Origin of the sequence: Allomuricauda sp. CP2A (assembly GCF_001683915.1) — a bacterium.
In the GTDB taxonomy this organism is placed as follows: Bacteria; Bacteroidota; Bacteroidia; order Flavobacteriales; family Flavobacteriaceae; genus Flagellimonas.
In genome coordinates, this window is record NZ_LXTT01000117.1 from 1 (window position 1) to 85,363 (window position 85,363).

Genomic DNA, 85,363 nt, shown 5'->3' on the forward strand with positions numbered 1-85,363 from the left:
ATTTGATATATAGCTTATGAAGCTCATAACCCGAAGGTCACTGGTTCGAGTCCAGTCCCCGCTACTAAGTCAGAAGCCGTTCAATTGAACGGTTTTTTTGTTTCTACTAAAAGCTATTGAAAAATGGCCCCTCTACGTTCCCATATCCCTAAACATAGAAAAACCTGTATTTTTAAGGGGTTAGGTGGTATTTTGACAATATTCTAAGCGACCCTTTTAGCCAATCATCAGTTTTTCAACCTTACCCGGGCAAAAACTGGTAGATGGTCTGAAGGATATCTCAGGTCTTTGGAGTCGCTCAAAATAGCACTTTTAAGCACCTCAATAGTATTAGGGGAAACAAAAATATAGTCGATTCTTCGTTCCACGGGTTTGGTGAAATCAAAGCCATTGAAAGTTCCATTGGGCCCAAAAGCATCTTTCCCTGCCGCTATGTGGGCATCTTCCATTTCCCCTAAAATCACCTGAACGCCCGGGCTATCACTTTCCAGATTAAAGTCGCCCATTAAGATTACAGCTAATCCATCTGGATTCAGCTCCTTAATTTTTTCGAGAATCAATTTGGAACTTTCTTCCCTAGCCTTCACCCCAACATGGTCAAAATGGGTGTTGAAAACCATGAATTTGTTCCCATCTTCCTTATTTTCAAAAAGCCCGTAGGTGCAGATTCGTGGTAAAGCGGCATCCCATCCTTTGGATGGAACCTCTGGCGTTTGCGACAACCAAAAGGTAGATTGTTCCAATACCTTCAGCTTTTTCGTATTGTAGAAAATAGCTGTAAACTCGCCTTGATCATCTCCATGGTCCCGTCCCACACCAAAATAGGTGTAATCTTGCAGGCCATCATCAATAGCCTTTAATTGGTGGGCAAGCCCCTCTTGGGTTCCAAAAATATCGGGGGCGTAAAAATTTAGTTGTGCAATGAGAAAATCCTTGCGGTTATCCCAATGATTTGGTTTATCGTTAGGATTGTCATACCGAATATTATAGGAAATAACATCTACGTTTTGACCATTAGCATTCAATAGGATGCCCAAAACAAATAGGATCAGTATGCTTTTTTTCATTGAATGAATATTTTCTTCGTTTTTTGTTTTTCTTTTGAGAATCTTTTAAACCCCTTGCAGGACACTATCAATAAACCGCAAGCTATCCATTTTTTGGTGTTTTTAGGTTACAATATCTTTATATTTTCATATTGGTTGCGGTCCATAAAAAACCCTCAATCTGAATCAAGATCGCCCAGATTTCCCAAATAAATTGTATTTTTCACACCGTAAAATACCTAGACGCCCTTAGGTGTTTTATTCCAGAGCAACGATAGAAAGGGCCAAAGCCATAAGAATGAATAATTCTAACAAACAATGCATGCACGTTTCTCTGCTACTTTTTTTACATCATTAACTTTTTTTACAATCATTTTAGTAGTCGGATGTAGTTCCGAAAAAACCGAAAATCCACATACCACTTGGACACATTATGGCGGTTCCCCCGACCAGTCCCGATACTTTGAAGCTTCCGAGATCACCAAAGAAAATGTTGATGAAATGGAAGTTGCATGGGTCTACCCCACGGGGGATGAATTCAATTTCTTTAGTCCCATCATTGTGGATTCCACCATGTACGTCCTTGGAAAAAGCAATTCCCTTATTGCCCTAAATGCAAGGACAGGTGAAGAAATATGGATCCATGCCAATCTAAAGGGAATAACCCGAAGAGGTATCAATTACTGGGAAAGTCAGGATAAAAAGGACAAAAGATTACTGTTTACCTTGAACAATTCCCTACAGGCCATTGATGCCACTACGGGAAAATCGATCACGGATTTTGGGGATGGTGGTTATGTTGATCTTCGGAAAGATTTGGGCAGGGACCCATCGACCATTGTACGAATTCAAGCAATGATGCCCGGGGTCCTATATAACGATCTTCTCATTTTAGGTTCCTCAACCGGTGAAACCTATTTTTCCCCGCCCGGGCATATAAGGGCCTATAATGTGGTGACCGGGGAATTGGAATGGACTTTTCATACCATTCCCCATCCTGGAGAATATGGTTATGACACCTGGCCCAAAGAAGCCTATAAATATGTTGGGGGTACCAATGCTTGGAGTGAAATATCGGTTGATGAAGAACGTGGCATCGCCTTTGTACCTCTTGGATCACCAACTTACGACTATTATGGTGCAGACCGGTTGGGGAGCAATCTCTTTGCCAACTCATTGGTTGCCTTGGATGCCCGTACCGGTGAACGTCTTTGGCATTTTCAAACCATTCACCACGACCTTTGGGATTACGATCTTGCCAGTGCTCCGCAATTGCTTACGGTGAAACGTGGCGGCAAATCCATAGATGCGGTTGCCGTTGCCACCAAACAGGGTTTTGTTTTTGTTTTTGACCGTGTAACCGGCGAACCCATATTCCCCATTGAGGAAAAACCCTTTCCCCCGAGCAATATGCCCGGTGAAAAAGCTTGGCCAACACAACCCATACCTTCGCTTCCAAGTTTTACCAGACATGAAGTGAACCTTGATAATCTAAATCCCTATTTTCCGGATAGTATCAAGCAAGCATGGCATAAACGATTGGATTCTTCCAAATCCCAGCTATATCTTCCTCCATCCGACAAATATGAAACAGTTGTGATGCCGGGAGCTTTGGGCGGGGTTAATTTTGGAAACACGGCCGGTGATCCATTCGATGGGATCATGTACATCATGACCCAAGAATATGCTTCAACCTATCGATTGAACAAGGTTGAGCCTCCCAAGGAGGACCTTTCCCAAAATGATGTGGAAAGGGTACAGAACCTATATAGTTCTTCATGTATTGCCTGCCATGGACAAAACATGGAGGGTGGTGCAGGTCCCTCACTCTTGAACATTGGGCACCATATGAGGTACGATGACTTTAAGGAAATTGTGACAAACGGTCGTGGCCAAATGCCAGGACTGGTCCATGTGGATGAAGAATCCCTTAAGGCCTTGTTCAAATTTTTGGGTGGAAATCCTGTTAGCAATCCTTTTAGAAGAGGAAATACTGAAGAGAGCATTCCGGAAGGGCCTGTTGTGGCCTCAGGAGGTGTTGAGATGAGACCAGATGCCCAAAGAGGTGCTCCCATGAAGGATTATCCGGAAGGCGCAGACCGTCCTGATGCACAATACACTACGGAATATGGACTGGATTGGCCTGCCCTTATTGACCCGCCTTGGTCATCCGTTGTAGCCTATGATCTTAACGAGGGTACCATTAAGTGGAAAAAACCTGTGGGAATCGATTCCCTTTATGCCAAAGGCGACCCCAGCAAAGGTGCTCCAGAGGGAGTCCGACGGAAAGGTTTGGTGGTTACTTCCACAGGATTGGTCTTTGCAACCGCAAAGGGTGCAAAATTGTACGCTTTTGACCAAGACACTGGAGAAACCTTATGGGAAACCACTATGAGCCACGAAACAAACGCCCAACCTAGTATGTACACCCTAAATGGCAAACAATACTTGGTTGTGAACGCCAATTCCAATTTTTTTCGAGGTACGTATGACCAGTCCAAGAAACCTGGCGCATTACCAAGAGGGTATGTGGTATATGCATTACCTGAAAAATAAATCAGGATCCAACAAATACAACTATCATTCAACACTAATATAATCGAATTACAAACCAAAACATTCAGTATCATGAGAGCACTTATTGCCATCATTTTAATACTAGTAACAGGCGGTCTTTCGGCGCAGTCGATACAGGACCGTGTTATCCACAACGACCCATCAACCTATAGGAATTTAACCGATGTACATGCTGGTGCGGGCAGTATGGGATTCACCCAACTCATTGGCCGGAACGATCTATCCACCAATTTCCTTTATCTGCACACAGGCACCATTGCCGGCAAATCTGGGATTGGCCATCATTTTCATCACAGCATAGAGGAAATGTATGTTCTTCTTTCGGGAGAGGCTGAGTTTACCATCAACGGTAGAACCTCAAAAATTAAAGCACCGGCCCTTGTTCCTTGTAAAATGGGTGATTCACATGCTATTTACAATACAACGGACCAACCTGTACAATGGCTCAATTTTGCGGTCAGCACTGTTAAGGCTCGTGGTGATGCTTTTGATTTGGGCGATGACAGAGTGGGTGCAACCCTTGACCCTATTCCTGCTTTTGTTTCCGGGAAATTGGATAAGGAATTGCTTAAACCCGAAAGAACACCCTATGTAGGAAAAGGGGTGTCGTACCGACGCGTATTGGGGCCCGAAGTTTTCTCAACGGATTGGAGCTACGTAGACCATTTGACCATTCCTTCTGGAACCAAGACCGATCCTTACCAACTTGAAGGCATGGAAGCCGTTTATTACGTCATCAACGGGTCGGGTACGGTAACAGCCGATGGCAAATCCGGTACATTTGGCAAGGACGATGCATTTTATGGAAGGATTGGAGAAAACATCACGCTGGAAAATACAGGCAATGAAACCGTGGAATTGCTGATCATTGGAATCTCAGCATCAAAGAAATGGGACATTAAAAAGCCATTAAAAGAGCCAAAGGCCATGGTCTTGGAAATGGATTTTGTGGTTGAAAAGAAAAATGCCCAAGCCTTTGAGGAAATGTACTATTCCATTTATGTACCCGCTATGATCGTTCAGGACGGGTATTTAAGTTCGAAACTAATGCGTTTGTACTCGCCAGATCAAGCCAAGGAAATTGAAGCGGAACCCACCACGTACAATTATCAGATCCTCATCTCTTTTGAAACTGAGGAAAAACGACGGAAATGGGTGGCGAGCGACCAGCATCAGATTGCATGGCCTGCCGCAACATCCCTGGCCAAAGAATTCAAATGGCGTGGCTATCATGTCATGGGTGATGATGACCAATAAGCCCGATTAAAAGTCAAGGTATAGGATATGCCCCAAGCTGAGGGCAGCTTACAAGTATTGCAAAAAGCCTTCCATATTGGTGCGTATCCTATATACTTTATTATCATGGCTCACCCTGTAGAGCGTCTTCATATCCTCTCCGCCAAAGCAAAGACTTACCAGAAAACCGGGCAAGTTGATTATTCCCACGTAATTTCCTTTAGAATTAAATATCTGAACACCCTAATAGATAGCCATATAAATATTGGCTGGAATTAAGCATTTTGTTGCATCTCTGGAGGTCTAAAAAGCACCAAAAGTTTGAATTTGTCAGGTTGAGCCTTCGTCTATGCTCAGGATAAACTAAAGTCGAAACCCATTGATTATTAGTATTCTTTAGGTTCTCGACTGCGCCTGTCTGCCGACAAAGGCAGGCTCGAACTGACAGATAACGCGCTTTTTGGACACCCTCATTTTTTCAGTAAAGAGCAAAAAAACACGCTAGGAAAGGAAGCAATTGGGCAAACGAATTTCAGATTCCCCTTTTAGGGTATTGATGTGGATTTTACCTGAAATCTGCCTCCTTTTTCGTCTAAGCATTAGTTTATTACCCAATAGTTATACTATATTATCCACAAAATTGTACGAATGGAAAAATGTTAGTACTTTTTTACAAAGAAACTGCAAATATCCTCCGAAAAATGAAAATTCTCCCTTTTAAAATTCCCAAACCTGAGCAAGAGGCTTTGGTCTACCAAGAAGATTCTGGCATTATTTTCTACGACAAACTGCATCAACATGAAGAAATTCAGATAAGCTACATTGTTTCTGGCGAGGGATCTATTGTGGTTGGTGACACCATTAGCGATTTTAAAGCCAACGATATCCTTGTTATTGGTGAAAACGTTCCCCACGTTTTTAGGAGTGATTCAAAAGCATCCTCCAAATCGATTATGTACACCTTGTTCTTTACAAAGGAGTCATTTGGAAAAGAATTTTTTACGCTTTCCGATATGACAAGACTTCAAAACTTTTTTGAGGAATCTGGGTATGGCATGAAAATCCTATCTGAGAGTGAACGGCTTGGTTTACTTTTTGACAACTTAAAAAACCAAAGTCGAATCCAGCGTATCGCCACACTATTGAATATACTGGATATTATGATTTCTTCCGACAAGCAGCCTTTATCCACATTTGTCTATCGCAAAAAATACACGGAAGATGAAGGCAATCGTATGAACAACGTCATAGATTATGCCTTGAGCAATTTTCACGAACCCTTCTCTTTGGAAATGGTAGCGGAAAAGGCGAGTATGAGCAAAAATGCATTTTGTCGCTACTTTAAAAAGAGGACCAACAAGACCTTTTTCCAATTCTTGATAGAAATTAGAATTGAACATGCATGCAGACTGCTTTTTAAGGACAACGATCTTCCCATTTCGGAAGTCTCTGAACAATGTGGTTTTTTGAACATTGCCAATTTTAATCGAAAATTCAAGGAACTTAAGGGCGTAACCCCGACCCAGTACCGAAAATTCACCATAGAAAAGTGGCGGGACAGATACTCCATATCTGCCTAGGAATTTCATGGATTTTCTGTCTTCCAATAAATCAGAGGGAGATAAAACCGAATGTAAACATTAGCCACCATTTCATTGTTTTGGTGGATCGTAGAACTTCCATTTGGCCTTATAGTTTTTGCTGATTTTCTGATCGGTCATAATGGCCTTGATCATCTCAACAGGCATGGCATTCATGGTAATGATCCTGTCATGGAATTCCTTGTCGGTCATTTTTCCACTTTCAACAAGCTCTTTATGCAAAGCATAAAACTGACGGCCTCCTGTTAAGTACGCCAACTGGTACAACGGTGGATAGTTGCCCACAAAAGAGCGTCTTACCTCTCCCTCTGCATTGGCACGTTCATGTCCGACACGATCTACCAAAAAGTCGATACATTCCTGAGGTGTCCATTTTCCCAAATGATAATTCAGTGAGAAAATAATACGTGCACAACGGTGCATGTGCCAGAAAAGCATTCCTATGCGGTCTTCCGGACCTTGTGGAAAGCCTTTGTCCCACAAGAGAAGCTCCCAATACAATGCCCATCCTTCTGTCCAAAATGGCGTCTTGAAATTGCGATAGGTACGGTAACGACTGTTCATGAATCCTTGGAGGTTATGTCCTGCAATCAATTCGTGGTGTACGGTTGCCATTGAAAAATGGGGGTTGTTTCCCCGCATGCTCATCATTCGTTGCTCATAGGTCATGGCATCGGTGGGGTATGAAATGGTGATGGAGGTGCCACCGGTAAAAAATGGATTTACCAACTGGCGCTCAGGTGACATCATTTGCATACCCCAAACTTCTTCAGCCAAGGGGGGAACCGTAATTAAATCGTTCTTTTTTAGGAAATCGACTGCTTCATTGTACAAACGAAGAATCATCTCGGGTTGTTTACCAGGTTCCACGTAGGCATTCTTCACCTTTTCCTGGGCAGCTTTCCAATCATCGCCAAATCCCATTTCCCGTGATGCCTTAAGCAGTTCGGCATCGCACCATGCAAATTCTTCATTGGCCAATTCTATCAGTTCTTCGGGAGTATAATCTATCATTTCATACTCAAGCTGTTTCATCAGCTCTTCCCTACCCACTGGGTTGCCAACAATTCCACTTTCATCAACAGGTTTCCCCTTGTCAATCTTGTTTTTGAACACTTCGGCATACGCATCAAAACTGGTGCCCATGGATTCATATACCGTAGGCATCCACCATGTGAAAAGCGGATCGTAACCATTGTAAAATGAGTACACATTTTCAGCGGAACTTTTCAAATCCTCAATAACACGTAAAGCTTCTTCAACCTCATCCTTGCCCAGGGAAGTCACTCCTTCAAGTTGACCTTTCAAAGTCTCCATCTGTGCCACAACATCATTCCATTCTTTGGCCATTTTAGTGGCATCGGGCTGGTGTCCCCTTCTTCTGGCCTTTAAGTAGGAATAAATTTTATCGGAAAACGGAAACCATTTTTTAATTTTTTGATACACCGCTTCCTGTTCTTCGGCCTCGGCGTTTTCCATTTCCAGGTCTCTTTTGAACAAAACATAATCGGCCTTACATTCTTGGGACAGTGCATTAAAATCCAGTTCTTGCAATTTTGCCAAATAGTCGTTTCTCAATTTGGTCATTCTTTCCCGACGCTCTGGGGAGCCTCCCGGATCAAACGTTCTTCCCCAGCGTCCACTTGCTCCGGGCGCATAAAAACGAACCAATGCACTCTGGTCTGCACTGTACTTGGTCATTAAATCTGGCATTTCCTCACAAGGCACAAACAAGGCAACTTCTTGGGACTGTGCGTTCAAGGACATTGAAATCGAACCCATCAATAGCATAGCAGAGGCAATCCCCAACATTTTATTATTTCTCATTCCGATAGTTAGTTTGGTTTAAAAAATATGCAATTCCACAATAAAACAACCCTTACAATGCCATTGTATGAGTCATTTTAGGCATCGCTAAAACTTCTGTACTCTTAAATCACTTTAAAGGTATTGTAGATTTCCCCTAATACATAATAACATATTAACTGTAATTGATATTATGTTGTCTAATGTGGGATTACGGGGCATACCTTTGATATTGAGCTGGTTAGCCGAGGAAAAGTCCTAAGGCATCAAAATAATGCCGGGACAATTTCTGCAAATCCTTCAGAATTTTTTAATTGGAATACCATCTTACTGTCCCAACTCCCTAACCTCAAAAACCGTTAATTCTTGATGTTCAAAACCGGCCCTGACTTCAATGGGATTACAACAGACTTCGCAATCTTCCACATAGGTTTGGTCAGAAACGGAGCTATCCAAAAGAAAGGATATTTCTTCCCAACAATAAGGACATTGAAAGAAATGCTCGTACATAGTTAAATCCCTTAAAAATCCACATTGAGGAGCTGCCCACTGATCTGCAACATTTGCAATTCGGCGAGTTTGGCATTGTACTTGGCCTGGCTTTTGGCCAGTTCAGCATTCAACAGGTTCAATTGTGCCTGCCTGAACTCAATGGAGGTTACTTGCCCCAATTGGTACCGTTCATCGGTTCGGTTAAAGTTGTTTTGGTTGGTCTGCAGGTTTTTTTCCTGCACTTCCAATACGTAAAGGGCATTGGTGTAGCTGTCCCAAGCATTACGAATGTCCCGTTCCACCTCCAATTCTATCTGTTTTTTGAACAGTTCTTGGTTCTCATAGGTGATTTTGGCATTTTTCGCGCCCGTAATCGCCCTTCCGCCATCAAAGAGGTTCCAGCTTAGATTAATGGCTCCCGAGACCCCTGTGGATGTATTTTGAAGGGAAAATGCAAGCGGACTGTTGTTGGTGGACTCATTCCAACCATAGGTCCCGGTAAGTCCGATGGTAGGCAAGAAATTGCTTCTGGCCACTTTCATGTTGTAATTGCTGATGTTGATGTCTTTTTCAACGATTTGCAGCCGAACATTATTTATTTTGGCTTCGTTGTGCATATTTTCCATCTCTAACCCTGGCACAAAGTTAACTGTGGTATCTATTTCAAATTGGGTGGAAAGTTCCCGGTTCAGGATAAGATTCAAATCTCGCATGGTATTGCGCAATTGCTGTCTGGAGTTCAATAGATTGATACTGTCCGTATTGATGTCCACCTCAGCGTTCAACACATCCAAACCTGTATTTTGTCCATATTCAAATTGATAGCGTGCCCTTGTGAGCCTATCTTTTGAAATTTCAAGGGCTTCCTCCAAATTAGCGGTGTTCTCGGTCAATCGGGCCACTTCATAATAGACGGAGAAAAGCTGTAAAATGGTCGTCTCAATGGTCTGTTTTACTTCCAATTCCGACTGCTGGGAACGCTCCTTGAAGCTTTGATAGTTGTAATAGCGTCCTAAACCATCAAACAAGGTGTAATTAAGATTGAGGGAAGCATTGTACCTTCGGGTTTCAGCTCCATCCGCGGTACGCGTCTCACCATTTGCCAACACTCCCTCGGTGTTCTGGCGGTCAATGGTACCCGTTCCATTTGCCGTAAGGGTGGGCAAATAACCAGAATTGAGAATACTGGCATTGTTTTCATCAATTCTTTTGGTGTTTCGGGCCACTTGAATGCCCAAATTGTTTTCCAGCACCAAATCTATGGCCTCTTCCTTGGAAAGGGTCTCTTCCTGGGCTTGTGCTGCATGACCAAAAAACAATAAAAAAAGGGGTAGCGTATAAAAAATACTTTTCATTATGTTGTCTCTTCTAAAACTTTTGAAGTCTCTTCTTCCGATTCTTCATGGTTTAAATGCCCATTTAGGCTGCTTCCTTTTTCCTCAAGCATCTGCTGTTCTTCATGTTGTTCCCTAATGGCGCGTTCCACTTCTTCATGGGATACTTTTTCCCCGGTCCACAACGTTTTGGCCCATACTTTTACATTGTTGCCAAAAGAAAGGAAGAGTGGCAGCATTAAAAGGGTAAGCACTGTGGCAAATCCAATTCCATAAGCAATGGAAATGGCCATGGGCTTTAAAAATTGTGCTTGTCTACTTTTTTCCAATAAGAGCGGTGCCAAACCTGCAATGGTTGTGATCGAGGTTAAAAATATAGCCCTAAAACGGGATTTTCCAGCTTCGTAGAGTGCCTCATCAAACTTTAACCCATTGCGTAAGTTGATATTGAATTTTCCTATCAAGACGAGACCGTCATTCACCATAATTCCAATTAGGGCAATGATGCCCAACATGGAAAGAATGTTGATGGGGAATCCATGGAACCAGTGGCCCCAAGCGACTGCCGTTAAACTGAATGGCACCAAAAGCAGTAGCAATAATGGCTGGCTAAAGCTTCTGAAGGTGAATGCAATGGTGATGAAAATGAGAAATAAAACGGTCAATCCCACAAACCTCAATGAGTTTATAAATTTGTTCGCTTCTCTATTCTGACCTTCATAGGAAGGGGTTATGGTGGGGTATTTTGATAAAATACCGGGCATTACCTCACTACGAATCCAGCCCATGGCATCTGTTCCGCTGGTGGTTTCGGGATCCGTTAAATCGGCTGAGACCTGAATCTCACGCTGTCCATCCAAATGGTTTATGGCCACATCGCCCCTTTCAATGGAATAGGATGCAATTTCCTTTAACGGGATACGCTCTCCGGTGGGGGTCAAAATTCGCATTTCATCCAAATCTGTAATGGATGACCGATTTTCACGATCATACCGCACCCACACCCTGATCTCATCCTGCCCACGTTGAAAGCGTTGTGCCTGGGCTCCAAAGAAACCTGCACGGACCTGGTTCATCACGGAACGGAGGTCCAAGCCCAGCAAATAGGCATTTTCTTTTAATTGTAACCGTATTTCCTTGATTCCGGCCGGGTCATTGTCCGTAACGTCCTTTAAATTACCATTGTTGAGCATGGCTGTTTTCAATTCTTCCTTGGCCGCTTTTAGTTCGGTAATATTATTTCCCAGCAGCGAAACCGATACGGGAGATCCACCAAAATTTCCTCCTGAACCATAGATTAAGCTTTCCACACCTATTACGGGGCCAACCAATTCCCTGAGCCGGGTGGTCACCATGTCTGCCCTAATTTCATCTGGGCGTTCCTCACCGGGCAACAAATTGATTTCCAAGGTGGCTGCCGATGAACCGGGGCCCACATTTTTGATCATATTTTCGAAAAGATCCTTATCCGTTTCTCGCAAATACTTATCGGTAAGTTCTTGGTTAACAATATGGGCCTTCTCCTGAATCAAACTGATTATGGAATCGGTAACTTTTTCATTGGTGCCATTGGGCATACGCAGTTCGATGGAAATCTGATCACTGGCAATCCTTGGGAAGAACGATGTTCTGATGACGCCCCCACCAATGGATCCCAAGGTCAACACCAGTGCCATAAAGAATATGGCAAACGTTAAAAACTTGTAATCCAAAGCAAATTTAAGAGTAGGGCTGTACCATTTATCCCGCATCCATGCCATGAATTTATCCCCCATCCTATTGATCACCCGTAATTTTGCAAAAACCTTGGCTATTCCGGTCTTGGGCCCTTCTTTCTGTGGATGAAGTGCCTTGGAATGTGCCAAGTGTGCTGGAAGAATGATCAAGGCCTCTATCAGGGAAACTACCAAGGTCAAAATCACAATTACGGAAACCTCTCCAAAAAACTCGCCTATACGTCCATCCAAAAACAGGATAACCGAAAAAGCCAATACAGTGGTTATGATCGCTGAAATAATTGGGGGAATCACCTCCATGGTACCATCTATGGCCGCACGTACCGGGGTTTTTCCTTTTTCATAATGCTGATAGATATTTTCGGCTATCACGATACCATCATCCACCAAAATACCAATAACGATGATCATCCCGAAAAGGGACAAAACATTTATGGTAACGTTGAACAGTGGTGCAAAAACAAACATTCCCAAAAAAGCAATGGGCAGACCAAAGGCCACCCAAAAGGCCAAACGTGTGTTTAAAAAGAGGGAGAGGAAAATGAGCACCAAAATCATTCCCACAATGGCATTTTCTGTAAGCAATTGTGTACGTTGGGTCAATATTTTGGAGCGATCATCAATGATTTCCAATTGAACATTGGCGTTTTTCTCGTTGAAATCCTTCATGTATTCCTTGATTTTCTCGGCCGAACCGATCAAATCTTCGGTATTGGTACTGGTAACGGTGATATTTACCGCGAGATTTTCATTAAAATAGGATGCATTTGGGGTTTCAGAGAAACGATCACGGATTGTTGCCACATCCTTTAACCGAACGGTACGGCCCGAAGCATCAGCGCGCACCACAATATTGGAAAGTTCATCTCCATAATAGGAGCGGTTCTTTGCCCTGATCAGGTACTCTTCCGTAACGGTTTTAATATTACCCCCGGTCACCAAAATATTGGCATTGGCCACCGCTTGGGCCACTTCAGTAAATGATAGATTGTAGGCCAACAGACTGTTCTCGTCCACAGCGATCTCAATTTCCTCATCAGGATAGCCTGAGGGTTGAATTTGGGAGATTCCATCAATGGCCCTAAGGTCATTCTCAATTTGACGCCCAATTTGTTTTAAGGTGGCCAACGGAACGCCTTTGCCATTTATCGCAAAACTAATGGTGGGCCGTACCGGTTCTTGCTTGGAAACGATCAAGGGTTCCATTCCCGTAGGGAAAGTTGGGACCCTATCCACGGCATTTTTGACCTCCAACAGCATAAAATCAATATTCCTTCCCTTTTCAATCTCAACATTGATGGATCCACTGTTTTCCCTTGATGTGGACGTAACCCGCTCCACGCCTTGCAATCCCTTTAGGTTGTCCTCAATCTTTAAGGTGATCCCTTCCTCTATTTCTTGTGGTGATGCGCCAGGGTAAGTAATGTTGATCATGATGTTCCTTGACTCCGATAGTGGAAAAAAGGAGGATTTTAAGGTCAGTGCACCAACTACACCAAAAACCAAAAATGCCACAACGATGACATTAACGGCTACATGGTATTTTATAAAATAAGAGATTACATTTCTCACAATTGCGCACTTTTGGGTTCCTTCTCTTCAAACACCTTTACCAACATCCCGGCATAGGCGCCAGATATTGGTTTAGCCACAATAACTACACCATTGGGCACATTCTTGAGCACTACTTTTTTGTCGGTAAAGTAAACTGGATTTACATCGATCAGGTCCAAAATGGAATCCCTAACCACAAAAATCTGGTTGTTCTCCAACAATAGGGAGCGGTTTATCTCAATGGCATCGGTTTCTTCCTTCGCTTCAAGATTGGCCTCAAGGTATTGGCCTTCCTTAAGATTATCGCCACTCACCTCAATAAAAACGGTTATGGTCTGTGAGTTTTGATCAACCCGGCCATTCACACGGATTACTTCACCTGTATAGGTTTGGGTCTTGTCCAAATTGAAAAGCTCCACCTTTCTTCCAACCCTTAAAAAGTCGCCATAGGTTTTTCCTACGGAAACTTCAAGCTCATATACCCCGGTATTGATAAATTCCCCCAATTTTTGGCCCGAACGGATCAATGTGCCCTCGGTGACCAACGCTTCGGTCAATACACCATGGAATGGTGCCGTTATGGTATATTTGGACAAACGCTGTTCCATATTCTTTACGCTGTAGTAATTGGTTATAATGCCTCTACCCGTAATGAAAAACTTTTCCTTTTCGGTGGACATTTCGGGAAGTTCGGGTGTGGTCTTGGTCAGGTCAAAACTGTTTAAATACTCCTGCCATTTGGGATATATCTCTGGATAGTCCAACCGAAGGTCGGGCATAATGGAGGTAAGCAGATTGTATAGGTTACTTTTGGCCGATTGTACACTGGCATAGTACTCATTGGCATCTATGCGAATCAAAGTTTGTCCTGCACTGTATTCTTGTCCCGTTCTGAACAATTTGCTGCCCTGCCTAAAAACGCCTTGTACCTCTGAATAGAGTTCAACCCTTTTCTTGGCCCTTAGATTACCATTGGCGGGAACCATAATGGGAACCGTAGCATTTTGTACCGTATCCACAAAAACGGTCTTGACCACTTTTTGTGATTCTGGCCTTCCAGTATCCTTGCTATTGGCAATAAGCCCTGCAAAATACAAGGATCCAAATATGATTATGCCGCCCACAACGGCAGAGATGATCAGCTTGCGCATGCGTAAGTTTTGAATTAGTCGCTACAAAACTATTCCCTAGACCGTTCTTGAAGGGTTAAATATTTCATAATTGTTACTGAAAAAAAAGGGGATACACACCTGTATCCCCAAACCAAACAAACTAAAGTATTAACTAACTACTCATTTTCGTTTTCATCTTCAAATTTAGTATCCGCCATGCGGGTACGTTCAAAGTGAATTTCATTGAATCGTGGTTCAAGGGATTTGTCATCTGAATCGAACACCAAAAACTGATTGGCATCCATTGCTTTTAACCCTGTGTATGAATTGAACCTATTGTTCTGAAGTTGGAGAATCTGTAAGCTTGCCAATTGACCAAATTCCGCTGGAATATCTCCTCCCAGTTGGTTATTGGCCAATACCAATTCCTTGAGTTTGCCCAAATTCCCTATTTCTTGTGGGATGGTGCCTTCCAAACTATTTTCAAAGAGTCCCAAAGTCTCCAATTTTGTAAGATTGCCTATGGCACTTGGGATAACGCCCTTTAGATTATTACTGGATAGGTTGAGTTCCCTCAAATTCTTGAGCTCTCCCAGAGATTCTGGTATGGGGCCGCTCAAAAAATTATTGAACAGGGAAAGAATCTCCAAATCTCCAAGTTGCCCAATCCCTTCGGGAATAGCACCTTTAATTCGGTTCATCTCCAATCGAAGCTCCTTTAAATTTTTAAGCTCTACAATATCTTTAGGCAGTACGCCAGTGATACTGTTGAATGCCAAGTTTAATTGGGTCAGGTGTTTTAATTTTCCGATGCTTTCCGGAAGCACACCTTCTAAATTGTTCATGAACAATCTAAGGCCCACCACATGTCCATCTTTAACCTCTACGCCTTTCCAGGTGTTAACTGGTGCTTCCAAATCCCAGGTAGTGTTCCATTTGCTCCCATTGGTACTGTTGTACAAATCAATAAGAGCATTCTTTTCCTTTTGGGAAACTTCCGCATTGGCAGAGACTTGACTTAGGGGGGACATCAAGAATATGAAAAAAATGGCCAATCGAATCATTGATTACTTATTTATAGCAAAGAATTTACCTACAAAGTACGAAGAATACGTAAAAACTTACAAATATAATCGGCAAAAGGGTGGTAAAATGTTGTGAACGAGAGTAAAAGTGTGGTCTGAGCGTTCTATTTGGTGTTAATCCAGCAGCTCCAACTCATGGGACAATTGCTCCCAGTCTTCCATGAGGGACTCCAAGTTCTTCTTTTTCCTTTGATAATCGTCAAAAAAGTTGGGTTTGGCGATGGTTTTGTCATAATCCATCAAAAGGCCATGGTCTATTTCACCGATCTCCTTTTCCAGTTGCGAAATCTTCTTTTCAACCCCACTGAGCCTATTTTTCAATGATTTTTGCTTTTTCTGGGTGTGATAATCGCTCTCTTTTTCTTCAACTTGATTTTTTTCCTCAACCTTTTTCTCCCCTTTTTCAATTTTTCTGAAATCTTCTGCCTTGCGCTGCTCCAGATAAAAATCGATATCACCCAAATACTCCTTGATGCTACCATTTTTGAACTCATACACCCTATCGGTGAGGCCTTGTAGGAAATCCCGATCGTGGGAGACCAAGATCAGGGTGCCCTCAAAATTTTGAAGTGCCTGTTTCAGCACATTCTTGGATTTGATGTCCAAATGGTTGGTAGGCTCATCCATGATCAACACATTGAAGGGCTGCAACAACATTTTGGCCAGCGCCAAACGGTTCCGTTCCCCTCCGGATAAGACCTTAACATATTTTTCCACCTCATCGCCACGGAACAGGAAAGAGCCCAGAATATCCCTCACCTTGCTTCGGTTTTTTTCATTGGCAGCATCGGTCATGGTATCCAAAATGGTTTTCTTACCATCCAGATATTCGGCTTGGTTTTGTGCAAAATAGCCCACTTGCACATTATGTCCCATTTTCACATCGCCTGTATGGTCCAGTTCCCCCACAATAATCTTGGCCAAAGTGGTCTTTCCTTGTCCATTTTGACCCACAAAAGCGGTCTTGCTGCCTCGTTCTATGAGCAAATCAATATCCTGAAGCACTTCGTTCTTCCCATAGCTTTTGGAAAGATTTTCCAGCTCTACCACCACTTTTCCGGGGTTTATTGAGATTGGAAACCGAACATTCATCACACTGTTGTCCTCCTCATCCACCTCAATACGTTCCATTTTGTCCAACTTTTTGATGAGCGATTGCGCCATGCTCGCCTTGCTGGACTTGGCCCGGAACTTTTCTATCAATTTCTCGGTCTGTTGGATCTGTTTTTCTTGGTTTTTCTGGGCACTGAGCTGTTGTTCCTTGATTTCTTTTCGCAATTCCAAAAACTTGGAATACGGTTTTGGGTAATCATAGATTCGGCCCAAAGAAATCTCAATGGTACGGTTGGTGACGTTGTCCAGGAACATTTTATCGTGGGAAACGATCACCACCGCCCCTGGATAGCCGTTTAGAAACTGTTCCAGCCAGATGATGGATTCTATATCCAAGTGGTTGGTAGGCTCATCCAGCAGCAGTACATCGTTGTTTTGAAGCAAGAGTTTGGCCAATTCAATCCGCATACGCCATCCCCCGGAAAAGGTATCTGTCAACTTGTTGAAATCTTCCCGTTTAAAACCCAATCCCAACAAGACTTTTTCGGTGTCTCCCTGATAGTTGTAGCCGCCCAAAATCTCATAATGGTGCGTTACATCGTTCAGGTCCACCATGAGTTGGTGGTAGGAATCGCTTTCATAATCGGTGCGCTCCGCCAAAGCTGTATTGATTTCTTCCAACTTCGCTTCCAAGGCCTGAATTTCGGAAAACGCTTGGTAGGATTCCTCCAAAACGGTTCTGCCCTGCTCAAAATCGATGTCCTGCTTTAAAAATCCGATCTTTACATCTTTCTCGGTGGCGATGACACCTTCATCCGGGGCCATTTCCTTGGCCAATAATTTGAGAAGGGTGGATTTTCCGGCACCGTTTTTTCCAATTAGCCCAACACGGTCGCCTCCGTTCAAACGAAACGCGATTTCCTCAAAAAGATATTCGCCCCCAAAGGCTACCGAAAGATTATGAATATTTAGCATTTTATGTGACCTGAATTACAAAGCAAAAGCCGGTGAATCCGTATTTTTGCATCAAAATCGCTGCAAATGTTAAAAAAAGGAACCAAACTGTACAGTATTTTAACAGGAAGTTGTCCCAAATGCCATGAGGAGAGTATGTATGAAAACACTAATCCTTACGCACTTTCCAAACTATTTAAAATGCACGAACGCTGTTCGCACTGCGGCACCAAGTACAAGATTGAGCCGTCATTTTTCTACGGTTCCATGTATGTAAGTTATGGGGTTGGGATTGCTTTTGCAGTGGCCGCTTTTGTAATCACTTTTTTGTTCTTGGGAACTTCATTGACAACGACTTTTATCGCCATTGTGGGCACTTTGGTTGTTTTTATGCCCATTATCATCCGATTGTCGCGAAATATTTGGATCAATTTCTTCATCAAATATGACCCTTCTGCGGCAAAGAGCAAAGCTGTTTTGGAACATGAAATGAAATGATTCTTTTTCTATCAAAAACTTAACTCCCAACATCTGACCACCGCAGGCAGGGGTACTTTTCCTTCGGAAAAACTCGGTTCTCGATACTTTTCCTTCGGAAAAACTCGAACTGACGATTAGGTCAGGGATTGTAGTGTTTTTTTGTGAATCTTTGGATATTGATTTCGGGGTCTAGTGCATCTTGGCGTTCAATATAATGGAACAGCTGCTGGGAAGCATAAGGGGCTATGAGCACGCCCCGTGATCCAAACCCGTTCAGCACATAGAGGTTTTTGTGTTCTGGATGTTGGCCTACCAATGGTCTACGGTCAACAACCGTAGGGCGGATACCGGCTACATGCTCGACCACCTGAAAATCACATTTCAAAAATGTTCTCAATTTGTCCAAAAGTTCCATTTTGGATTCCTCAGTGGGTTCATTGGTCTTGTCCTTCCATTTGTAGGTGGCGCCAATTCTATACAAATCATTACCCAACGGAATAGTGAACACGGAAGATTTTATCACATTTTCTTCCTTATAATCCGGTGCCTTTATGGTCAAAAGCTCTCCCTTGGTCCCATTTAGGGGGAGGTAGTTGAAAAATGGGTTGTTTTTAAGACCATAGCCACATGAAAATACAATTTGCTTGGCCTGCATGGATTTGTATGAAATATGTCCGCCTTGCTGCTCAAAACAAGAAAAATCGAAGGATTCTTGTTCCAAAAGCCCCTTCCTTTGCAAATAATCCCTGTAGGATTCAACCAGCTTTGCAGTGTCTATCCTACCCGTATATTTTACCTCTCCAAATCCGAAGGGAGCATCAATATTGGAATTGTTATTGGGAATAAGGTTTGTGGACAAAAAATGATCAAGGCCGGGCTTGTCCGAAGCTTCAAACCATGCGTTTTGCTCTTCAATGGAAGCAAACCTTCGAAGTATTGGAACCTTATAATCCAAGGTCTTCCCCAGTTTTTGCTCTAAATGGGCGTAGAAGGGTTGTGCCAGTTCCATTTGTTCCCTGGCCTTCCATGCCATGGTAAACCGTTTTAAAATGACAGGGTTATAGAGTCCCCCGGCCACTTGGGAGGCGTGTTGGGAATCGTCAGAAACCACCTTGAAGGATTTGCCTTCTTTTTCCAACACCTCGCAGAAAGAGATTCCTGCCAAACCGAGACCTACTACAATGTAATCCACCATAGGGCAAAATTAGCCATCTCCATTGGTATTTTACCGGACCTACCCCTTTTTTCTTAAAACAAAAAAACGCCGCACTTTTGTGCGGCGTTGTATGAATTGAATTGGAAAATAATTTGCTGTGGGTATCCCGATATTCATCGGGATTAATTCAGCTTTTGGTTTTATATGACCCCAAGGTCTTTAAAACCAAGCTTCATTAATACGCCCACATATCTTGCTCCCTGTCCCTTATTTGCTCTTTGATTCTTTGCGCTTCCAAGAGCTGGAACAATGAGTTGTCAAAAATGTAATCGTCTATTTCACGGTCTTCGTGAACATTTTCCTCTTTATAGATAACCCCATTGAAGCGACGTGCGTTCAACAGCATATCAAAGGAAATTGGTCTTGCTGAATTGCGTTGGTTGTATACCTTGGCATCGTGCAAAATCTTTCTTGCAGCGGGATACCATACCCAGAACAATTCCACTTTGTTCTGTCCTGGATCAACGGACTCATCATCGATGAAGTTAACGTCAGGTGCAACGGGGGCAATTCCCAACAAACGATACTTAAGCTCTCCTTGGCGCTTATCGAAATACCAGATTCCTTTAATCCGGTACTCTTCAATATCTGCGGCGGTAAGATCTCTTTTGTTAATGAACTCTGGAGAAATTTGCTCGCCCGCATTGTATTGCTCATACCCTAAATCTGTGGTATCTATTTTGCTCAAGGTTGCTGAAAGATCTTCCAACTTCCGCTTTTCGGTAAAGTAGGAGTCGGTATAGACCTCGGTCAATTTCCCATTTCTGATGTTTTTCATCAAGACATGGTAAAGCGACCTTCTGTCCTTTCCAATACCAATGGTATCGGTTGGGTAGTATAGTGGAAAGTTTACTCTCTCGTCAAGATCGATGATTTCCCATACGGTCTTGGACCAAAGGATATCCCTGTCATCCACATAACCGTACTCTAGAGGCTCATCGGCATCTTGCTCTATTTGAGCTTGGGTCTTTTTACCTATCTCTTCCGGCAACTTGGCATTCAAAATGTTTGCCTGTCCCATCATTGATACGGGCAATACACCCAACAATCCGATTACTAATGCATTTTTCCAATTCATGATCACTTATATACTTTTTTAGTTTGTAATCTCAACCACAACAGGAGATACCTTTTTCAATTTGTAGGTCTTGTTGTTGGTGATGTACGCTTGGATATCAAAAATCTGAACAGCATCACCCCTACCTGCCCTTCTCAAGGCTGATTTGGCTCTGTCGTCCAATTTGTTACCGTTGACCACTACTGTAGGTTGACCTGGCACTTTAAACTTGAACTGGCCTACGGCGAGGTTCAAATCAAAGTCAAAGTCTTCCAACATGGCCCCAATGGTAGAAATCTCAAGGTTTCTTCTTGGCATTTGAATGCTACCAGACTCACCACGCACAGTACCGGCTGGTCTTGGAATATCCTTGATACGGAACTCAGATTTGGTGGAGATACCTTTACCATCAGGCAATGTACCTGAAGCAGTAATGGTTACACTTCTACCAGTACCTGGGTTCATAATGTAATTGCTTCCACTTCTTCTGCTCAAACCTGGAGCAGATGCAGTAACTTTATTGTCTGGAATTCCAGGAATGGAAATGGTCATTGGGTTGGCCACACCACGGTACACCACATTCATTTTATCGGCAGAGATAACCGCTGCATTGGGCATGGAGATTGTTGCAAAAGTGTTGTTCACTTCAACAGGTACTTCAACACCGTCCTGCATATAGGTCATGGTTCCTTTAATGGTGTGGTCACCTGGAGTACCGGCACTGATCAACATTTTGATCCCACCAGCTTCCAATTCGTAGTCCTTACCTTCGGTCAATGGTCTTCCGTCCAAAGTCAATTCCGCTTTTACAGGCGTGGAAGTTCTGTCAGTTTTGCTAACAATAATTCTTCCATCGTATTTTTCACCTGCGTAGTAAGCAGATTTTGGAGCGTCCAATGCACTGGCAAAGTTGGTCAAGGACACAGCCTCGGTCAATTCACCTTCCAAAAGAGTTTTCAAAATCTCTTGTTCCGTGGTTTTGATATCGGCCTGCAACTGGGTCATTTTGGTCAAAGAGGCCACCAATGGGAACCCTTCGTAATGGTAGTTGATCCAATCTTGGCGTGTACCGTCTCTTTTTTCAACCTTACCATCTTCGTCTCCTGTTGCAAAACGAGTTCTAACAGCAGATTTCAATGATTCAAATTCACCTTCTGGCAAAGCGTTGATCACACCTTCACGGTAGGTATTGATCTGATCCATGAACTTTTTTCCTTCTGGGCCCAAATTGTCGCCTTGAAAGAATTTTTGGTCCAAATAATCAGACTTGTCCATAACCACATAGTCTTTGGGATCTTCCAAATCTGCGGTCATTTCTTTTTTCAATCCTTCCAAATAGCTATAGTAACTATCTGAAAGTTGTTTGATCTCTTGAGCATCTTTGTAAAGTTCGCCGTACTCCTCTTCGTTTTCAGAAGCTTTGGTTTCCAAGCTTGCAAAAAAACTGGAGTTGTTTTCGTCCATGTTACTGTTGGAAGTTTCCAGCTTTTCGTTCATAAGTCCGAAAGCGGCAAGTACTTCCTTGCTCATATTAAGGGCCAACATCGCGATGAAGATCAAGTACATAAGGTTGATCATCTTCTGACGTGGCGTTTGTTTTCCTGATGCCATGTTTATCTAATTAGAATTATAAATTAATTTGATTTGGGTTTGGTTTATCAACTAAATACCCTAATTAGTTTCTTCCGCCCATGGCTGTAAGCATACCACCATATACTCCGTTCAATGAAGATAGGTTGGTTGCCAAAGATTCCATTTGATCTTTCAAAGCACCTGCATTTTGTACCACTTCCTCGTTGATGGAAGCTTGACGGCTAGCGCTTTCCAATTGAACTTTGTACAAGCTGTTCAAAGATTCCATTTGAGCAGCGGCATGCGACAACTCCTCAGAGTATTTCTTGGTGTGCTGGATCGCATCTGTGGTAGGGGCAATATTTTTAGCGGCACCTTCAAAACTCTTGATACTCTCACCCAAGCTTGAGAAAAGCTCAGAATCAATATTGGCTTCTTTTAAAAGGTCATCCAATTTTCTGGAAAGGATTCCTTCAGCTTCTTTGGCGTCTTTAGCATCTTGCTTTCTTTTGGAATCTGCTTCACCACCGGCCAATTCTGGGTATACCAAAGACCAATCGAATTCGTCGTCTACTGGTTCAAATGCGCTGATCGCAAAAATCAATGCTTCAGTAATAAGTCCAACCGCAAGAAGTAGTCCACCTGTAAGTGGTCCGAACTCCCAGTGAAGGATCTTGAACAATGCACCAATAATTACTACCGATGCTCCAAGCCCGTAGGCCATGTTAAACAGCTTTTTTGTTGATTTTGACTGTGCCATAATTCTAGTTTTAATTAAGTTATATAAATAAGTATTTGGTTACTGGTTTATTTATATAATGTTCTCTATTTGTTATTTTATAATCCGCTTCTTGCTCCATTGGTGGAGTCTTCCTCTCCCATATAGTCCTGTACCGTTCTGAACCCGATATAGCTTCTTGCAGAATCTTGGTATTCATAATCACGGGTACTCACCTGAAGGAAGTACGCAACATCTTTCCAAGAACCGCCTCGGATCACCTTACGCTTATTGTCTTGGGAACCAATGTTGGGGTTCATTGTGGACAAATATTGGTAGGCACCTTGATCAAAGCTTGAATTGGTCCATTCCGATACGTTACCGGCCATGTTGTACAAGTTGTAATCGTTTGGCTCAAAGGATTTTGCCTCCACAGTGTACAAAGCGGCATCTGCGGCGTAATCCCCACGTTGCGGCTTAAAGTTGGCCATAAAGCAACCGGTATCACTGATCACATACGGACCACCCCAAGGATACGACCCTCCTTCAATACCACCTCTGGCGGCATATTCCCATTCAGCTTCGGTAGGCAATCTAAATTGGTTCACGAATTGCTTTCCCCTGCTTTTTTGGTCGTCGTTCTTAAACTTGGTCCTCCAATTGCAAAATGCCTTGGCCTGCATCCAGTTCACCCCAACAACAGGGTAATCGCTGTATGCATCATGCCAAAAATAATCATTGTGCATGGGTTCGTTATAGGAATATTCAAAATCCCTGATCCACACGGTGGTATCTGGATAAATCTCCAATTCCTCTTGTTTGATAAAGTCTTTTCTGCTTCCGGTTCTGGCGCGTGCGGCAGCCTCAATGTCCATCCAGTTGTATTTGTATTTTAACTGGGTTACATCTATGGACCTCAACCCATTATAGCTTTCCTCTTCAGGAAGGTAAATGGAGTCCATGACCTCGGCATAGTACTCATCTGGGTACTCAGATGTGTCCCATACCAAATCCACATCCTTGTTCAATGCCCTGCCTTCATATCCGGTCTCTCCAAGTCCGGAATAATTGTCGAGCATGTACTTGTCATAAGCTGAAAGTTCGGTAGTGTCAGTATCCTTAAAAGCATACTCACCAATACCTTCATCTTCGGGGCTTATGCCCAATTCGTCGGCCAAAATGGCCAATTTGGTTCTGACAATGGAATCTTTTACCCACTCTACAAACTGACGGTACTCACTATTTGTAATCTCCGTGTCATCCATATAAAAAGAACGTACGGTAACCGTTCTTGTAGGTGCGTTCAAAACTTTAGCTTGGTCCTCTTCGGCTTTTCCCATTACGAAGGCGCCACGAGGAATAAGTTCCATTCCATACGGTTTCTCTGGATGCCATTTTTTTCCAGGGGCCCCAACTAGCTCACCTTTTGACCTTGATTTTGACCCACAACTGGTAAGCAAAAAAACAAGTGCTATAGATGAAAAGAATAGCTTTCTCATACTTTAGGTTAAATTATTCGATTCAAGATTATAAACTGCTCTACACAAATTCATTACTCTCAAAACTACTTTTTGAATGAATTATTGTGTAAAATCAATTAATGCCAAAAATTAATTTGTTTAGTTAAAGCCCTTTCTGTAGGCCTTGAACCACCTTTCTGGAATGTTTTGGTTGCAAGCATCCAAATAGTCCCCTTCGGTGCAAGGTAATAACGCAACCGAATTTGTTTTAGTATGTTCAGGTAAAATAGATGGGACCTCTACCCACCACCGTTCGGTAACATGGCTTTTGTAAAAGACCAGTTCCTCCGTATCGGTAGGTACAGTAAATTTGGTGAAGTCTTCACTCTTTGAAGTTGGGGTTTCCTTGACCCTAAAGCTCAACCCCTCAATAAAGTACCAAATGATCTGTGCAATCATTTGAAAGGCCTGATGGGAGTTCTCCCCTTCGTAGATGCCGAACAACGATACGCGGTCACTGATACCAGCGTACCTGGCTATGGTGCAGATTTCCCTTCCGGTAAACCCATTGGGTGAAAAGTTTTTGGACAATCCCATTTCGCAGGCGCGTATGGCACGAAGGTCCAAGCTAACAATATCACTGCTTCGCAACACCGGTTCGGTCAATTCCAAGTTAGCCGCTATCTCTCCCAATCGGTAGGCATCAAAGAAAAGACGCTCCATAAGATCAACCTCTTCTTGGGCGTTAAAATAGCTTTGGTATCCTATGTTGGAAAAGTTGAAAAGATTATTCGGTTTGTCCGTTATGATCCGGCTCATATAAGAATGGGAGGAAATCAACTCATCATCCTCCCCAAAGTCAAACCGACTGTCAATGGAAACCAAATTGACCATTTCCTTAATCTTATCAAAAGCGCGATAGGTGGGAAAAGTAATGTCCTGGGTGCATCCTATTACAATGGGAATGATGTTTTCTTCCAGAAGTCCTGCCACAATCTCCTTCACCACAAAGTAGGTGTCTTCCACCGTGTCGCCTTCTTCCACATCGCCAATATCGATGATGGTGGAGTTCCAATTGCCCATCATTAGGCGATACAATTGGATTCGGATTTCATCCACATCCAATAGCTCGGTCTTCTTCTCAAATGCATTTCTGGATTCCAACACCCCGAAAATGGCAACATCGGCGTGGGCAAAGACGGGAAGCCCATCCTTTTCTGTATGTACAAAGATATTTTTGCCCAATGATTGTTGCGGCAATAATTCTGAAAATGCCAGCACTTTGTCCGTAACAGGAACCAAAAAATCGAATGCCATATTATTTTTTAGCTTTTGACTTGGCTTTTTTCTTAGGGGCTTTCTTTTCCAAAAGGGCCTTGGCCTCTTCCAAAGAAACTTTGGCAGCATCCACGTCTTTGGACAATTCCACCTTGATCCTACCTTTTATTATGTTGTGCCTTCCCCATCTGGCCTTTTCTATACGGATTTTTTCCTCGGGCCACTCCTGCACCACCTTTTCGGCTTCTTTTTTCTTCTTGTCCTCAATGAGTTCCTCAATATCGGATTGGGAAAGGTTATCAAAATCGTATTTCTTGTTCACATTGATGAACATCCCATCCCATTTGATGAATGGGCCAAACCGACCTTTGCCCTTGGTCACTTCCTTGCCTTCGTAACTGGCAATGGGTGCATCCGCTTTTTCCTTTTCCTTGATCAATTCAATGGCTCGATCTAAATCTACGTCAAAAGCACTTTCTCCTTGACCCAAGGAAATGAATTTTTTTCCGAAACGCACATAAGGTCCATAACGCCCCACATTGGCCTCAACCTCTTCTCCTTTATACTCACCCAATTTTCTGGGCAGTTGAAAAAGCTCCATGGCCTCTTCAAAAGTAATGGTGTTGATGGATTGATCGGGCAATAGACTTGCAAACAATGGTTTTTCTTCTTCATCCACGGTTCCAATTTGGACCATGGGACCAAATCGGCCCAATCTCGCTGCCACCTGCCGTCCCGTTTTAGGGTCGGTGCCCAAAACACGTTCCCCACTGGCACGCTCCGCATTCTCCTCAACTTCAATGACATTGGGGTGGAACTCCTTATAGAATGACTTCATCATGTGCTGCCAATCTTCATCCCCAGCAGCAATCTCATCAAAGTCTTCTTCTACTTGTGCTGTGAAATTATAATCGAGGATTTTGGTGAAATTACTCACCAAAAAATCGTTCACGATCATTCCAATATCGGTTGGGACCAATTTCCCTTTGTCCGACCCCACCATTTCGGATAATTTTTTCTCCGTAAGTTTTCCTTCCTCCAAAACCAATTGAAGATAGTTGCGCTCCGTACCTTCCACAGTACCTTTTTCCACATACCCCCGGTTTTGGATGGTAGAAATGGTTGGCGCATAGGTTGATGGTCGCCCAATGCCCAATTCTTCCAATTTCTTTACCAAAGACGCTTCCGTATATCGATACGGTGGCCTTGTGAAGCGTTCGGTGGCGGAAATGAAGACATTTTGTAATGCTTCACCCACCTGCATGGCCGGAAGCATTCCTTCCTGTTCCTCGGCACTGTCCTCTTCGTCGGTGCCTTCCAAATACACTTTGAGGAAACCATCAAACTTCACCACTTCTCCGTTGGCCGTGAATTCTTCTTGATGCGAATTGGCCTTGATCTTTACATTGGTACGCTCCAATTGGGCATCGCTCATTTGCGAAGCAAGGGTACGTTTCCAGATCAGTTCATAAAGCTTGGATTGGTCCCGCTCCAAAGAGGGGGACTGTAATTTCATATCTGTGGGGCGAATGGCCTCGTGGGCCTCTTGTGCTCCTTTGCTCTTCCCGGTATAGTTTCTGGTTTTACTGTACGACTCCCCATAATTTTGAACAATGGCATCCTTGGCCGCGCCCAAAGCTTCATTGGAGAGGTTGACGCTATCGGTTCGCATATAGGTGATCAGACCTGCTTCATACAAGCGTTGGGCCACCTGCATGGTTCGGCTGACCGAAAAATACAATTTACGGGACGCCTCTTGTTGCAAGGTGGATGTGGTGAACGGTGGTGCCGGCGATTTCTTTGCCGGTTTTTTATCCAAATCGGCCACAGAAAAATCGGCACCCCTATTTTGTTTCAAGAAAGCTTCTGCGGCTTCCTTGGTAGGAAAGGTCTTGTTCAGTCGCGCAGAAAAGACATTGCCATCCTCTGTTTTGAATTCGGCCTTTATTCGGAACGAAGCTTCGGGAGTGAAGGCATCAATCTCACGTTCGCGCTCCACGATCAACCGTACTGCCACGGACTGCACCCGACCTGCGGAAAGACCCGGCTTTATCTTTTTCCAGAGTACAGGGGAAAGTTCATACCCCACCAACCGGTCCAATACCCTTCGGGCCTGTTGGGCATTCACCAAGTTATAATTGATCTCCCTTGGATTTTCTATGGCTTTTTGAATGGCGGATTTGGTGATGGAGTTAAAAACAATGCGCCTTACTTTGCTTTTGTCCAATTTCAGCTCCTCGGCCAAGTGCCACGATATGGCCTCCCCCTCCCGGTCCTCATCACTGGCCAACCAAATGATGTCAGCCTTTTGGGCAAGGTCTTTGAGCTTTTTTACCAAGGCTTTCTTCTCCTTGTCTACCGTATATTTTGGCTTAAAATCGTTTTCTACATCAACGCCAAGTTCTTTGGAAGGAAGGTCTACGATATGTCCAAAACTAGATTCAACTTGGTACTCTTTTCCGAGAAAACGTTCGATGGTCTTTGCCTTTGCGGGGGACTCAACAATAACTAAATTCTTTGGCATGCACTGGGTTTTGTGTCAACAAAAGTATACCAAAAATTCGATTTTGGATTTTTTGTGACATCCTTATCAAAAAAATATCCCGCAAAAAACGGGATATTTCAAATTGATATTGTGTTTTTTAGTCGAGCCCAATCTGACTGATGAGCTTAATATCGTTGTCCAAATACTCATATTGATAGAGCACTCCATCCCCTACCATTATTAAATGGTTTTCCAAGGGAATGACATCAAACGTAACAATATTTTCAAAATGATTTAACTCAATCAAATCATTGACGTCGGTTTTGTCATAGACTTTGAGACCGGAATCCCCATCACAAACAAAAAGCTTTTCATCCCTGATGCCCAACCCGTAGGGACCATCCAAGGGGTACTGGACCGCCAATTCAGGATTTTGAATATCGGAAATGTCCACAATGAACAATCCACTCTCCGTGGCACCACACCAATTTCCACCCCTCAAAGTAACATAGGCATAATCCCCATCCACTACAACAGGGTCACAGGCGGTACCGTGTTGAAATTCTGAGATAAAGGATGGCACTGCTGGATCGGTGATATCATAAATGTACATGCCCCGCATACTTCCCAAGAAAAGATAAGTACCGTTATAAAAAATGGTCTCAATGTCAAACCCCGCATACACATCATCCAAATTCTGTGGGTTCTCCAAATCGGAAATGTTGAATACATTAATATTATGGCTGTCCACGGCGTAGAGGTAATCCTCCACAATTTTAAAACGCGCCAAGGAACCACCCTGTCCAGTGCCACTTCCTGCATCATTGGCAAGGGCAAAGTCTTCCATAAATACGCCCCCAGTATTTCTTTCATCAACTTCAGAAATCAGTCTTCTTTCAGTGGTGGTCTCCCAACCTATGATCATCTCTGAATCATAGTCAATGTCATCACTTTCCACCAAATCCGCTTCAAACGGAAAGAAAATAGTGCTGTAGAGTACGTCTTCCAAACGGTTCACCACTTCAATGTCATTGATATTGGAAATATCCAGTACCACCAAATCCATCAAACTGTCCGCATACAGATAATCCTCCTTCACAGAAATATCCACGTTCCCGGGGATGGTGATAAAGGCAATCTTTACAGGTTGTTGCGGATTGCTGTTATCGATCACATGAATTCCTTGATACTTATCGTTGATGAAAATATAATCTTTATAGGTATATACCTTTCCAGATTCATGAATCGGTTGCGGAGCAATAATAGCAACACTGGTGGCAAATTCGGCCTTACTGATCACAAGCGGGCGTGCCACGACATAATCGGCATATTCGCCATTGGTATCATCTTGATCACAGGAAATAAAAAATAATGTGGTAAACGCTAGCAGGACGGCTATTTTCGTTTTCATGTGCACTTGTTTTTCTGATTGAAACTCTGGACATTAGATAAAATCACAGCAAAAAAGTTGCGTTGTTTTTTGTCTAAATTTTAACTGCCAAATTGTCACTAAAATGATATAAGCACTATCTTTGCAGCCCATTGCACGAATATGATAAAGGACGAAAGCGTAGAAAAGATAATAGACGAAAGCCAGCAAGGAAGCACCTTGGCCTTGGAGAAAAATGAGAGAAACAGCCGTAAACTCTATATCGAGAGTTATGGGTGCCAGATGAATTTTTCCGATAGCGAGATAGTTGCCTCCATTTTGGCCAAGGAGGGATTCAATACCACCCAAATTTTGGATGAAGCCGATTTGGTCCTGGTGAACACCTGTTCCATCCGCGAAAAGGCAGAGCAGACCGTTCGCAAGCGTTTGGAAAAATTCAATGCCGTTAAAAAGACCAATCCCGGAATGAAGGTGGGTGTACTCGGCTGTATGGCGGAACGATTGAAGAGCAAATTCCTCGAAGAGGAAAAGATTGTGGACATGGTCGTAGGCCCCGATGCCTACAAAGACCTGCCCAACCTTATCCAAGAAATTGATGAAGGTCGCAATGCCGTTAACGTTATCCTTTCCAAGGATGAAACCTATGGTGACGTGGCTCCTGTGCGGTTAAATTCCAACGGAGTCTCCGCCTTTGTTTCCATTACCCGCGGTTGCGATAATATGTGCACCTTCTGTGTGGTTCCCTTTACTCGCGGAAGAGAGCGCAGTCGTGACCCACAATCCATTTTGGAGGAGGTGAACGATCTTTGGGAAAGAGGTTTCAAGGAAATTACCTTATTGGGGCAGAATGTGGACAGCTACCTCTGGTATGGCGGCGGATTAAAAAAGGATTTTGATAAAGCTTCCGATATGCAGAAGGCCACTTCCGTAAACTTTGCCAAACTTTTGGAACTGGTCGCCGAGGAACAACCCAAAATGCGCATCCGTTTTTCCACCTCCAATCCGCAGGACATGACCTTGGATGTCATTGAGGCCATGGCCAAACATGAAAACATCTGCAAATACATCCATTTGCCCGTGCAAAGTGGAAGCAATCGCATTTTAAAGGCCATGAACCGCCTGCATACCCGTGAGGAATATTTTGAGTTGATCGACAACATCCGAAAAATTATTCCCGATTGTGCCATCAGTCAAGATATGATTGCTGGCTTTCCTACGGAGACCGAAGAGGACCATCAGGACACCTTAAGTTTGATGGAATACGTGAAATATGATTTTGGTTTTATGTTCGCCTATTCGGAACGACCCGGAACCCTCGCAGAGCGAAAAATGGAAGATGACATTCCTGATGAGACCAAGAAAAGACGTTTGCAGGAAATCATTGAAATACAACAAAAGCACAGTCATTATCGCACCCAACAACATCTGGGCAAAACCGAAGAGGTCCTTATCGAAGGGACTTCCAAAAAATCCGATGCCCATTGGATGGGACGCAATTCCCAAAACACGGTGGTGGTCTTTCCAAAGGAACACTACAAAGTGGGCGATTTTGTCAACGTAAAGATCAATGAATGCACCTCAGCGACCCTTATTGGAGAAGCAGTAGGGTATTCAGAAAACAATTAATAACCCTTTGTCATTCCGCATGGATGCTTCGACTACGCTCAGCACCCGTGCGGAATCCAAAAATAAAATAAGATTCCTGCTGAAGTTTATGCTAAGCTAGACGAAGTACAGGAATGACAACAAATGGAAAATATACAATCCATTAAACAACGGTTTGAGCTCATCGGAAACGATGTAAAGCTCAATCGCGCCATAGAAAAAGCCATGCAAGTGGCACCAACGGACATTTCGGTGTTGGTGACCGGGGAGAGTGGGGTCGGTAAGGAAGCCATTCCAAAGATCATCCATTCCCTTTCGCACCGCAAACACGCCAAATATATTGCCGTAAACTGTGGTGCCATTCCTGAGGGAACCATAGACAGTGAGCTGTTTGGACACGAAAAAGGAGCCTTTACCGGAGCCACCCAAACCCGCAGCGGGTATTTTGAGGTAGCCGATGGGGGCACCATTTTTTTGGATGAAGTGGGGGAGCTTCCCTTGACCACCCAAGTGCGACTGCTCAGGGTTTTGGAGAACGGGGAATTCCTTAAAGTGGGGTCTTCCCAAGTCCAGAAAACTGATGTTCGGATTGTGGCCGCTACCAACATCAACATGTTCGAGGCTATTAAAAAGGAAAAATTCAGGGAGGATCTGTACTACCGATTGAGCACCGTGGAAATTCATATTCCACCGCTCCGCGAACGGCAGGACGACATTCATTTGTTGTTCCGAAAGTTTGCTTCGGATTTTGGACAGAAATATAAAATGCCGACCATCCGGCTGGAAGACGATGCCGTTGGATTGCTGATAAAATATCGTTGGCCCGGAAACATCAGACAGCTACGGAATATTGCCGAACAAATTTCAGTGCTCGAGGAAAACAGAATCATTTCCGCTACCACCTTGAACAGTTATCTGCCCAATGCCAATACCTCCAATCTACCTGCGGTGGTGGGCCAGGCCAAAAAGGAAGGCGATTTTAGCAACGAAAGGGAAATATTGTACAAGGTGCTTTTTGATATGAAGAGCGACCTCAACGATTTGAAAAAACTCACCCTGGAACTGTTGAAGCACGATAATTCTGAAAAGGTGCAGGAAGAAAATGAAACTTTGATCCGAAAAATTTACGGAAACAAAGAAGAGGACGTGGAAGCTGAAGAAAGCAGCATGGCCGAAGTCCTCCATTTGCCAGAACCTGTGGTGGAAAAGCCAGTTAGCGTACCGCAGCCCCAAGAAGACCGCTATCATTTTGCGGAGGAAATTGAAGAGGAAGAAACCCTATCTTTACAGGAAAAGGAAATAGAACTGATCAAAAAATCGCTGGAACGCAACCGTGGAAAACGAAAAGCTGCAGCAGCTGAATTGGGCATTTCGGAACGGACTTTGTATCGAAAAATTAAACAATACGATTTGTAAATTGCCCATTGTAATGCGCGAAATGAAAATGAAGAAAAAAATTGGTTTTAAGATTGGCCTTCTTACTTTGGTCTTGAGTCTATATAGTTGTGGTGCCTATAACTTTTCTGGTGCCGATATTGGAACGGCTACGACCTTTCAGGTGAATTTCTTCCAGAATTATGCCGATCAGACCCCAAGGTCGGTCATTGTTCCTGGTTTGGACCGTGATTTTACGTTGGCCCTGCAGGATATGATCAACAATCTCACCAGTCTCTCCCTCACGGGAAGCAATGGGGATTTGTTGTACGAAGGGGAAATTGTGGAATACAAGGTGGTGCCCATGACCGCAACTGCCGATCAACGAACAGCACAAAACCGGCTCACCATGAGTGTGAACGTGCGGTTTTTTAACAATACCAAGGAAGATGCGGATTTTGAACGTCGTTTTTCCTTTTTTTACGATTTTGATGCAGCAGCTTCCTTAACATCGGTTCAGGCAGCGGCCCACGAAGAAATCTTTGAACGGCTCACCCAGGATATTTTTAATGCCTCCTTGGGAAATTGGTAACAACTATGAACGTATCGGATTTTATACAGATTCTTCAAAACTCAAATACCATCCTGTCCCCAAAACAGACACGGGAACTGGAGGATATCATTGAAGAGTATCCCTATTTTCAGGCTGCCAGGGCTTTGCATTTGAAGGGGCTAAAAAATCTTGATAGCTACAAATACAACAACGCCTTAAAAGTTGCTGCGGCCCATACTGCGGATAGGGACGTACTTTTCGATTACATCACATCGCAGGAATTTGTCCAAAACAACATTGCCGACACCATTGCTGGGCGACGGTCAAAGCTTGAGGATCAAAATGCCATTTCCGAAGAAATTGAGCCCAGTGAAAATGTTAATGCCATGTTGGTTGAGGCCGAAGAGGTGGCACTCCCCCAAAACATCCAGGATGCAGAGCAGATATTGAACCCGGCACTGTTCAAATCCAAAACTCCTGAAAAAGTTGAAGAGGAAGAGGAGAAAAAAGAGGAACCCTCTAAGGTCCAAAAAGAGACCACACCCGAAACCGACCTACAACTGGGCAAACCCATTCCCTTTACCAAAAAGGAAAAACATTCCTTTACCGAATGGTTGCAATTGACCTCCAAAACTGTGGAGCAGGAGGAACCCGAGGAGGATGTGATGGAAGAATTGGAAAAGAAGAAAAAATTTGAACTTTTGGATAAGTTCATCGAGAACAACCCCAAGATCGTCCCCGTCGAAAAGTCAACTCCAAAAGTGAACATTAAGGATTCAAACAAGTTCGATAATAACGAACTGATGACCGAGACACTTGCCAAGGTGTATCTCGAACAAAAAAAGTACAAAAAAGCCATTCAGGCCTTCAAAATATTGAGTTTGAAATATCCAGAAAAAAGTGGTTTCTTTGCAGATCAAATTCGGGCGGTGAAGAAGCTGCAGAAAGAAAAAGAATAAGATAAAAAAATGAGCACGTTTACAATTTTTTTGATATTGATCATTATCGTGTGCCTTTTGTTGGTATTGGTCATTATGGTCCAAAACCCTAAAGGAGGTGGGTTGTCCTCATCTTTTGGAGGTGGTGGAAACCAAGTTGTGGGAGGTGTAAAAAAGACTGGGGATTTTTTGGATAAAAGTACCTGGACCCTTGCCACATTATTAATTGTATTGATTCTTTTGTCCAATGTTTCCCTAAAGGGAAGCTACAGTCAGGCAGATTCAAAATTGTTGCAGGGCGATGATACGGAGGCCACTGTTCCAGAAACAGTCCCCGAGGAAGTTCCTGAGCAACTTCCGCCAACTGACAGTGCCGATCCAACGGACACCATCAATTAATAGTGACAAAGCATACAAAAATGCCAGCTTGAATGACAAGCTGGCATTTTTGTTTTCCATAATGTCAGTTTTTGGGCATTGGCACAATTTCTGCCCCCATCTTTCGAGAATTTTTAAACCAAATACATAAAAATTATAAATATGGCTAAAGTTAATATCAAACCATTGGCAGACAGGGTTCTTATTGAGCCACTACAGGCCGAGACCAAAACTGCCTCCGGTATCATCATCCCGGACAACGCAAAGGAAAAACCTCAAAAAGGCAACGTAGTAGCCGTTGGACCCGGAACCAAAGATGAAAAAGTGACCCTTAAGGTTGGTGATACCGTACTATATGGAAAATATGCCGGTACCGAACTCAAATTGGACGGTATTGACTATTTGATGATGCGCGAGAGCGATATTTTGGCAATAGTATAATCAACATGTCATTCCCGCATAAGCGGGAATCCATCAAGAAACTGAAAAGTATAACCAAAAAGATTCCTGCCTCCGCAGGAATGACAAAACAAAAAATCTAAAATGGCAAAAGATATTAAGTTTGACATAGATGCACGTGACGGCCTTAAAAAAGGTGTGGACAAATTGGCCGAAGCCGTTAAGGTAACCTTGGGACCCAAGGGTAGAAACGTGATCATCAGTAAATCATTTGGTGCGCCACAAGTAACCAAGGATGGTGTTTCCGTTGCAAAAGAAATTGAATTGGAAGATCCCCTTGAAGATATGGGGGCACAAATGGTGAAGGAAGTTGCTTCCAGAACCAATGACCAAGCCGGTGACGGTACCACTACCGCAACCGTATTGGCCCAGGCCATTGTTAAAGAAGGGCTTAAAAACGTTGCTGCCGGAGCAAATCCCATGGATTTAAAAAGAGGTATTGATAAAGCCGTAGAAGCTATCGTTGCCGATTTGGAAAAACAAACCAAAAAAGTGGGCAACGATTCTGACAAAATCAAACAAGTTGCCTCGATCTCCTCAAACAATGACGAGACCATTGGTGACCTTATCGCAAAAGCATTTGGTAAAGTTGGCAAAGAGGGTGTCATCACCGTTGAGGAGGCCAAAGGAACCGATACCTACGTTGATGTTGTTGAAGGAATGCAGTTTGACAGAGGATACCTTTCTCCTTACTTCGTAACCGATACAGACAAAATGGTTGCCGATTTGGAGAATCCTTACATTCTTCTTTTCGATAAGAAAATCTCCAACCTTCAGGAAATCCTTCCTATCCTGGAACCTGTTGCGCAATCTGGTAGGCCCCTTTTGATCATCGCCGAAGATGTTGAGGGTCAAGCCTTGGCCACTTTGGTCGTGAACAAATTGAGAGGTGGCCTTAAAATTGCCGCCGTTAAAGCCCCTGGATTTGGTGACAGAAGAAAAGCCATGTTGGAAGATATCGCTATCCTAACCGGTGGTACTGTAATTTCCGAAGAAAGAGGATTCTCTTTGGAAAATGCTTCTTTGGATATGTTGGGAACGGCTGAAACCGTGACCATCGACAAAGACAATACCACTATTGTGAACGGAGCTGGTAAACCTTCTGACATTAAAGCAAGGGTAAACCAAATCAAATCACAGATTGAGACAACAACTTCTGATTACGACAAGGAAAAATTGCAGGAACGCTTGGCCAAATTGGCCGGTGGGGTAGCCGTTTTGTATGTAGGTGCCGCTTCTGAAGTTGAAATGAAAGAGAAAAAAGACCGTGTTGACGATGCCTTGCACGCTACACGTGCCGCTGTTGAAGAAGGTATTGTTGCTGGTGGAGGCGTTGCCTTTGTTCGTGCCAAGAAAGTCCTTGAAAAATTAGCGACCGACTCATTGGATGAAACTACCGGTGTACAGATTGTGGCCAAAGCCATTGAAGCTCCATTGCGAACCATTGTTGAAAACGCAGGTGGTGAAGGTTCCGTGGTGATTGCCAAGGTACTTGAAGGCAAAAAGGATTTCGGTTATGATGCCAAATCAGACAAATATGTTGATATGCTTCAGGCAGGTATCATCGATCCTAAAAAAGTAACCCGAATTGCTTTGGAAAATGCAGCTTCGGTAGCAGGTATGATCTTGACTACGGAATGTGCTTTGACAGACATCAAGGAAGATGCTCCGGCCGGACCTCCAATGGGTGGCGGTGGAATGCCAGGCATGATGTAATAGCATCCCATTCGGATTAAAAATAGGAACGCCCCGATCTTCATCGGGGCGTTTTCTTTTCTATTTTGTTATAGGGCTCAATAGAGTCCAGAAACCAAGTTACTTCTTCTTACCAGTAGCTTGGGTAGTCTTCTTTGCATTTGGCTTAACTGCCTTTGCAGGAGATGACTTTCCAGTTGACTTCGCTTGTTTCATGAGTCAAATAAATTTAAAACTGGAGTAAATGTATTTCAGTTTTGAATCCGAAAATTTTATTTGGCTAAATATTAACTAAAACTGTCAGCCCGTTTTTTCAAACAAAAACGAAAAAAATCTTTGCTGGAATTGCCCATAAATTTGTTATCGGTATACTTCAAACCGTTCTTGGTCTAAAACATTGGCCATTCGCTCTATTTTGCATTACTTTCTAAAAACTAAATCATTTAAGATGAAACATCTCCGCCCCATCATTCTTTTGGTCCTTTTCGGATTGGTTACCGCATTTTCAGTTCTAAAAAATCGCTCCGATTCCAAAGAACCCTCGGTAGCGGTCATGGCCTATTACGTTCCAGAGAAGGAGTACCATCCCGAAGAACTTCCGTTGCATCAATTGACCCACATTATTTTCTCCTTTACCCATGTGATCGATGGTAAAATGCAATTCAGGAATGAGGAAGATGGAAAAAAGCTTGAACAATTGGTGGAGCAGCGTAAAAATCATCCCAATCTTAAGGTAATGATCGCCTGCGGCGGATGGGGTGCCGATGGTTTTTCGGATATGTCGCAGACCGCTGAAAACCGGAAAAAATTTGTGGAAAGTGTGGTGGAGTTCAATCAAAAGTATCAATTGGATGGGTTGGACATTGATTGGGAGTACCCTGCTATTCCCGCTGCAGGAACCGGGGCAAGACCCGAAGACAAACAAAACTTCACTCTTTTGATGAAGGAATTACGGGAAGCTTTGAATACCCTGGACAGGGAACAGACCCTGACCTTTGCCTCAGCAGGCTGGAAACCCTACTATGACAATATTGAACTGGAAAAGGTGATGGGTTATGCAGACTACATGAACATTATGACGTATGATCAGGTGGGATCTAATTCACCCTATACCGGCCACCATACCCCTTTGGGGTATATCAAAGAAAGGGACCTCGAGGGAACACCTGCTGCCGAATTCATTACCAATTGGAAAAAAGAACAAGGTGATGACAGGGATTATGGTCCCAGATCAGCGGAAAAAATTGTGGAATACTGTCTTGAACAAGGTGTAAAACCAGAACAGCTAGTCATTGGTTCCGCATTTTACGGAAGAGCTTGGAAAGGCGTTCCCCCCAAGAACAATGGCCTTTACCAATCCAACTCAGGCCCATATATTGGGTGGGCTGCCTACTACAATATCCGAAGTGAATTTGAAAAGGACCCGAATTTTAAACGCTATTGGGATTCTGTGGCCAAAGCACCTTATCTATACAATGCCAAGGACAGTATTTTTATCAGTTATGATGATACGGTTTCTGTACGGATGAAAACCGAATATGCCCTAAAAAAGAAGTTGGGCGGCATCATGTTTTGGCAATTGGGCAATGACACCAAGGAAAAAAATAGTCTTTTAAAGGCTATGTTCAATGCAGCTAGCCAAAACTAATACAGGATCTACCAAGAATGGACAATGCTTCCGCAGGTCAACATTCCTTCGCCGTAATAGGGATTCCTGATTTCTTTTTCTGAACTCAGCCAATTGGCTCCATTATCATTATTGGCCATGGGGCAATGCTGCACATAAATTTCCCCGTCCAGTTCCTTCATTTGGTTTCCAATTTTTATCATACTTTCAGATAAGACCATGAAATGGTTGCGCTGTGCCGCTATGGAATTCTCTTTGGCTATACCGGAAAGGGATTCTGCAATTTTTTCAACTTGAATTTTTCCGGTTTCATTCATTTCCATCTTCTTAAAATTTTCTACTTTCTGTTGAGCTTCATCAGCCCATTTTTGAGCTTGTTCCATATTGGAATCAACCAGGGCATCCTTAAGTTTTAGATAAGAATCCAACACTGTTTGAAAACCATTTTGGGTCTGTTTGGAAAAATTCGCGCCCATTTGCATTCCCCCGTGGCCCTCATGACCCGTCATGGTTGCTCCACCACTCTTGTTCATCATGGATTTTTTCCCCTGCAACTGGGCAGCGGCATCCACAGTAAAAGTTCCTTTGGCCACAATTTCTTCACCGATTTCAAGACCAGAGACCACAGCATAACTTCCGTTGCTCAAATTTCCCAATTGCACTTCCCGCATCTCAAAAACGGGCTCACCAAGATTTGGTTGCACGTAAACTACAGACCGCTCACCCGTCCATAGTACGGCACTTTCTGGGAGGGTGATGGCTCTTTCTGTACTTGATTCGATCATTTTTATCTCACCGGTCACAAACATTCCCGGTTTTAAGAGTCCCTTTTGGTTGTCCAATTCCGCACGAACCTCCAACGTCCTGCTGGAATTGTTGAGCAAAGGATCCACAAAGGAAATCTTGGCCTGAAAGGTTTCATTGGGATATGCCTTGGTGGTCACCTCAAGGGTTTGTCCTTTTTTGAACAATGCCAATTGGTTTTCATACGCATCAAAAATCGCCCAAACCGAATTCAAATTGGCCACTTTCACCAAAGGTGAACCTGTTTTAATGTAATCACCTTCCTCCACCATAATCCCGGAAACTACACCACTCACATTGGAATACACTGGGAAATTCTCCCGGACCTGTCCAGAACTTTCGATTTCGTCTATTTGGGTGTCAGACAATTTCCAAAGCTTCAATTTGTTCCGAACGGCTTTGTACAATTGGGGCTGTGATTCCTTTAAATTGACAGCGGTCAATAACTCTTGTTGGGCGGAAACCAATTCTGGGGAATAAATAGTGGCCAATTGTTGTCCCTTTTTCACCTCTTCCCCTTCATAATTAATATTCAACCGTTCAATCCTTCCATTAAAATAAGCGGATTGAACAGCATCAGACTCCTGATTGATAGCCACTTTTCCCGAAAGTTTCACATGACCTCCACCGGCAATTCCTTCCCCTATGGTTATGGTTTCCACACCGGCCAAAGCCATGGCGTTCTCCGTCATTTTTATTTGATTGGCCATCAGTCCCTCTCCGCTACTTTCTGCTGGAATCAAATCCATCCCACAAATGGGGCACGATCCTGGCTCTGGTTGCATAATTTGTGGGTGCATGGAACAGGTCCACATTTCGCCCGAAGCAATTTCCGTGCTATGGTCATGCTCCGCTCCGTTTGTGGCATTGGCACCATTTCCAAATATGAGGTATCCGGCCAATAATCCCACCACAACAGCAATTCCAATGTATATGATGTTTTCCTTTTTCATGTGTTTATTTTTTTCTTTTTACAACTTTTCTCATCGTTGGTGACGAGGTAAACCAAAGCAAAAATCCGCTCAACACGGTAATCAATCCCAAAAGGGAAAATGCCCGAAGCAAAGTGGTATTAAAATCATCACGACTTTCATAGTCCATCGTGTGGGTCATCCAAAGAAAATCGAACCATCTCCAATTCCGATGTCGCACCGTTTGAAATGAACCATCGGCCACCGAAACGTAGGCCTTAATATTTTCTGGTGAATCATACGTAATCACATAAGCGGGCAATTTCTTTTCCCTATACTCGTGATGTTTATCGGTCTCATTGATGACCTCAACCCCTTTAACTTTTAATTCTGGTGACATTTGGCGCGCCGCAACTGCCAAGGCTTCTTGTTCCGAAACACCTTCCTTTATGTTTCCGTTTTTAGCATCTACCAAATATTCGTTATTGATCCAGTAATACGGTTTGCCTGCTATTTCCTTAAGGCTCAACGAACTTATTTTAGATGGAATATTGATTTGTGAAAGCCCAATGAGTCCATCAAATGCAACGGGTTCATAATCCATGTTCCTAAAATGGTCCCCATGGATTTCGTCAATATCGGTCCAGCTGAAGTAGAGTCCACTGGCTGTCCACATAATGAATTGAAGGCCCAAAAATATTCCCAAATACCTATGGGCTTTTCTAATCTTAACCGCTGTTGTTCGTTTTACCATTTCGTTCTTAGTCGATTGATTTAGTTCGTAATCGTAATGCATTGGCTATAACCGACACCGAGCTAAAGCTCATGGCCAGGGCCGCGATCATGGGCGAAAGCAAAATCCCAAAGAAGGGATAGAGCACCCCTGCTGCCACCGGCACACCAATGGTGTTGTATATCAATGCAAAAAATAGGTTTTGTTTTATGTTTTTCATCACGGCCTCACTAAGGTTCCGTGCTTTTACAATACTGTGCAGGTCACCTTTCACTAAAGTGATCATGGCACTTTCAATGGCCACATCGGTGCCCGTACCCATGGCAATACCCAAATCGCTTTTGGCCAATGCAGGGGCATCGTTGATACCATCACCCGCCATGGCGACCACTTTGCCGTTGTTTTGAAGTTGTTCCACTTCCTTCATTTTATCCTCGGGCAAGGTCTCGGCTTTAAAATCATCCAAATGTAACTCACTGGCCACTGCTTTTGCGGTGGTGGCATTGTCGCCTGTAAGCATGATCACCTTTATTCCCTTATCTTGAATAGCCTTGATAGCCTTGGCACTTGTTTCCTTGATTTTATCTCCAATGGCCACAAAACCGTGACATTTACCATCAATGGCCAAATAGGAAACCGTTTTACCTTTCTCTTGTGCTTTTTTGACCTTTTCCATTATATCATCAGAAATGTCAACATTGGCTTTTTCCATCAATTTGATGTTCCCCAACTGAATCTCCAAATCCTTGATCTTGCCTTCAACACCCATACCCGTCACGGCATTGAAATATTTTGTCTTTAGAATTTTGATTTCCTTTTCTTTACCATAATTCACCGTCGCTTGTGCCAAAGGGTGTTCGCTATTGGCATTTACCGACACCAGATATTGCAGCAATTCTTCTTCTGAATAATCATCCGAAAACACTACCAATTGATCAAAAGTAGGCTTGCCCTCGGTGATGGTACCCGTTTTATCAATGATCAGGGTGTCCACATCGGCCATTTTCTCCAAAGCTTCGGCATTTTTGATCAACACTCCATTTTGAGCGCCTTTTCCTACCCCTACCATTACGGACATGGGTGTGGCGAGACCGAGTGCACACGGACAAGCAATAATCAATACGGCAATGGCATTGATCAAAGCGTAAACATAGGTTGGCTGGGGACCCCATATCGCCCAAACTGCGAATGTCAAAATAGAAATGATGACAACTGCTGGCACAAAATAAGCGGATACTTTATCAGCCAAATTTTGAATGGGTGCACGGCTTCGGCTGGCTTCGTTCACCATCTTGATGATTTGTGAAAGCAGGGTGTCGCTGCCCACTTTTTCAGCTTTCATCAAAAAGGTTTGGTTACCGTTGATGGTACCACTGCTTACTTTGTCATCCACTGTTTTTTCAACGGGAATGGGTTCACCCGTGATCATGGATTCATCCACCGAAGTTTCTCCCTCCGTAATGATGCCATCCACAGGAATTTTTTCGCCAGGTTTCACACGGAGAATATCATCCTTTTCTATATCATCAATGCTTACCTCAACTTCTTCCCCATCCACAACTTTGATCGCTTTGTTGGGCGCCAATTTTAATAATTCCTTTACGGCATTATTGGTTTTGCTGTGCGCCCTAGCCTCTAACAATTGACCCAAAAGCACCAAGGTGAGGATTACGGTTGCTGCCTCAAAATATACGTGAACCGCACCTGTTTCCCCCTTGAACTGGTCAGGGAAAAATCCTGGGAACAACAATGCGAGCACACTAAATATAAAAGCCACGCCCGCACCGATACCAATCAAGGTAAACATGTTCAGGTTCCACGTTTTAATGCTTCGATAAGCCCTTTCAAAAAACATCCAAGTAGCGTAAAAAACCACAGGAAGCGATAGGGCAAACTGTACCCAATTCCAATGGCTTGGCACCATTAGTTTGTACAATGGGTTCTCGGGTATCATCTCACTCATGGCTATCAAAAAAATGGGCAGCGTAAAAGCTACTGCTATCCAAAATTTCTTGAGCAGTTTTTTATAGGTTTTTTCCTCTGCGCTGGCTTCGGGCTCCTTGGGCACCAACTCCATTCCACATTTTGGGCAGGAACCTGGGCCATCTTCCACCACTTCGGGATGCATGGGACAGGTCCATTGCTGTTTGGAACTGGACGAAGTGTTTTGTTCCTCCACCAAATCCATCCCACAAACAGGACAATCGCCAGGTTCATCATAGGTTTTGTCTCCCTCGCATTGCATGGGGCAATAAAAAGTGCCATTTCCATTGGAAACCGATTTTTTCTCTTTTTTCTTTGGTTTATGATGGTGGCCTTCGGCATGAATACTGTAACCGCCCCCATCTTTTTCCAAAGCTTCCTCGAACTTTTTAATTGGAATGTGCTCCTCCATCTCAATCACGGCCTCGGCTTTTTCCAGATTTACCTCAACCCCGGTAACCCCATCCACTTTGGAAAGGGTTCCTTCTACATGATTTCTACAGCCATTACAGCTCATTCCGTGTATGTGATAGGTATGTTTCATCTTGTTTGTTTTTTTTATTCAAAACTAGCTGAACACCAGCTGGAAGCTTTTCACAATTCTGGGTATCTTTTATACAATTTGATCTAAAGGCCTCCGATTCCAATCTTGCACTTTTCGGTATTCACTCATGGACATTCCTGTTATCGATTTAAACTGTTTGGCCAAATGGCTACTGCTCTTATAGTTCAAATCATAAGCTATTTCAGAAAATGTCTTGTTATCCATCTGGATTTCTTCCTTTACCCGCTCAATTTTCAAGAGGATAAAATATTTTTCAATGGTCAGCCCCTCCTTGGCACTGAACATTTTACTGAGCACCGAATAATCCTTGTTCATTTTTTCTGACAGGTATTCCGAGAGATTTTGATGCATATCGTCTTTCAAAGCATTGATCAGGTGTTTTTTAATGTCAGCTATATAACTTTCATTCACACCCTCGATCAATTCAAAACCATTTTTGACCAAAATCTCTCGAATACGCTCCAATTGGTTTTGGGCTCCATCAGAAAATTGGACTTCTCCCAAATCCATATGTACCACCTCGATGCCCGCATTCTGAAACTCTTGTCTCAGAACGCCTTTGCATCTATCGCAAACCATATTTTTTACTTTAATCCGCATCGCTGGTACAATTCAAACTTTAATTAATTGTGGGTATGTCCGTCCGCCATGTGCTCCTCGTTCAATACATAGGTCATCCCGCAAACTGGGCATTTCCCCTCTTCATCGCTTCCACTGCCTTCACAATGCATTGGACAAACATATGTGGAGGTATATTCCTTACCTTCCATTTTTGCGGTTTCCATGCCTTCCATGTCATGCCCTTCATGATCCATCTTTTCCATGTCATGGCCTTCATGTTCCATGGTTGCTTCCGTAGAAGTTTCTTTTGCTTCCTCCGTTTTTCCCTTGCACGATACCGTAAGTACCAATACTGAAGCGAATGCGATTCCGATAATAGTTCTAATGTTTGTTCTCATTTTTGACATTTTAAATTTACTTGTTAATTAAATAATTGATGATGGCAGATTGTAGATAATACAACTGCACCGATTGTATTTGATTGGTCTGAAATTTTAATTGTAACTCTTGAATGTCCAACACATCGTTAAAATCGATGGTGCCCGTTTCGTAATTCTTGATCAGTATTTCTTCGGCATCCTTGGCCTGTTTTAGGTTTTTTGCTTGGGTTTGATGCGTAATGCGTGCCTGGTTCCGTTGCGAAATGGCATTGGCATAGGCATTTTCCAGCACGTTCAGCCGCTCCTCTTTTTGCAGTTCAATCTCTTTTTGACGAAGCTCGTTCTGTTTGGTGGTCGATTTAAACTTATTGTTGAAAATGGGAACCGAAAAAGTGACCATCGGCATTACAATATCCTTTCCGTTATCGCTAAAAACCATATTATCCCGTTCCGAAACAGGGATATAATCCAACCCTACCCCAAAACTTGGAGCATTCTCCTTTTGGTTGAGCAGTTCCGATTGGGTTACCGATTCATACAATTGATCATATTTGAGCAACTCTGGATTTAGGGTTAAATCTTCTTTGTTGAAAATGGGGTCGTCCTCAGGAATATCCATTACATTCACCACCTCAACTGCAATATTTTCATCTCGATTGAGGAGGTTATTGAAAACGGCCTGCTCTGCTAGGTACGATTGCTCCAACACTTCTTTTTGTTGCTGCAGTTCATTTTGACGAATTTGAAGTTTTAAAACATCAACCGCGGAGGCATTTCCCACCTCAACAGAGGTTAAGGCCAAGGTCTCGTAGGTTTTAAGCAGTTCTATATTTTCCTGCAACACTTTTTGCTTCGCCTGAATTCCATAGAGCACATAATAGGATTGTGCCACGGACAAGGCCAATTTTCGTTTGGCGATCACAATTTCTACATACTCGGTCTCCGCCATGGAACTTGCATAGTTTTCCCGTGCGGTGATCGTCCCAAACCAAGGCAACATTTGCGATACCGAAAATCTAGCACGCTGTGCTCCTGTTCTGGTCTCTGGTTCGCTCACAAAATATCCTGCTGCTATGGTGGTATTGGGCAAAGTGTTCATTTCGACCACCTTTTCCTTTGCGATGTTATAGCGGAGTTCCAACGCTTGGATCATGGGACTGTTCAACTCAGCTTCTTGCAAATAGCTTTCCAAGGACTGGGCGTTAACCCCAAAAGCCGTTAAAGCAAATAGTATGTATATGAATCTCTTTTTCATCGGTTTTGCATTTTAAGTTGCAGCTCACTTTTCCAACTGTATAGCACGGGCACCACAAACAAGGTGATCAATGCGATCAGCATACCTCCAAAACTTGGAATAGCCATCGGAATCATGATGTCACTTCCTCTACCCGTACTGGTAAGCACGGGCAGAAGTGCCAAAATGGTGGTCGCTGTGGTCATTAAACATGGTCTGATTCGTTTTTCGCCTGCTTCCAATACCGAAGCACGGATGTTTTTCAAGTTGTCCGGTTTGTTCTTATCAAAAGTTTGGGTAAGGTAGGTGGCCATCACTACCCCGTCATCCGTGGCAATTCCGAACAAGGCAATAAAACCTACCCAAACGGCCACACTCAGGTTAATGGTGTGCATTTGGAAAAGGTCTCTTAGGTTTTCACCCATAAAACTGAAATTCAAGAACCAATCCTGACCGTAGAACCAAATCATTAAAAAGCCACCTGCAAAAGCTACCGCAATTCCAGAAAATACCATCAAGGATGTGGCCACCGACCTAAACTGAAAGTAAAGAATCAAAAAGATGATCAATAGGGCCAAGGGAACCACCACGGACAAGGTTTTTTCGGCACGTAACTGGTTCTCATACGTCCCGGTAAATTTATAGCTGATGCCTTTTGGCACCACCAATTCGCCACTTTCTATTTTTTCTTCAATCTTGGCTTGTGCATTTTCCACCACATTGACCTCTGCATAGCCATCTTGCTTATCAAATAGCACATATCCCACCAAAAAGGTATCCTCGCTTTTAATGGCCTGTGGTCCTTGTTCATAACGGATGCTTACCAATTCGCTCAATGGAACAGGACTTCCTTTTTGCACGGGAACATAAATATTTTCCAAATCGGTTGGGTTTTCCCGAAGTTCCCTTGGGTAGCGCACCCGAACACCGTAACGCTCCCTTCCTTCCACGGTTTGGGTCAATGTCATACCGCCAATGGCAACCTCAAGAATTTGCTGCACATCTTCAATCACAAGTCCATAGCGCACCAATTTTTCACGGTCAATATCAATGAGAAGATAGGGTTTCCCAACAATTCGGTCTGCAAAAACAGCTTCATCTTTAACCCCTGCAGCTTCTTTTAAAATAGGTTCGAGTTGAAGGCCAAAGTCCTCAATTTCTTTTAAATCCTGGCCTTTCACTTTAATTCCCATCGGAGCTCGCATTCCTGTTTGAAGCATCACCAGACGCGTTTCAATGGGTTGCAGTTTTGGTGCGGAAGTGACACCTGGCAATTTGGTCACCTTTACAATTTCATTCCAAATATCATCCGGGTTTTTAATCTCGGGACGCCAGTTACGGAAGTATTCACCATCAGTATTAGGAATTAAAAGACTACGATCTATTCGCAATGGTTCGCTCACGTGGTCTTCAGCATAATTCTGCTCGTTACTCACTTCCAAATTTGGATTGGCCAATACTTTTCCGTTGCTCAGCTCAAAATATCCATCGGGATTGATTTTGAATCGTTGTGGACTTCCAGCATCATTTTTCTGGTACTCTGACCGATACTGAATAATGTTCTCGTACATGGAAAGTGGTGCGGGGTCCAATGCCGATTCCGTCCGCCCTGCTTTCCCCACTACAGTTTGAATTTCAGGGATGGTGGCCACGGCCATATCCAATTGCTGCAACACCCTTTTGTTTTCCTCCACGCCGGCATGTGGCAAGGAAGTGGGCATCAACAAGAAAGAACCTTCATTTAAGGAAGGCATGAACTCTTGGCCTGTATTCCGCATGATCATGAATCCAAATACCACAATCACCGTCGGAATGGACAAGAACAACAATTTGTTTTCCAAGGCCCATGTCAAAATGCGGCTGTAATTTTTTCTGAAGAGATAAAAGCCCCCTAACAATACGCCACAAATCAGTGCAACAAAAATCAAGTTGATGAAAATACTACGGTCAAAGCCCAAGGGTCTCCAATAGGTGGCCAACAAGAATGCAATGGTAGTAATGCAAATGCCCACATTGAGCATTCCTGCTTGTTTTTCATCAATAATCTGCTTCAATTTGAGGACTCCTGAAACGCCAAAGGCCAGCAATGCCAAGCCCAACCAATATCCAAAACCGATAGCAACCATTCCCAAGGCAATCAAAATCCCGTTCCAGATATATTTGAATAGGTGATTTGGGCTTTTCTTTCTAAAAATGATGGCCGCAAAAGGCGGAATCAAAAAGAGCGCTACAATGATGGAAGCCGTTAACGCCATGGTCTTGGTAAAAGCCAACGGACGAAACAATTTTCCTTCGGCACCCACCATGGTAAAAACAGGGATAAAACTGATGATGGTCGTTAAAATGGCCGTTAAGATCGCCCCTGAAACTTCAGCGGTGGCATTGTAGACCACTTCATCAATAGGGAGGTTTCCTTCATTCTCATCCCTATGCCTAATAATGTTTTCGGATAAAATTACCCCAACATCCACCATGGTTCCAATAGCAATGGCAATACCCGAAAGGGCCACAATATTGGCATCAACTCCAAAGAGTTTCATGGAAATGAACACCATGAGCACTGCAATGGGCAACAGGCCAGAAATCAAAATAGAGGCCCTGAGATTGAACACCATGACCACGATCACCAAAATGGTGATAAGAATTTCAAGGGTCAAGGCTTCATTTAGGGTTCCCAGGGTTTCTTGGATGAGTTCTGTTCTATCATAAAAAGGAACAATGGTAAGTTGCGAAGTGGTTCCATCTTTCAATTCTTTGGATGGAAGCCCTGCACTCAATTCTTTTATTTTTTCCTTTACGTTATTGATGACCTCCAGTGGGTTGGCTCCATATCGGGCCACAACCACACCGCCCACCACTTCTGCGCCTTCCTTGTCCAAAATCCCTCTTCGAACAGCAGGCCCCAAGGAAACATTGGCTACATCCTTAATTCGAATAGCCGTATAATCCGTTGAAGTGACCACGGCGTTTTTGATGTCGTCCAAAGATTTGATGTATCCCAACCCACGCACCAAATATTCCGCTTTATTGATCTCCAAGGTCTGTGCCCCAATATCCCGATTGCTCTGCTTTACGGCCATCACAATTTGGTCAAGGCCAATGTTGTACTGCTTCAACAATTCTGGGTCTACATCCACTTGGTATTCCTGAACAAATCCACCGATGGAAGCCACTTCAGACACACCCGATGCGGAAGACAGGGCATATTTTACATAGTAATCCTGTACGCTTCGCAGTTCTTGCAGATCCCATCCTCCCGTTACATTACCATCTTTATCACGGCCCTCCAAAGTGTACCAAAAAATTTGTCCCAAAGCGGTGGCATCGGGTCCCAAGGCCGGGTTTACCCCTTCTGGCAGTAAATTATTGGGCAAGGAATTGAGTTTTTCCAGAATTCGACTGCGGCTCCAATAGAACTCTACTTCTTCCTCAAAAATGATATAGATACTCGAAAACCCGAACATCGAAGAACTTCGGATGGTCTTCACCCCTGGAATACCCAATAAAGAAGTCGTTAACGGATAGGTAATCTGATCCTCAATATCTTGTGGAGAGCGTCCTGGCCATTTGGTGAACACAATTTGTTGGTTTTCACCAATATCTGGGATGGCATCCACAGCAACGGGGTTACTTGGCAAAAATCCCGTATTCCAATTGAAAGGTGTATGTACCGTTCCCCAACCAATAATAAGCAGGAGCAGCAAAATGGCCACTAATTTGTTGTCTATGAGAAATTTGATGCTTTTGTTCAGCATAAGGGTTTGATTTAAACATTAGATCGACACAAAACATGCATAAATGCACACGCCCAATCGCGTGGATCGGGTTAATTCAATCTATGTTAAATCAAATACGGAAAGTCTGATCAAGAATCTGCACATCCCGTATCAATGGAGGCGGGTTGTACTCACTGAAGGGAGTAGATTCTTCCGAATCAATTTCGAAAAGTTGAAAATAGGTATGGACAAAGCTTACCAAGAAGACTTGCTGGTCCAAACTAAAGTTTTCAAAGGACATTTTTAGGTCGTCTTGACCTTGAACGGTGAACGATTCATCATCACAGCACGATTTTTCCATCTTCATGTCCATGCCGCAATCATCGGCGTGCGCAAAGAAAGAAATATCCATCACCCGACCCATACAAATATGCTTGTCCACTGTCCAGGAAACCGTGGAAGCCAACAGCAAAAATGCCATTACCGAGGATACTATTTGATGAAAAATCTGCTTCATTCGACTACAAAACTACAAAATATATCAATTTATTGCTTTGTTTAACAGAAGATTAAAAACAACCGGACCGTAAGTTACACTTTCTTTGTCGTACAAATTCACTATTCAATACATTTGCAAAAAAATTACCCCATGTTGAAATCATTGGAACCCAAGGTGCTTGAAATTGTGCAAGAAAAAACCAAATCCGTGGACACCCGCTTGGGTGAAATCTGCGAACTTTTGCGCAATAATGTCGATTATTACGATTGGGTCGGGTTTTACTTTAAAAATGGGGACAAACAGGAGTTAAAGTTGGGACCCTACGCCGGAGCCCCCACCGACCACACCATTATCCCCTTTGGGAAAGGCATTTGCGGACAAGTGGCCGTGAGCAACCAAAACTTTGTGGTGCCCGATGTAGCTGCGCAGGACAACTATATTGCCTGTAGCATTACGGTGAAGGCCGAAATTGTGGTTCCCTTGTTCGTGAATGGTGAAAATGTGGGTCAAATCGACATCGATTCCAACACCCCGGACCCCTTTACGGAAGAGGACGAACGCTTTTTGGAATTCATCAACCAAAAGGTGGCCGAAATTCTGTAAAACTATTTCCATTTTGTTGATAACCCGTTCTGCTTTTTAGGTACAAATCGAGTACTTTTGTGTGCTTAAGAAATTGATTTTTAAGACACCAATGAAGACTGCCAAAAAAGCCTCTGCTGCATTAATTTCCGTATTTCATAAAGACGGATTGGAACCTATTGTAAAAAAACTGGATGAACTCGGTGTAACCCTTTATTCTACTGGGGGAACCGAAAAGTTTATCCGTGACCTGGGCATCGATGTGGTGCCTGTTGAGGATGTTACCAGTTACCCTTCCATTTTGGGAGGCCGCGTTAAAACCCTGCACCCAAAAGTGTTTGGCGGCATTTTGAACCGTCAGGACAATGATAGCGATGTGGCCCAAATGGAGGAATTTGAGATTCCGCAGTTGGATATTGTCATTGTGGACCTTTACCCTTTTGAAAAAACGGTGGCCAGTGGGGCATCGGAACAAGATATTATAGAAAAAATTGATATTGGAGGCATCTCTCTCATCAGGGCCGCTGCCAAAAATTTCAAGGATGTGCTTTGTGTTTCATCCATGGAAGATTATGAAGATTTCCTGAACGTAATTTCCGAAGGAAATGGCATTACAACCTTGGAAGACCGCAAGCGATTTGCCACCAAAGCGTTCAATGTTTCATCCCATTACGATACGGCTATTTTTAACTACTTCAACAAGGAAAAAGAAGAAACCGTATTGAAAATCAGCGAGACCAAAGGTCAAGTATTGCGCTACGGAGAAAACCCCCATCAAAAAGGGTATTTCTTTGGCGACTTTGAGGCCATGTTCACTAAATTGCACGGCAAGGAACTGTCCTACAACAACCTTTTGGATGTGGATGCTGCCGTAAACTTAATGGGCGAATTTAAAAACGATGACCCGACTTTCGCCATTTTAAAACACAACAATGCTTGTGGGTTGGCCACTCGCAGCACCATCAGTCAAGCCTATGTGGATGCCTTGGCGGGCGACCCGGTCTCGGCCTTTGGGGGAATCTTGATTTCAAATGTTGAAATTGACAAGCCTACCGCAGAGGAAATCCATAAATTGTTCTGTGAAGTGGTCATTGCGCCAAGTTATGCGGATGATGCTTTGGAAATTTTGAAAGGCAAGAAGAATCGAATCATTCTTGTCCAAAATGAAACAGCATTGCCAGACACTTTGGTACGGACTTGTTTGAACGGTGTTTTGGTTCAGGATAAAGATTCCAAGACCGATACGAAAGAAGACCTCAACCCTGTTACAGATAAAAAACCAACTCCAGAAGAAATTGAGGACTTGATTTTTGCCTCCAAATTGTGCAAGCACACCAAAAGCAACACCATAGTTTTGGCCAAGAACAAACAATTGTGCGCCAGTGGAACAGGTCAGACCTCACGTGTGGATGCCTTGAACCAAGCCATACACAAAGCGCAGTCTTTTAATTTTGATTTGGAGGGGGCTGTAATGGCGAGCGATGCGTTCTTCCCTTTCCCCGATTGTGTGGAGATTGCAGATAAGGCAGGCATTAAAAGTGTAATCCAACCCGGAGGGTCCATAAAAGATCAATTGAGCATTGATTATTGCAACGAAAATGGATTGGCCATGGTGATGACAGGCACACGGCATTTTAAACATTAATTTTAGTACATTAGCCGATAATTTTTACCGTTAATCCGAAAATAAACGCTTTTTATGGGATTTTTCGATTTCATGACCGAGGAAATTGCCATTGACCTCGGCACCGCAAATACCCTGATCATCCATCTGGACAAAGTGGTGGTTGACAGTCCTTCCATTGTAGCGAGGGATCGCGTATCAGGGAAAATAATCGCGGTGGGACGCGAAGCCAATATGATGCAGGGGAAAACCCATGAAAACATCAAGACCATAAGACCGTTAAAGGATGGGGTAATCGCCGACTTTGATGCTTCGGAAAAGATGATCAATATGTTCATCAAAAATATTCCGGCACTGAAGAAAAAATGGTTTCCGCCGGCTTTGCGGATGGTCATCTGTATCCCCTCAGGAATTACGGAAGTGGAAATGCGTGCGGTACGTGAGTCCGCGGAACGCGTGAACGGTAAAGAAGTCTATCTGATCCACGAGCCCATGGCCGCTGCCATTGGTATCGGTTTGGATATTATGCAGCCCAAAGGGAATATGATCGTGGATATTGGTGGAGGAACTACCGAGATTGCGGTAATTGCATTGGGCGGTATTGTTTGTGACAAATCAGTGAAAATTGCGGGTGACGTGTTCACCAACGATATTATTTATTATATGCGCACCCAACACAACCTCTATGTGGGGGAGAGCACTGCCGAGGCCATAAAAATTGAGATTGGATCCGCTACCGAGGATTTAAAATCCCCGCCAGATGACAAATCCATCCAAGGTCGGGATCTTTTGACCGGAAAACCCAAACAGGTTCAGGTTTCTTATCGAGAAATTGCCAAAGCTTTGGACAAAAGTATTTTGCGGGTCGAGGATGCTGTTATGGAAACCTTGTCCCAAACCCCTCCAGAATTGGCTGCTGATATTTACAACACCGGAATTTATTTGGCCGGAGGTGGTTCCATGTTGAGAGGGTTGGACAGAAGGTTGTCGCAAAAGACCGATCTACCGGTCTATATTGCAGAAGATCCTCTAAGGGCCGTGGTACGGGGAACAGGGATTGCGCTTAAAAATTTGGAACGCTACAAGAGCATCTTGATCAAGTAGATTGAAACTTCGTTGTTTCTTACGGCTTGATGCGTTCAAACTTTCTTAACGATACGATTGCATGCAACGGATCATCAACTTTATCCTACGTAATAGAAATGCCTTCCTCTACAGCTTTCTTGCGCTTATTTCGTTGGTGATCACCGTCCAATCACATTCCTACCATCAGTCCAAATTCTTTAATTCTTCCAAGTGGTTAACAGGCAATGTCTATGGCACGGCTTCGGATATATCCTCTTATTTTAACCTCAGGGAAGAAAACAATAGATTGGTCAATGAAAATGAGCGTCTCCACAGAATGCTTTTCAATGCCGAAAATTCCGTGATTGAACCTTTGGATTCAACCCTTTTGGATTACGGAGTCTTGAGTGCACATCTCATTAAGAACAGTTTTACTTCGCCCCGTAATTATGTCACCATAGACAAAGGAAAAAAACAGGGCGTGAAACAGGATATGGGCGTGATCACCACAAAAGGTATTTTGGGGATCGTTGAGAATGTTTCCAACAATTTTGCCACGGTACAGAGTGTACTCAACACAAAATCAAACATTAATGCCAAAATCAAACATACCAATTACTTTGGGTCGCTTGTCTGGGATGCCAAAGATTACACAGTGGTGCAATTGGTGGACATTCCAAGATTGGTGCCCTTGGTGGTCGGGGATACCATTGTAACTGGGGGAATGTCAAGTATTTTTCCAGAGAATGTTCCCATTGGGATCATAAAAAAATATGACCTCAATGCATCCAAAAGTTTTTACAATATTGATGTTGAACTGTTCAACGACATGGTCAACATAAAGAACGTTTACCTTATAGAGAACAAAAATCGGGAAGAAATAAAAGCTTTGGAATCAACCACCGCAAATGAATAACACTGTATTCCTAAATACCATTCGGTTCGTTCTACTGGTCCTTACCCAGGTGTTGATCTTTAACAATCTTCACTTTATGGGGTACATAAACCCAATGGTCTATGTGATATTCTTTTACTGGTACCCCATAAAAAGCAACAGGGCCTTGTTCATGGTCACTTCCTTTTTGTTGGGGTTCATCATTGATGTTTTTTCAGACACTCTGGCGCTCCACGCCATGGCGTCTTTGACTATTGCCTATGCAAGACCGGTTATCATGCGGTTTTGTTTTGGCGTAAATTACGAGTTTCAAAATTTCAGTTTTAAGAACACTACAAAGGTGCAACGTATCACCTTTTTGGCCTTGCTCATTTTTATACATCAAATTGTATACTTTTCCTTGGAAATTTTAAGTATTTCCCACTTCCTTTTAATTTTGAAAAAGGTTTTTACCACAGGTATTGTAACTTTGATACTTTGTACACTCTTTAGTTCACTTTTTAGCCCGCAAAGCGAATAAAACAGGTATTGCTTCGTTGAAGTACTGTAGGGCTTTGGGTTTATAAATAGGTCTTAAATGAAAAAGCTGCTGTTATCGTCCATAATTGTTATCATAGGATTTACCTTTATCGGTAGACTTTCCTATCTGCAGTTATTTCGCTTTTCTCCCGACCAAATTTTGGACGACCCGGCCATCAAAAAAATATATGATTACCCAGAACGTGGCTATATCTATGACAGAAACGGAGAACTTATGGTGGGGAATCAGCCTGCCTATGATGTCATGGTCATTCCCCGAGAGGTAAAACCCTTGGACACCTTGGAGTTTTGTGGCCTTTTGGGAATTGACAAAAACACTTTTATCGCCAAAATGGAAAAAGCTAGGGTGTATTCTCCCAGGCTTCCATCCGTTTTGGTCCCCCAACTCTCCAAAGAGGATTATGCCACACTTCAGGAAAAAATGCGGCATTACGTTGGTTTTTATATCCAGAAAAGGTCTTTACGCTATTACACCACCAACAGTGCAGCCAATGTGCTGGGCTACATTAGTGAGGTAAATGAATGGGATTTACAGAACAATCCCTATTATGTGGCAGGAGAACTAAAAGGGAGAACCGGCATTGAAAAACAGTATGAAGAGGTGCTGAGGGGGCGAAAAGGGGTGAAACATATCCAAAAAGATCGTTTTAATCGCGATATAGGCCCTTACAAGGATGGCAAGTTGGATACGTTGCCAGAGCAGGGCACGGAAATACACATTACTTTGGATAAAAAACTCCAAGAGTATGGCGAAAAATTGATGCATGGAAAAAGAGGCGGCATTGTGGCCATTGAACCCAAGTCCGGTGAAATCCTGGCCATGATCTCCGGCCCTACTTACGACCCATCACTCTTGGTGGGTAGGGAGCGTTCCAAAAATTACAGTAAACTCCATTACGACACCATTTCCAAGCCCACATGGGACCGTTCCATCCTGGCAGAACCCTCCCCCGGATCACCTTTTAAGACCTTGAATGCCTTGGCTGCCCTTCAGGAAGGAGTGGTTGACCCCAGTACCAAATTCCGGTGTTACCATGGTTTTTATGTTGGAAACACCTTAAGAGGATGCCATTGCGGCGGCGGTGTCCGTGATATGAATTCCGGTATTTACCAATCGTGCAATGCCTATTTTGCCGGAGTGTTTAGAAGACTTTTTGATAAATATTCCACTACGGATGAAGCCATGGACGTTTGGGAAAGGCACATGGAAAGTTTTGGGCTGGGCAATTATTTGGGCACGGACCTTCCAACGGGAAGACCTGGAAGAATTCCAGATAAAACTTTTTACGATAAATGGTACGGCGATGGAAGATGGGCCGCATCAACCATCATATCCAATTCCATTGGCCAAGGAGAAATTGCCGCTACCCCGTTACAATTGGCCAATATGACAGCTGCCATAGCCAATCGGGGATATTTTTACACCCCACATGTCATAAAAAGTATGGGGGGCTCAGGATCTATCGACCCTGCTTATACCGAACCCCACTATACCACCATTGATCGAAAGCATTTTGAACCTGTGATCAAAGGAATGGCCAATGTGTACAAATATGGAACGGCCAGATGGGTTCAGATTCCAGATATTGAAATAGCGGGCAAGACCGGTACAGTGGAAAATTTCGTGAGGGTCAATGGGGAACGAATGCAACTTACGGACCATTCCGTCTTTGTGGCCTTTGCCCCGGTTGAGAACCCTCAAATTGCCGTGGCCGTCTATATTGAAAACGGATATTTTGGATCTCGATATGCCGGACACATAGCTTCCCTTCTGATTGAAAAGTACATAAAGGGAGAAGTTACAAGAAAAGATTTGGAGAAACGCATGTTGGAGAAAACATTGGAACATGAGTATGCCAAGCCCTATAGCGGTGAACCTTTCAAGATAAATGAGTATGTCTGGTAGAGGGCTTTTTGGAAGGATAGATTGGATCACTATTTTTCTCTATGCCCTTTTGGTCTTCATTGGATGGATCAATATCTATTCCACTTCATTGGTTGACCCAAGCCTTTCCATTTTTGATTTTTCAACACTTTACGGAAAACAGCTCTTTTTTATTGGGCTGGCCGCTTTGGGCATAATTTTGGTCCTTTTTGTGGAGTCCAATTTCTTTGAACGCTTTGCCTCCATCTTTTACATCATTTCCATTCTTTTGTTGTTGGGCCTCTTTGTATTTGGAAAAACCATTGCAGGGGCCACCTCTTGGTATAACCTGGGGTTTTTCAACCTTCAGCCCTCCGAGCTTGCCAAGGTGGCAACGGCACTTGCCCTGGCCAAGTTTTTAAGTGATATACAAACCGATATTCGAACAGGAAGACACCAAATATATGCGCTCATCATTGTCCTTCTTCCAGCATTGCTTATCCTGCCCCAACCCGATCCTGGTAGCGCCTTGATTTATTTTTCCTTCTTTTTTGTGTTGTTCCGGGAAGGTTTTCCTTTGTATTATTTGGGAATATTGGTTTTTATGGTCATTCTTTTTGCCACCACTTTAATGTTCGGTACCGTTTGGGTTGCCATAGGCTTGATTATATTGACCGTATTGATCTACACCTTTAAAAAAGCATCCGTTAAGATTCCTGTGCTTCCCGTAACAGGCGTTATTGTGCTTTCCATTTTGTTCTCATTATCCGTGGATTTTGTTTATGAAAACGTGTTTGAGCAACGCCACCGCGATAGAATTGCACTTTGGTTGAGCTTGGAAAAGGATGAAGATAAGCTGGAAGAAATCAGAAAGACCATCGGGTACAACACCTATCAATCTGAAAAAGCCATTGAATCCGGTGGATTCTTTGGAAAGGGCTTTTTGGAGGGCACACGCACCAAAGGTGACTTTGTTCCAGAGCAGCATACCGATTATATTTTTAGCTCCGTGGGTGAGGAATGGGGGTTTTTGGGCACTGTAACCGTAATCCTGCTGTTTTCCGTTTTCTTTTTACGATTGATCCATATTGCGGAACGGCAAAAAAGTGATTTTAGCCGAATGTACGGCTATGGGGTCATTTCCATTTTGGTGTTCCACTATTTCATCAATATAGGGATGGTGATTGGTCTTTTGCCCACCATTGGGGTGCCCCTGCCCTTTTTCAGTTATGGGGGGTCCGGACTTATCTTTTTTACCATGTTGCTCTTTATCTTCCTAAAATTGGACTCCAACCGATTAAAGGACGGGATTTAAAACTTCCACCCGGAAGCATTCACTTTGCTTTCAATTTCTTCTTGCCATGCAATGCTCTGTTTTTCAAAAAAATTGATGCCGGTTTGTTTCTCAATGGTATCAATCGGCACTAAAAAGTGATGTAACGGCTGCTGACTTTCTTCACCGGGTATCAAAAAAGCGAGTGCCGCTTCAGAATCTTTTCTAAAAACAATCTTGTAAAAAGTTCGGGGCACATCTACATCCTCATCCCCTATTTCTTCCAAACCATCCTCTAGAATTCCGCCTGTGACCACCACCAAATCACCATAGGTTTTACACCAATGGCGCACTTGCTGTTCCAAACGGTTCCACACCCCTGCATTAAAGTCCCTGTCCTGTGGACTAATGTTACTCGTATAAAACGTCTCGTTATAGGCATATTCCGAAAAGCGGCGATCTCCTGCGGGGCATAAGTGGCCTCGGTCATAGCCAGAGCCTCTGTAATTTCGCCAATCGGCTGATTTGGTCTTCACTTTTGGATCTTCAATAAAATAAGGCCGCTTTCTATCTTCATAGGTAAGATGGCTTTTTTTGAGCTCATACAGCACCCACTCTGCCTGCTCATACGGTTCATTATAGGAAAGCATATAATGTTGGTGCCGTACAATATCACCCGTTGTTGAACTGGGCAAAAAGGCATCAGAAATGACTTCATCACTTGACTTTTCTGTATTGGAATAGGTCGCTGGGGTATAAAAATTCTCAAACAGCCAAAATCCTATCACACAAGCCAAAAAAAGTAGTGTATAAATGGTTCTATTTTTCATTTCCCTTAAAAAGTTCTGTCAACAAAGGGTAAAGTTCATCAAAATATACCTTTCCAAAAAACGCGATCATTACCAGGATATGATTATATTGGAAGTGTACCAACCAAAACAATTCAATTTTCATGGTAAAGAAAGCCATCTACGTTACGCTTCTTTTTGTCGCACTTATCAATAACAAAATTCAAGCACAGAGTTATGCTCCCACCAAAGAAAATTTGGAAAACCGGGAATGGTTCCAAGATGCAAAATTTGGTATGTTCATCCACTGGGGTGTTTACTCCGTTTTGGGGGTGCACGAATGGGTCATGGAAACGCAATCCATTGACAAAAAGACCTATGAAAAGGTGGCTCCCTTTTTCAATCCTACCGAGTTTGATGCCGAGGCGTGGGTGCTTTTGGCCAAATCCTCGGGGATGAAATACATCACCATTACATCCAAACACCACGACGGATTTGCCATGTTCGACAGTAAGTTGACCGATTGGGACATCATGGACCGAACCGTATACCAAAAAGACATCTTGAAACAACTGGCCGAGGCCTGCAGAAAGCACGGATTAAAGCTTTTTTTCTATTATTCCCAATTGGATTGGAACCATCCCGATTATTATCCCCGAGGTGAAACGGGAAATAAAACAGGTAGACCAGATGAGGGAAATTGGGAAAATTACCTCGATTTTATGAATGGACAGCTTACGGAGTTGTTGACCAATTACGGCGATGTGGCCGGAATCTGGTTTGATGGTTGGTGGGACAAAAAGAAAGCGGATTGGCAACTGAGAAAAACCTACGAGCTTATTCATGAGCTGCAACCACAGACACTTATTGGCAGCAACCACCACCAAGCTCCCATGGAAGGTGAGGATTTCCAAATGTTTGAAAAGGACCTACCCGGTGAAAACAAAGGCGGTTTCAGTGCAGATGCCAAAGTGGGTCAGTTACCGTTGGAGACAGCTGAGACCATGGCGCATCGCTGGGGATTCTCATTGCAGGACAAGGAATATAAGTCCTCAAAAGAACTCATACACTACTTGGTAAAAGCGGCGGGGTATAACAGCAATTTTCTGTTGAATGTGGGGCCCATGCCCAATGGAAAAATTCAACCAGAGTTTGTGGACACCTTGAAAGTCATTGGGGAATGGACATCAAAAAATGGGGAAACCATTTATGGTACCCGAGGGGGGCCTGTTCCTCCACAGTCGTGGGGTGTTACCACCCAAAAAGGGGATACAGTCTTTGCGCATATCCTCAATTGGCAGTCCAATTCTTTTTTATTGCCGAAAATTTCAAAAAAAATAGAAGGCCTGGTGGATTTTAAGACCAAAAAACCTTTGGTTTATGAGACAACTTCTTATGGCACCTTAGTTCAACTTCCTGATGATTGGAATGGTGAAGTGGATTACATTATGGAAATAAGGGTGAAATAAAAACTTCACCCTAGAAGATATCAATATGCCACAAAAAGAGGCTGTTTAAAAAGCTCGTTACCTGTCAGGTTAAGCCCTTCGACTTCGCTCAGGATGAACTAAAGTCGAAACCCATTGATTACCAACATGCTTTAGGTTCTCGACTGCGCTCGAACTGACAAATTCAAACTTTTGTTGCTTTTTAGACAGCCTCTCTTATATGAATGATTCTATTTTTTAGTCTTTATTGGCACTGGCCAATTTTTGTTCGCCGCCTTTAATGTTGTTCAACTGCAAATCTTTGAGCACATTCACGGCCTCTTCCACATAGATGTCCTTGGCCAAATCTTTGTGCCATCTGTCCCTTTTCTCGCGAAGAACGGAATCTTGGGTGAACAACTCTGTTTCATAACGAAGTGATCCAAAGGTCAACTTGGAATCATAATCCCGTAGACTCTTGAATTTTTCGGACCGCTTTTTAGCTTCACTTTCCTTCGTTACAAATGTGTCGTAGTTTAGTGAAACAACGGTCTCATCTTGCTGTTCTTTGATCCATTGGGCGTTTTCCTCAATCAATTTGATCTGCGGATTGTTTGCCATACGTTTTTTACTATTGGCCACAGTGGTTTCAAAATCGATGTAACCATCCCAAACTTTATAATCTGCAGGTGTGATCTTGTCCCAACCCAGTGGATTTTCTTGATCACGCTCACCCAAATCGATATAACTGTATCTGTCTGGAACAACGATGTCACTTTTTACACCTTCCAATTGGGTAGACCCGCCATTGATCCTATAGAACTTCTGGGTGGTCAATTTAATGGCTCCCAGATCGCCATGCTCATTGCTCCGGACAATGTTGTCCAGTGGAATTACATTCTGAACGGTTCCTTTACCAAAAGTTTGTTTGCTACCAATGACAACGGCTCGCTTATAATCCTGCATGGCCGCTGCCAAAATTTCAGAAGCGGATGCTGAAAGTTCATTTACCATAATGACCAAGGGGCCATCCCATTGAATGCGTTCGTCCTTGTCTTCATGGACTTCTTTTCGTTCTCCAGAAGAGCGAACCTGTACTATGGGCCCATCCTTGATGAAGAGCCCGGCCATTTCCACAACGGTTTTCAATGAACCGCCGCCATTATCCCTAAGGTCAAGGATAATGCCTTCCACACCATCTTCTTTTAGGCGTTCCACCTCTTTGGCCACATCGGTGGCTGCATTTCGTTCTGTATAATCTTCAAAATCCACATAGAATTTGGGAAGATTGATGATCCCATATTCGTGGTCATCACTTTTAATGGTTGCGGATTTTGCGTAGGATTCTTCCAACTCAACCACATCGCGGGTAATGGAAACCTTTTCAATGGTGCCATCAACTTTTCTAACGGTGAGATCTACAACAGTACCTTTGGGCCCTTTGATGAGCTTAATGGCATCATCAAGGCGCATTCCTACAATATCAATGGGTTCCTCTCCTTCTTGTCCTACTTTTAAAATTTCGTCGCCCACTTCCAAGCTTTGGTCTCTCCAAACGGGTCCACCGGAAATAATTTCCACGATTTTGGCACCTTCGGGTCTTTTTTGCAAGCGGGCACCGATGCCTTCAAACTTACCGGACATGCCAATATCAAATCGTTCTTTTTCCTCTGGTGCGAAATAAAAGGTGTGGGGGTCAAATTCATCCACAATGGTGTTGATGTACTGCACAAACCAATCCTTGCGCTCCAAATCGTCAATAAAGTCGAAATATTCGTCCAAGTTTTCCTTGACATTCTCGCGGGATTCTTCCTCGGTCAATGTTTTATCCACATCATTGGGTATTGCATCAAACAAATAAGTCTGTCCTTCACCAGCATCCTCTTTTATCATTGGTTCAGTTGCATCGGAAATCTTGTTTTCCACTTTGTTCCCAAAGATTGCCAGGGCATTGTACTTCAATTGTTTTCTCCAACGCTCCTTAAGTTGTTTCCTGTTTGCGGCAAATTCTTGCTCGCTATAATCAATGTCTATGGTTTCATCCAATGTATAGTCAAAAGGTTCGGAAAGCACTTCTTTGTAAATTTCCTTGGCCTCGTTCATACGCAACATTAAACGTTGGTACACAATATTGAAAAATGTGATTTCGGTATTCTTGATCTCATCATCGATCATGAACCGATACTTTTCAAATTCCCGAACATCGCTTTCCAGAAAATAGCGTTTGGTAGGATCTAGAATGTCGATAAAATCATCAAAAACACTGGAACTAAAAGTATCATCCAAAGCTTTTGGCTCATAATGTCCCCGTTCCAGGACATACGTAATCAGGTCCAGCAACAGTTTATCCTTGTCGTCATTATCAAAAGACTTGTTTGTGAAACTGCAGGAGGCTACTGCAACAAGAATTACCAGAAGTGCCAAAATAAAATTCTTCTTCATAAATCTATTTTTTTCGGAGTGATGGAATCTGATTTTTTCATCAAGTTTTCATCCCCTTATCCGTCATTTCTATTCGTATGAATTCCCTAAGATACTGAAAAAACCATGCCAGTTCGGGCATTGTCATTTAATTTTTTGTTAAACAGTCAGGACTCCATATCCTTATGAAAAACGTATTTTTATGCCATTAATTATCCAAAATGAAAAAACCACTCATTCTGGTCACCAATGATGATGGAATTACAGCCCCAGGGCTGCGGGCATTGATACGCACCATGAAACAATTGGGCGAGGTGGTGGTTGTGGCCCCGGACAGTCCCCAATCCGGTATGGGACACGCCATAACTGTAGACAGCACCCTGTTTTCCAAAAAGGTGGTGGTGGACCATAAAGAGGGCGCCCCTAGCGAGTATAGTTGTAGCGGAACCCCCGCAGATTGCGTAAAATTGGCGCTTCGGGTACTGTTGGACCGTACTCCGGATATTTGTGTGAGCGGTATCAACCACGGCTCCAATTCGTCCATAAATGTAATTTATTCGGGCACCATGAGTGCTGCCATTGAGGCAGGTATTGAGGGAATCCCCGCCATTGGGTTTTCATTGTGCGATTATTCTTGGAATGCCAATTTTGAACCTTCCCTGGAAGCCATCAAAAAAATAGTCGCTGAAGCCTTGGCCAACGGAATTCCCAAGGGAACCGTGCTCAATGTGAACATTCCCAAAACCGAAGGTGCCCCACCAAAAGGCATAAAGGTCTGTAGACAGGCGAGGGGCAATTGGAAAGAGAAATTTGATGAACGGACCAGCCCCTCGGGCAAGGATTATTACTGGCTGACCGGTGAATTTGAACTGCTGGACAAGGGAGAGGATACCGATGAATGGGCTCTGGCACAAGGCTATATATCGGTGGTACCCACTCAATTTGACCTTACGGCACATCACGCCATCCCACAAATAAACAACTGGAACTTAAATGAACACTAAAAAAGAAATTTTAATCGGTTTTGCCGTAGGAATCATTGCCAATGTCTTTGGAACGCTAATCTATATTTTGTTGTTTTCCGATTTAAGTATCGTGGAAACCTTCAATGCCGCTATGGGTCAGGGACATATGGGCAGCTTATTGGCATTGGGGGCCATATTGAATTTGGTGGCCTTTTTTGGGTTTCTTCGGATTAAAAGGGACCATAGAGCCAGAGGAGTCATGATTGCCACTTTGGTCACCGCATTGGTTATTTTGTTTTATAAAGTGTTTGCTTAAATAAGTACTAGCCCAAACTCAAAATGCAAGTGCAAAAAAGCATTCCAAATGAAACTTGACATTGAGTTTGAACTTGAAACTTGAACTTGAACTTTCTACATGAAGTACTACATCATCGCTGGCGAAGCTTCAGGGGACCTGCACGGTTCCAACCTCATCAAGGGTCTTAAAAAAGAGGACCCCTCTGCTGAAATACGGTGTTGGGGCGGCGACCTGATGCAACAAGCAGGCGGGCAGTTGGCCAAGCATTACAAGGATATGGCCTTTATGGGATTTTTGGAAGTGGTCATGAACATTCCAACCATCTTCAAGAACATTGCTTTTTGCAAGGAGGATATTAAAAAGTTCAATCCCGATGTGGTCATTTTCATTGATTTTTCTGGTTTCAATCTTCGGATTGCCAAATGGGCCAAGAAAAATGGATTCAAGACCAACTATTACATTTCTCCCCAAATTTGGGCATCAAGGGAAGGCCGAATCAAAAAAATAAAGCGGGATATTGATGCCATGTACGTCATCCTCCCCTTTGAAAAAGAATTTTACGAAAAAAAGCATGGCTACCCGGTTCAATTTGTGGGACACCCGCTTATCGATGCCATTGAAAATACCCCAATTGTTGATGAGGCCACTTTTAGAAAGGAAAATGGTTTGGATGCCGAAAAACCCATCATTGCATTGCTTCCCGGAAGTCGAAGGCAAGAGGTCCAAAAAATGTTGGATGTAATGCTCTCCATCAAAGGGGATTTTCCGGACTATCAATTTGTCATCGCGGGAGCACCCAGTCTCCCCGATGAATTCTATTCACCTTTTTTAAAAGGTAACAAAGTGGGTTACATTTCCAACAAAACCTACTCGCTTTTGAAGCACTCACATGCGGCATTGGTGACCAGCGGAACGGCCACTTTGGAGACAGCCCTTTTTGAAATCCCTCAAGTAGTATGCTATAAAGGCAATTGGATTTCCTACCAAATCGCCAAGCGAATCATTACCCTTGATTTTATTTCCCTCGTAAATCTTATTATGGAAAAAGAAGTTATCAAGGAGCTGATTCAGAATGAATTAACATCAAAAAATCTTAAGAAAGAGCTTTCTAAAATTGTTGCTGGCAAGGAGCGCGAACGCATTTTGGAAGACTACAAAATCCTAAAAGAAAAATTGGGTGGAAAGGGCGCCAGTCAATTGGCGGCCCAATTTATCGTTGAAAATGCTTAGATTTAGCGTCCAAGAAAGTAATACTATTTCTTGGATGTTACGTAAAACCATTTTCTTACTACTTTTTCTTGCCGTGGTTGCCTGCGGTCCGGGCAAGAGAAAACGAACCTACAGCAAGACCCGAACCGTTACGGTAGAGGGGTCAACCGAAGACACATCCCCCCGAAAATCCAGAAAAGAAGAAAAGCTGAACGCCAAGGCCGAAGCCATTATTTCCACCGCTATGGGCTTTTCTGGGACACGTTACAAATACGGGGGCACCACCAAAAAAGGTATGGATTGTTCTGGATTGGTCTATGTTTCCCTACGGGAAAACGACATTCTTTTCCCCAGGGTTTCCTATCAGATGGCCCAAGAAGGCCAACGAATCCAGGTGGATGAAGTACAAAAAGGAGACCTTCTTTATTTTAAGACCAGTAAGCGCGGAAAGCGCGTCAACCATGTTGGGCTGGTCGTGGAAGTGGAAGGGGACGACATTAAATTTATACATGCCACAACCTCCAGGGGCGTTTTGGTATCCTCGTTACGGGAAGGATATTGGAACTATGCCTTTGTGAAGGCCATGCGTATCCTTTAGTGCGTTTATTCAACTTTGTGTCCATCAAGCTCTGCTTGTGCTTGATCGTGGGCATTGTTCTGGGTTTTTATTTTGGGGTCGCTCCGCTTTTCCCGTTGCTGGCGATGCTCCTGTTTTTCCCAATTTTGTTTTGGCTGCACAAATGGCAGTCCCGAGAAGGTTTTCCCTATTTTGAAATCACAACTGCCTTGATCACCATTTCGTTGGGAATGTATGTTGTTGCCATGGCAATGGCCACAAACTTGGAAAATCATTATTCACAACATGATTTTGAGAAAGAAAGGGTATGGCACCTAAAGGTGCGGGAGGTTTTAAAGCCGAATCCTTTTTCGCAACGCTATGTTACGAAAGTGCTCTCTTGGGATGAGGAAAACGTCATTGGAAAACTACTTTTGAGTCTTCCTGTTGATTCCATCGGTTCAAAATTAAGGGTAGATGACGAAATTCATGTGCTTTCCACGGCCGAAGCTATCCGGCCTCCCCTGAACCCACATCAATTTGATTACAAGGATTATTTAAGAAAGCAGGCGATTTATCACCAGATCAGGACGACACAAAATGCTGTTATACTAGATAGTAATCCCTCACATACCCTTTTGGGATTGGCTTCAAATGCTCGGGAACATATCATTTCAAAATTGAAAAAAGAACGGTTTGGCGTGGAGGAACTCAGTGTGATTCAGGCTTTGTTGCTGGGCCAACGTGATGATATTTCCGAAAGCACCTATACCGATTATAAAAATGCGGGGGCTGTCCATATCCTCGCCGTATCTGGACTTCATGTGGGTATTTTGCTCTTGCTCTTGCAATTTCTATTGTCTCCGTTGGAACGTTTCCCGAAGGGAAAAACCCTAAAACTTTTGCTCGTGGTGCTCTTGCTTTGGAGCTATGCTTTTGTAGCGGGATTGTCGCCATCCATTGTTCGGGCGGTGACCATGTTCTCCTTTTTGGCCTATGCCATGCATTTGAACCGACCCACCAATTCGTTCAACATTATTGCCCTTTCCATGCTATTTATTCTTTTGATACAGCCTTTGTTTTTATTTCAGGTTGGGTTTCAGATGAGCTATGCCGCGGTATTTGCCATTGTTTGGGTCTATCCGAAACTGCAACGGTTTTGGTTTCCTGAAAATGTCATCGTCCGAAAGGTATGGCAGTTGCTGTCTGTGAGCGTGGCTGCTCAGTTGGGGGTTCTGCCCATCAGCTTGTTTTATTTTCATCAATTTCCTGCCTTGTTCTTTGTGTCCAATCTTTTGATCATCCCTTTTTTGGGATTGATTTTGGGCATGGGCATTCTCATTATTGCCTTATCACTCCTGAACCAGCTTCCCGCATTTTTGGTTGAAGGGTATAATTGGGTCATTAAAATGATGAACTCCATTGTAAACTGGGTGGCCCGGAAAGAAGGGTTCATCATCAAGGACATTCCTTTTGATTCGGTTCAACTGGTTTTGGGGTATCTGACGATTATTTTTTTGGTGGTGTTTCTATCCAGGCCGAAGCGGAAAACTGCTTTGCTACTTTTTGGGGGAATCCTAACGCTTCAAGCTTGGGGCATTTGGAACCAATTTGAACTCAAGCATAAGGAAAGCCTCATCTTGGTCCACAAATCCCAGAATACGATTTTGTTGCATCAAACAGGAGATATTTTGCAGATATATACTCAAGACACTTTAAATGTAGACCGGATTGTGAATGACTATTCCGTTGCGGAACGCATTCAACAGCTATCCAAAAACCAACTTCAGAACAGTTATTTTCTCAATCAAAAGAAATTGTATGTGATGGACAGCTTCGGTCTATATCCCATAAACAAAGATTTGGATTTCCTCCTGCTCACCCAGTCACCAAAAATCAATTTGGAACGGCTGCTGGATTCCATCCAACCCAAAATGGTATTGGCCGATGGAAGCAATTACAGAAGTTATGCCATCCGTTGGGAAAAGACCTGTGCCCAAAAAGAAATCCCTTTCCACTATACCGGTGAAAAGGGATATTTCAGTTTTAATTTAGAGTAGTCTATGTATCTGCCAATTCATATCCCTCGGCTTCTTGATCATGCACATCGACTTCTTTATCTTCCGCGCCGTGAGTCAACCTTTTTAATGGTTTTAGAAGCAACAGAACAAGTATGCCAAATGAGACTGCAAATAGGAACAATCCGCCAAACACCTTTAATTCTCCAGCTTGCACAGAGCTCTCACCAATAACACCCGCCAACTTGTTCCCTAATCCCGTAGCAGCCCAATATACTCCCATCATTAAAGCCATATAGCGGGCCGGGGCCAGCTTTGTGAAGAATGAAAGGGAGACTGGGGACAGGCAGAGTTCTCCCGTTGTATGGAATAGATAGGTCAAAACCAGCCAATACATGGCTGAACTCCCTTGGCTTTCGTATTGCAAAGTGGCAAATACCATATAAATAAAACCAATACCCATAATAATTACACCCACTCCCATTTTAAAAAGGGAGGTTGCTTCTTTTCCCTTCAATTTTCTTTTTGCCCAAAAATTAGCAATTGCAACGGCCAACAGTATTATAAAGCCTGCGTTTGCTCCTTGGAACCAAGCTGCCGGGACTTCCCACCCCATAAACATTCTATCGGTTTTTTCCTGTGCATAGAGATTCATAAGTCCTCCCATTTGCTCAAAACAACCCCAGAAAACAATGACCATCAACAAGGACAACAACAAAACAATGTATCTATCCTTTTCCACTTTTCCGTTCAGGTTTTTATAAATCATCATCATCACGCCCGTGGTCAATGAAAGAAAAACATACAATATTCCATACCCCCAACTATCGGATCCCTCATAGGTAAAACCAGCATATATTGAGTATGTCAAAAGCAATACAACAATCCCCAATTGAAGCGGTGACTTAAATAATTGTCTGAATAAATCTGCCAAACTCACATCAGTTGACTTCTCTTCGCTTGTTGGTGGGTTCCCCACATGCACCAAAAATCTTTGTCCATAAAGATATACCAGAAGTCCCAAGAACATTCCAATGCCAGCCAACCCAAAACCATAATGCCATCCATAAGCTTGGGCAACCAGACCCACGGATAATGAAGCCGTAAATGATCCAAGGTTAATTCCCACATAAAAAATACTGAACCCCTTATCTCTCCTGATGTCATTTTGTCGGTAGAGCCCTCCCACCATTGTGGAAATATTAGGTTTCAACATACCAACACCTGAAATAACAAAGCCCAATCCTGTATAATATGCCCAGAGATCATCTATGGCCAAAACTGTATGACCTATGGTAAGTAATATAGCACCAATAGTAACTGCTTTTTTTTGTCCCAGATATCTATCCGCCAAAAAGCCTCCTGGAACACTCATCACATAGACCAACATGGTATACCATCCATAAAGGGCCAAAGCTTCAGTTATTGTCCATCCTAGCCCGCTCTGTGGGTTATTCTCCAAAGTTTCTGCCGTCATGTAGAGTGTGAGCAAGGCTCTCATGCCATAGTAAGAAAAACGTTCCCACATTTCGGTAAAGAAAAGGACATACAATCCTACTGGATGTCCAAATAATTCTTTCTTGTGTACTGGCTTAGCTATTTCAGACATATATCTTTTGTTTGGTTATAAATTTTCCTTGACGAAGTTGGTCATTTTGGTGAACAAATGCAGCCGTGTGTTGCCGCCGTAAATCCCATGGTTTTTATCGGGGTAAATGGCCCAATCAAATGGTTTGTTGGCCTGTACCAAGGCCTCGATCATACGCATGGTGTTCTGTACATGCACATTGTCATCTCCTGAGCCATGGATCAACAAATACTTGCCTTTTAACAATTCGGGATAGTTAAAAGGGGAGTTGTCATCATACCCGCTGGCGTTTTCCTGCGGGGTCTGCATGTATCGTTCTGTATAAATGGTGTCATAAAATCGCCATGAAGTGACCGGGGCCACGGCAATGGCCATTTCAAAGACATCATTACCCTTTAAAATGCAGTTGGTGGACATAAACCCGCCATAACTCCAACCCCAAATCCCAGTTCTGTTTTCATCAATATAGGGGAGTTCACTCAGCTTTTTGGCAGCGGCAATCTGGTCTTCCACCTCGTATTTTCCCAATTCCTTTTGGGTCAATTTTTTAAAATCACGCCCCTTAAATCCGGTTCCCCTACCATCCACGCAGGCCACAATATACCCTTCGGATGCCAAGAGTTGATGCCAGTAGTCGTTACTGCCCAACCAGGTATTGGCGACCTGCTGCGAGCCAGGCCCACTGTATTGGAACAAAAAAAGCGGATATTTTTTATTGGGATCAAAATTGGCAGGTTTTATCATCCACATGTTCAGGTCGTAGCCATTAATGTTGATGGTTGAAAACTCTTTGGGGACAAACTCGTACTGTTCCAACTTGGTCATCAAGGCTGAATTGTCCTTGATCTTTTTCACCAATTTACCATCCGAAGCGTTGTGCAAGGTAAACTCAAAAGGGGTGCCAGCACTTGAGAATGTATTGATGTAATAGGTGTAATCGGCGCTAAAATCTGCGGTATTGGTACCCTCTTTCGTAGAAAGGCGCTTTTTCTTTCTCCCTTTTGATGAAATGCTGTACACATCACGATTGATGGATCCACTCTCTACAGACTGATAATAAATCCTGTCATGGGAGGCATCGTATCCATAATAATGGGTGACCTCCCAAGGCCCTTGGGTAATCTGATTTTTCAGTTTTCCATCTTTTCCATATAAATACAAATGGTTGAATCCGTCTCCTTCGCTGGTCCAAATAAAACTATCATCGTCCAAAAAAGTAAGGTCATCATCAATATCCACATAGGCCTCGTCTTTTTCTTCCATCAATACTGAAACCGAATTATACTTGGCATCCACCTTCAATAACTTTAAATCATTTTGGTGGCGATTCAACGTCTGAACGCTCAAGTGGTTTGGGTTGTTCATCCATTTGATACGGGGAATGTAATACGGTTCACCCAAATCCACTGGGGAAATTGCCCCGGAGGACACGTCCAGCATGTGCAGCGTTACTTTGGAATTGGTTTCACCTGCCTTGGGGTACTTAAATTCATAAGCGAACGGATACAGGTTGGTGCCGTATACATCCATGGTGTACATGGGTACGTCGGTTTCATCAAATCGTAGAAAGGCTATTTTGGTACCATCGCTGTTCCATTCAAAAGCACGGACAAAGGCAAATTCCTCCTCATACACCCAATCGGTCACACCATTGATGATGGTTCCCTTGTTCCCATCTATGGTCAACTGCTTGGTAGATTGTGAAGCGACATCAAACAAGAACAGATTGTTGTCCAACACGTAGGCCACTTTTGTACCATCCGGGGAGAGTGTGGGTTCTTGGATCTTGGTTTCGGAAATTTGGGTCAGTTTCTGTGAAGCGATATCATATACGTAGTATATGCCCAATCGGGAACGCCTAAATATGGGTTCCACCTCTGTGGCCAATACTACTTTGGATTCATCCTCACTGAATGTATAGGATGTAAAATAGGGAACACTTCCGCCGGAAGAAACAATGGTCTCTACCTTTTCCAAGGTTTCATAATCATACTTGTCCAAACTACTGGCCTTTGGCGAGCTGGAAAAGTTTAAAATGGTGTACTGCTCTCCATTTTTCATGGAGCGGAGCACATCCATTCGTTCAGTTTGGAATTCCCCGCCCCAAATTTCTTCAAGGCTGATTTTTTTCTTTTGTGCGGTGGAAATGGTAAGAAACCCTATAACGGACAAGAGCAGGAGGAACTGTTTTCCCATGTGTGAAAATCGATTAAAAACTCCCAAGTTTACTAATATTTATCCAAAAAATAAATTTTGGTGTTGCATTTACAACAATAATTACAGTTCTGAACAAGGTTTGTTTGCTGTAAGGTATACATAGTATAAGTCAAAGTTCAATTATATTTATATTTGATGCCTTTAACCCAGCACTATGAACACTCCTGTTGAAGGATTCTCGAAACTTTCCAAAGCCGAAAAGATAGATTGGATCGCAAAGCATTACACCAAGGACGCAGAGGCATCCAAACAGATTCTGGAGCAGTACTGGAATGCAGATGCAAAGGTGCAGAAACTGCATGATGAGTTCATAGAGAACACCATTTCCAATTATTACCTCCCTTTTGCCGTTGCCCCCAACTTTTTGATCAATGACACGCTTTATGCCATCCCCATGGCCATTGAAGAAAGTTCTGTGGTGGCCGCCGCCAGCAAAGCTGCCAAGTTTTGGTTGAACAAGGGCGGATTCAAGACGCAAATCCTGGGGACCGAAAAGGTGGGACAAGTGCATTTTATATACAAAGGGAATACGCAGACCCTCCAGACTTTTTTTGAGGAACTGGAACCCAAACTCAGAAAAAGTGTTTCCGACATTACCGAAAACATGGAGAAACGCGGTGGTGGCATCAAAAAAATTGAACTTAGGGACCTCAACGAACAAATGGAGGGCTATTACCAACTCCATTGTACGTTTGAGACCTTGGATGCCATGGGCGCCAACTTTATCAATTCCTGTTTGGAACAATTCGCCAAGACCTTGAAGGAAAAAGCTCAATCCTATGCTGCATTTTCCGAGGATGAAAAGAATTTGGAAGTGGTGATGAGCATTCTGTCCAATTATGTGCCCAATTGTCTGGTCAAAGCCGAAGTAAGTTGCCCAGTCGCCCAACTTGATAAAAATCCGGTAGCCGCTGAGGAATTTGCCAACAAGTTTGTACAGGCCATTACCATTGCCAAAATGGAACCCTACCGCGCCGTGACGCACAACAAAGGGATAATGAACGGGGTTGATGCCGTGGTCCTGGCCACAGGAAATGATTTTAGGGCCGTAGAGGCAGGCGTACATGCCTATGCGGCCAAAGATGGTCGTTACACCAGTTTAACGCATGCCGCCATTGAAGACGACACCTTTACATTTTGGATTGAGATTCCCTTGGCACTCGGCACGGTAGGTGGGTTGACCTCCTTGCACCCACTTGTAAAACTTGCTTTGGAAATCCTTCAAAATCCATCGGCCAAAGAACTCATGGAGATTGTTGCCGTAGCTGGACTGGCCCAGAATTTTGCCGCAATTCGCTCCTTGGTCACTACCGGAATCCAAAAAGGACACATGAAAATGCACTTGTTGAACATGCTCAACCAAATGGGCGCTTCGGAAAGCGAAAAACAGCAGCTCGTCCAATACTTTAAAGATCATATTGTGACCCATGCCTCGGTAAAAGAGGCCTTGGAAAAGATTCAATCCCAGTGATGCAAAAAGAGTTTTACAGCAACGGAAAACTGCTGCTCTCCGGGGAATATGCCATTCTGGATGGAGCTCTTGGCCTAGCGGTTCCCACTAAATATGGACAATCACTAAAGGTTTCTGAATCAGATTCAGGAACCTTACAATGGACCAGTTTTGATGAGAATGGAAAAATCTGGTTTCAAGCGGAATTTGGGTTGAAAGGAATCAAGATGATCAAAGCTTCGGATGAAAAAGTTTCACAAACTTTGATAGGACTGCTTTTGGAAGCCCAATCACAAAATCCCGATTTTCTATCCAAAAGCAATGGGGTTGCTATTGAGACACATCTCACTTTTCCCCGACCCTGGGGCTTGGGCACCTCATCCACATTAATCAACAATATGGCCCAATGGGCCAAAGTGGACGCCTACCATTTGCTTTGGAATGCCTTTGGGGGCAGTGGGTACGATATTGCCTGTGCACAGCACAACTCTCCCATTATCTATCAAGTGCAAAACGGCGGGTCAAAAGTCAATGAGGTGGGTTTTGATCCTTCATTCAAGGAATCCCTTTATTTTGTGCACCTCAACCAGAAGCAGAGTAGCAAGGAGGCCATCGCCGCCTATCGAAAACAGCGGTTCAACAAGCAAGACCTTGTTCAGGCTATTTCTTCCCTCACGGAAAAAATGGTCAATGCTGCTTCGTTGGGCGAGTTTCAGTCGCTTATGGAAGAGCATGAAGCCATAATGTCCAATGTCCTTCAAATTCCAACGGTAAAATCGCAACTTTTTCCAGATTATCCAGGTGCCATCAAAAGCCTTGGGGCATGGGGCGGGGATTTTATTCTGGCTGCGGGAAATGGGCAAACATTAAATTATTTTGTCAACAAGGGATTCCATACGGTGGTTCCTTTTTCAAAAATGGTGCTGTTGAACACAAATACATAACCTTGTCATGAAGAAAGTGATTGTATTAATAGGTTTTTTGGTCATTATCGGCTGCAAGGTTGAGAAGACACCATTGAGTCATGAAACTGAAACTTTGAAAATCCTTCAGCTTACCAAGCATACTTTTAAACATATCACCTATTTACAAACAGAAAGTTTTGGCAAGGTAGCTTGTAATGGCATGATTGTAATTGACAATGGTGAAGCCATTGTATTTGATACCCCGAACACCGATGCTGAATCCGATGAGCTGATTCAATGGATTGAAAAAAAATTACATTGTACAATAAAAGCTGTCATAGCTACCCATTTCCATACAGATTGTCTCGGTGGATTGGATGCATTCCATATCAAGAATATTCCTTCCTATGCCTATGCAAGGACACTGGAGCTCGCTGCCTTAAACAGTGCTCCAATTCCTCAAAATGGTTTTACCGGCCCATTGGAACTTTCCGTAGGAAACAAAAAGGTCATTTTGGATTATTTGGGCGAGGGACATACCGTGGACAATAGCATTGGTTATTTTCCAAGTGAACAGGTATTGTTTGGAGGGTGTTTGATAAAGTCACTTGGAGCCGGAAAAGGAAATCTTGAGGATGCCAATACAACAGCATGGCCTGGTACTGTATCAGATCTAAAAACCAAGTTTCCTAAAGCCAGTATACTAATTCCTGGGCATGGGAATGAAGGAGACAAAACCCTTTTAGATTTTACAATTACGCTTTTTAAAGGATAAGCATATAATTGAAAAACACCAAAAAAAGCTGTAATTCCCATTTCTATATATCCAAACAGGGCTTTCGTCAATTGGGCACCATATTCTTTTCTGACTTCCAGTAGATTTGGAGATATTTAAAATACAAGAGACATGTCTTCCATCTATAAAGTATTGGCTGCCTTACTCTGTACCCTACTATTTTATTTTCAAGCATATTCACAGATCAATGAACAAACCGATGCTCGGTTGAAAAAGTTCTTGGAAAAAAGCTCCCTTGTCACATTTAAAGAGGTGCAGTCGGACGCCATTGCATGTATTCTAAAGCACAAGGTTTATATCATCAACCGATATACGAAGAATACCTACCGGAATGATAGCACCCGCGAAGACAAATTCATTGTTTTGGACACAGGGGACAACATCATTCACTTTGAACATATCAATAGCGATACATCCCTAAATGATTTTTTGGGCATCATCAAAGATGACTTTGTTCTAAATCCACAAACCGCTCCCCTTTTTGAAGACATGCTGGACATTTTATATCCCGTGGCCGCTTGGAAGGTTGACAAAAGGGAATTTTTTTATAAAAATGACAGATGGTACTTTTTGCGCGATGCCTATTTCCGGACCAAGCAAGGTTTTGAAGTAACCACTGATCCCGATGGCAAAATCACTTCAATACGCTATAAAATGAAATGGGATGAACCTTTAAGTAAATAAGAAACAATACCTTATAAATACTATGATCCATAAAGTCATATAGGGCTTTCATCAATTCATTGAAAGAAAAAACCTGCACTTAATTTATGTTTAAAGGTTTAAAACCATATCATAATGAAAAAATTAAACCTTTTATTTTCTCTTCTCCTTGCTTTACTCTTTTATAGCTGTAGTTCTGATGAAAACCCAGAAACTCCAAATTCCACTCCAAATAATTTTACCATCACCGTCAGTGAAATCCAGTCCTCAAAGGCAAGTCTTGACTGGACAAAAGCTGAAGACCCCGATGGCGATGCCGTAACTTATTCCATTAGCTTGAACGGCAGTACTATTGCCCAAAAAATTTCTGTGCTCAACTATCAATTAAAAGATTTGACTGATGAGACATCTTACGATGTAAAAATCACCGCGAAAGATTCCAAAGGTGGTGAAAAGACCGCTTCAAAGACATTCTCAACCACAAGTGCACCCCTCCCAAGCGATTTTAACGTTACCGTGAGCGATATTGATTTTACAGCGTCAACCGTATCTTGGACAGCTTCGTCAACTTCAGAAAACAACACGGTTACATACTCCCTTACTTTAAATGGTGAAACAATACTGGAGAATTCCACCAGCCTGTCCCATACCCTTACCTCATTATCCCATAACACCGACTATACGGGACAAATCGTGGCAACGGCAGATAATGGACAGACCTTGATAAAGGATTTCCAATTCACCACCCTAAGGAATGGAGCTCCAGAAGCTTTTGAGTTGGTGCATGTTGCCCCAAGTTTTGGTTATACTGAATTTAGGTTTAATGCAGCAATGGACCCCGAAGGTGACATGTTGGAATACAGGGTCTTTTTAAATGATGAGGATGTTACAGAAACACTTTATGATGCCTCTGAACATGGCCCAACACCTGCCTATAACAGTCGAATAGGAGGACTTCTGGGAAACACAGCCTATGAACTCAAAATTAAGGCCATTGACCCTTATGGCAACGAATCATATAGCAATCCCATAAACTTTGTCACACAAACCACCCCACCGGAATATTTTGAAGTTGAAGTCTCTTATGTGGACGGTGAAATAGTATTGTTATGGGATAAACTGACTGAAGCCAATTTCGCATTTGGAACTGCCAACAATTTTCTTGATAAATCCATTTACATTTTGGATGGAGTCGAATATAATTTAGGTGACGCCTTTACAACAATAGGTGTCGATGAAACTTTGGCAATATTCGGAACCAATTTAATCGTGCCAAATGAGGAGCATACCTTACAACTCGTTTTGGACTGGGGTTATAATGAAAGAAAATCTTATAGTAATGAAGTCATTGTAAACAATATAATATACACAGACACAATGGCGGAAGTCAACACGGCCAAATTGTACAATTCAACAGCACAATTTTTCCCCTTACAATTCACCATAACCTTTGTTGATGGCTACATTTCAGAGTATGAGGACTTTGAAGTGGTTGAAATTAAATTTCACGACCACGTATTTGTCAACTATGCTTTCATTTCCCAAATGGAATGGAATAATGGCTATCTAACAGGTGAAATAACACAAGAAGATTTTGACCACTTGGAAAATTACAATGAAGGTTACTTAATAACACAAGATGAAGCTGGGTACCATCAATTACCATTTCAGTACACCATAGAAAACTAAAGGGATATGCCCATGTAGTTTACTAAAAGCAAAAGGGTGTAAAAAGCTCGTTACCTGTCAGTTCGAGCGCAGTCGAGAACCTAAATCAAGTTGATAATCAAGAGGTTTCGACTGCGCTCAACCTGACAAAATCAAAATTTGTTGCTTTTTAGACGGACTCTTCAATATGTTCAAAACGTATTCCTAATAAAAGGTTGCGCGTTTGTCCTCAATTTCAGCTTTTTCCTTGAGTGCATTGTACACTGCCCCATTTACACGGTTGGCCGCACTGGTGCGCAAGTTGTTGGCATAGGTGCTAAAATTCTCCATGCTGGGAGCATCTTCTTTATTGGTCACTTTTACCATAAACACCCCAGTTACTCCCTTGATCAACCCGGAGGTCTGGTCTTGGTCAAGTCCAAATGCTTTTCCAACCACTAGGGGTTCCCTTCCAGCACCGGGAATTGTAGGTGCTTTTACGGTCAAGGCTGTTGCATTGCTCAAGCTCACATTGTTATCAGAAGCAAAAGCATTCATGTCTTTTCCTTGATTAGCCGCTATGATCTGCTCTGCCTTACGTTCTTTTCTGATTTCCGGCAATGCAGTCGCCGAAGCATCTTCAGGGGTCATAAGGCCTTTTTTGTATTTCTTGGTCAATTGCACAATGGCATATCCGTTGTTTACGTTAAAGCGTCTTATGTCGCCCACACTGGTTTCATCGTTGAACGCCCATTGCACAATGCTACGCTGTGACCCCAAACCGGGAAGATTCTCTTCCATTTCCTTTATTTTGTTCACAGGTCTCACGGTGTAGCTGCTTTCCCTGGCGATGTCTCCAAAGTTCTCGGGCTCGGCATCCAAAGTGGACATTTCAAATTTGGTGGCATCTGTGAAAAGCGTATTGATGGTCTCTTCGGAGGGCTCAATTTCTCGGGAAAGTGTGGCTACCTGAACCACATCTTGCTTATCATCTATTTTAATGATATGGTACCCAAATTGGGTCTCCACCAAATCAATGGTCCCTACGGGATTGTTAAAACAAAAGTCATTGAACTCATCGGCCATGACCCCTTCTTGAAAATAGCCCAAATCCCCGCCACGTGGTGCAGAAGGTCCATCTGAGTTTTCACGGGCCAAGGTAGTGAAGATCGTACCTTCCTGTTTGGCCTCGGCCAACAGTTCCTTGGCCCTTACTTCGGCTTCCTCCTTGGTTCTTGTAATGCTTGGATTGGCTCGCTCGGCGCCTTCCCAAGTAATAAGGATATGGCTTGCTTTCACGGTTCCATTGGTTTTCTTGTCCATGATCTTGGACACGCGGTAAAAATCACCATCCTTATAAGGCCCATAAATCTCGCCAACAGACAAGCTCATCAAGGTATCTGAGGCCACGGCAGGCAAATCGTTCTTGGCTTTGTAAATGGTATCGAACTTGGTGTCTGAATTCCGGTCCAGGAATGCGGCCATATCGGTGGTGTTCTTAAACCCGGGGATGGTATCGGTAGTGTCCCTTTCCTCAGCATATTCCATGGTGTCGTTCAACAGTGCCATAATGGCCTCTTTTACTGCCGCTTCATCTTCCGCGGATGCTTTTTCTTCAAAATATACAAAGCGAATGTCCCTTGCCTTCTCTTGTTGAAATTGATCTTGGTGCTTACTGACGTAGGACTGAATCTCATCTTTGGAAACCTGAATGGTGCTATCTGGAATGGAAGTATACGGCACCCGAACGTATTGGATATCCACTTTGTTATTGGCCAATTGATAATCAAACTCCCCTTCAGCCAATGTGGCGCCTACCCCACCTTTGATCAGGTTGAAGTACATCTGTTCCTTGGCGGCTTGAATGATGGATTTCTCATCTTGCAACCAAGCATCGTATCGAAGCGGGTCGTTTGCCCTCCAGTCCGCAATGGCACTTTTAAAGATCTCTTCGTTGAAGAATCCATTTTCATCTTGAAAATCTGGAATCTGTGCATATCCTGATGTTTTTACAAACTCAATGATCTGATCACTTTCCACATCTATCCCCAAATCCTCAAATTGTTGGTTTAGGATGGCCTTTCTCACTTCTTGGTCATACACGGTGTTCACCAATTGTGTTGATGAGAAATTGGGACCGTATCTTCTGGATGCGGTTTCCACTTCTCTTCGAAACTCGTCAATGGAAATACTCTCCCCATTAATCTCAGCCACTTCGGAGCCCATTTTGCCTCCAGAAAAATTATTGCTGGTAAAGACCCCTGATATTACAAATGCGAACAAGGCCATACCAATGATCAAGATCAATATGGTTGTCCGTTTTCTAATATTCTCTAATATTGCCATTTTACTGCTTGTTTACTATAATTTCAGTGGGCGAAAATACCATTTTCTTTTCAAATAGGAAAGGGTAAAAAACGCTGGAAATTGTTAATCCTCAGCCTGTAGTGCATTATTGGACACAAATCGTCAATTCGGAGTGGTTTTTCAATACGAAGTAGTGAAAAATTGCCTGCCTGCGGCAAAGGCAGGTATCGAGAATACGATTTTTCACCCTAAAAACACTTGTTCTCGATACGCTTCGCACTCGAACTGACGTGTTTATTGGGAAAAATCAAAACATAATGCGCAATGGGTTAATCCTCAGGATGAACACGCACACTCACCAAATCAATTTTGGTGTTGGACACTTCCAAAATATGGAAGGTGAAATTCTCGATCCTTACTTCTGAATCCTGTTCGGGAATCTCCCCGGTCTCGTTCATGATCAATCCGCCCAAGGTTTCATATTCTTCACTTTCGGGCAGTTCCAGTTTATAGGTTTCGTTGATATAGTCCACCTCCAAACGGGCGGAGAATTTATATACGTTTTCGCTGACCTGCTCTTCATGGAGGTCTGTGCTATCGTGCTCGTCCTCAATTTCACCAAAGAGTTCCTCAATGATGTCCTCTACGGTAAGGAGCCCGGATGTACCTCCATATTCATCCAACACCACGGCCACACTTTTGCGTTTTTTGGTGAGTATGTTCAAAATATCCTGGATAAGCATGGTCTCTGGAACAAATTCCACGGGCAGGAGAATACTTTTTATGGTCTTTGGCTTTTTAAAGAGTTCGTAGGAATGTACATAGCCAATGATCTCGTCAATGCTATCTTTGAACACCAATATCTTGGAATAGCCGGTTTCGGTGAACAATTTGGTGAGGTTCTTTGGGGTTTCATCCAGCTCAACGGCGGTAATCTCTGTTCGGGGCACCATAACCTCCCGTGCCTTTACCGTGGAGAACTGCAGGGCGTTCTGGAAAATCTGTATTTCTGAATCGACCATATCCTCTTCTTCAACGGTTTCCATTTGTTCGGTGATATAATCTCCCAATTCCAATTTGGTGAAGGACAATTGTACCTCGTCGCCATCGGTCTTAAAGAACACCCTTAAAATAAAGTCCGAAACCTTGATCACAAACCAAGAGATGAACGAGAACAATATGTAAAAGAAATAGGCGGGGACAGCTAAAAACTTCAATAGGGTATTGGAGTAAATCTGAAAGAGCACTTTGGGCAAAAATTCTGCCGTAAATAGAATGATCAGGGTTGAAATTACGGTTTGGGACACCAGGCTGAAATCCGTCAACAAGGCATTTAAAAACTCATTGCTTGTAGGGAGCAAGCTTTGGAACCACTCCATAAGCACATCACCCATGAACAAACCATAAATGACCAGGGCAATATTGTTGCCTATGAGCATGGTGGCGATAAATTTTGAGGGTTTATCGGTAAGCCATGTGAGCAATTTGGCCAAAAGGCCTTCTTGTTTCTTTTCAATTTCTATGTGGATCCTGTTGGCAGAAATAAAAGCGATCTCCATTCCTGAAAAGAAAGCCGAAAACAGTAATGATAGGACTATAATGATTACCGAGGTGTCCAAGGCTATTGCTGATTATCCTTTTTATGTTGTTCAAAACGTTTGCGGTATCTTCTTCTAAAGATGAACATGGCAATTGAGATCACCGCAAAGAAAATAAAGATGTAGGTTTCCTTGGGGTCTATGCTCCAAAGGGTTATGATCTTGTAAATGGAAATGACGGCCACGGCCAAGTAGAGGTATTCTGTATATCGTAAAAATTTGATCATATTATTCTTCTTCTTTAATAGTCATAAGGCCATAGGTTTTGTGGGCCTTAAAGAAACTGAAATCCTTGTTGAAATCCATTCCTTCACCGTCCATTACGGTTCCGTCCTCCGGATTGGTATAGGTAAAGGTCTCTTCTGTGAAAATCCAATTGTTCTTTCTATCGAAAAACAGTTGGGGTGTTTCCAGCTTTTTTCCGTCATGGCTCTCGATCACCACATTCCCTTGCAAATCTATCAAGTTGGTCTGTGAATACACAATGCCATAGTCTGCGGTGACCACACTCTTTTGGTCTTTCTCGTTGTAGAAATCAACCTTAAGTCCTTCTGGAAAGGTACGGAATTTAAAGCTTTGATTGTCAAAATCCTCGGATATGGGGCTTTTGAGCACCGCTATGACCCTTGATTTTGATGAATCTTGCGAACTTAATTCCTCAATGCTCTCGGTATATGTTAAGGTAAAATTTTGGGCCACGCCTTGCGGAAAAATGGGTTTGACGGCTTCTTCGCCCACCCTTTCATAATTGTCCCCACAGGACATAAAAAGGATTGCCACGGCAAAAACCGTGGCAAAACACTTTAGTATATTTTCAGATGTTTGTTTCACCTTATAGATTGGGCACCTTAACGCTACCACCTACCCAACAGCTGAACGAAACTGTTTTTCCGGCCATTCCGGAATTAAAGATCATTTCTTTGCTTGGGGCTCTTTCAGCATAACTGGATGCTGTTTGGCTGGCACGGCTTCCCAAAGAGGGGTCCACACGTCCTGCTTTTACGGCCATATCAGCAGCTTTCCAATAGATAGCTCTTTTTTCAAACGGTGTGCTTCCACAATCGTTGGCACTGCTGGCATAAAGGTTGGCGATCAACAAATATGCTTTTCCGTTGGCCGGATTGGCATCAATGGCTTTAAGGGCATAGCTTCTGGCCTGCGACTTGCTGGTTCTGCGCACTGTAGTGGCAATTTTGTATAGGATATCCGATTTTTTATAGGAATCTGTTTCCAATTCCACCGCTTTGTTGAAATCGGCAATGGCTCCATTGGTATCTCCTGATTTTTGTTTTAGGGCACCTCCATATAGGTATGCGCTTGCTGAAGGTTCCAAGGCCAATTGGGCCTCAAACAACTTTCGGAACATGGGATCATCAGTACATTCTTTGGAGAACATTCTACCCACGGCTCTTTTTACCCAGGCGACATCTCCTTTTTTCTCCTCATAGCTTTTTTCATAGAGCGGGATAAGGTTGTCACAGTCTGCCAATGCCCCCAATTTGGAATCGATACTTGAAGCGACCTTACCATAAGATTCGGAGTTGGTACTGGCAACCCTTAGCATTCTTTTTTCTTTGGAAGTAATTGTTCCGGTGGAATCCTTGGGAAGCAATTTGGTGATGACATCAGTCAATTTTTGATTTTCAGCCTCAACCTTTTCAGTTACATCATCATACGTATCAAATACATCTTGAAGGTCTTTTTTACCCGCAGAGTGCAAATCCACCAAACTGGAGAAATATAGGTACAATGCTTTGGGGTTGGTAAAATTCTCCCTGTCTTTTTTGAAGGCTTCATCCAACATTTTAAAGATCTCTTCGTCTGATGCCATTTTGTTATCATAAAGCAACAGGGCCTTATCTATCATGACATCGGCTACAGCGTAATTTTTTGGGAAATACTTCATGCTGTTGTCATATAATGACAACAATTCTTGGATGTATCCATCCTTATCTGCCCCGGAGGAATTCTCTATCTTGTGCGACAAGATTCTTTCCCCATATGAAAAATTGGCCTTGTTAATGTCCGGACAACTTTCATATACCATTTTCCATGGTTCATAGGCAGCGTCGTAGTTTTTTACTTTTGCGTGTTCCGCGTAAATGGAAAGATTGGTCATACACTCTGGGTTCTGTGCCTGAGCCATACTTAATCCCATCGTCATAAAGACCGCTATCATCGTTAAGTAGTGTTTCTTTTTCATCTTACTAGTATTAAAGTGGTTAAAGTACAAATTTTCATTAAAAAATCCTCTTATAAGGATTCATATGGTCGGTTAATTATGATTTTTTTAAAAAAATGGCCCCATCAATTTATTTTTCTCTTTTGAAACCACCTTGCATTTAATGATAACCCTACATTGATTTTTAAATAACTTTCTTCTATCAAGGCGGCATCCGTGGTTCCCCTTCTGCCCAATTCAAATCCAATGTTCAAGTTTGAAAAGGCAGAATCATAGGTTACGCCACCCATCGGTAATCCTAGTCCAAAAGTTATGCCAAAATTGTTTATTTCCTTGTTGTTTACCTCCAAGCCACTCACATCATACCGTAATCCGGCCCTGTATGTGATCCTTTTAAAATAGCTTGACAATGAACGGTAGTCCGGTACCCAATACCCTCCAAAGGCGTAGGTACTTGCGTCATTATAGGTAACATTATCCAAAGCCAAGAAGGTGTTTTCAAAATCACTGAACTGCTGAAAACTGTACTCACCCCCTAAAAACCATCTTTTATCTTCACCAAATCCCAATCCCACAGTTGTTCTTGTAGGCACCTTTAATTCGGTGTTCCTGCGATTGGTTGCATCCAAATTTACATCAATCACCTCAATTTCATCCCCAGTGACCAAAGAGAAAGACCCCAATCGCTGTGAATTTTTGGATACAAGGTTGGCCTGGGTGTTTACCCGAACCGAGGTGAACAAGGTGTATTTGTCCTTTATGGTAGGGGTGTAGTTTAAGGCGTAGTTAAAGTCATACCCATTTATACGGGACTCCCGATTGTCCAAGGTGCCGAATTGCACATTTTCCACACTTTGGATGCGTTGATACTCCAATGTGCCAAAATTAAAGTTCACCGTTGCCCCCAAACTAAGGTTCTTGATGGGCTCAAAACCAACGGACATATAGATTCGGTTCAATCCGCCCTCACCTGTAAAAACATTGGTGACGTTGTCCCCGGAACTAGTGGCGGTCTCATCCCTAAGGCTATACCCCACGGATGATAGCGGCATCAGTCCGAAACCTACCCCAACTTTGTTGGCCAGAGGGAAGCCAATGGACAGATAATCCAGATTGGTCGATGAAATACGCTGCTCCTCGGTCCAATCCTTCAATCTGTATTCTGTATGGCCGATCCCTGCGGTATAGGTGGTAAGCCTTAACTTGGAATAGGCCGCCGGATTTTGAAGGTTGATGTGGATACTATCGGCATACATGGCCATTCCGCCCATCATTTGGTTATCCACCGTACCGGAATTTCTAAGATCTCCTATCCCAAAATATGAATATGGCGATATGGTACCGTTTTGCGCAAAGATGCCCTGTGCAGTCACGCAAAAAAAAGCAATCAAAAATTTCTTAACCATCTAACGTTTGTTGTATTCCAGCAAGTAATTTAGCCCCTCTAGGAGAAATTTAGAATTCGCAAATATGGTGTTTTTTAGCCTTTTCGCAAAAAATTGGGCGTCACCGCCTGTTAAAATAACTGTTAAATGTTGAAAACGATTGCGATACTGGTCAATCACCCCGTCCACTTCCTGCGTAACCCCATTGATCACCCCACTGTGCATGCTGGCTGCGGTGGAATTTCCAATAAAGTCCAAAATATCTTCGGGTTCCAACAACGGAAGCGCTGCGGTTTGATCGTGCATGGCCCTATATCGCATTCGAATCCCCGGTGAAATGGCCCCTCCTACATATTCCCCAAAATTGTTGACCATGTCATAGGTAATGCAGGTGCCGGCATCGATTACCAGCGTGTTTCCCCTGAAATTATGATAAAACGCAGCCGTGGCCAAGGCCACACGGTCCATCCCCAAGGTCTGGGGTGTGGCATAACTGTTCTTAAAAGGCACCTTGGAGTCGTGGGTGAGCACATGCACCTTGCAGAACAAGGCCACAATATCGCGTTCTTTTCGGTCCAATTTGCCCACTGAGGAGATAAGGGCATGGCCAATTTTAGGGTTCTGTTCAAAGAGTTCCTTGACCTTGGAGAGAAACAGTCCGGATTCCGAACTTTGGTCATAGATGAGGTTACCATTTTCAAAAACGGCATATTTAATTAGGGTGTTGCCAATGTCTATGACCAGATTCATGGTACAAAGATGAAGAATTGCAAAAAAAGGAATGCCTTTTTTGAGGTTTTTGTTTGTATATCCTAATTTTGAAATTATATTTGCACCCGCTTAACAGGCATGGTACCTTAGCTCAGTTGGTAGAGCAACGGACTGAAAATCCGTGTGTCCCTGGTTCGATTCCTGGAGGTACCACGAAGTGGCAACTACAAAAAGCCCATCCAATTTGGATGGGCTTTTGTTTTGGAACAAAACGGAATCGAAGTTTATGCTGAGCAAAAAACTATGTTTTTTGTTGAAGTAATACCCTGGAGGTACCACAAAAAAACCCGCAAACTGTGTTTGCGGGTTTTTTGTTTTTTAGTTGACAATTCGGTTGACAGAACATCCTTATTATAAATAATAAGGTAGAGCTTATTGGCAATTTTTGCGCCTGAATTAAAACGTAACTGACTGAAGCTCCTTTCCCAACTCATGGATGGTTCCTTGGATTAATTTTAGACGCTCCTCGGACACGGTGGCCCTACCCGTGGCATATTGACGCATCAAAGAGGGATTGATCTTTGCCCTCCTTGCAATTGCGGTGATCTTGACCTGTGGAACAAGGTGAAAGAAAGATTCAATGTTCATTTTAAACTCATATCCTTGGATTGGCAAAACCTCATCGATCCAATCCTCTTCCAACTCCACGGCAGTTTCAACATAATCGTCGACCGCAACTTTAATGTTCTTTTTCAATTCTTCTAGAGTATCGCCATAGGCAGATACAACACCTGGAAGATTTTGGGTAGTGCCCCAATACGTTCCATCGTCTGCTTTCTCCACAAACACTTTTACTGATTCCATTCCTCTTGCTTTTTGATGCCTTAAAAATCAACTCCAGAATTTTTATTTGATCCCGGCTTGTTTTAAGATAGATTTCACAGTGCCCAATGGAACATCCTTTTTGGGATGCGGTATGGTTACAAGCCTTTTTTCTTGGGGTGTTTGTAATGATGGTGGCTTCCTTTGGTCCTGACCAATTTCCAACCATCACTTTCCACTATCTTAATCAACTGACTTGATTTCACTAAACAAAATTATAACAAAAATGTTATGTAACAAAATTGTTATA

At 43.1% G+C, this 85,363-nt stretch carries 67 protein-coding genes, 1 tRNA gene and 1 pseudogene; 31 read left to right on the forward strand and 38 right to left on the reverse strand.

The features are described from left to right. Positions 1-227: 227 nt before the first annotated feature. Complete coding sequence (locus A7D14_RS13405) at positions 228-1,067, reverse strand: endonuclease/exonuclease/phosphatase family protein (RefSeq protein ID WP_067035524.1); 840 nt, start codon at positions 1,065-1,067, stop codon at positions 228-230. 297 nt (positions 1,068-1,364) lie between these two features. Between A7D14_RS13405 and A7D14_RS13415 the strand changes: the two genes are divergently transcribed. Beyond that, positions 1,365-3,602: a PQQ-binding-like beta-propeller repeat protein gene (locus A7D14_RS13415; protein WP_067035530.1), complete on the forward strand. Its 2,238-nt coding sequence runs from the start codon at positions 1,365-1,367 to the stop codon at positions 3,600-3,602. A gap of 72 nt (positions 3,603-3,674) precedes the next feature. Then, positions 3,675-4,880, forward strand: coding sequence for a cupin domain-containing protein (locus A7D14_RS13420; RefSeq protein ID WP_067035532.1), 1,206 nt, complete (start codon positions 3,675-3,677; stop codon positions 4,878-4,880). A 48-nt stretch (positions 4,881-4,928) separates the two neighbouring features. Here A7D14_RS13420 and A7D14_RS19685 read toward each other — a convergent pair whose 3' ends face one another. Then, complete coding sequence (locus A7D14_RS19685) at positions 4,929-5,069, reverse strand: hypothetical protein (RefSeq protein ID WP_176712425.1); 141 nt, start codon at positions 5,067-5,069, stop codon at positions 4,929-4,931. Positions 5,070-5,560: 491 nt separating this feature from the next. Between A7D14_RS19685 and A7D14_RS13425 the strand changes: the two genes are divergently transcribed. Beyond that, positions 5,561-6,439, forward strand: coding sequence for an AraC family transcriptional regulator (locus tag A7D14_RS13425; RefSeq protein WP_067035535.1), 879 nt, complete (start codon positions 5,561-5,563; stop codon positions 6,437-6,439). Between the two features lie 72 nt (positions 6,440-6,511). Here the strand turns inward: A7D14_RS13425 and A7D14_RS13430 are convergent, their stop codons facing one another. The 7 genes from A7D14_RS13430 to A7D14_RS13460 form a co-directional block, all read right to left on the reverse strand. Next, positions 6,512-8,287: a DUF885 family protein gene (locus A7D14_RS13430; protein ID WP_218058539.1), complete on the reverse strand. Its 1,776-nt coding sequence runs from the start codon at positions 8,285-8,287 to the stop codon at positions 6,512-6,514. Positions 8,288-8,593: 306 nt separating this feature from the next. Further along, on the reverse strand, positions 8,594-8,776 hold the full coding sequence (locus A7D14_RS13435; protein ID WP_067035540.1) for a CPXCG motif-containing cysteine-rich protein: 183 nt from the start codon (positions 8,774-8,776) through the stop codon (positions 8,594-8,596). An 11-nt stretch (positions 8,777-8,787) separates the two neighbouring features. Beyond that, positions 8,788-10,113 (reverse strand): TolC family protein, encoded by a 1,326-nt coding sequence (locus A7D14_RS13440; RefSeq protein WP_067035544.1) that lies wholly within the window; start codon positions 10,111-10,113, stop codon positions 8,788-8,790. Continuing rightward, positions 10,113-13,400 carry an efflux RND transporter permease subunit gene (locus A7D14_RS13445; protein WP_067035547.1) on the reverse strand — a complete coding sequence of 1,096 codons (3,288 nt, stop codon included), beginning with the start codon at positions 13,398-13,400 and terminating at the stop codon, positions 10,113-10,115. The genes A7D14_RS13440 and A7D14_RS13445 overlap by 1 nt, the downstream gene beginning before the upstream one ends. After that, positions 13,397-14,533 carry an efflux RND transporter periplasmic adaptor subunit gene (locus A7D14_RS13450; protein WP_067035549.1) on the reverse strand — a complete coding sequence of 379 codons (1,137 nt, stop codon included), beginning with the start codon at positions 14,531-14,533 and terminating at the stop codon, positions 13,397-13,399. The genes A7D14_RS13445 and A7D14_RS13450 overlap by 4 nt, the downstream gene beginning before the upstream one ends. Before the next feature lie 137 nt (positions 14,534-14,670). Further along, positions 14,671-15,558 carry a hypothetical protein gene (locus A7D14_RS13455; protein ID WP_067035552.1) on the reverse strand — a complete coding sequence of 296 codons (888 nt, stop codon included), beginning with the start codon at positions 15,556-15,558 and terminating at the stop codon, positions 14,671-14,673. Positions 15,559-15,693: 135 nt separating this feature from the next. Continuing rightward, on the reverse strand, positions 15,694-17,607 hold the full coding sequence (locus A7D14_RS13460; protein ID WP_067035555.1) for an ABC-F family ATP-binding cassette domain-containing protein: 1,914 nt from the start codon (positions 17,605-17,607) through the stop codon (positions 15,694-15,696). A 66-nt stretch (positions 17,608-17,673) separates the two neighbouring features. On the opposite strand from A7D14_RS13460, the gene A7D14_RS13465 reads away from it, so the two are divergent. After that, the gene (locus A7D14_RS13465; RefSeq protein ID WP_067035558.1) at positions 17,674-18,084 is read left to right on the forward strand and encodes a DUF983 domain-containing protein; all 411 of its coding nucleotides are present in this window, start codon (positions 17,674-17,676) and stop codon (positions 18,082-18,084) included. Positions 18,085-18,205: 121 nt separating this feature from the next. On the opposite strand, the gene A7D14_RS13470 is transcribed toward A7D14_RS13465, so the two are convergent. From A7D14_RS13470 to A7D14_RS13505, 8 genes are all read right to left on the reverse strand, one after another. Next, positions 18,206-19,261, reverse strand: a complete 1,056-nt coding sequence (locus tag A7D14_RS13470; RefSeq protein WP_067035560.1) for an NAD(P)/FAD-dependent oxidoreductase — start codon at positions 19,259-19,261, stop codon at positions 18,206-18,208. Between the two features lie 196 nt (positions 19,262-19,457). Beyond that, positions 19,458-20,360 carry a gliding motility protein GldN gene (gldN, locus tag A7D14_RS13475; protein WP_067035565.1) on the reverse strand — a complete coding sequence of 301 codons (903 nt, stop codon included), beginning with the start codon at positions 20,358-20,360 and terminating at the stop codon, positions 19,458-19,460. An 18-nt stretch (positions 20,361-20,378) separates the two neighbouring features. Beyond that, positions 20,379-21,950 (reverse strand): gliding motility protein GldM, encoded by a 1,572-nt coding sequence (gene gldM / locus A7D14_RS13480; protein WP_067035568.1) that lies wholly within the window; start codon positions 21,948-21,950, stop codon positions 20,379-20,381. Positions 21,951-22,014: 64 nt separating this feature from the next. After that, the gene (gene gldL / locus A7D14_RS13485) at positions 22,015-22,671 is read right to left on the reverse strand and encodes a gliding motility protein GldL (RefSeq protein WP_067035571.1); all 657 of its coding nucleotides are present in this window, start codon (positions 22,669-22,671) and stop codon (positions 22,015-22,017) included. Between the two features lie 77 nt (positions 22,672-22,748). Continuing rightward, entirely contained in the window at positions 22,749-24,128 is a 1,380-nt protein-coding gene (gene gldK / locus A7D14_RS13490) for a gliding motility lipoprotein GldK (protein ID WP_067035574.1), read from the reverse strand. A gap of 120 nt (positions 24,129-24,248) precedes the next feature. Continuing rightward, on the reverse strand, positions 24,249-25,406 hold the full coding sequence (locus tag A7D14_RS13495; protein WP_067035577.1) for a formimidoylglutamase: 1,158 nt from the start codon (positions 25,404-25,406) through the stop codon (positions 24,249-24,251). A 1-nt stretch (position 25,407) separates the two neighbouring features. Then, entirely contained in the window at positions 25,408-27,891 is a 2,484-nt protein-coding gene (gene topA, locus A7D14_RS13500; protein ID WP_067035580.1) for a type I DNA topoisomerase, read from the reverse strand. Positions 27,892-28,009: 118 nt separating this feature from the next. Beyond that, positions 28,010-29,263, reverse strand: coding sequence for an LVIVD repeat-containing protein (locus A7D14_RS13505; protein ID WP_067035583.1), 1,254 nt, complete (start codon positions 29,261-29,263; stop codon positions 28,010-28,012). 141 nt (positions 29,264-29,404) lie between these two features. On the opposite strand from A7D14_RS13505, the gene miaB reads away from it, so the two are divergent. The 8 genes from miaB to A7D14_RS13545 all read left to right on the forward strand — a co-directional run bounded on the left by miaB (position 29,405) and on the right by A7D14_RS13545 (position 37,892). After that, on the forward strand, positions 29,405-30,868 hold the full coding sequence (gene miaB / locus A7D14_RS13510; RefSeq protein WP_067035586.1) for a tRNA (N6-isopentenyl adenosine(37)-C2)-methylthiotransferase MiaB: 1,464 nt from the start codon (positions 29,405-29,407) through the stop codon (positions 30,866-30,868). Between the two features lie 123 nt (positions 30,869-30,991). Continuing rightward, the gene (locus A7D14_RS13515) at positions 30,992-32,263 is read left to right on the forward strand and encodes a sigma-54 interaction domain-containing protein (RefSeq protein ID WP_067035589.1); all 1,272 of its coding nucleotides are present in this window, start codon (positions 30,992-30,994) and stop codon (positions 32,261-32,263) included. Positions 32,264-32,285: 22 nt separating this feature from the next. Beyond that, on the forward strand, positions 32,286-32,813 hold the full coding sequence (locus A7D14_RS13520; RefSeq protein WP_067035722.1) for an LptE family protein: 528 nt from the start codon (positions 32,286-32,288) through the stop codon (positions 32,811-32,813). A 5-nt stretch (positions 32,814-32,818) separates the two neighbouring features. Then, positions 32,819-33,733, forward strand: a complete 915-nt coding sequence (locus tag A7D14_RS13525; protein ID WP_067035592.1) for a hypothetical protein — start codon at positions 32,819-32,821, stop codon at positions 33,731-33,733. Between the two features lie 9 nt (positions 33,734-33,742). Continuing rightward, entirely contained in the window at positions 33,743-34,111 is a 369-nt protein-coding gene (secG, locus tag A7D14_RS13530; RefSeq protein ID WP_067035594.1) for a preprotein translocase subunit SecG, read from the forward strand. Between the two features lie 141 nt (positions 34,112-34,252). Further along, the gene (groES, locus tag A7D14_RS13535) at positions 34,253-34,531 is read left to right on the forward strand and encodes a co-chaperone GroES (protein WP_067035597.1); all 279 of its coding nucleotides are present in this window, start codon (positions 34,253-34,255) and stop codon (positions 34,529-34,531) included. A gap of 102 nt (positions 34,532-34,633) precedes the next feature. Next, positions 34,634-36,265: a chaperonin GroEL gene (groL, locus tag A7D14_RS13540; RefSeq protein WP_067035600.1), complete on the forward strand. Its 1,632-nt coding sequence runs from the start codon at positions 34,634-34,636 to the stop codon at positions 36,263-36,265. 427 nt (positions 36,266-36,692) lie between these two features. Next, positions 36,693-37,892: a glycoside hydrolase family 18 protein gene (locus A7D14_RS13545; RefSeq protein WP_067035603.1), complete on the forward strand. Its 1,200-nt coding sequence runs from the start codon at positions 36,693-36,695 to the stop codon at positions 37,890-37,892. Positions 37,893-37,900: 8 nt separating this feature from the next. Here A7D14_RS13545 and A7D14_RS13550 read toward each other — a convergent pair whose 3' ends face one another. The 8 genes from A7D14_RS13550 to A7D14_RS13585 all read right to left on the reverse strand — a co-directional run bounded on the left by A7D14_RS13550 (position 37,901) and on the right by A7D14_RS13585 (position 49,275). After that, positions 37,901-39,628, reverse strand: a complete 1,728-nt coding sequence (locus A7D14_RS13550) for an efflux RND transporter periplasmic adaptor subunit (RefSeq protein ID WP_067035606.1) — start codon at positions 39,626-39,628, stop codon at positions 37,901-37,903. A gap of 4 nt (positions 39,629-39,632) precedes the next feature. Continuing rightward, positions 39,633-40,340, reverse strand: coding sequence for a hypothetical protein (locus A7D14_RS13555; protein WP_067035609.1), 708 nt, complete (start codon positions 40,338-40,340; stop codon positions 39,633-39,635). Between the two features lie 7 nt (positions 40,341-40,347). Beyond that, positions 40,348-42,846 carry a heavy metal translocating P-type ATPase gene (locus tag A7D14_RS13560; RefSeq protein WP_067035612.1) on the reverse strand — a complete coding sequence of 833 codons (2,499 nt, stop codon included), beginning with the start codon at positions 42,844-42,846 and terminating at the stop codon, positions 40,348-40,350. Between the two features lie 69 nt (positions 42,847-42,915). Beyond that, positions 42,916-43,446 (reverse strand): helix-turn-helix domain-containing protein, encoded by a 531-nt coding sequence (locus A7D14_RS13565; RefSeq protein WP_255307463.1) that lies wholly within the window; start codon positions 43,444-43,446, stop codon positions 42,916-42,918. 44 nt (positions 43,447-43,490) lie between these two features. Then, positions 43,491-43,826 carry a heavy metal-binding domain-containing protein gene (locus A7D14_RS19865; protein ID WP_067035618.1) on the reverse strand — a complete coding sequence of 112 codons (336 nt, stop codon included), beginning with the start codon at positions 43,824-43,826 and terminating at the stop codon, positions 43,491-43,493. Positions 43,827-43,842: 16 nt separating this feature from the next. Then, positions 43,843-45,063, reverse strand: coding sequence for a TolC family protein (locus A7D14_RS13575; RefSeq protein WP_067035621.1), 1,221 nt, complete (start codon positions 45,061-45,063; stop codon positions 43,843-43,845). Next, entirely contained in the window at positions 45,060-48,797 is a 3,738-nt protein-coding gene (locus tag A7D14_RS13580; RefSeq protein ID WP_067035624.1) for an efflux RND transporter permease subunit, read from the reverse strand. Before A7D14_RS13580 ends, A7D14_RS13575 begins: the two co-directional genes overlap by 4 nt. A 91-nt stretch (positions 48,798-48,888) precedes the next feature. Then, complete coding sequence (locus A7D14_RS13585) at positions 48,889-49,275, reverse strand: HYC_CC_PP family protein (protein ID WP_067035628.1); 387 nt, start codon at positions 49,273-49,275, stop codon at positions 48,889-48,891. Between the two features lie 132 nt (positions 49,276-49,407). On the opposite strand from A7D14_RS13585, the gene A7D14_RS13590 reads away from it, so the two are divergent. The 7 genes from A7D14_RS13590 (at position 49,408) to rodA (ending at position 57,142) form a co-directional block, all read left to right on the forward strand. Next, positions 49,408-49,860 carry a GAF domain-containing protein gene (locus A7D14_RS13590; RefSeq protein ID WP_067035725.1) on the forward strand — a complete coding sequence of 151 codons (453 nt, stop codon included), beginning with the start codon at positions 49,408-49,410 and terminating at the stop codon, positions 49,858-49,860. A gap of 91 nt (positions 49,861-49,951) precedes the next feature. Next, positions 49,952-51,484, forward strand: a complete 1,533-nt coding sequence (purH, locus tag A7D14_RS13595) for a bifunctional phosphoribosylaminoimidazolecarboxamide formyltransferase/IMP cyclohydrolase (protein ID WP_067035630.1) — start codon at positions 49,952-49,954, stop codon at positions 51,482-51,484. Between the two features lie 54 nt (positions 51,485-51,538). Further along, positions 51,539-52,567 (forward strand): rod shape-determining protein, encoded by a 1,029-nt coding sequence (locus A7D14_RS13600; RefSeq protein WP_036380166.1) that lies wholly within the window; start codon positions 51,539-51,541, stop codon positions 52,565-52,567. 61 nt (positions 52,568-52,628) lie between these two features. Continuing rightward, positions 52,629-53,444 carry a rod shape-determining protein MreC gene (gene mreC / locus A7D14_RS13605; RefSeq protein ID WP_067035633.1) on the forward strand — a complete coding sequence of 272 codons (816 nt, stop codon included), beginning with the start codon at positions 52,629-52,631 and terminating at the stop codon, positions 53,442-53,444. After that, entirely contained in the window at positions 53,437-53,943 is a 507-nt protein-coding gene (locus tag A7D14_RS13610; RefSeq protein ID WP_067035636.1) for a rod shape-determining protein MreD, read from the forward strand. The genes mreC and A7D14_RS13610 overlap by 8 nt, the downstream gene beginning before the upstream one ends. Before the next feature lie 57 nt (positions 53,944-54,000). After that, the gene (locus A7D14_RS13615) at positions 54,001-55,869 is read left to right on the forward strand and encodes a peptidoglycan D,D-transpeptidase FtsI family protein (protein WP_067035638.1); all 1,869 of its coding nucleotides are present in this window, start codon (positions 54,001-54,003) and stop codon (positions 55,867-55,869) included. Then, positions 55,859-57,142: a rod shape-determining protein RodA gene (rodA, locus tag A7D14_RS13620; RefSeq protein ID WP_067035642.1), complete on the forward strand. Its 1,284-nt coding sequence runs from the start codon at positions 55,859-55,861 to the stop codon at positions 57,140-57,142. The genes A7D14_RS13615 and rodA overlap by 11 nt, the downstream gene beginning before the upstream one ends. Here rodA and A7D14_RS13625 read toward each other — a convergent pair. Then, positions 57,139-57,930 (reverse strand): DNA/RNA non-specific endonuclease, encoded by a 792-nt coding sequence (locus tag A7D14_RS13625; RefSeq protein WP_067035645.1) that lies wholly within the window; start codon positions 57,928-57,930, stop codon positions 57,139-57,141. The genes rodA and A7D14_RS13625 overlap by 4 nt on opposite strands. A gap of 122 nt (positions 57,931-58,052) precedes the next feature. On the opposite strand from A7D14_RS13625, the gene A7D14_RS13630 reads away from it, so the two are divergent. Next, positions 58,053-59,357: an alpha-L-fucosidase gene (locus A7D14_RS13630; protein WP_067035648.1), complete on the forward strand. Its 1,305-nt coding sequence runs from the start codon at positions 58,053-58,055 to the stop codon at positions 59,355-59,357. A gap of 216 nt (positions 59,358-59,573) precedes the next feature. Here A7D14_RS13630 and A7D14_RS13635 read toward each other — a convergent pair whose 3' ends face one another. Then, a complete protein-coding gene (locus tag A7D14_RS13635) occupies positions 59,574-61,757 on the reverse strand; it encodes a carboxy terminal-processing peptidase (RefSeq protein ID WP_067035652.1) in 2,184 nt (727 codons plus the stop codon). A 200-nt stretch (positions 61,758-61,957) separates the two neighbouring features. On the opposite strand from A7D14_RS13635, the gene surE reads away from it, so the two are divergent. From surE to A7D14_RS13660, 5 genes are all read left to right on the forward strand, one after another. Then, complete coding sequence (gene surE, locus A7D14_RS13640) at positions 61,958-62,740, forward strand: 5'/3'-nucleotidase SurE (RefSeq protein WP_067035656.1); 783 nt, start codon at positions 61,958-61,960, stop codon at positions 62,738-62,740. Continuing rightward, positions 62,730-63,017: a hypothetical protein gene (locus A7D14_RS13645; protein WP_067035660.1), complete on the forward strand. Its 288-nt coding sequence runs from the start codon at positions 62,730-62,732 to the stop codon at positions 63,015-63,017. The genes surE and A7D14_RS13645 overlap by 11 nt, the downstream gene beginning before the upstream one ends. A 99-nt stretch (positions 63,018-63,116) precedes the next feature. Then, a complete protein-coding gene (gene lpxB, locus A7D14_RS13650) occupies positions 63,117-64,229 on the forward strand; it encodes a lipid-A-disaccharide synthase (protein WP_067035664.1) in 1,113 nt (370 codons plus the stop codon). Positions 64,230-64,263: 34 nt separating this feature from the next. After that, positions 64,264-64,806, forward strand: a complete 543-nt coding sequence (locus A7D14_RS13655; RefSeq protein WP_067035668.1) for a C40 family peptidase — start codon at positions 64,264-64,266, stop codon at positions 64,804-64,806. A gap of 17 nt (positions 64,807-64,823) precedes the next feature. Then, a complete protein-coding gene (locus tag A7D14_RS13660) occupies positions 64,824-66,824 on the forward strand; it encodes a ComEC/Rec2 family competence protein (RefSeq protein WP_083158108.1) in 2,001 nt (666 codons plus the stop codon). Position 66,825: 1 nt separating this feature from the next. On the opposite strand, the gene A7D14_RS13665 is transcribed toward A7D14_RS13660, so the two are convergent. Further along, positions 66,826-68,391, reverse strand: coding sequence for a peptide MFS transporter (locus A7D14_RS13665; RefSeq protein WP_067035674.1), 1,566 nt, complete (start codon positions 68,389-68,391; stop codon positions 66,826-66,828). 15 nt (positions 68,392-68,406) lie between these two features. Continuing rightward, complete coding sequence (locus A7D14_RS13670) at positions 68,407-70,566, reverse strand: S9 family peptidase (protein WP_067035677.1); 2,160 nt, start codon at positions 70,564-70,566, stop codon at positions 68,407-68,409. Positions 70,567-70,741: 175 nt separating this feature from the next. Between A7D14_RS13670 and A7D14_RS13675 the strand changes: the two genes are divergently transcribed. The 5 genes from A7D14_RS13675 (at position 70,742) to A7D14_RS13695 (ending at position 76,090) form a co-directional block, all read left to right on the forward strand. Next, a complete protein-coding gene (locus A7D14_RS13675) occupies positions 70,742-72,058 on the forward strand; it encodes a hydroxymethylglutaryl-CoA reductase, degradative (RefSeq protein WP_067035680.1) in 1,317 nt (438 codons plus the stop codon). Next, positions 72,058-72,981, forward strand: a complete 924-nt coding sequence (locus tag A7D14_RS13680) for a GYDIA family GHMP kinase (protein WP_067035683.1) — start codon at positions 72,058-72,060, stop codon at positions 72,979-72,981. Before A7D14_RS13675 ends, A7D14_RS13680 begins: the two co-directional genes overlap by 1 nt. A gap of 7 nt (positions 72,982-72,988) precedes the next feature. Next, positions 72,989-73,717: a subclass B1 metallo-beta-lactamase gene (gene bla / locus A7D14_RS13685; RefSeq protein ID WP_067035687.1), complete on the forward strand. Its 729-nt coding sequence runs from the start codon at positions 72,989-72,991 to the stop codon at positions 73,715-73,717. 132 nt (positions 73,718-73,849) lie between these two features. Next, the gene (locus tag A7D14_RS13690) at positions 73,850-74,422 is read left to right on the forward strand and encodes a hypothetical protein (RefSeq protein ID WP_067035692.1); all 573 of its coding nucleotides are present in this window, start codon (positions 73,850-73,852) and stop codon (positions 74,420-74,422) included. 114 nt (positions 74,423-74,536) lie between these two features. After that, the gene (locus A7D14_RS13695) at positions 74,537-76,090 is read left to right on the forward strand and encodes a fibronectin type III domain-containing protein (RefSeq protein WP_067035695.1); all 1,554 of its coding nucleotides are present in this window, start codon (positions 74,537-74,539) and stop codon (positions 76,088-76,090) included. 183 nt (positions 76,091-76,273) lie between these two features. Here A7D14_RS13695 and A7D14_RS13700 read toward each other — a convergent pair whose 3' ends face one another. From A7D14_RS13700 to A7D14_RS13730, 7 genes are all read right to left on the reverse strand, one after another. Further along, positions 76,274-78,394 (reverse strand): peptidylprolyl isomerase, encoded by a 2,121-nt coding sequence (locus A7D14_RS13700; protein ID WP_067035698.1) that lies wholly within the window; start codon positions 78,392-78,394, stop codon positions 76,274-76,276. Between the two features lie 290 nt (positions 78,395-78,684). Beyond that, positions 78,685-79,974, reverse strand: a complete 1,290-nt coding sequence (locus A7D14_RS13705) for a hemolysin family protein (RefSeq protein ID WP_067035701.1) — start codon at positions 79,972-79,974, stop codon at positions 78,685-78,687. Positions 79,975-79,976: 2 nt separating this feature from the next. Then, positions 79,977-80,180 carry a hypothetical protein gene (locus tag A7D14_RS13710; protein ID WP_067035704.1) on the reverse strand — a complete coding sequence of 68 codons (204 nt, stop codon included), beginning with the start codon at positions 80,178-80,180 and terminating at the stop codon, positions 79,977-79,979. A 1-nt stretch (position 80,181) separates the two neighbouring features. Further along, positions 80,182-80,784, reverse strand: coding sequence for an LPS export ABC transporter periplasmic protein LptC (gene lptC, locus A7D14_RS13715; protein WP_067035707.1), 603 nt, complete (start codon positions 80,782-80,784; stop codon positions 80,182-80,184). A gap of 1 nt (position 80,785) precedes the next feature. Further along, positions 80,786-82,156 carry a hypothetical protein gene (locus tag A7D14_RS13720; protein WP_067035709.1) on the reverse strand — a complete coding sequence of 457 codons (1,371 nt, stop codon included), beginning with the start codon at positions 82,154-82,156 and terminating at the stop codon, positions 80,786-80,788. Positions 82,157-82,260: 104 nt separating this feature from the next. Next, complete coding sequence (locus A7D14_RS13725) at positions 82,261-83,541, reverse strand: hypothetical protein (RefSeq protein WP_067035712.1); 1,281 nt, start codon at positions 83,539-83,541, stop codon at positions 82,261-82,263. Further along, a complete protein-coding gene (locus tag A7D14_RS13730) occupies positions 83,542-84,270 on the reverse strand; it encodes a type III pantothenate kinase (RefSeq protein ID WP_067035716.1) in 729 nt (242 codons plus the stop codon). Positions 84,271-84,371: 101 nt separating this feature from the next. Between A7D14_RS13730 and A7D14_RS13735 the strand changes: the two genes are divergently transcribed. After that, positions 84,372-84,444: transfer RNA gene (locus A7D14_RS13735), tRNA-Phe, on the forward strand. Between the two features lie 243 nt (positions 84,445-84,687). On the opposite strand, the gene A7D14_RS13740 is transcribed toward A7D14_RS13735, so the two are convergent. Then, on the reverse strand, positions 84,688-85,095 hold the full coding sequence (locus A7D14_RS13740; RefSeq protein WP_067035719.1) for a type II toxin-antitoxin system HicB family antitoxin: 408 nt from the start codon (positions 85,093-85,095) through the stop codon (positions 84,688-84,690). A 42-nt stretch (positions 85,096-85,137) separates the two neighbouring features. Then, a pseudogene (locus A7D14_RS19700) lies at positions 85,138-85,319 on the reverse strand (type II toxin-antitoxin system HicA family toxin). Positions 85,320-85,363: the final 44 nt, after the last annotated feature.

Coding starts and splice junctions, on each gene's coding strand:
- A7D14_RS13405 (WP_067035524.1), bottom strand. CDS start 1,067: ATGAAAAAAAGCATACTGATCCTATTTGTTTTGGGCATCCTATTGAAT.
- A7D14_RS13415 (WP_067035530.1), top strand. CDS start 1,365: ATGCATGCACGTTTCTCTGCTACTTTTTTTACATCATTAACTTTTTTT.
- A7D14_RS13420 (WP_067035532.1), top strand. CDS start 3,675: ATGAGAGCACTTATTGCCATCATTTTAATACTAGTAACAGGCGGTCTT.
- A7D14_RS13425 (WP_067035535.1), top strand. CDS start 5,561: ATGAAAATTCTCCCTTTTAAAATTCCCAAACCTGAGCAAGAGGCTTTG.
- A7D14_RS13430 (WP_218058539.1), bottom strand. CDS start 8,287: ATGAGAAATAATAAAATGTTGGGGATTGCCTCTGCTATGCTATTGATG.
- A7D14_RS13435 (WP_067035540.1), bottom strand. CDS start 8,776: ATGTACGAGCATTTCTTTCAATGTCCTTATTGTTGGGAAGAAATATCC.
- A7D14_RS13440 (WP_067035544.1), bottom strand. CDS start 10,113: ATGAAAAGTATTTTTTATACGCTACCCCTTTTTTTATTGTTTTTTGGT.
- A7D14_RS13450 (WP_067035549.1), bottom strand. CDS start 14,533: ATGCGCAAGCTGATCATCTCTGCCGTTGTGGGCGGCATAATCATATTT.
- A7D14_RS13455 (WP_067035552.1), bottom strand. CDS start 15,558: ATGATTCGATTGGCCATTTTTTTCATATTCTTGATGTCCCCCCTAAGT.
- A7D14_RS13460 (WP_067035555.1), bottom strand. CDS start 17,607: ATGCTAAATATTCATAATCTTTCGGTAGCCTTTGGGGGCGAATATCTT.
- A7D14_RS13465 (WP_067035558.1), top strand. CDS start 17,674: ATGTTAAAAAAAGGAACCAAACTGTACAGTATTTTAACAGGAAGTTGT.
- A7D14_RS13470 (WP_067035560.1), bottom strand. CDS start 19,261: ATGGTGGATTACATTGTAGTAGGTCTCGGTTTGGCAGGAATCTCTTTC.
- gldN (WP_067035565.1), bottom strand. CDS start 20,360: ATGAATTGGAAAAATGCATTAGTAATCGGATTGTTGGGTGTATTGCCC.
- gldM (WP_067035568.1), bottom strand. CDS start 21,950: ATGGCATCAGGAAAACAAACGCCACGTCAGAAGATGATCAACCTTATG.
- gldL (WP_067035571.1), bottom strand. CDS start 22,671: ATGGCACAGTCAAAATCAACAAAAAAGCTGTTTAACATGGCCTACGGG.
- gldK (WP_067035574.1), bottom strand. CDS start 24,128: ATGAGAAAGCTATTCTTTTCATCTATAGCACTTGTTTTTTTGCTTACC.
- A7D14_RS13495 (WP_067035577.1), bottom strand. CDS start 25,406: ATGGCATTCGATTTTTTGGTTCCTGTTACGGACAAAGTGCTGGCATTT.
- topA (WP_067035580.1), bottom strand. CDS start 27,891: ATGCCAAAGAATTTAGTTATTGTTGAGTCCCCCGCAAAGGCAAAGACC.
- A7D14_RS13505 (WP_067035583.1), bottom strand. CDS start 29,263: ATGAAAACGAAAATAGCCGTCCTGCTAGCGTTTACCACATTATTTTTT.
- miaB (WP_067035586.1), top strand. CDS start 29,405: ATGATAAAGGACGAAAGCGTAGAAAAGATAATAGACGAAAGCCAGCAA.
- A7D14_RS13515 (WP_067035589.1), top strand. CDS start 30,992: ATGGAAAATATACAATCCATTAAACAACGGTTTGAGCTCATCGGAAAC.
- A7D14_RS13520 (WP_067035722.1), top strand. CDS start 32,286: ATGAAAATGAAGAAAAAAATTGGTTTTAAGATTGGCCTTCTTACTTTG.
- A7D14_RS13525 (WP_067035592.1), top strand. CDS start 32,819: ATGAACGTATCGGATTTTATACAGATTCTTCAAAACTCAAATACCATC.
- secG (WP_067035594.1), top strand. CDS start 33,743: ATGAGCACGTTTACAATTTTTTTGATATTGATCATTATCGTGTGCCTT.
- groES (WP_067035597.1), top strand. CDS start 34,253: ATGGCTAAAGTTAATATCAAACCATTGGCAGACAGGGTTCTTATTGAG.
- groL (WP_067035600.1), top strand. CDS start 34,634: ATGGCAAAAGATATTAAGTTTGACATAGATGCACGTGACGGCCTTAAA.
- A7D14_RS13545 (WP_067035603.1), top strand. CDS start 36,693: ATGAAACATCTCCGCCCCATCATTCTTTTGGTCCTTTTCGGATTGGTT.
- A7D14_RS13550 (WP_067035606.1), bottom strand. CDS start 39,628: ATGAAAAAGGAAAACATCATATACATTGGAATTGCTGTTGTGGTGGGA.
- A7D14_RS13555 (WP_067035609.1), bottom strand. CDS start 40,340: ATGGTAAAACGAACAACAGCGGTTAAGATTAGAAAAGCCCATAGGTAT.
- A7D14_RS13560 (WP_067035612.1), bottom strand. CDS start 42,846: ATGAAACATACCTATCACATACACGGAATGAGCTGTAATGGCTGTAGA.
- A7D14_RS13565 (WP_255307463.1), bottom strand. CDS start 43,446: ATGGTTTGCGATAGATGCAAAGGCGTTCTGAGACAAGAGTTTCAGAAT.
- A7D14_RS19865 (WP_067035618.1), bottom strand. CDS start 43,826: ATGAGAACAAACATTAGAACTATTATCGGAATCGCATTCGCTTCAGTA.
- A7D14_RS13575 (WP_067035621.1), bottom strand. CDS start 45,063: ATGAAAAAGAGATTCATATACATACTATTTGCTTTAACGGCTTTTGGG.
- A7D14_RS13580 (WP_067035624.1), bottom strand. CDS start 48,797: ATGCTGAACAAAAGCATCAAATTTCTCATAGACAACAAATTAGTGGCC.
- A7D14_RS13585 (WP_067035628.1), bottom strand. CDS start 49,275: ATGAAGCAGATTTTTCATCAAATAGTATCCTCGGTAATGGCATTTTTG.
- A7D14_RS13590 (WP_067035725.1), top strand. CDS start 49,408: ATGTTGAAATCATTGGAACCCAAGGTGCTTGAAATTGTGCAAGAAAAA.
- purH (WP_067035630.1), top strand. CDS start 49,952: ATGAAGACTGCCAAAAAAGCCTCTGCTGCATTAATTTCCGTATTTCAT.
- A7D14_RS13600 (WP_036380166.1), top strand. CDS start 51,539: ATGGGATTTTTCGATTTCATGACCGAGGAAATTGCCATTGACCTCGGC.
- mreC (WP_067035633.1), top strand. CDS start 52,629: ATGCAACGGATCATCAACTTTATCCTACGTAATAGAAATGCCTTCCTC.
- A7D14_RS13610 (WP_067035636.1), top strand. CDS start 53,437: ATGAATAACACTGTATTCCTAAATACCATTCGGTTCGTTCTACTGGTC.
- A7D14_RS13615 (WP_067035638.1), top strand. CDS start 54,001: ATGAAAAAGCTGCTGTTATCGTCCATAATTGTTATCATAGGATTTACC.
- rodA (WP_067035642.1), top strand. CDS start 55,859: ATGTCTGGTAGAGGGCTTTTTGGAAGGATAGATTGGATCACTATTTTT.
- A7D14_RS13625 (WP_067035645.1), bottom strand. CDS start 57,930: ATGAAAAATAGAACCATTTATACACTACTTTTTTTGGCTTGTGTGATA.
- A7D14_RS13630 (WP_067035648.1), top strand. CDS start 58,053: ATGGTAAAGAAAGCCATCTACGTTACGCTTCTTTTTGTCGCACTTATC.
- A7D14_RS13635 (WP_067035652.1), bottom strand. CDS start 61,757: ATGAAGAAGAATTTTATTTTGGCACTTCTGGTAATTCTTGTTGCAGTA.
- surE (WP_067035656.1), top strand. CDS start 61,958: ATGAAAAAACCACTCATTCTGGTCACCAATGATGATGGAATTACAGCC.
- A7D14_RS13645 (WP_067035660.1), top strand. CDS start 62,730: ATGAACACTAAAAAAGAAATTTTAATCGGTTTTGCCGTAGGAATCATT.
- lpxB (WP_067035664.1), top strand. CDS start 63,117: ATGAAGTACTACATCATCGCTGGCGAAGCTTCAGGGGACCTGCACGGT.
- A7D14_RS13655 (WP_067035668.1), top strand. CDS start 64,264: ATGTTACGTAAAACCATTTTCTTACTACTTTTTCTTGCCGTGGTTGCC.
- A7D14_RS13665 (WP_067035674.1), bottom strand. CDS start 68,391: ATGTCTGAAATAGCTAAGCCAGTACACAAGAAAGAATTATTTGGACAT.
- A7D14_RS13670 (WP_067035677.1), bottom strand. CDS start 70,566: ATGGGAAAACAGTTCCTCCTGCTCTTGTCCGTTATAGGGTTTCTTACC.
- A7D14_RS13675 (WP_067035680.1), top strand. CDS start 70,742: ATGAACACTCCTGTTGAAGGATTCTCGAAACTTTCCAAAGCCGAAAAG.
- A7D14_RS13680 (WP_067035683.1), top strand. CDS start 72,058: ATGCAAAAAGAGTTTTACAGCAACGGAAAACTGCTGCTCTCCGGGGAA.
- bla (WP_067035687.1), top strand. CDS start 72,989: ATGAAGAAAGTGATTGTATTAATAGGTTTTTTGGTCATTATCGGCTGC.
- A7D14_RS13690 (WP_067035692.1), top strand. CDS start 73,850: ATGTCTTCCATCTATAAAGTATTGGCTGCCTTACTCTGTACCCTACTA.
- A7D14_RS13695 (WP_067035695.1), top strand. CDS start 74,537: ATGAAAAAATTAAACCTTTTATTTTCTCTTCTCCTTGCTTTACTCTTT.
- A7D14_RS13700 (WP_067035698.1), bottom strand. CDS start 78,394: ATGGCAATATTAGAGAATATTAGAAAACGGACAACCATATTGATCTTG.
- A7D14_RS13710 (WP_067035704.1), bottom strand. CDS start 80,180: ATGATCAAATTTTTACGATATACAGAATACCTCTACTTGGCCGTGGCC.
- A7D14_RS13720 (WP_067035709.1), bottom strand. CDS start 82,156: ATGAAAAAGAAACACTACTTAACGATGATAGCGGTCTTTATGACGATG.
- A7D14_RS13725 (WP_067035712.1), bottom strand. CDS start 83,541: ATGGTTAAGAAATTTTTGATTGCTTTTTTTTGCGTGACTGCACAGGGC.
- A7D14_RS13730 (WP_067035716.1), bottom strand. CDS start 84,270: ATGAATCTGGTCATAGACATTGGCAACACCCTAATTAAATATGCCGTT.
- A7D14_RS13740 (WP_067035719.1), bottom strand. CDS start 85,095: ATGGAATCAGTAAAAGTGTTTGTGGAGAAAGCAGACGATGGAACGTAT.